The sequence below is a fragment of the Piscinibacter gummiphilus genome (assembly GCF_002116905.1).
GTDB lineage: Bacteria > Pseudomonadota > Gammaproteobacteria > Burkholderiales > Burkholderiaceae_C > Rhizobacter > Rhizobacter gummiphilus.
In genome coordinates, this window is record NZ_CP015118.1 from 2,983,871 (window position 1) to 3,098,134 (window position 114,264).

At 69.8% G+C, this 114,264-nt stretch carries 96 protein-coding genes and 2 tRNA genes (2 of these 98 only partly in view); 62 read left to right on the forward strand and 36 right to left on the reverse strand.

Features of this window, described 5'->3' with window-relative positions:
* The 3 genes from A4W93_RS13365 to A4W93_RS13375 all read left to right on the forward strand — a co-directional run.
* Positions 1 to 137 carry the 3' portion of a sensor histidine kinase gene (locus tag A4W93_RS13365; RefSeq protein ID WP_085751072.1) on the forward strand. 1,696 nt of this gene lie to the left of the window's left edge, so the window shows 137 of its 1,833 coding nt (coding positions 1,697–1,833); the start codon falls outside the window, past its left edge; it ends in the stop codon at positions 135 to 137.
* A gap of 54 nt (positions 138 to 191) precedes the next feature.
* Complete coding sequence (locus tag A4W93_RS13370; protein WP_085751073.1) at positions 192 to 1,577, forward strand: sigma-54-dependent transcriptional regulator; 1,386 nt, start codon at positions 192 to 194, stop codon at positions 1,575 to 1,577.
* Between the two features lie 304 nt (positions 1,578 to 1,881).
* Positions 1,882 to 2,577, forward strand: a complete 696-nt coding sequence (locus tag A4W93_RS13375; protein ID WP_085751074.1) for a response regulator transcription factor — start codon at positions 1,882 to 1,884, stop codon at positions 2,575 to 2,577.
* A gap of 42 nt (positions 2,578 to 2,619) precedes the next feature.
* On the opposite strand, the gene A4W93_RS13380 is transcribed toward A4W93_RS13375, so the two are convergent.
* The 5 genes from A4W93_RS13380 to A4W93_RS13400 form a co-directional block, all read right to left on the reverse strand.
* Positions 2,620 to 4,065 carry an ATP-binding protein gene (locus A4W93_RS13380; RefSeq protein WP_169726536.1) on the reverse strand — a complete coding sequence of 482 codons (1,446 nt, stop codon included), beginning with the start codon at positions 4,063 to 4,065 and terminating at the stop codon, positions 2,620 to 2,622.
* A gap of 198 nt (positions 4,066 to 4,263) precedes the next feature.
* Positions 4,264 to 6,342 (reverse strand): hypothetical protein, encoded by a 2,079-nt coding sequence (locus A4W93_RS13385; RefSeq protein ID WP_085751076.1) that lies wholly within the window; start codon positions 6,340 to 6,342, stop codon positions 4,264 to 4,266.
* 166 nt (positions 6,343 to 6,508) lie between these two features.
* Positions 6,509 to 8,194 carry an alanine racemase gene (locus A4W93_RS13390; RefSeq protein ID WP_085751077.1) on the reverse strand — a complete coding sequence of 562 codons (1,686 nt, stop codon included), beginning with the start codon at positions 8,192 to 8,194 and terminating at the stop codon, positions 6,509 to 6,511.
* Positions 8,195 to 8,241: 47 nt separating this feature from the next.
* Positions 8,242 to 10,194, reverse strand: a complete 1,953-nt coding sequence (locus tag A4W93_RS13395; RefSeq protein WP_085751078.1) for a hypothetical protein — start codon at positions 10,192 to 10,194, stop codon at positions 8,242 to 8,244.
* Between the two features lie 122 nt (positions 10,195 to 10,316).
* A complete protein-coding gene (locus A4W93_RS13400) occupies positions 10,317 to 11,384 on the reverse strand; it encodes a GlxA family transcriptional regulator (RefSeq protein ID WP_237357778.1) in 1,068 nt (355 codons plus the stop codon).
* Between the two features lie 122 nt (positions 11,385 to 11,506).
* On the opposite strand from A4W93_RS13400, the gene A4W93_RS13405 reads away from it, so the two are divergent.
* From A4W93_RS13405 to A4W93_RS13440, 8 genes are all read left to right on the forward strand, one after another.
* Positions 11,507 to 12,304, forward strand: coding sequence for an amino acid ABC transporter ATP-binding protein (locus tag A4W93_RS13405; protein ID WP_085751080.1), 798 nt, complete (start codon positions 11,507 to 11,509; stop codon positions 12,302 to 12,304).
* Positions 12,301 to 12,954: an amino acid ABC transporter permease gene (locus A4W93_RS13410; RefSeq protein ID WP_237357779.1), complete on the forward strand. Its 654-nt coding sequence runs from the start codon at positions 12,301 to 12,303 to the stop codon at positions 12,952 to 12,954. Before A4W93_RS13405 ends, A4W93_RS13410 begins: the two co-directional genes overlap by 4 nt.
* Complete coding sequence (locus tag A4W93_RS13415) at positions 12,951 to 13,637, forward strand: amino acid ABC transporter permease (RefSeq protein WP_085751082.1); 687 nt, start codon at positions 12,951 to 12,953, stop codon at positions 13,635 to 13,637. Before A4W93_RS13410 ends, A4W93_RS13415 begins: the two co-directional genes overlap by 4 nt.
* Positions 13,634 to 15,037, forward strand: coding sequence for an amidase (locus A4W93_RS13420; RefSeq protein WP_085751083.1), 1,404 nt, complete (start codon positions 13,634 to 13,636; stop codon positions 15,035 to 15,037). Before A4W93_RS13415 ends, A4W93_RS13420 begins: the two co-directional genes overlap by 4 nt.
* Before the next feature lie 20 nt (positions 15,038 to 15,057).
* Positions 15,058 to 16,020, forward strand: a complete 963-nt coding sequence (locus A4W93_RS13425; RefSeq protein WP_085751084.1) for an ornithine cyclodeaminase family protein — start codon at positions 15,058 to 15,060, stop codon at positions 16,018 to 16,020.
* On the forward strand, positions 16,017 to 17,228 hold the full coding sequence (locus A4W93_RS13430; RefSeq protein WP_085751085.1) for an FAD-dependent oxidoreductase: 1,212 nt from the start codon (positions 16,017 to 16,019) through the stop codon (positions 17,226 to 17,228). Before A4W93_RS13425 ends, A4W93_RS13430 begins: the two co-directional genes overlap by 4 nt.
* Before the next feature lie 232 nt (positions 17,229 to 17,460).
* Entirely contained in the window at positions 17,461 to 18,342 is an 882-nt protein-coding gene (locus A4W93_RS13435) for an ABC transporter substrate-binding protein (protein WP_085751086.1), read from the forward strand.
* 45 nt (positions 18,343 to 18,387) lie between these two features.
* Entirely contained in the window at positions 18,388 to 19,584 is a 1,197-nt protein-coding gene (locus tag A4W93_RS13440) for a PA0069 family radical SAM protein (RefSeq protein ID WP_085751087.1), read from the forward strand.
* A gap of 3 nt (positions 19,585 to 19,587) precedes the next feature.
* On the opposite strand, the gene A4W93_RS13445 is transcribed toward A4W93_RS13440, so the two are convergent.
* From A4W93_RS13445 to A4W93_RS13475, 7 genes are all read right to left on the reverse strand, one after another.
* On the reverse strand, positions 19,588 to 21,249 hold the full coding sequence (locus tag A4W93_RS13445; protein WP_169726537.1) for a response regulator: 1,662 nt from the start codon (positions 21,247 to 21,249) through the stop codon (positions 19,588 to 19,590).
* A gap of 157 nt (positions 21,250 to 21,406) precedes the next feature.
* Complete coding sequence (gene dnaJ / locus A4W93_RS13450) at positions 21,407 to 22,546, reverse strand: molecular chaperone DnaJ (protein ID WP_085751089.1); 1,140 nt, start codon at positions 22,544 to 22,546, stop codon at positions 21,407 to 21,409.
* A gap of 99 nt (positions 22,547 to 22,645) precedes the next feature.
* The gene (gene dnaK, locus A4W93_RS13455) at positions 22,646 to 24,589 is read right to left on the reverse strand and encodes a molecular chaperone DnaK (protein ID WP_085751090.1); all 1,944 of its coding nucleotides are present in this window, start codon (positions 24,587 to 24,589) and stop codon (positions 22,646 to 22,648) included.
* A gap of 108 nt (positions 24,590 to 24,697) precedes the next feature.
* Positions 24,698 to 25,195: a nucleotide exchange factor GrpE gene (gene grpE, locus A4W93_RS13460; RefSeq protein ID WP_237357780.1), complete on the reverse strand. Its 498-nt coding sequence runs from the start codon at positions 25,193 to 25,195 to the stop codon at positions 24,698 to 24,700.
* Between the two features lie 155 nt (positions 25,196 to 25,350).
* A complete protein-coding gene (locus A4W93_RS13465) occupies positions 25,351 to 25,770 on the reverse strand; it encodes an RNA-binding S4 domain-containing protein (RefSeq protein ID WP_085751092.1) in 420 nt (139 codons plus the stop codon).
* A 2-nt stretch (positions 25,771 to 25,772) separates the two neighbouring features.
* Positions 25,773 to 26,864, reverse strand: a complete 1,092-nt coding sequence (hemH, locus tag A4W93_RS13470; protein WP_085751093.1) for a ferrochelatase — start codon at positions 26,862 to 26,864, stop codon at positions 25,773 to 25,775.
* A 70-nt stretch (positions 26,865 to 26,934) separates the two neighbouring features.
* Positions 26,935 to 30,939 (reverse strand): PAS domain S-box protein, encoded by a 4,005-nt coding sequence (locus tag A4W93_RS13475; RefSeq protein WP_085751094.1) that lies wholly within the window; start codon positions 30,937 to 30,939, stop codon positions 26,935 to 26,937.
* 30 nt (positions 30,940 to 30,969) lie between these two features.
* Here A4W93_RS13475 and A4W93_RS13480 point away from each other — a divergent pair, with 30 nt between their 5' ends.
* On the forward strand, positions 30,970 to 31,704 hold the full coding sequence (locus A4W93_RS13480; protein WP_085751095.1) for an HAD family hydrolase: 735 nt from the start codon (positions 30,970 to 30,972) through the stop codon (positions 31,702 to 31,704).
* Between the two features lie 15 nt (positions 31,705 to 31,719).
* On the opposite strand, the gene A4W93_RS13485 is transcribed toward A4W93_RS13480, so the two are convergent.
* The 6 genes from A4W93_RS13485 to argA form a co-directional block, all read right to left on the reverse strand.
* Positions 31,720 to 32,688, reverse strand: a complete 969-nt coding sequence (locus tag A4W93_RS13485; RefSeq protein WP_085751096.1) for an adenylate/guanylate cyclase domain-containing protein — start codon at positions 32,686 to 32,688, stop codon at positions 31,720 to 31,722.
* Positions 32,689 to 32,767: 79 nt separating this feature from the next.
* Positions 32,768 to 34,945: an RNA polymerase sigma factor RpoD gene (gene rpoD, locus A4W93_RS13490; RefSeq protein ID WP_085751097.1), complete on the reverse strand. Its 2,178-nt coding sequence runs from the start codon at positions 34,943 to 34,945 to the stop codon at positions 32,768 to 32,770.
* 399 nt (positions 34,946 to 35,344) lie between these two features.
* Positions 35,345 to 37,402 carry a DNA primase gene (dnaG, locus tag A4W93_RS13495; protein ID WP_257790076.1) on the reverse strand — a complete coding sequence of 686 codons (2,058 nt, stop codon included), beginning with the start codon at positions 37,400 to 37,402 and terminating at the stop codon, positions 35,345 to 35,347.
* 107 nt (positions 37,403 to 37,509) lie between these two features.
* The gene (locus A4W93_RS13500; RefSeq protein WP_085751099.1) at positions 37,510 to 37,815 is read right to left on the reverse strand and encodes an H-NS histone family protein; all 306 of its coding nucleotides are present in this window, start codon (positions 37,813 to 37,815) and stop codon (positions 37,510 to 37,512) included.
* A 132-nt stretch (positions 37,816 to 37,947) separates the two neighbouring features.
* A complete protein-coding gene (locus tag A4W93_RS13505; RefSeq protein WP_085751100.1) occupies positions 37,948 to 38,220 on the reverse strand; it encodes an oxidative damage protection protein in 273 nt (90 codons plus the stop codon).
* 59 nt (positions 38,221 to 38,279) lie between these two features.
* Entirely contained in the window at positions 38,280 to 39,620 is a 1,341-nt protein-coding gene (argA, locus tag A4W93_RS13510; RefSeq protein WP_085751101.1) for an amino-acid N-acetyltransferase, read from the reverse strand.
* Between the two features lie 59 nt (positions 39,621 to 39,679).
* Here argA and hrpA point away from each other — a divergent pair, with 59 nt between their 5' ends.
* The 5 genes from hrpA (at position 39,680) to A4W93_RS13535 (ending at position 44,832) form a co-directional block, all read left to right on the forward strand.
* Positions 39,680 to 43,564, forward strand: a complete 3,885-nt coding sequence (gene hrpA, locus A4W93_RS13515; protein WP_085751102.1) for an ATP-dependent RNA helicase HrpA — start codon at positions 39,680 to 39,682, stop codon at positions 43,562 to 43,564.
* A 40-nt stretch (positions 43,565 to 43,604) separates the two neighbouring features.
* Positions 43,605 to 44,087, forward strand: a complete 483-nt coding sequence (locus A4W93_RS13520; RefSeq protein ID WP_085751103.1) for a hypothetical protein — start codon at positions 43,605 to 43,607, stop codon at positions 44,085 to 44,087.
* Between the two features lie 24 nt (positions 44,088 to 44,111).
* A tRNA-Pro gene (locus tag A4W93_RS13525) sits at positions 44,112 to 44,188 on the forward strand.
* A 53-nt stretch (positions 44,189 to 44,241) separates the two neighbouring features.
* A tRNA-Arg gene (locus A4W93_RS13530) sits at positions 44,242 to 44,318 on the forward strand.
* A gap of 310 nt (positions 44,319 to 44,628) precedes the next feature.
* Entirely contained in the window at positions 44,629 to 44,832 is a 204-nt protein-coding gene (locus A4W93_RS13535) for a hypothetical protein (protein ID WP_085751104.1), read from the forward strand.
* On the opposite strand, the gene A4W93_RS13540 is transcribed toward A4W93_RS13535, so the two are convergent.
* Positions 44,833 to 45,528, reverse strand: a complete 696-nt coding sequence (locus A4W93_RS13540) for a glutathione binding-like protein (protein ID WP_085751105.1) — start codon at positions 45,526 to 45,528, stop codon at positions 44,833 to 44,835.
* A gap of 63 nt (positions 45,529 to 45,591) precedes the next feature.
* Between A4W93_RS13540 and A4W93_RS13545 the strand changes: the two genes are divergently transcribed.
* The gene (locus A4W93_RS13545; protein ID WP_085751106.1) at positions 45,592 to 46,335 is read left to right on the forward strand and encodes a hypothetical protein; all 744 of its coding nucleotides are present in this window, start codon (positions 45,592 to 45,594) and stop codon (positions 46,333 to 46,335) included.
* Positions 46,336 to 46,342: 7 nt separating this feature from the next.
* Here the strand turns inward: A4W93_RS13545 and A4W93_RS13550 are convergent, their stop codons facing one another.
* The 3 genes from A4W93_RS13550 to A4W93_RS13560 form a co-directional block, all read right to left on the reverse strand.
* Entirely contained in the window at positions 46,343 to 47,404 is a 1,062-nt protein-coding gene (locus tag A4W93_RS13550) for a phosphotransferase family protein (RefSeq protein WP_085751107.1), read from the reverse strand.
* Position 47,405: 1 nt separating this feature from the next.
* Positions 47,406 to 48,116 carry a Crp/Fnr family transcriptional regulator gene (locus tag A4W93_RS13555; protein ID WP_085751108.1) on the reverse strand — a complete coding sequence of 237 codons (711 nt, stop codon included), beginning with the start codon at positions 48,114 to 48,116 and terminating at the stop codon, positions 47,406 to 47,408.
* A gap of 105 nt (positions 48,117 to 48,221) precedes the next feature.
* The gene (locus tag A4W93_RS13560) at positions 48,222 to 48,875 is read right to left on the reverse strand and encodes an enoyl-CoA hydratase-related protein (RefSeq protein ID WP_157782155.1); all 654 of its coding nucleotides are present in this window, start codon (positions 48,873 to 48,875) and stop codon (positions 48,222 to 48,224) included.
* 139 nt (positions 48,876 to 49,014) lie between these two features.
* On the opposite strand from A4W93_RS13560, the gene A4W93_RS13565 reads away from it, so the two are divergent.
* Positions 49,015 to 50,925: a type IV pilus assembly protein FimV gene (locus A4W93_RS13565; RefSeq protein WP_085751110.1), complete on the forward strand. Its 1,911-nt coding sequence runs from the start codon at positions 49,015 to 49,017 to the stop codon at positions 50,923 to 50,925.
* A 1-nt stretch (position 50,926) separates the two neighbouring features.
* On the opposite strand, the gene A4W93_RS13570 is transcribed toward A4W93_RS13565, so the two are convergent.
* The 5 genes from A4W93_RS13570 to lptF are packed head-to-tail and all read right to left on the reverse strand — an operon-like array spanning position 50,927 to position 55,664.
* Entirely contained in the window at positions 50,927 to 52,078 is a 1,152-nt protein-coding gene (locus A4W93_RS13570) for a pyridoxal phosphate-dependent aminotransferase (RefSeq protein ID WP_085751111.1), read from the reverse strand.
* Complete coding sequence (locus A4W93_RS13575) at positions 52,075 to 53,019, reverse strand: CysB family HTH-type transcriptional regulator (protein ID WP_085751112.1); 945 nt, start codon at positions 53,017 to 53,019, stop codon at positions 52,075 to 52,077. The genes A4W93_RS13570 and A4W93_RS13575 overlap by 4 nt, the downstream gene beginning before the upstream one ends.
* A 46-nt stretch (positions 53,020 to 53,065) precedes the next feature.
* Positions 53,066 to 53,440, reverse strand: a complete 375-nt coding sequence (locus A4W93_RS13580) for a sirohydrochlorin chelatase (RefSeq protein WP_085751113.1) — start codon at positions 53,438 to 53,440, stop codon at positions 53,066 to 53,068.
* Positions 53,437 to 54,561, reverse strand: coding sequence for an LPS export ABC transporter permease LptG (gene lptG / locus A4W93_RS13585; protein ID WP_085751114.1), 1,125 nt, complete (start codon positions 54,559 to 54,561; stop codon positions 53,437 to 53,439). The genes A4W93_RS13580 and lptG overlap by 4 nt, the downstream gene beginning before the upstream one ends.
* Positions 54,558 to 55,664 (reverse strand): LPS export ABC transporter permease LptF, encoded by a 1,107-nt coding sequence (gene lptF / locus A4W93_RS13590; RefSeq protein WP_085751115.1) that lies wholly within the window; start codon positions 55,662 to 55,664, stop codon positions 54,558 to 54,560. The genes lptG and lptF overlap by 4 nt, the downstream gene beginning before the upstream one ends.
* Positions 55,665 to 55,690: 26 nt before the next feature.
* Between lptF and A4W93_RS13595 the strand changes: the two genes are divergently transcribed.
* The 13 genes from A4W93_RS13595 to A4W93_RS13655 all read left to right on the forward strand — a co-directional run bounded on the left by A4W93_RS13595 (position 55,691) and on the right by A4W93_RS13655 (position 69,120).
* Positions 55,691 to 57,148, forward strand: a complete 1,458-nt coding sequence (locus tag A4W93_RS13595) for a leucyl aminopeptidase (RefSeq protein WP_085751116.1) — start codon at positions 55,691 to 55,693, stop codon at positions 57,146 to 57,148.
* 23 nt (positions 57,149 to 57,171) lie between these two features.
* Positions 57,172 to 57,615: a DNA polymerase III subunit chi gene (locus A4W93_RS13600; protein WP_085751117.1), complete on the forward strand. Its 444-nt coding sequence runs from the start codon at positions 57,172 to 57,174 to the stop codon at positions 57,613 to 57,615.
* Complete coding sequence (locus tag A4W93_RS13605; RefSeq protein ID WP_085751118.1) at positions 57,612 to 58,304, forward strand: hypothetical protein; 693 nt, start codon at positions 57,612 to 57,614, stop codon at positions 58,302 to 58,304. Before A4W93_RS13600 ends, A4W93_RS13605 begins: the two co-directional genes overlap by 4 nt.
* Positions 58,305 to 58,397: 93 nt before the next feature.
* Positions 58,398 to 59,546: a branched-chain amino acid ABC transporter substrate-binding protein gene (locus tag A4W93_RS13610; RefSeq protein ID WP_085751119.1), complete on the forward strand. Its 1,149-nt coding sequence runs from the start codon at positions 58,398 to 58,400 to the stop codon at positions 59,544 to 59,546.
* A gap of 130 nt (positions 59,547 to 59,676) precedes the next feature.
* Complete coding sequence (locus A4W93_RS13615; RefSeq protein WP_085751120.1) at positions 59,677 to 60,078, forward strand: DUF2946 family protein; 402 nt, start codon at positions 59,677 to 59,679, stop codon at positions 60,076 to 60,078.
* A 119-nt stretch (positions 60,079 to 60,197) separates the two neighbouring features.
* Complete coding sequence (locus tag A4W93_RS13620; RefSeq protein WP_085751121.1) at positions 60,198 to 61,610, forward strand: TolC family protein; 1,413 nt, start codon at positions 60,198 to 60,200, stop codon at positions 61,608 to 61,610.
* An 11-nt stretch (positions 61,611 to 61,621) separates the two neighbouring features.
* Positions 61,622 to 62,992, forward strand: coding sequence for a multicopper oxidase family protein (locus tag A4W93_RS13625; RefSeq protein ID WP_085751122.1), 1,371 nt, complete (start codon positions 61,622 to 61,624; stop codon positions 62,990 to 62,992).
* A 14-nt stretch (positions 62,993 to 63,006) separates the two neighbouring features.
* On the forward strand, positions 63,007 to 63,501 hold the full coding sequence (locus A4W93_RS13630) for a cupredoxin domain-containing protein (RefSeq protein WP_085751123.1): 495 nt from the start codon (positions 63,007 to 63,009) through the stop codon (positions 63,499 to 63,501).
* A complete protein-coding gene (locus A4W93_RS13635) occupies positions 63,498 to 63,956 on the forward strand; it encodes a DUF411 domain-containing protein (RefSeq protein ID WP_085751124.1) in 459 nt (152 codons plus the stop codon). The genes A4W93_RS13630 and A4W93_RS13635 overlap by 4 nt, the downstream gene beginning before the upstream one ends.
* 11 nt (positions 63,957 to 63,967) lie before the next feature.
* The gene (locus tag A4W93_RS13640; RefSeq protein ID WP_085751125.1) at positions 63,968 to 64,315 is read left to right on the forward strand and encodes a copper-binding protein; all 348 of its coding nucleotides are present in this window, start codon (positions 63,968 to 63,970) and stop codon (positions 64,313 to 64,315) included.
* 43 nt (positions 64,316 to 64,358) lie between these two features.
* On the forward strand, positions 64,359 to 66,440 hold the full coding sequence (gene ligA, locus A4W93_RS13645) for an NAD-dependent DNA ligase LigA (RefSeq protein ID WP_085751126.1): 2,082 nt from the start codon (positions 64,359 to 64,361) through the stop codon (positions 66,438 to 66,440).
* 16 nt (positions 66,441 to 66,456) lie between these two features.
* Positions 66,457 to 66,993, forward strand: a complete 537-nt coding sequence (gene def / locus A4W93_RS13650) for a peptide deformylase (protein WP_085751127.1) — start codon at positions 66,457 to 66,459, stop codon at positions 66,991 to 66,993.
* A 123-nt stretch (positions 66,994 to 67,116) separates the two neighbouring features.
* Positions 67,117 to 69,120, forward strand: a complete 2,004-nt coding sequence (locus tag A4W93_RS13655) for a DUF6600 domain-containing protein (RefSeq protein ID WP_085751128.1) — start codon at positions 67,117 to 67,119, stop codon at positions 69,118 to 69,120.
* Positions 69,121 to 69,151: 31 nt separating this feature from the next.
* Here A4W93_RS13655 and A4W93_RS13660 read toward each other — a convergent pair whose 3' ends face one another.
* Positions 69,152 to 69,811, reverse strand: coding sequence for an arylesterase (locus A4W93_RS13660; RefSeq protein ID WP_085751129.1), 660 nt, complete (start codon positions 69,809 to 69,811; stop codon positions 69,152 to 69,154).
* A gap of 18 nt (positions 69,812 to 69,829) precedes the next feature.
* Between A4W93_RS13660 and A4W93_RS13665 the strand changes: the two genes are divergently transcribed.
* Positions 69,830 to 70,516 (forward strand): ABC transporter ATP-binding protein, encoded by a 687-nt coding sequence (locus tag A4W93_RS13665; RefSeq protein WP_085751130.1) that lies wholly within the window; start codon positions 69,830 to 69,832, stop codon positions 70,514 to 70,516.
* 103 nt (positions 70,517 to 70,619) lie between these two features.
* Here A4W93_RS13665 and A4W93_RS13670 read toward each other — a convergent pair whose 3' ends face one another.
* From A4W93_RS13670 to A4W93_RS13690, 5 genes are all read right to left on the reverse strand, one after another.
* Positions 70,620 to 71,438 carry a foldase protein PrsA gene (locus A4W93_RS13670; protein WP_085754160.1) on the reverse strand — a complete coding sequence of 273 codons (819 nt, stop codon included), beginning with the start codon at positions 71,436 to 71,438 and terminating at the stop codon, positions 70,620 to 70,622.
* 101 nt (positions 71,439 to 71,539) lie between these two features.
* Complete coding sequence (locus A4W93_RS13675) at positions 71,540 to 71,806, reverse strand: BolA family protein (RefSeq protein WP_085751131.1); 267 nt, start codon at positions 71,804 to 71,806, stop codon at positions 71,540 to 71,542.
* A 1-nt stretch (position 71,807) separates the two neighbouring features.
* Positions 71,808 to 72,464: a septation protein A gene (locus tag A4W93_RS13680; RefSeq protein ID WP_085751132.1), complete on the reverse strand. Its 657-nt coding sequence runs from the start codon at positions 72,462 to 72,464 to the stop codon at positions 71,808 to 71,810.
* A gap of 16 nt (positions 72,465 to 72,480) precedes the next feature.
* Positions 72,481 to 72,894, reverse strand: coding sequence for a peptide-methionine (R)-S-oxide reductase MsrB (msrB, locus tag A4W93_RS13685; RefSeq protein ID WP_085751133.1), 414 nt, complete (start codon positions 72,892 to 72,894; stop codon positions 72,481 to 72,483).
* The gene (locus tag A4W93_RS13690; protein WP_085751134.1) at positions 72,891 to 74,381 is read right to left on the reverse strand and encodes a protein adenylyltransferase SelO; all 1,491 of its coding nucleotides are present in this window, start codon (positions 74,379 to 74,381) and stop codon (positions 72,891 to 72,893) included. Before A4W93_RS13690 ends, msrB begins: the two co-directional genes overlap by 4 nt.
* A 122-nt stretch (positions 74,382 to 74,503) precedes the next feature.
* Between A4W93_RS13690 and A4W93_RS13695 the strand changes: the two genes are divergently transcribed.
* The 16 genes from A4W93_RS13695 (at position 74,504) to A4W93_RS13770 (ending at position 92,836) form a co-directional block, all read left to right on the forward strand.
* Positions 74,504 to 76,150 (forward strand): 3-(methylthio)propionyl-CoA ligase, encoded by a 1,647-nt coding sequence (locus A4W93_RS13695; protein ID WP_269466974.1) that lies wholly within the window; start codon positions 74,504 to 74,506, stop codon positions 76,148 to 76,150.
* A 113-nt stretch (positions 76,151 to 76,263) separates the two neighbouring features.
* Positions 76,264 to 77,517, forward strand: a complete 1,254-nt coding sequence (locus A4W93_RS13700) for a branched-chain amino acid ABC transporter substrate-binding protein (RefSeq protein WP_085751135.1) — start codon at positions 76,264 to 76,266, stop codon at positions 77,515 to 77,517.
* A gap of 323 nt (positions 77,518 to 77,840) precedes the next feature.
* Positions 77,841 to 78,788 carry a branched-chain amino acid ABC transporter permease gene (locus A4W93_RS13705; protein ID WP_085751136.1) on the forward strand — a complete coding sequence of 316 codons (948 nt, stop codon included), beginning with the start codon at positions 77,841 to 77,843 and terminating at the stop codon, positions 78,786 to 78,788.
* Between the two features lie 5 nt (positions 78,789 to 78,793).
* Positions 78,794 to 80,086 carry a branched-chain amino acid ABC transporter permease gene (locus A4W93_RS13710; protein ID WP_085751137.1) on the forward strand — a complete coding sequence of 431 codons (1,293 nt, stop codon included), beginning with the start codon at positions 78,794 to 78,796 and terminating at the stop codon, positions 80,084 to 80,086.
* Positions 80,083 to 80,874, forward strand: coding sequence for an ABC transporter ATP-binding protein (locus A4W93_RS13715; protein WP_085751138.1), 792 nt, complete (start codon positions 80,083 to 80,085; stop codon positions 80,872 to 80,874). The genes A4W93_RS13710 and A4W93_RS13715 overlap by 4 nt, the downstream gene beginning before the upstream one ends.
* Before the next feature lie 2 nt (positions 80,875 to 80,876).
* The gene (locus A4W93_RS13720; protein ID WP_085751139.1) at positions 80,877 to 81,572 is read left to right on the forward strand and encodes an ABC transporter ATP-binding protein; all 696 of its coding nucleotides are present in this window, start codon (positions 80,877 to 80,879) and stop codon (positions 81,570 to 81,572) included.
* A gap of 151 nt (positions 81,573 to 81,723) precedes the next feature.
* The gene (locus tag A4W93_RS13725; RefSeq protein ID WP_085751140.1) at positions 81,724 to 83,817 is read left to right on the forward strand and encodes a 3-hydroxyacyl-CoA dehydrogenase NAD-binding domain-containing protein; all 2,094 of its coding nucleotides are present in this window, start codon (positions 81,724 to 81,726) and stop codon (positions 83,815 to 83,817) included.
* 31 nt (positions 83,818 to 83,848) lie between these two features.
* On the forward strand, positions 83,849 to 85,024 hold the full coding sequence (locus A4W93_RS13730) for an acetyl-CoA C-acyltransferase (protein ID WP_085751141.1): 1,176 nt from the start codon (positions 83,849 to 83,851) through the stop codon (positions 85,022 to 85,024).
* Positions 85,005 to 85,664, forward strand: a complete 660-nt coding sequence (locus A4W93_RS13735) for a DUF922 domain-containing protein (RefSeq protein ID WP_169726538.1) — start codon at positions 85,005 to 85,007, stop codon at positions 85,662 to 85,664. Before A4W93_RS13730 ends, A4W93_RS13735 begins: the two co-directional genes overlap by 20 nt.
* 14 nt (positions 85,665 to 85,678) lie before the next feature.
* Positions 85,679 to 87,505: an acyl-CoA dehydrogenase gene (locus A4W93_RS13740; RefSeq protein ID WP_085751143.1), complete on the forward strand. Its 1,827-nt coding sequence runs from the start codon at positions 85,679 to 85,681 to the stop codon at positions 87,503 to 87,505.
* Positions 87,506 to 87,544: 39 nt separating this feature from the next.
* On the forward strand, positions 87,545 to 87,733 hold the full coding sequence (locus A4W93_RS13745) for a hypothetical protein (protein ID WP_085751144.1): 189 nt from the start codon (positions 87,545 to 87,547) through the stop codon (positions 87,731 to 87,733).
* Positions 87,734 to 87,736: 3 nt separating this feature from the next.
* Positions 87,737 to 89,680, forward strand: coding sequence for a M3 family metallopeptidase (locus A4W93_RS13750; protein ID WP_099959901.1), 1,944 nt, complete (start codon positions 87,737 to 87,739; stop codon positions 89,678 to 89,680).
* A 39-nt stretch (positions 89,681 to 89,719) separates the two neighbouring features.
* Positions 89,720 to 90,514: an SDR family oxidoreductase gene (locus tag A4W93_RS13755; RefSeq protein WP_085751145.1), complete on the forward strand. Its 795-nt coding sequence runs from the start codon at positions 89,720 to 89,722 to the stop codon at positions 90,512 to 90,514.
* A 6-nt stretch (positions 90,515 to 90,520) separates the two neighbouring features.
* Positions 90,521 to 90,958: a PaaI family thioesterase gene (locus A4W93_RS13760; protein ID WP_085751146.1), complete on the forward strand. Its 438-nt coding sequence runs from the start codon at positions 90,521 to 90,523 to the stop codon at positions 90,956 to 90,958.
* Positions 90,959 to 90,975: 17 nt separating this feature from the next.
* Positions 90,976 to 91,911, forward strand: coding sequence for a glutathione S-transferase family protein (locus tag A4W93_RS13765; protein ID WP_085751147.1), 936 nt, complete (start codon positions 90,976 to 90,978; stop codon positions 91,909 to 91,911).
* 19 nt (positions 91,912 to 91,930) lie between these two features.
* On the forward strand, positions 91,931 to 92,836 hold the full coding sequence (locus A4W93_RS13770) for an SDR family oxidoreductase (protein ID WP_085751148.1): 906 nt from the start codon (positions 91,931 to 91,933) through the stop codon (positions 92,834 to 92,836).
* A gap of 1 nt (position 92,837) precedes the next feature.
* Here the strand turns inward: A4W93_RS13770 and corA are convergent, their stop codons facing one another.
* A complete protein-coding gene (gene corA, locus A4W93_RS13775) occupies positions 92,838 to 93,806 on the reverse strand; it encodes a magnesium/cobalt transporter CorA (protein ID WP_085751149.1) in 969 nt (322 codons plus the stop codon).
* Between the two features lie 96 nt (positions 93,807 to 93,902).
* On the opposite strand from corA, the gene A4W93_RS13780 reads away from it, so the two are divergent.
* A complete protein-coding gene (locus A4W93_RS13780) occupies positions 93,903 to 95,147 on the forward strand; it encodes a TIGR03862 family flavoprotein (RefSeq protein WP_085754163.1) in 1,245 nt (414 codons plus the stop codon).
* On the opposite strand, the gene A4W93_RS13785 is transcribed toward A4W93_RS13780, so the two are convergent.
* Positions 95,144 to 96,049 (reverse strand): LysR family transcriptional regulator ArgP, encoded by a 906-nt coding sequence (locus tag A4W93_RS13785; protein WP_085751150.1) that lies wholly within the window; start codon positions 96,047 to 96,049, stop codon positions 95,144 to 95,146. The genes A4W93_RS13780 and A4W93_RS13785 overlap by 4 nt on opposite strands.
* A 72-nt stretch (positions 96,050 to 96,121) precedes the next feature.
* Between A4W93_RS13785 and A4W93_RS13790 the strand changes: the two genes are divergently transcribed.
* From A4W93_RS13790 to A4W93_RS13835, 10 genes are all read left to right on the forward strand, one after another.
* Positions 96,122 to 96,751 carry a LysE/ArgO family amino acid transporter gene (locus tag A4W93_RS13790; protein WP_085751151.1) on the forward strand — a complete coding sequence of 210 codons (630 nt, stop codon included), beginning with the start codon at positions 96,122 to 96,124 and terminating at the stop codon, positions 96,749 to 96,751.
* A gap of 322 nt (positions 96,752 to 97,073) precedes the next feature.
* Positions 97,074 to 97,691: a CDP-diacylglycerol--serine O-phosphatidyltransferase gene (pssA, locus tag A4W93_RS13795; protein ID WP_237357781.1), complete on the forward strand. Its 618-nt coding sequence runs from the start codon at positions 97,074 to 97,076 to the stop codon at positions 97,689 to 97,691.
* An 18-nt stretch (positions 97,692 to 97,709) separates the two neighbouring features.
* Positions 97,710 to 98,090 (forward strand): DUF6394 family protein, encoded by a 381-nt coding sequence (locus tag A4W93_RS13800; protein ID WP_085751153.1) that lies wholly within the window; start codon positions 97,710 to 97,712, stop codon positions 98,088 to 98,090.
* On the forward strand, positions 98,087 to 99,811 hold the full coding sequence (locus A4W93_RS13805; protein ID WP_085751154.1) for a potassium channel family protein: 1,725 nt from the start codon (positions 98,087 to 98,089) through the stop codon (positions 99,809 to 99,811). The genes A4W93_RS13800 and A4W93_RS13805 overlap by 4 nt, the downstream gene beginning before the upstream one ends.
* 49 nt (positions 99,812 to 99,860) lie before the next feature.
* Complete coding sequence (locus A4W93_RS13810; RefSeq protein ID WP_085751155.1) at positions 99,861 to 101,117, forward strand: putative Na+/H+ antiporter; 1,257 nt, start codon at positions 99,861 to 99,863, stop codon at positions 101,115 to 101,117.
* Between the two features lie 20 nt (positions 101,118 to 101,137).
* Positions 101,138 to 101,923, forward strand: coding sequence for an oxygen-dependent tRNA uridine(34) hydroxylase TrhO (gene trhO, locus A4W93_RS13815; protein ID WP_085751156.1), 786 nt, complete (start codon positions 101,138 to 101,140; stop codon positions 101,921 to 101,923).
* On the forward strand, positions 101,910 to 102,878 hold the full coding sequence (locus A4W93_RS13820; RefSeq protein WP_085754164.1) for a pseudouridine synthase: 969 nt from the start codon (positions 101,910 to 101,912) through the stop codon (positions 102,876 to 102,878). The genes trhO and A4W93_RS13820 overlap by 14 nt, the downstream gene beginning before the upstream one ends.
* Positions 102,875 to 103,762: a class A beta-lactamase gene (bla, locus tag A4W93_RS13825; RefSeq protein WP_218919197.1), complete on the forward strand. Its 888-nt coding sequence runs from the start codon at positions 102,875 to 102,877 to the stop codon at positions 103,760 to 103,762. Before A4W93_RS13820 ends, bla begins: the two co-directional genes overlap by 4 nt.
* A 69-nt stretch (positions 103,763 to 103,831) precedes the next feature.
* On the forward strand, positions 103,832 to 104,233 hold the full coding sequence (locus tag A4W93_RS13830) for a PaaI family thioesterase (protein ID WP_085751157.1): 402 nt from the start codon (positions 103,832 to 103,834) through the stop codon (positions 104,231 to 104,233).
* A 105-nt stretch (positions 104,234 to 104,338) separates the two neighbouring features.
* Complete coding sequence (locus A4W93_RS13835; RefSeq protein ID WP_085751158.1) at positions 104,339 to 105,382, forward strand: LacI family DNA-binding transcriptional regulator; 1,044 nt, start codon at positions 104,339 to 104,341, stop codon at positions 105,380 to 105,382.
* 18 nt (positions 105,383 to 105,400) lie between these two features.
* On the opposite strand, the gene A4W93_RS13840 is transcribed toward A4W93_RS13835, so the two are convergent.
* Positions 105,401 to 108,025, reverse strand: coding sequence for a hybrid sensor histidine kinase/response regulator (locus A4W93_RS13840; RefSeq protein ID WP_085751159.1), 2,625 nt, complete (start codon positions 108,023 to 108,025; stop codon positions 105,401 to 105,403).
* A gap of 140 nt (positions 108,026 to 108,165) precedes the next feature.
* Between A4W93_RS13840 and A4W93_RS13845 the strand changes: the two genes are divergently transcribed.
* Positions 108,166 to 113,103, forward strand: a complete 4,938-nt coding sequence (locus A4W93_RS13845; protein WP_085751160.1) for a HAMP domain-containing protein — start codon at positions 108,166 to 108,168, stop codon at positions 113,101 to 113,103.
* Positions 113,100 to 114,264, forward strand: the 5' portion of a protein-coding gene (locus A4W93_RS13850) for a response regulator (RefSeq protein WP_237357782.1). Its footprint extends 998 nt past the window's final position; the window shows 1,165 of its 2,163 coding nt (coding positions 1–1,165); its start codon is at positions 113,100 to 113,102; the stop codon falls past the right edge of the window. The genes A4W93_RS13845 and A4W93_RS13850 overlap by 4 nt, the downstream gene beginning before the upstream one ends.

The window sequence follows — 114,264 nt, forward strand, 5'->3', positions numbered from 1 at the left end:
CGGGGCAGGGCCTCGGCCTGGGCCTCGCGCTCTCGCGGGACGCCCTGCGCGCGATGGGCGGGGACCTCACCGCACGCCACTCGGCCGGGTCCGGCGCGGCATTCGAGGTCACGCTGCCCCGGGCCTCGCCGCCCTGACGCTCGCCCCCATCGCCTTCCCGAGACAGTCCCTCCGCCCCGCACACCATGCCCATGACCCCATCCGTTCCGGCACCTTCCACCTTCACGCCCCGGCGCGTGGCCGTCATCGAGGACGAGCAGGCCTTCCTGCACACGGTCCAGCGGTCGCTGGAGCTGGCCGGCTTCGAGGTGCTCCCGTTCAGCAGCGCGGACGCGGCGGTGGAGCACCTCGGCGTCGCCGCGCTGTCCGTCGTGCTGACCGACCTGCGGTTGCCCGGCGGGGACGGCCTGTCGGTGCTCGAGCGTGTCAAGGCCATCGACCCCGAACTGCCCGTGGTGCTGATGACCGGGCACGGCGACATCCCGACGGCCATCCAGGCCATCCGCTCCGGGGCCTACGAGTTCCTCGAAAAGCCGTTCAGCCGCGAGCGGCTGCTGGCCGTGATCACGCGGGCGGCCGACCGCCACACGCTGTTGCTGGAGAACCGGCAGCTCAAGCGCCAGCTCGCGGCGGCGTCCGGCATCGGCGAGGTGCTGCGCGGCGAGAGCGCGGCCATGCGCGAGCTGCGCGACCTGGTGCTGCGGCTGGCGCCCACGCCGGTCGACGTGCTGGTGCAGGGCGAGACCGGCACGGGCAAGGAACTCGTGGCCCGCTGCCTGCACGATTTCTCGCGCCGCATGGGCAACTTCGTGCCCGTCAACTGCGCCGCCATTCCCGAGAACCTCTTCGAGACCGAACTGTTCGGCAACGAGACCGGTGCGTTCGCGGGCGAGGGCCGGCAGCGCATCGGCAAGATCGAGCACGCGAAGGACGGCACGCTGTTCCTCGACGAGATCGAGGCCATGCCGCTCGCGCTGCAGGCCAAGGTGCTGCGCGTGCTGCAGGAACGCGAGGTCGAGCGGCTGGGCAGCAACCAGGCCATTCCCGTCAACTTCCGCGTGGTCGCCGCCACGAAGGTGGACCTGGAGGAGATGAGCCGCAAGGGCCTGTTCCGGGCCGACCTGTTCTACCGGCTCAACGTGGTCGCGCTCAGGGTGGCGCCGCTGCGCGACCGGCTGGGCGACGTGATGTCCCTGTTCGAGACCTTCGCCCACCAGGCGGGCATGCGGTACGAGATGCCGGTGCCGACGCTGACGGCCGACCACCACGAGCTGCTGCTCAGCGCGCACTGGCCCGGCAACGTGCGTGAGCTCAAGAGCTGCGCGGAGCGCCTCGTGCTCGGCCTGCCGCTCGCGGTGGACGGCCGCGACACCGCGGCCGCGTCGCGCTCCTTCGAGGAGTCGATGGCGATGATCGAGCGCAGCCTGCTGCAGGCCGCGCTGCGCCAGCACGGCGGGTCGGTGCGTTCGGCCGCGAAGGCCTTGCGCCTGAACCTCGCCACCGCGTACCGCAAGCTCAAGGGCCTCGACATCGATCCGGCCATGTACAAGGCCGACGGCGAGCCCGACAAGAGCTGACGCGCCGTGATGGTGCCGATGCACCGCCGGGGACACAGACCTTTCACGGTGGCGGCCGAGAATGGGCGGATGCCCGACGTCCCGCGCGCACCCGTGCGCCGGTTTTCGCAGGAACGAGACGGCGCTGCCGCACGGATTCCCGTTTTCGAGATGACGGCCATCATCTGAACCGGCGGCCTGCGTGTTTCCACGGTGGCGCCGTGCCGTTCATGACCCGACAGTGCTGGCATGGCGGTTGCGAAAGGATGTCGTGTGCCTTCGCCCCCGCCAGTGCGGCGCGGGCGTTCACCGACAGGAGAAGGTCTTGGAACATGCGGTCATGTTGATGGCGGAGGGTGGGGCGCGGGAGCACTTCCGCGCCGAGCTCGCCGGCCTCGGGTTCGACACCACCCCGTTCGCCAGCGTGGCGAACCTGCTGCGCCACTGGCGCCGCGGCGACGGAGGCCTGCTGTTCATCGACGTGGACCTGCCCGGCGAGGACTGGCCCGCGGTGATCGCCCAGCTGCACGAGGTGTCGCCTCGGCGCACGGTGGTGATCGGGGTGGGCGCCTCGGCGCCGTCGGCCTCGGTGGCGCTCGATGCCGGCGCCGACGAGTTCGTGGCGATGCCGTGCCGTGCCCCGGAACTCGCGGCCCGCGTGCAGGCGGCGCTGCGGCGCGCCGATCCGGGCCGTGCCGCCGACACGTCGCTCAGTTGTGGCCCCTGCGCCCTCGACGTCGCCGCGCGCAAGCTCGTCGCTCCGCGGGGTTCGGTGGCGCTGACGAGCCGCGAGACCGCGCTCGCGCGGTGCCTGTTCCAGTCTTCCGGCGGCCTGGTCTCGCGGCGCCGGCTCGCCCACATCTGGGAGGCCGAGGAAGACATCGCAGGCCGGTCGATCGAGCAGCATGTGTACCAGCTGCGCCGCAAGCTCAAGCGGTGCGTGGGCGATGCGGTGGTGTTGCGCAGCGTGTACGCGCGGGGCTATCAGCTCGAATGCCTCGTGGCGCCCCGGGCCGCCTGACCGCCTGAGGGGAACCACCACGGGGGCATCGCCCCCGGGCCCTCACACCGACTGGAGGTGCGGCGAGGGCGGCGCCGGCCGCTGCACCGTGTCAGGGGCCGGCGTGGCGGGGGCATCGGCTTCCGCCAGCGCCTGTGCATGGCGCCGCAGGCTGTCGGTCGTCTCACCCGCCAGCTCCAGTTGTTCCGTCGCGAAGTGCCGGGTGCAGGCGAGCAGCCGGTAGCGAGGCGGTTCCCCGGGGACCACGAGCACGAGCGACCGGTCGACCAGTTCGGTGAGCGCATCGAGCGTCGCCCAGGTGTCGATGCCGTCGTCGCCGGCCATGATGCGGAGCACGGCCGACAGCGGCACGTCGCCCTCGAAGACGGACAGGCGCCGCAGCAGCTTGCGTTCGCGTTCGGCGAGCAGATCGTGGCTGCGCGCGAGGGCCTGGCGCAACGAACGGGGCCGTGTGGACGGGGCCTCCGCGTCCGGTCCCGCCAGGGGCTGCGCGCCGCGGCGCGACGCGGCCAGGCCGATGGCGAGCGGGATGCCGTCGAGGCGCCGGCACAGTTCCACCACGGCGCCGACGTGCTCGTCGTCGAGCGGGAAGGGTTCACCGGCCGCCCTCGCATGCGCGGCGTACAGGGCAACGGCGGGGAAGTCCAGGGCGTCGCGGGCCGGCACCGACGCCTCGGGCACCGGCAGGCCGCCGAGGCGCACGACCTGTTCGTCGCGCAGGCGCAGGCACATCTGGCCCGAGAGCAGGAAGGACAGGCCGGGGGCGCGGCGCATCAGCACCTGCACCGTGCGGGCGGTCTCGTCGGGCGCCACTTCCACGTGGTCGACGATCACGAGCACGTGTTTCGCCTGAAGCGCGTGCAGCAGGCTCTCGAAGGGTTCGTCCGGTCGGAGCTCGATGCCGAGCGTGCGGGCGATGGTGCCGACGATCGTCACCTCGTCCCCCGCGGGCGCGAGGTCGATCCACACGGTGCCCTGCGGGTAGCGGTGCGCCACGTCGCAGAGCAGGCGCTGGGCCACGCGGGTCTTGCCGATGCCGCCGGGGCCGGTCAGCGCGATGGCGCGGTGGGTGGTGAGCAGATCGGCCAGCCGGCGCAGGTCCGCCGAGCGGCCGACCAGCGGCACCGCGGTGTCACCAGCCGGGCGAGCCGGCGCGGCGGTGGCCGACGCCGCGGCGGACGTGGTGCGCACGGGCCCGCCCGAATACTTGTACCCGCGACCGGGGACGGTGCTCACCACGGAGGGGCCGAGCAGCTTGCGCAACGCGGCGATCTGCACCGGCACGTTGTTCTGCTCCACCACGAGGTTGGGCCATACCGCATCGAGCAGTTCGTCCTTCGAGACGACACGGTCGCGCTGCTCGAGCAGGGTCACCAGCACCTGGAACGCACGCGCGCCCACCGGCTTCGGCTGGCCGTCGACCAGCAGCCGGCGCTCGCCGGTCAGGAGTTCCACGTTGTCGAACGCATAACAGGTGGCTGGTGGCACGGTGAAGTTCCATCGTGGAGGGAAGCCGGATGCCACGAGCGCCATCGTCGGGAGGCCGGGCCGGACAGCGACGAGGATAGGGTGTACTTCGCATCGGGAAAGATACTTTCTGGAAGGAGTCGATACTTTCATGCATGCATGTCGGTGCAAGCGTGGGATGTTCCGGCCGCAGCGGATGTGTTCGCTGCGGCGCCCGGGTCATGACCGCGGCGGGGGCGTGTCGCCGTCGCGCGGGATCGCGGGCTCGTGCCAGTCCTTCTGCAGCGCGGCCTGGCCCGCCACCGTGGCGGCATGCCCGCTGTGCGTGGCCTGCCGTTGCCACAGCGGGCTCACGATGCCCTGGCCCAGCTGGGACAGGAACCCCGCGTCCTCGCCCTGGCGGTCGCGCCGGGCGTTCTTCACGTTGACGGCGGTGTATTGCGTCAGTGCGGAGAACGCTCCGAGCACGCCCGCGCCGAGGGACAGGGCCACCTGGGCGCCCGCGGCCAACGTGCTCGTGCCCCCCACCGCGGCGCCCACGCCGCGCACCAGCCCCACGGCCCCGGCGCCACCGGCGCCGATGAACGCGAACTGCGCGGCGAAGCGCTGGCCGAGCTGGGCGGAGTACTCGAGCGGGGACAGCAGCTTCGCCATGCCTTCGCGGCGCGCGAACGCGACCGAGGTGTCCTTCATGGCCTCGTCCAGCAGCAGGCGTGCGTGGCCGTCGGCGCTCAGGTCCGTGACGTTGAAGTCCCGCAGCAGCGCGATGTCGCGATCGCATTCGGCGATCGACGCGCGGAGCGACTCGACCTCCGGCCGCCCCGCCTCGGCGTCGCTGTCGGACGTGGCGTGGGTGCCGAGCTTGTCGAGCCTGGCCTGCAGTTCGTCCCGGTGGGCCGAGACGTGGGTCGCGACCCGGGTCGCGATCGTCATCTCGGGTTCGGCGATCAGGTTGCGGAACTTGCTTTCGTCCACGCCGGCCGCGCCCACCGGGCGGCCGGCGTTCCAGTCGGCCTGGCCTTCCGGCGTGAACACATCGCCGTAGAGGAGGCCGAGCTTGTGTTCGTCCGCCAGCGCGGTCTTCTCGTCCAGCCCGGCCGCGTGGTGCTGGCCGGCGATGGCGGCGAAGGCGAGCACCACCGAGGTGGCGGTGATCGCCCCCGCGGGCGCGCCGGCCGCCTGCAGCGCGGGCGCGAAGATGCCGCTCATGGCGCGGGCGATGCGCCAAGGCGCCTGCGCCGTCGTGGAGTTGAACTGGCGGTCCTGCATGCCCTCGAGGCGGAAGGCGTCCATCACGAGCAGGCCCACCTGCACCGCGCGGTCGGTCTGGGTCTGCTGCAGGGCCTCCAGTTCCTCCCGTTCCCCGGGCGTGAGCGCGGCGAGGAAGGTCTGGATGCCTTCGGGCGTGGCCGCCTCGCCGTCGGCCGGCGCGAGCCCGGCGTGGTTGGCCGCCAGCCGCTGCATCAGGGCCTTCATCTGGAGCGCATCGCGCACCGCGTCGCCCTCCAGGGCCTTCACCTGCTTCTCGATCTCGGGCAGGGTCTCCTTCGCCTTGATGTTGCCGGGCATCTTGACCATCGGCGCGGCCTTCTGCCGCATCAGCGTGATGGCCGACACGATGGGGGTCTGCAGACCCGCGGTGACGAAGGGCTGGGCGACGAGGGCGGCGAGGCTCGCGTACAGCACGTGCATCGGCGACGCCTTCAGCGCTGCGAACGGAATCGCGCCGTACAGCGCGGCCTGGAAGGCCGAGCCGCTGGTGGGGATCCAGCGGCCGCCCTGCGCGGCGGCCTTCGTCATCGCGGCCTCCTTCTCCGGCGTGAGGCCCAGCGCGTCGTTCCAGCGGGTGAGCAGTTCGGGCGTGATGCGGGCCGCGAGGGCCTTGTGGTCCCGGGGCATGTCGGTGCTGGCCAGCGGGTTGTGCCGCACCGCGTTGATGACGGCCGCGGCCTCGCCGAGGTCGACCGGGCGCTCGCGCTGTTCGTCGAGCCGGCGCTGGAACTCGGGGAGCGTGCGGGCGAGGCCGATGTCGGTCGCGCCCGTGGCCGTTGCCCCGGAGGTCGCGGCCGCAGCGACGGTGGTCCCGGTGCGGTCGAGCGTGTCCAGCGCGAAGGATTGCCGCGGGCGGATCGACAGGTCGCTCGACGGAGGACGGTGGGAGGTCGTTCCGCCGGCCCGGTTCGACCGCGAGGCCGTGCGCGACGGGGTGCCGGGGGTGTGGTCCGCGGGGGGCGTGTCGGTCGACCGGGTCGCGAGCGCCGGGGTGCCGGGGCGGGACGAGGGGGGGGTGATGGTCATGGTGCGGTGCGTTGGAGTGGTGTCCGGCCTCCAACGTAGGCACCGCCCATGACCCTCCCGTGACGCCCGTCGCACCGCTTCGCCCCGCGCGACAGGGCTTCGTTTCCCCCGACGAAACAGGCCCGCGGCGCATCGCGCGCGGGCCTGCGTGGACCGTCCGCCGGGATCAGACCGATGCGGTCGCGGTGGCCTCGGCCCGCTTCGCACGGCCGGCCTTCGACCACGGCGACGGGTCCACCACCGCCTCGGCCGCGGGCGACGGGAACGGGTCCGTCTCCACGTGGCTGATGGCCACCCGGTCGCTCGCGATCTTGGTCTGGATGTACGACGCACCGACGCCGAACTGGGCGGCGAACTGGCCGGTGGTCATCTTGTCGTCGATGAGCACGACCTCCAGGCCTTCCTTCAGCTGGTCCTCGGGGATGTCCGAGAGGTTGATCTCCGACATGTCCATCGAGAACTTGCCGGCGAAGGTGCACGGATGCAGCTTGCCGTCCGGTGTGCGCAGCCGGACCGTGGGCAGCTTGCCGTTCGACTCGTGGTTCCACTTGTCGCCCGGCGGCAGCATGTCGCGGTAGCCGACCGGGATCGTGCCGAGGATCTCGCCGCCGGGGCGCGTCGTGGTGTACGTGCCGTCGTAGCCCACCTTCTTGCCGGGCGGGTACTTCACGAACGGCCCGAGCTTCGACGTCACCGTGAGGGTCGGTTCGAGCGGGTTGGTGTCGTTCTCGAACGGAGCCTGCGCGTGGAAGGTGGCGCCCATGCGCACCATGTTCTTGTGGAGTTCCTTGCCCAGGAACACCGTGGACGATGCACCCAGCGACTCCTGGATGTCCGGATAGAACTTCTTCAGCTGCGCGCCGATCCGGTCGAAGTTCCCGAGCTGCTCGATCGTCTTGGCGCCGGGCTGGCGTTCCTTCGTGGCCGGGTCTTCGGTCCGCGGGTCGGCATCGCCGGCTTCGGCCAGGTGCGACATCATCAGCTGCGGGGCGATGTGGGTCAGCTCCTTGTTCCCGATCGCCTTCATCAGCTTGTCGACGTCATCGCCGCCGATGCCGGTGCGGCTCATGCCGGTGTCGAACTGGAGGATGCAGTCGAGGCCACCGGGTGGCAGCTTGCCCTCGGCCTTCAGGCCCGCGGCGATCTCGTTCCACTTGCGCACCTGCGCCAGACTGTTGAGCACCGGCGTGATGTCGTGGTCGAGCAGCCACTTGGGGTTGGCGTCCATGTCGAGTCCGCCCAGCACGTTGATGCTGACCTCGTCCGCCAGGTCCGGTCGGTCCTTCTTCAGCGCGGCGCGCAGCTTCACGGCTTCGCTGAGTTCGGCCACGAACATGTCGCGCACCCCCTCGGAGGCCAGCACCTTCGCGAGTGCGGCGGGGTTCTTGCCGTTCACGCCGTAGCCGTCGGCCTTGAGCACGGCGCCGCCACGTGCCGGCACCTGGCTCACACCGTCGCTGCCGACGAGCGCCAGGCCGCGGCGGATGTTGCGGCGCACCGCGCTCATGTTCACCACCGCGCGCGTGCGGGCCGTTTCCTGCACCATGGCGTCGACGTCGAGCGCGACGGGCTTCGCGTGGACCGGCGACGTCGGCGCGGTCTGGGTCTTCTTCACGGCGAACAGGCTGTTGAGGCCGCCGATCGCGCTGGTGGAGCGCACGGGCGAGCCGCCGATGCTCGATGGGCGGGATGCCGTCGACAGGCCGTCCATGCCCAGGGGGCGGGGCGAGGCGGCGGTGGCCTTGTGCTTGTCCTTGCCGAGCGTCGGCGGTCCTTCGAGGTTCGTGGTGTCGATGGCGGGCAGGCGCGACGAGGACGCGTGGGGCGTGGTGGGCGAGTTGAGCTTGGACATGGGTTCTCCTGGAATGCGGTCAGCAGTGGGTTGAGGCCGGCGGGCGGTCAGGCGGCGCGCCGGGTCGAGCCGTCGTCGGGTTCGATGACTTCGGTGGGCGTCGTCACCGTCTCGCCGACGAGCCGGGGATCGTGGTCGTCCAGTTCCTCGATCTGCAGCGACTCGGTGGACGAGAGGTCGCTCAGCTCGTGCTGCGACGCGCTGTCGGAGCCGAGGGCCGACTCGAGGTCGGACGGGGGCGGCGCCACCTTCGGCTGGGCCGAGAAGCCCTTCGCGAACGGCCAGTACTGAATGCCGTTGATGAGGCCGATCATCAGCGCCGTGACCATCAGCACCTGCATGTCGGACTTGCCGTCCATCTTGGCCGCGATGATGGGCACGAAACTCTGGGCTTCGGAGATGATCGCGGTGCGCACCGACTGCGGGCCGAGCAGGCCGTTGACGAAGTGGCGCTGCTTGAAGTCGACCTGCAGGCCCACCTCCGGCGCGTGGCCGGCGCGGATCGCGCGGTTGCCTTCGTTGGCCAGGTCTTCCGCCATCTCGCCGGCCGTGTTGAGGCCGGCGCGGATCGTCGCGGCCTTGGCCAGGTCGCCCAGGCCGACGCCGTTGCGTGCCGCACGGGCGCCCGAGTTCGGCGCCGCCAGAAGCATGAGCATCGGCACGATGAACTGGTCGATCCCGTAGAACACGCTCATGAACATGAAGTGGGTCTTGTCCTCCGCCGGGTCCCTGGCCGCCGGCAGGCGCAGCCAGGATTGCACGCCCACGTCGCGTGCGTGTGTGTACGCGGTCATCGCCGCATGCGTGGCCGTGGTGGTGTGCGACAGGCCGAGCGCGTCCTCGGCGAAGAAGGCGGCCAGCGCGGTGGCGACGGACACGCCGCGGCCGATCAGCGCGTTGCGCAGGTCCTCCTTGGACGCGCCGCCATCCATCACGTCGCGGTAGGCCCCGACCATGTGCGTCAGCGTGGCGTAGCCCGGGCCCGTCAGTGCGCTGAGGCCCCGGCGCACGTCCACCGACACCCCTTGCCGCTCGAGCGCGAGTTCGATGCCGTACGCGAGGAACTCGCGGCCGAAGGTGGTGACCCCGACCGAGGCCAGGTTGCGCAGGAAGACGTTGCCGGTGGTCGCGAGCCACTGGGCCGTCTTGGTGTCGAAGTCCCGGTTGTTCATCACCTTCGCGAGGAACTCCGGCGTCGCCTTGATCGCCTCGGTGAGCTTCGCGACCAGGGACTCCACTTCTTCGGCGGGGAAATGGCCGCGCACGGACGCGTCGCTGTCGGCCCCGGACACCGAGGTGTCGTCCGTCGTCCGCGTCACCGTCGAGTCGGTGTCGACCTCCTCGATGCGCGTGTCGCCGCCGAGCGGCACCGGCGGGGGAGCGCCGCGCATCTGGTCGATCACATCGAAGAAGCGCTGCAGGGCCGCCTGGTCCATCGGGCCGCTGGCGCGCTGCAAGGCGGTGGAGGCGCCCTCGCCGCCGCCGAGCGCGGCCGTCATCGTGCGGTCCAGCGCCTGCATCGCGTCGGTGACGATGCGCTCGCCGTCGGGAACCCGGGCCTGCGCGAAGAGCCGCAGCAGCCGCTGCTGGGCAGGCGCCTGGGCGCCCATCAGCCTCGACACGTTGCTCTCGAAGTACGCCTGCACGGCGGCCGGCTCGAGCGAGCCGATCTCCCTCATCGCGAGCTGGTGGATCTGCTGGGCCAGCTCGGCGGCGGCCCGTTCCGTCTGCACCTTGGTGAGCGCGGCGTTGGTGCGGCGGCGTGTGGTCGCGACGGCGTTCGTGGAGGAGGTGGCGGCCGTCGAGGTGGCGGCCTCGGTGCCGGTGACCGACGGACGGCGGTTCGGCAGGGCCTGCGTGCCCTGGAACCGCACGAGCGCGTTGTTGCCGGACGGCCGCGTGGTGGTGCCGCTCGACGACGACGGGTCAGTCGGTGGCGGCAGCGTGGTCTGGGTGGTGATGGGCGGGGTGCCCGGACGGGAGACGGTGGGAGGGGGCATGAGCGGACCTCGTGGGTGTCATGTGACGATCGAATGACACACAGTCTGGCCATCCGGATCCCCCCGGATGCATCAGCGCGCGAAGTGGCATCGCGCGGAACGAAGCCATGGCGCGCGGTGGCTCAGACCGCCGGGGTGGCCCCGCTCAAGGCCTTGCGCAGGCGTCCGGGCGCCATGCCGTACAGCTGCTGGAAGTGCCGGATGAAGTGCGAGGCGTCGGAGAAGCCGCTCTCGCCGGCGATGGTCACCACGGGCAGGTCCGTGGTGGTGAGCAGGTAGCGCGCGTACTTCAGGCGCGAGTTGCGGTAGTACTCCGACGGGCTCGCGCCCGTCTCGGCGAGGAACACGCGCTCGAGCTGGCGGCTGCTCGACTTCACGAGTTTGGCGATGACCGCGATCTCGAGCGGCGTCGTGATGTTCTTTTCCATCAGCACGATGGCCTGGCGCAGCTTGTCGTGGTCGCTCGTCTCGTAGCCGAAGGCGTGGCCGCGTGCCATGTGCGAGGCGGTGCGTTCGGCGGTGACGGTCATCTGGTGGACGACCTTGGCGGCGCGGTCGGCGCCGCAGTGCACGCGCACCAGCTCGGCCGCCAGCTCCACGATCGAGATGCCGCCCGCGCAGGTGATGCGGTTGGAGCCGATGGCGTAGTGGGACCGCGTTTCGAAGGCGAGGGCGGGGTGCAGCGACTCCCAGTCGTCGACGTGGAACGGGTGGATGCAGGGGGCGTGGCCGTTGAGCAGGTCGAAGCGCGCGAGCACGAAGCTGCCGGTGCAGATGCCGATCAGCGGCACCTGCGCACGCGCCACCTCGCGCAGGAAGTTGACGAGGGAGGGGTCGACGCTGGCGATCTGGGGCAGCAGGCCACCGATCACGGCGACGTAGTCGTAGTCGAGCGGCGCCGACAGCGGGGTGTCGACCGGCACGCGCACGCCGCAGCTCGCGGTGACCGACTCGCCCGGCTTGCCGAGGATGGCCCACGAGCAGCGGTTCTGGCGGCTCTGGTCGCCGAGGTCGGCCGCGTGACGCAGCCCGTCGCACAGACCGGCGAGCGACAGCAGCGGGAACCCGGGCCACAGCAGGATGCCGATGCGCAGCTCGGCCTGCGAGGCGGGCTTTCGGCCGGGGCGGGGCGTGGGGCGCGACTGGTCGAGCCGGTCGATGGTCAGGCGCGGGTCATCGGCGAGCAGCATGTCGGTGGGTATTTTCCCGGGATGTCGCATATGTTCAATGTCGCCGCACCGCCCTGCCATCGGGTCCGCGCAAAGCTTCCTACGATCGCGTTGTCAACTTCTGCATTTGGCGACGGGATTTTATGAACGACATACTGCTGACGGTCAAGGGCCTGAAAAAGAGTTACGGCGCGGTCGAGGTGTTGAAGGACATCTCCTTCGACCTGCGGCGCGGCGAGACACTCTCGCTGATCGGGCCCAGCGGTTCCGGCAAGTCCACCTGCCTGCGCTGCGTGAACTACCTCGAGAAACCCTCGGGCGGCGAGATCGTCCTCGAAGGCGAACACATCGGGCGCGTGCGCACCGGCGACGGGCGCGAGCGCACCATGACCGACCGCGAGCTGGCACCACAACGCAGCGAGATCGGCATGGTGTTCCAGCTCTTCTACCTGTGGCCGCACCTCACGGTGCGCGACAACGTGGCGCTGGCGTCGATCAAGTCGGGCCGCCTGTCGAAAGCGGAGGCCTACGAACTCGCCGAGGCGATGCTCGAGAAGGTGCACCTGCGCCACAAGGCCCACGAGTACCCCGAACGGCTTTCCGGCGGGCAGCAGCAGCGCGTGGCCATCGCCCGCGCGCTCGCGCAGCAGCCCAAGCTGATCCTGTTCGACGAGCCCACCTCGGCGCTGGACCCCGAGCTGGTGGGCGAGGTGCTGGGCGTGATCCGCGAACTGGCGGAGGAGGGGCGTTCGATGATCCTCGTGACGCACGAGATCCGCTTCGCCCGCGACGTGGGCGACCGCGTGATCTTCATGGACGGCGGGGTGATCGTCGAGCAGGGCCCGGCGGCCGACGTGATCAACCATCCGGCGAAGGAGCGCACGCGGGCCTTCCTCGGGCAGGTGGGGCACGGCGCCTCGTCCATCGTGCGGGCCGCATGACGATGGACGCCTTCCCCTCCATCATCACCGCGCTGCTGGGCGGCGCGGTCACCGCGGCCCAGGTCGCGCTGGGCGCGGCGCTGATCGCCTTCGGCCTCGGCCTGGCGCTCGCGCTGCTCAACGTGTTCACGTCGGTGGGGCTGGTGCGCTTCGCCATCGGCGCCTACATCGAGTGGATGCGCAACGTGCCGGCGCTCGCCCACCTCTTCCTGCTGTACTTCGGCCTGGCCTCCGTGGGCGTGCGCTTCTCGCCGAAGGCGGCGGCGATCATCGGCCTCGGCCTGGTGGGCGCGGCCGTGCTGTGCGACGTGTTCTCCGCGGGCATCCGGGCGCTGCACGCGGGCCAGCGCGAGGCGGCGCTGGCCGTGGGCCTCACGCCCATGCAGGCGTTGCGCTGCGTGGTGCTGCCGCAGATGCTGCGGCTGACGCTGCCGTCGATCGGCAACTACGCGAGCCAGCTGATCAAGGACACCTCGATCGCCTCGGCCATCGCCGCGCCGGAGATCATGTTCTACGCGCGCAGCCTCGTGACGTCGACGTTCCAGACCCCGCTGATCTACGCGAGTGCGATCGCGCTGTACGCGAGCATCGTCTTCCCGGTCAGCTGGATGTTCAACCGCATGGAGCGCCGACTGGGGGTGGGGCGATGAACGACTTCTTCCAGGTCTACCGCGAGCACCTGCCCGAGTGGTGGCCGCGCCTGATGGACGCGGCGCGTGTCACCGCGGAGATCTCCTCGCTCGGGTTCGTGCTGGCCCTCGTGCTTGCCGCCGGCCTCGTCGCGATGGCCCGGTCGCGGTTCGGGGCGCTGCAGATGGCGGCCAAGTCCGTCGTCGAGTTCCTGCGCGCAGTGCCGCTGCTCGCGCTGCTGCTCGCGCTGTACTTCGGGCTGCCGGCCTTCGGGCTCACGCTGTCGGGCTACTGGGCGGGCGTGCTGGGCCTCGGGCTGCAGGGCGCCGCCTACGTGGCCGAGGTGTTCCGCAGCGGGCTCGATTCCGTCCACCGGGGACAGCGCGAGGCAGGCCTCGCCGCCGGCATGTCCCCGTTCCAGGTCTTCACCGCGGTCGTGCTGCCCCAGGCCCTGCGCGTGATGCTGCCGCCGCTCGTCAACTGCTATGTGTCCCTCCTGAAGGACAGCTCGCTCTGCGCGCTGATCGCGACGGACGAGCTGATGCTCGCGGCACGGGCGATGTCGAGCGAGTACTTCCTGCCCCTGCACATCTTCGTGCTGGTCGGGCTGATCTATTTTGCAATCGCGTTCCCGCTGTCGATGTTCTCCCGCCTGCTGGGGCGGAAGCTGTCGCGCGGCCGGCGCGCCCTGGGGACCACATGACCACCATCGAACGTTTCGCGCATGCCTCGCTCGAGGACACCGCCGCCGCGATCAGCGACGGCCAGCTCACCAGCGAGGGCCTGGTCGAGTTCCAGCTCGCCCGCGCGGCGCGGCTCGAGCCGCGGCTGAAGGCGTTCGTCGAGGTGTACGCCGACGAGGCGCGCCAGGTGGCGCGCGCGCTGGACGGCATGCTGCGCGCCGGCGTGCGCCTCGGGCCGCTGCACGGCGTGACCATCGCCATCAAGGACCTGTTCGAGATCGAGGGCCACACGCTCGGCGCCGGCTCGCGCGCACTGCCGGCCAAGGTGTCGAACCTCAGCGCCACGGTGGTCGACCGCCTGCGCGCGGCCGGGGCGGTCATCCTCGGCAAGACGCAGACCGTCGAGTTCGCCTTCGGCGGCTGGGGAACGAACGCGGTGATGGGCACGCCCTGGAACCCGTGGGACCTGCAGACGCACCGCGTGCCCGGCGGGTCGAGCAGTGGTTCGTCGGTGGCCGTGGCCGCGGGCCTGTGCACGGCGGCGCTCGGCACCGACACCGGCGGTTCGGTGCGCATCCCCGCGGGCCTGTGCGGCCTGGTGGGTCTGAAGACCACGCACGGCCTCGTGAGCCGGCACGGGCTCGTGGAGCTGTGCCCCACGCACGACACCGTGGGCCCCATCACGCGCAGCGTGCGCGATGCCGCGCTGATGCTCGACGTGATCGCAGGCCCCGACCCGCGCGACCCGGCCAGCGCCCAGGCCCCGGTGCGGCGCGTGCTGGGCGGCATCGAACACGACGTCGCCGGCACCCGCGTGTGGGTGATGCCCGCCTCGGAGCGCCACGCCATCGAGTCCGACGTGCTGGCCCTGTACGACCGCGCGCTGGAGACCCTGTCGGGCCTCGGCATGCAGCTCGTCGAGCGGCCGCTGCCGCAGTCGCTCACCGAGTCGATGCGCATCGCCGGCAAGCTGATGAGCGCGGAGGGGTACGCGAACCTCGGCGAGCTGTTCGAGCAGGACCTCGTGTTCGACCCGCACGTGCAGCGCCGCATCCTCGCGGGACGCGACATCGATGCGGCGCAGTACATCGAGCTGCTCAAGATGCGCGAGAAGGCGCACGTCGCGATGCTCGACGCGATGGAGGGCATCGACGTCTGCGTGATGCCCACGAACGCCATCACCGCCATTCCGGTGAGCGAGGTCGACGAGCAGTCGACGCCGCTCTCGCGCTTCGGCCGTTTCGTGAACCTGCTCGACCTGTGCTCCGTCGCGGTGCAGGCGGGCCAGTCCGGACTCGGCCTGCCCGTTTCGGTGCAGTTCATCGGCCGCCCCCTGGCCGAGCCGCTCATCCTGCGCATCGCCCACGCCTTCGAGAAGGCCACGCCCTGGCACAAGGCCGTGCCTTCGGGCCTCGGCTGACTTCCTTCATCCCCATCGCCATGACCATGCTCCACATCTCCGACGCCCAAGTGGCCGAACTGCTCGACTTCCGCGGCGTGACCGAGGTCCTCGCGCAGGCCTTCCAGGACCTGGCCGACGGCCGGGCCGCGGTGCACCCGCGCCAGCGCACCGACTGCTCCGGCGTCAAGCTGAGTTCGATGGGCGCCATCTGGAACGCCCGCAACGTCGCCGGCCTCAAGGTCTATCCGACCGTGGCGGGCCAGTTCAGCTTCTCGATCGTGCTGTTCGACCTCGAGACCAACACCCCCCTGGCCGTGCTCGACGGCAACGAGCTGACCCGCTTCCGCACGGCCGCCATCACCACGCTGGTGGCGTCGCGCGCGGCCGCGCCGGGCGCGCGCAAGCTCGCGCTGTTCGGCGCGGGGCTGCAGGGGCGGTCCCAGGCGCAGTCGTTGTGCGAACGGTTCCGCTTCGACGACATCTGCGTGGTGGACCCGCTCGCGAACCCCGCGTGGTGCAAGCGCCTGGAGCAGGCGACCGGCTCGCGCGTGCGGATCACCGCGGCCGAGGAGGCCGTGGTGGACGCCGACATCGTGGTGACGGCCACGCGGTCGGCCGAGCCCGTGTTCGACGGCAACCTGCTCGCGCCCTGTGCGTTCGTCGCCGCCATCGGCACCAGCACGCCGAAGGTGCGCGAGCTGGACGACACCACGATGTCGCGTGCGGAGCGCATCATCGTGGAGTGGAAGCCGCAGAGCCTCGTGGAGGCCGGCGAGATCGTGTTGTGGAACGAGCGGCACCAGGCCGGCCGGTACGTGGACCTGCCGCAGCTGTTCGGCGGCGAGTCGCCGTGGCGCCTCGAACGCCGCGGCATCACGGTGTTCAAGTCGGTGGGCGTGGGCCTGGCCGACGTGGCCACGGCGCAGCTCGTGCTGTCGCGCGTGCGCGAGGGCTGGCTGCTGACGGACCATGCCGACACCTCGATGGGCGCGCTGACGTGAAGGTCGTCATCGTCGGCGCCGGGCTGGTGGGCTGCGCGAGTGCCTACCAGCTCGCGCGCGCCGGGTTCGACGTCGAACTCGTCGACGCGGCGGCCGAGCCCGGCCTGCTCACGAGCTTCGCCAACGGGGCCCAGCTGAGCTACAGCTATGCCGAGCCGTTCGCGTCGCCCGGCACCTTGAAATCGCTTCCCGGCATGCTGCTGTCGGCCGACTCGCCGGTGAAGTTCCGCCTGCGCGCCGACTGGCGGCAGTGGGCATGGGGCCTGCGATTCCTCGCGGCGTGCCGCCCGGGCAAGGCGCGGCGCGGCACCGCCACGCTGATCCAGCTCGCGCGGCTCAGCCGCCGCGTGCTCGAGGGCTGGATGCACGACGAGTGCTGGTCGGTCGGGTTCAAGCAGAACGGCAAGCTCGTGCTGTGTCCCGACGAGGCGACCCTCGCACGGCAGCGCGCGCTGGTCGCGTTCCAGGCGACGCTGGGCTGCCGGCAGGAGGTGCTGTCGGCCGCCGAGTGCCGTGAGCGCGAACCCGCCCTGGGCGGTGCGCTCGACGGGATCGCCGGGGGCATCTGGACGGCCGACGAATGCATCGCCGATCCGCACCTGCTGTGCCGCGAACTCGTCGCGTCGATGCGCAAGCTCGGCGGGCGCACGTGGTTCAACACGGAGGTGACCGGGTTCGTGCGCGAAGGCCGCCGGATCGTCGCGGCGCGTTCGTCGACGGGCGACCTCACGGCCGATGCCTTCGTGCTCGCCGCCGGACCGCACGTGGCCGCGCTCGCGTCCGGCGCGGGCTTCCACCTGCCGGTCTACCCCGTGAAGGGCTACAGCATCACGGTGCCGTTCCGCGGCCGCGAGCGGCCGGCGGCGAGCGTCACGCACCTCGGCCGCAAGACGGTGTTCGCGCCGCTCGGCAACCAGCTGCGCGTGGCCGCGATGGCGGAGATCACCGGCTACGAGCGCGACGTGCCGGCCTCGCGTGTCGCGGCCATGATTGACAGCGTCGAGGCGGTCTACCCCGGCCTGTGCGACACGGCGTCGCCGCGCCCGTGGGCCGGGTTGAGGCCCGCGACCCCCGATTCGGTGCCGCTCATCGGGCGCCTGAAGTCGACGAACGTGTTCGTCAATGCGGGGCAGGGCGCGCTCGGGCTCACGCTGGCCGCGGGCAGCGCGGCGAAACTCTCCGAGGCGATGTGCGAGTTCGCCGGGTGACGATCCGTTAACACCTTTATCTTCGACGAGGCCCCGCCGCGCATGCGCCGGGGCCTTTTTCTTTATGCGCGCGGCGGGCACAGTGCGCGCACCGAATCGAGGCCTTCGGGGTTTCCCGCGCTGTCGCAAACGTGCAATTCCAGCGTCAGGGCCTGCAATTCACAGGGGGCCCGCGTCCCTATATTTCGCTCCACGTTCCGGTCTTCGGACGGCCCATTCACCAGGAGTTCCCATGCTCAACCGACACATCCGAATCGCCGCGTGGCTCGCCGCGCTGGCCAGCCTCTTCGCGGCCCAGACCCCCGTGCTCGCCCAATCGGTCGAGACCATCGAGAAGGGCGCGCTGACCATCGCCTTCACCGGCGACATGCCCGGCACCGGCTACCAGGACGGCAAGATGGTCGGCTACGACGGCGAGATCCTGCAGCGCATCAGCGAGGCCGCACAGCTCAAGGTGAAGCCCGCCCTGATGGAGTGGTCGGGCACCATCGCCTCGGTGCAGTCGAAGCGGGTGGACGTGATGGCCGGCACGATGGGCTGGACCGAACAGCGCTCGAAGATCATGACGCTGAGCGATCCCATCCACTACTTCAAGAACGGCATCACCCAGCTCGACAAGAACAACTGGAGCAGCCTGAAGGACCTCGAAGGGAAGAAGGTCGGCACCATCACCGGCTTCTCGTTCATTCCCGAGATGCGCAAGATCAAGGGCCTGCAGGTCGCCCTGTACGACACCTCGGACGCCGCGGTGCGCGACCTGCTGGCCGGCCGCATCGACGCGGTGATCGGCGACCCGCCGGTGATGCAGTACGCCATCTCGCGCAACCCGCAGTGGAAGCTCAAGTTCAACGCCTTCACCGACAACTCGCCCGAGTTCCCGCTGCTGACCGGCCTGGGCCAGGTGGTGTTCGGCCTGAACAAGGACAACCCGGAGCTGGTCAAGGCCGTGAACGCCGAGATCGCGAAGCTGTGGCAGACGTGCGAGATGCGCAAGATCGGCAAGACCTACGGCCTGGTGCAGGACGTGTGGTTCGTGCCGGCCGGGCAGAACAGCCGCGCCGGCGTCGACCGGCCGGCGGGCTGGTCACTGCCGTCCTGCAAGCCCACGGCCTGAACGTGATTCCGGCGCGTGCCGGAAAATACTGTATAAAATGACAGTATGCCCGCGCCATCCCTCACCCCTCCGCCTTCCGGCTACAGCCGGGAGCGCGAGCCTGCGGGCGATGGTCCGGACGACGAACCCGGCGCGGTGCCCGACCCCGGCTGGCTGCCGGTCGCCCCGCCGCTGAAGGGGCGGGGCACGGCCTGGTCCGTCGCGCACCGCTTCACGCGCGACACCCACGAGGCGTGTGACGACGGCTGGGGCACGCTCGACCAGCAGGCGACCGAGGAGACGCTGCCTCCGGACACCCGGGTGGTCGAGGAGCACGTCAAGTCCATCATCGCGGCCAACGACTCGCCCGACATCTCGTTCGACCTGTCCATCAACCCGTACCGGGGCTGCGAGCACGGCTGCATCTACTGCTTCGCGCGGCCCACGCACAGCTACCTCAACCTGTCTCCGGGCCTCGATTTCGAGACCCGCATCATCGCGAAGGTCAACGCCGCCGAACGCCTGCGCGAGGCGCTGATGCGCCCCAAACACGTCCCGAAGCCCATCAACATCGGCTCGGCCACCGATGCCTACCAGCCCGCCGAACGCCGGCTGCGCATCACCCGGTCGGTCATCGAGGTGCTGAGCGAGTTCAGGCATCCGTTCTCGGTGATCACGAAGTCCTCCGGCATCGAACGCGACCTCGACCTCATCGCCCCGATGGCGGCCGACGGCCTCGCGATGGCCTTCGTCTCGGTCACCACGCTCGACCCGGCGCTCGCCCGCATCCTCGAGCCGCGCGCGGCCTCGCCGGCGCGGCGCCTCAAGACCATCGAGGCCCTCGCGAAGGCCGGGGTGCCGGTGGGCATCAGCGTGTCGCCGCTGATCCCCTTCATCAACGAACCCGAGCTGGAACGGGTGCTGGAGGCGGGCGCGGCGGCCGGCGCCACCAGCGGCTTCTCGATCGTGCTGCGCCTGCCCTGGGAGGTGAACCCGTTGTTCCAGCGCTGGCTCGACGAACACTTCCCCGACCGCGCCGCGCGTGTGATGGCGCGCGTGCGCGAGATGCGCGGCGGCAAGGACTACGACGCCGCGTTCGGCCAGCGCATGCGCGGGCAGGGTGTGTGGGCCGACCTGATCACACAGCGCTTGCGCAAGGCGCTCGTGCGCTACGGGCTCGACGGGGGGCGGCAGGTGCTCGACACCGGCCGGTTCCAGCGGCCGGTGCGTGTGGCGAACCCGGCGCAGGGGTCGCTGTTCTGACGGTCAGCGGGCGGGTGAGGGCGTTGGTTGGGGCGCCCGCGCCGCCAGCGGATGGGCCGGCGTGTCGGACGCCTGTCCGAGCGGCGGCAGCCCGCCGCCGGTGGCCAGGGCGCGCTGCATCAGGTCGATCTCCTTCGACAGCGCCTCGGGCGTCTCGAGCCGCTCGCGGTGCCGCTGCAGGCTCATGCGGGCGAGGTCCACGAACTTGGTGTTGAGCGTGCGGCCCGCCTCGTGCACGAGGGCCAGGATGGCCTCCTGCTGGCGGCCCTCGAGGGCCAGCGTCACCGCACGTTCCGCCTGCGCGGCCACGGCCTGCTGGGCCTCCGTCACCAGGGCCGCGAATGGCGGATGGCTGGCGGCGGCCCCGGCCAGCAGGGCGGTGGAGGCGCGCGACGATGCGAAACGCGTGGCCAGCACCTCGAGCCACGCGGGCGTGCCGGCGGGCAGGGTGACGTCGGCGGCGGCGAGGGTTGCGCACACGGTCAGCAGGTTGCAGGCGGTCTCGAGGTCCAGCGTGGGGTCGAGCACGCGGCCTCCCCATGATTCGAGCCGCTCGACGAGTTCGCCTGCCTGCTTGTGGGCCGCGAGCCCGAGCAGGCCGGCGATGTCGGCGAGGCGCACCATGCGTGCGGAGTCGGCCTCCTTCGACGCGGTGTCCTGGAGCTGGTCGAGCGCCCGCTGCAGGCCCTTCGAATCGCGTTGCTCGAAACGCAGGCTGGCCAGCAGCACCAGCACCTGGGCATCGAACATGCGCGAGCCGGCACCCAGCACCGCGGCGCGTTCGAGGGGTTTCAGGGCATCGTCCTTCTGGCCCGCGTACCAGGCGAGCAGGCCGTGGCGCTGCAGCCGCCCGATCGACCCGCGTGTGAACTCGGCGGCCCGCCGGTAGGTCACGGCCGCGGCGGTCAGGTCACCCTGTTCGACCTGCAGGCGTCCCAGGATGTCGAGCGCGTCGGTGTAGTTCGGCTGGTCGGCCACCAGCGCCTCCAGGCTGCGTGCGGCGGCGGTGGGCTGGTTCGCGGCGATCTGCGCCCGGGCCACGCCCAGGCGGGCCCAGGGGATGGTGGCATTGCCCTCCAGCACCATCTCGTTGAGCTTGCGCGCGGCCTCGGGTTCGCCGATGCGCAACAGCAGTTCGGCCCCGAGCCGCGCCGCATAGGCGTGGAAGGGCCCTTGTTCCTTGAAGCGCTTCAGGCACAGCCGCGCGGCGGCGGCGAGGTCGCCCGCCTCGACGGGCGCGAAGATGTCCGCGAGCGCCTTCTTGCGCTTGCGCACCTGCGCCAGCCGTTCGCCGAGCGCGGCGGCGGTGTAGGGTTTGAGCAGGTAACTGTCGACGGCCGATTCGGCGGCGTCGACCACGGTGGTGGTGGAGGCGGTGCCCGTCACGATGACGAACACCGTGGACAGCGGCAGCAACTGCAGGCGGCGCAGGTCGTCGAGCAGGTTCTGGCCCGAATAGCCTTCGGCCTCGAAGTCCTGCTCGCACAGCACGATGTCGAACGGGCGCGACTCGAGCAGGCGCCGGGCATCGTGGATGCGGCTCGACTGCACGACCTGGCCCACGCCGAAGTCGCGCAATTGGGTCACGAGCATGCTGCGTGACGTGGGGTTCGCATCGATGACGAGTGCGGACGACTTCGCGATGTCGCGGTCGATCATCTGCATCTGAGGCTCCGGACTGAGGGAACGCGTACGGCTCCTGCGCCCCATATCGGCTCGGTGCACGGCCGACTTGAGCGCTGCCTTCGAGTGTCGCGCCGGAGGGCGGAAAGCACAACGGCGCCCGAAGGCGCCGTTGGCGTACCGCAGCGGGGCGCCGCGCTTACTTGAAGAGGTCCTTGACCCGGTGGGTCCAGCTCTTCGCGTTCGGCGAGTGCTTGTCCGACTTGCTCAGCGACTCGTCCAGCTCCTTGAGCAGCTTGCGCTGGTGCTCGGTGAGCTTGACGGGCGTCTCGACGGCGATGTGGCAGTACAGGTCGCCCGGGTAGCTCGAGCGGATGCCCTTGATGCCCTTGCCGCGCAGGCGGAAGGTCTTGCCGTGCTGCGTGCCCTCGGGCAGTTCGATCTCGGCCTTGCCGCCCAGCGTGGGCACCTCGAGGCTGCCGCCCAGGCACGCCGTGGTCAGGCCCACGGGCACCGTGCAGTGCAGGTCGTCGCCGTCGCGCTCGAAGATGTCGTGCTGCTTGATGCGGATCTCGATGTACAGGTCACCCGCCGGGCCGCCGTTGGTGCCCGGTTCGCCGTTGCCGGCCGAACGGATGCGCATGCCCTCGTTGATGCCGGCCGGGATCTTGACCTCGAGGGTCTTGTTCTTCTTGACCTTGCCTTGCCCGTGGCACGTGGTGCAGGGCTCGGGGATGATCTTGCCCGTGCCGCGGCAGTGCGGGCAGGTCTGCTGCACGCTGAAGAAGCCCTGGCGCATGTGGACGGTGCCGGAGCCGTTGCAGCTCGTGCAGGTCTTCGCGCTGGTGCCGGGCTTCGCGCCGGAGCCGTGGCAGGTCTCGCACTCGTCCCAGCTCGGGATGCGGATCTGGCTTTCCTTGCCCTTGGCGGCTTCCTCGAGCGTGATCTCCATCGCATAGCTGAGGTCGGCGCCACGGTACACCTGCTGGCCGCCGCCGCCACGGCGTCCACCGCCGAACACGTCGCCGAAGATGTCGCCGAAGGCTTCGGCGAAGCCGCCGAACCCTTCCGCCCCCGGGCCGCCCGGACGGAAACCCCCGGCGTTCGGGTCCACGCCCGCGTGACCGTACTGGTCGTACGCGGCGCGCTTGTCGCCGTCCGACAGCATCTCGTAGGCTTCCTTGACTTCCTTGAAGCTTTCCTCGGCCTTCTTCGCACCCTCGCCCTGGTTGCGGTCGGGGTGGTACTTCATGGCCAGCTTGCGATAGGCCTTCTTGATGTCGTCGTCGGTGGCGTTCTTCGCCAGCCCGAGGACTTCGTAGTAGTCACGCTTTGCCATGGTGTCTTGCAGTTCCTGAACAACGAAATCCCCCGCGGCCTGTTCGGCGCACGGGGGAGGCAGGGGGCCCGAAGGCCCCCGAGGGGCTGCCGTGCCGGATTACTTGGAGTCCTTGACTTCCTTGAACTCCGCGTCGACGACATTGTCGTCGGCCGGGGCCGACGACGGGCCGGCGCCCTGCGGGGCTTCGGCTGCGCCACCGGCGGCGGCCTGCGCGGCCTGGGCATCGGCGTACACCTTCTCGCCGAGCTTCTGGCTCGCCGTCATCAGGGCTTCGGTCTTCGCCTCGATGGCCGCCTTGTCGTCACCCTTGAGCGCTTCCTCGGTGTCCTTCAGGGCGGCCTCGATCTTTTCCTTCTCGCCGGCGTCGAGCTTGTCGCCGTGTTCACCCAGGCTCTTGCGCACGCTGTGGACCAGCGAGTCGGCCTGGTTGCGGGCCTGCACGAGTTCGAGCTTCTTCTTGTCCTCGGCCGCGTTGACTTCCGCGTCCTTGACCATCTGCTCGATCTCGGCTTCGCTCAGGCCGGAGTTGGCCTTGATCGTGATCTTGTTTTCCTTGCCCGTGCCCTTGTCCTTCGCGCCGACGTGCAGGATGCCGTTGGCGTCGATGTCGAAGCTCACCTCGATCTGCGGCGTGCCGCGCGGGGCCGGCGGGATGCCTTCGAGGTTGAACTCGCCGAGGCTCTTGTTGCCCGACGCCATCTCGCGCTCGCCCTGGTAGACCTTGATGGTCACGGCCGGCTGACCGTCTTCGGCGGTGGAGAACACCTGCGCGAACTTGGTCGGGATGGTCGTGTTCTTCTTGATCATCTTGGTCATCACGCCGCCCATCGTCTCGATGCCGAGCGACAGCGGGGTGACGTCGAGCAGCAGCACGTCGGTGCGTTCGCCGCCGAGCACCTGGCCCTGGATGGCCGCGCCCACGGCGACGGCTTCGTCCGGGTTGACGTCCTTGCGCGGCTCCTTGCCGAAGAACTCCTTGACCTTCTCCTGGACCTTGGGCATGCGGCTCATGCCACCGACGAGGATCACGTCGTCGATGTCGGCGGCCGAGATGCCGGCGTCCTTGATGGCCGTGCGGCACGGGGCGATGGTGCGCTCGATGAGCTCGTCCACCAGCGACTCGAGCTTCGCGCGGGTCAGCTTGATGTTCAGGTGCTTCGGACCGGAGGCGTCGGCCGTCACGTACGGCAGGTTGATGTCGGTCTGCGCGCTGTTCGACAGCTCGATCTTGGCCTTCTCGGCGGCTTCCTTCAGGCGCTGCAGGGCCAGCACGTCCTTGCTCAGGTCGACGCCCTGTTCCTTCTTGAACTCGGCGATGATGTAGTCGATCACGCGCTGGTCGAAGTCTTCGCCGCCCAGGAACGTGTCGCCGTTGGTGGACAGCACTTCGAATTGCTTCTCGCCGTCGACGTCGGCGATCTCGATGATGGACACGTCGAACGTGCCGCCGCCGAGGTCGTACACGGCGATCTTGCGGTCGCCCTTCTCGTTCTTGTCGAGGCCGAACGCCAGCGCCGCGGCGGTGGGTTCGTTGATGATGCGCTTGACGTCGAGGCCGGCGATGCGGCCCGCGTCCTTCGTGGCCTGGCGCTGGGCGTCGTTGAAGTACGCCGGCACCGTGATCACGGCTTCGGTCACGGCTTCCCCGAGGTAGTCCTCGGCGGTCTTCTTCATCTTGCGCAGCACTTCGGCGCTGACCTGCGGCGGGGCGAGCTTCTGGCCGCGCACTTCCACCCAGGCGTCGCCGTTGTCGGCGGCGGCGATGGTGTAGGGCATCAGGTCGATGTCCTTCTGCACTTCCTTCTCGGTGAACTTGCGGCCGATGAGGCGCTTCACCGCGTACAGCGTGTTCTTCGGGTTCGTGACGGCCTGGCGCTTGGCCGAGGCGCCGACGAGGATCTCGCCGTCTTCCTGGTACGCGATGATCGACGGCGTGGTGCGGGTACCTTCACTGTTCTCGATCACACGCGTGGTGTTGCCTTCCATGATCGCCACGCACGAGTTGGTGGTGCCGAGGTCGATGCCGATGATTTTTCCCATTTTTTCGCTCCTGCTAACTTTGAAATCTGATGAGTCCGAGGTGTGGATAACCCGGCTGTTTTCAAGGGGCCGTGCTTGTGGACGACCGCCTTTCCCTACGTTCTTGACTTACTTGGGTGCGGACACCGTGACCAGGGCCGGGCGCAGCACGCGGTCGGCGATCAGGTAGCCCTTCTGCAGCACGGTGACCACGGTGTTGGCGTCCTGCTCGGCGGGGACCACGCTGATGGCCTGGTGCTGGTGCGGATCGAACTTGGTGCCGGCGGGCGGGGCGATCTCGAGCACCTTGTTGCGTTCGAGCGCGGCCGACAGCTGGCGCAGCGTGGCGTGCACGCCTTCGAGCAGCTGCTCCGGCGTGGCGGCCTGGATCGCGATGGCGGCCTCGAGGCTGTCCTTCACGGGCAGCAGGCTGTCGGCGAACCCTTCGACCGCGAACTTGCGGGCCTTGGCGACCTCTTCCTCGGCGCGGCGGCGGATGTTTTCACCCTCGGCCTTGGCGCGCAGGTAGGCGTCGGACATTTCGGCCAGGCGGGTTTCCGCGTCGGGCACGGCCGACTCGACCGTCGCCTCGGGCGCGGGAGTGGCGCCAACGTCTTGATTTTCCATGGGATTTTCGGGATTCTGCATGTGGAGACCTCTACGACTCGTCCGCATCTGGGACCGGCCCGAGCGGTTTCAAGAGGGGAATGTGGGAATTTTTTCGGTGCCTTGCGGACCGGCCGGGAAGGGCGTATTCGCGCGCGCCACCCTCGAGGCAAACGCTATTCCTTGCTGGCGCTCCAGCGGTTCCAGTCCGCCAACTGGCGGCGGTCGCGTTTGGTGGGACGCCCCTGTTCGATGGACAGCGAGGGTTCCGGTGCCTCCCGCTGCCGCTGGGCCGCCTGTTCGCGCCGGACCACGCTCTCGGGCGTTTCCTCGTAGAGCGCCTGGGCGACGGGGGCGGGCCCGCGCTGGTGGCTCAGGCCCTTGACGACGATGGTGCGCACGACCGGGCCCTGCCGCACGTCGATGCGGTCGCCCAGGCGCACCTCGCGCGACGGCTTGGCATCCAGGTCGTTGACCTGGACCCGGCCCTTGCCGATCTCTTCCGTGGCCAGGCTGCGCGTCTTGTAGAAACGGGCGGCCCACAGCCACTTGTCGAGGCGGACGCCGGCGGAGGCCTTCGGGTCGGGGTGGCTCATGGTCAGGCGCGGGTGTCCCGGTCGGCTGCGCGCGGCAGGCGCTGCAGCGGGGTTTCGGGCGCGGGGGCGGGGCGGGTGTCCCAGCCCTGCAGGTGGCGCTCGGCCAGGGCCGTCAGTGCGCGCACCCAGTCGGTCCGGTCGTTCAGGCAGGGGATGTACCCGAACGTGGTGCCCCCGGCGTGCAGGAAGGCCTCGCGGGCCTCCTGGTTGATCTCCTCGAGGGTCTCGAGGTTGTCGCTGGTGAAGCCCGGGCACACCACGTCGACCCGGCGCACGCCCTGGCGCGCGAGGTTCGCGAGCGTGGGTTCGGTGTAGGGCTGCAGCCACTCGGCGCGGCCGAGGCGGCTCTGGAAGGTCACCACGTAGTCGTTCGCCGAGATGCCCAGGCGTTCGGCCAGCAGGTGGGCGGTGCGCAGGCACTCGCCGTGGTACGGGTCGCCGAGCGTGATGCTGCGCTTCGGGATGCCGTGGAAGCTCATGACGAGCTTCTCCGGGCGCCCCTCGGCATCCCAGTGGTCGGCGATGCGCCGGGCCAGCGCGCCGATGTACCCGGTGTCGTCGTGGAACCGGTTGATGAACCGGAACTCGGGCACCGCACGGATGCGGCGCGACCAGCCCAGCACCGCGTCGACCACGCTGGCGGTGGTGGACGCCGCGTATTGCGGGTACAGCGGCAGCACGAGCACGCGCGTGGCGCCCGCCGCCTTCAACTCGTCGAGCACCGACGGAATGGACGGGTTGCCGTAGCGCATGCCGTAACGCACCAGCACGCGATGGCCGCGTTCACCCAGGTTGCCGGCCAGGCGCTTGGCCAGCACGTCGGTCCAGGTGGTGAGCGGCGAGCCCTCGGCGGTCCAGATGCTCGCGTAGCGGGCCGCCGACTGGCGCGGGCGCACGCGGAGGATGACCCCGTGGAGGATCAGCCACCAGATCGGGCGCGGGATCTCGACCACGCGCGGGTCTCCCAGGAACTCGGCGAGGAACCGGCGCACGGCCGAGGGAGTGGGGGCGTCGGGCGTTCCGAGGTTGCACAGCAGCACGGCGGTGGTGTCCGCGGCATCGGCGGGGCGTGCGGGTTCGGGGGCGAAACTCATGGAACGGGGGGACTCCGGTGGGACGGCGTGAACTCCCGATTATCGGCGCCCCGGGACCACCCTGGCCGTGTCATGCCGCCACGGCGGCCGTGCCTCCGCCGCGCAGCTGCCGGCCGATGGCGTCGATGTCGGCGAGCACCGCGCCGATGTCGATGGGTTTGGTCCAGTAGCCGATGAAGCCGGCCTCGTAGGCGCGCTGCACGTCCTCGGGCATCGCGTCGGCCGAGCACATGTAGGCCGGCGCGGTGGCCAGGCCCGGCATGGCCCGCAGCTGGCGCAGCACGTCGAAGCCGGACATGCCGGGCAGGTGGGCGTCGAGCACCAGCACTTCGGGCAGCCATTCGCCGGCGATGGCCAGCGCCTCCTCGCCGTCCTCGGCGATCCGCAGTTCGACCTGGCTCGCGTTCATGCGCAGGGCACCCTCGAACAGGATCGCGTTGATGCGGTTGTCTTCCACGTACAGCATCCGCAACGGGATGCGGGCCGGTGGTGCGTGATCGTCGCTGTCGGGCATGGTGGGCGTGGAATCCTGGGGGGTGTCGGGGGCGTCGTCGGTGGGCAGTTCGATCGAGACGCGGGTGCCGCGGCCGGCGAGGCTGCTGACCTCGAGGCGGCCGCCGATGGCCTGGGTCAGGCTGCGGGCGATGATGAGCCCGAGCCCGGTGCCCTCGACGCTGGAGGTCTCCTTGCCCAGGCGTTCGAACGGCTGGAACAGCCGGGCCATCTGCGCGTCGGTCATGCCGGGGCCCGTGTCCTCGATCACGAGGGCCAGCGTGTGGTGGCGTCCGGCGCGGGTGGACAGGCGCACCGTGCCGCCGGGCACGTTGTACTTGATGGCGTTGGAGGCGATGTTGAGCACGACCTGGCGCAGGCGCTGCACGTCCGCGCGCACCCACAGGCCGGCCTCCAGCTGGTTGTCGAGCGTGACCTCGCGCTTCGCCGCCGACGGGCGCAGCAGCTCGAGGGTGCCGAGCACCAGCTCGTCGAGCGCGACCGGGCCGAGGGCGAGCGACATCGCGCCTTCCTCGACCTTCTGCAGGTCCAGAACGTCGTTGATCAGCGCCAGCAGGTGCTGGCCGGCGTTGAGCACGTGGTCGGCGTAGCTGCCGATCTCGGTGCCGTCGCCGCCGCCCGGGGTCATGCGCATCAGCTGTGCGAAGCCGATCACCGCGTTGAGCGGCGTGCGCATCTCGTGGCTCATGCGCGAGAGGAACTGCGACTTCGCCTGGCTCGCCAGTTCGGCGGCCTGCTTCTCGCGCAGCGCCTGTTCGGCCTGCTTGGCGCTCGTGATGTCCGAATGCGTGCCCACGACCCGCAGCGGCCGGCCCTCGGCGTTGTGCCCGACCACCTTGCCGCGGTCGAGGATCCACAGGTCGTGGCCGTCGCGGTGGCGCACGCGGTGCTCGGACTGGTAGAGGCCGGTCTCGCCACGCAGGTGGCGGCGCAGCCCGGCCATCACGCGGGGCAGGTCGTCGGCGTGGATGCGGGACGTCCACTCCTCGAGCGAGTCGCCGATCTCGTGTTCGGCGTAGCCCAGCATCTTCTTCCAGCGCGGGGAGTAGTAGACCTTGTTGGTCTGCGCGTCCCAGTCCCACACGCCGTCGCCGGAGCCTTCCAGCGCGAACTTCCAGCGTTCCTCGGCGGCCACCAGGGCCAGCTCGGAGGCACGCTGCTGCGTCACGTCGCGGAAGGTCAGCACGACCGAGAAGGTGCTGCCCTCGGGCCGCAGCTGCAGCGGGTGGGCGTTGAGTTCGATCCAGCGCAGCTGGCCGTCCGGCCGCCGCAGCGCATGCACCTGCCGCGACAGCGGCTGGCCGCTGCGCACCACGCGGTGCACCGGGTGTTCGTGGGACGCGAGCGGGCGGGCCGACGCCGACATGAACTCGAACGGCCACCCGTCCGTCGCCCCCACCACCGCGGCCTGCTCGACCCCGAGCACGTTGCAGCCGGCGGGGTTGATGGCGATGATGGTGAGCGTGGGCGTGACGACGACCAGGCCGTCGCTGATGGCCAGGGCCACCGAGCGGTACAGCTCCTCGCTCAGGCGCAGCTTGTCGGCGGCGCGGGTCTGCTCGGTCACGTCGTGCAGCACGCCGATGAAGTGGCTCAGGCCACCGGCCGCGTCGAACACGGGGGCGACGTGCAGCGCGTTGGTGAACGGCGTGCCGTCCTTGCGCACGTTGTTGATCACGACGCTGCACTCGCGCCGCTCCGCGATGGCCTCGCGCAGCCGCGTGAGGCCGGGCTGCGCGGTGAAGTGGCCCTGCAGGATGCGGCAGTTGCGGCCGAGCACCTCGGCCTGCGTCCAGCCGGTGAGCGATTCGAAGGCCGGGTTCACGTACACGAGCGGCAGGTCGGGCTGCGTGGCGTCGCACACGCACATGGGCAGCGCCGCGGCGGCCTCCACGCCGCGCTTCATCACCATCAGGTCGCGTTCGAGCGCGCGCAGGTCGGTCAGGTCGCGGGTGACGTAGAGCACGCGCCGGCCGGGCATGGGCGACACGCGGGCCTCGAACCAGCGGGCGACCCCGTCGAGGGTGCGCAGCGGGTACTCGTGGCGCTGCACCTCGCCGGTCCGCAGCGCGCGTGTGATGGCATCCTGCGCGCGCTCGGCCATGTCGGGCGACAGGCCGGTGCCGAAGGGTTTGCCGCGCACCGCGGGCCAGTCCTGCACCAGCATCGGGTGCGTGGGCGAACTGCATTCGACGAAGTTGCTCTGCTCGTCGAGCACGAACCAGAGGTCGGGCACGGCCTCGAGCACGGCGGTCAGGCGCTCCTGCGACTCGCGCAGCTCGCCCTCGCTCGCGGCCAGCGCCAGCTCGGCGCGCTTCTGGCTCGTGATGTCGATCGACATGTGCACGGTGTTGCCGTTGGCCAGGCAGCGCGCGCTGACCATCAGCCACTTGTCGCGCCAGCGCACCTCGTGCTGCTCGCCGTGTTCGGAGGCGATCGACAGGCGCCAGTGGATGAACGCTTCCTCGCGCCCGACGGCGTCGGGGTATTCGCCCTGCTCGGTCATGCGGCGCACGAGGTCGGGCCAGCGGGACGTTTCCGTGAAGCCGTCGGGGAAGGGCGCGATGATGTTCCGCCAGGCCGCGTTGCAGCGGATCATCTGCCCGGTCTCGTCGGTGATCATCACGCCGGCCACGAGGCTCTCGAGGGCGTCGCTCAGCAGCTGCTCGGCCTCGAGCGCGGCCTGCTGGGCCTTCAGCCGGGCCGTGATGTTGCTCGTGGCGCCGCGGTAGCCGCGGAACTCGCCCTTGCTGTCGAACACCGGGTTGCCGCTGATGCTCGTGATGACCACGCCGTTCGGCGTGGGGCGGTCGGCGATGACGTCCTTGAACGGTTCGCGCGCGTTGCGGGCGGCGATGTAGCGGTCCCACGAGTTGGTGGTGTCGGCCGCGCTGCGCCGGTTGATGTCGACCATCGTGCGGCCGAGGTTCTCGGTGGGCGCGCGGCCCGTGTGCGACTCGATGCTGTCCGAGGCCCACGTGAGGCGTCCCTGGGCGTCGGTCTCCCACAGCCAGTCGCTGCTCGAGAGGCTGGCCGTGCGCACCCGGGCGGCCTGCAGTCGCATGCGCCGCTCGCGGATGCGCGACGCGAGCATCGCGTTGCAGACCTCGGCGAAGTGCCGCAGCGCCTCGTGGCCGGCGGGGGAGACCTGGCCCGGCGCGGTGTCGAGCACGCACACGGTGCCCACGCGGTGGCCGTGCACCGTCAGCGGGAAGCCGGCGTAGGCGCGCACGCGGGGCGAGTCCAGCACGAGCGGGTTGGCGGCGAAGCGCGGGTCCAGCAGCGCGTCGGGCACCTCGAAGACGGCGGTGTCCTCGATGGTCAGCGCGCAGAAGGACAGGTGGCGGGCGGTGGTGTGGGCGGGCAGGCCCACCGACGCCTTGACCCACACGCGGTGCTCGTCGACCAGCGCGATGGCGGCCATGGGTCGCCCGAGCTGCTTCTGGAGCAGTTGCACGACCGCATCGAACGCGGGTTCGGGGTCGGTGTCGAGGATTCGCAGTTCACGCAGGACCTGCAGCCGTCCGGGCTCATCGGCAGCGGGGAGGGGGGCTGGCAGCATGAGGCACGACTGTAGCGGAGAATGTCCGGCATGACGGCTGGTTCTATCCCCGAGTCGGTACTTCCGGCAATTCTTCCACCCCTGGCGCTGAGCTTCGACCTCGACGACACGCTGTGGCCCATCTGGCCCACGATCGAACGGGCCGAACGGCTGCTGCACGGGTGGCTCCAGACCCACGCGCCGGCCACGGCCGCGCGCTTCGACGCGGCCGGGTTGCGCCTGCTGCGCAACGACATCGCTCGGCGTTTTCCCGAGTGGGGGCACGACCTGAGCCGCATGCGCCGCGAAAGCCTGCGCGAGGGCCTCACGATCGCCGGCGACGACCCGGCGCTGGCCGAGCCGGCCTTCGATGTGTTCTTCGATGCACGCCAGCAGGTCGAGCTGTACGCGGACGCACGCGACGGCCTCGAGCGGCTCGCCCGCCGCTTCCCGCTCGTGGCCGTCACCAACGGCAACTCGGACCTGGCCCGGGTCGGACTGGACGGTCTCTTCCGCCACAGCGTGAGCGCCAGCAAGTTCGGTATCGGCAAGCCCGACGCCCGGATCTTCCACGCGGCCTGCCGGCACCTGGACCTGCGGCCGCACGAGGTGCTGCACATCGGCGACGACCTGGCGCTCGACGTGGCCGGCGCGTTGGACGCGGGGCTGGAGGCGGTGTGGATGCGGCGCCACGAAGGCGCGGGCGACGAGGTGGCGCCGGTGCTGTCGCGCCCGTATCACACGGTGGCGAACCTCACGGAGCTGGCCGACGCGCTCGGCTGCTGAGCGGGACGCCGCAGATCAGCGGAACGCGAACTCGACCGGCGACTGCGGCTGGGTGTCGGAGAAGCGCATCACCTCGAAGCGCACGTGGGGTGCCGTGGGGTCGCTCAGCGAGGCGCCGAGGCCCAGCGTGCCGCTGCCGTGCAGCGTGCAGGTACCGCGGCGCAGCGAGATGATCTCGGAGCCGCCGGTGAAGCGCACGTAGGTGCCGTTGAAGCTGAGGTCGGTGAGCTGGAAGGCACCGCCGTGCCAGTCGATGCGGGCGTGCGAGCGCGACACGCGCGAGTCGTCGATGCAGTAGGTGACCTGCGGGCTGCGACCCAGCACCACCGGCAGCGACGGGCCCGAGTACACGCGGTTCTGGTCGAGCCACACGAGGCGGATGCCTTCGGGCTCGGTGGGTGCGGGCATGAGTTCTCCGTACGCGGTGGCGGCCGTGTCGCTGAAGCGCCGGCCCTCCAGCAGGAACACGTGCACGGGTTCCACGCGGCCGCGCAACTGCACGCGGTCGAGGCTGCGGAAGCGCGCGCGCATCTCGTCGGGCTGAGGGCTCACGACGTTCACGGTGGCGAGGATCTCGTTGTCGCCGGCATGGTCCAGCAGGCGCGCCGCCACGTTGACGGCATCCCCGAAGCAGTCGCCCGACATCTCCACCACCTCGCCCTGGGCGAGGCCCACCTGCAACTTCAGCACGGGCGAGCGGCCGGCCGTGGCGATCGGGTTGCTGCCGATGGGTGTGATGCGGTCCATCGACTCGTGCATCTCGTCGGCGGCGAGCACGGCGTCGGCCGCGTTTTCGAACACGGCCATCAGGCCGTCGCCCAGGGTCTTCACGACCACGCCCCGGTGGTTGGTGACGATGCGGCCCACGAGGGCCACGCTGCGGGTCACGACGGTGGTGGCCTCGGTGTTCCCGAGGGTCTCGTACAACGCAGTGCTGCCGCGCAGGTCGGCAAAAAGGACGGTCCGCTGGAGAATCTGCGTCATGCCGTGAAGTTTATGGCAATAAGTACAAAAAAAAGCCCCGGGCAATCGCCCGGGGCCGTTCTTCTGTGCGAGGGATCGCTCAGAGGTTGTCCAGGTACGTCCTCAGCTTGTCCGACCGGCTCGGGTGCTTCAGCTTGCGGATCGCCTTGGCCTCGATCTGGCGGATGCGCTCACGCGTCACGTCGAACTGCTTGCCCACTTCCTCGAGGGTGTGGTCGGTGCTCATCTCGATGCCGAAGCGCATGCGCAGCACCTTGGCTTCGCGCGGCGTCAGGCTGTCGAGGATGTCCTTGACCACGTCGCGCAGGCCGGCCTGCATCGCGGCCTCGATGGGGGCCGTGTTGTTCGTGTCCTCGATGAAGTCGCCCAGGTGCGAATCGTCGTCGTCGCCGATGGGGGTCTCCATCGAGATCGGCTCCTTCGCGATCTTCATGATCTTGCGGATCTTGTCTTCCGGGATCTCCATCTTCTCGGCCAGCGTGGGGGCGTCCGGCTCGAAGCCGAACTCCTGCAGGTGCTGGCGCGACAGGCGGTTCATCTTGTTGATCGTCTCGATCATGTGGACCGGGATGCGGATCGTGCGGGCCTGGTCGGCGATCGAGCGCGTGATGGCCTGGCGGATCCACCACGTGGCGTACGTCGAGAACTTGTAGCCGCGGCGGTACTCGAACTTGTCCACCGCCTTCATCAGGCCGATGTTGCCTTCCTGGATCAGGTCGAGGAACTGCAGGCCGCGGTTCGTGTACTTCTTCGCGATGGAGATCACGAGGCGCAGGTTGGCCTCGATCATTTCCTTCTTCGCGTCGCGCGAGGACTTCTCGCCCTCGTTCATGCGCTTGTTGATGCCCTTCAGGTCCTCGAGGGGCACCACGGCGCGGGCCTGCTGGTCGGTCAGCTTCTTCTGCAGTTCCTGCACCGGGGGCAGGTTGCGCGACAGGATCGCGCTGTACGGCTTGTTCGCCGCCACTTCCTTCTCGGCCCACTTGAGGTTCAGGATGTTGGGCGGGAAGTTCTTGATGAAGTAGTCCTGCGGCATGCCGCACTTGTCCACCAGGATCTTGCGCAGCTCGCGTTCGTAGCGGCGCACGTCGTCCACCTGCGAGCGCAGGATGCCGCACAGCTTCTCGATGGTCTTGACCGTGAAGCGGATGGTCATCAGCTCTTCGCTGATGGCTTCCTGGGCCTTGTTGTACGACGGCGACTGGTAGCCGTCCTTCTCGAAGGCCTTGCGCATCTTCTCGAAGTTGACGCGCAGTTCCTCGAACTTCGCGAGCGCGGCGTTCTTCAGTTCCTCGAGCTTCTTGGTCAGGGCCTTGCTGCCGCCCTGGCCGTCGTCGTCGTCTTCCTCGTCGAAGAAGTCGACGTCTTCCTCGGCCACGTAGTCGTCGGCCTCGTCTTCCGAGACGAAGCCGTCGACCACCTCGGAGATCTTCATCTCGCCGGACGCGATCTTGTCGGCGTAGGCGAGGATCTCGGCGATGGTGGTGGGCGAGGCGCTGATGGCGAGCATCATGGCCTGCAGGCCGCCTTCGATGCGCTTGGCGATCTCGATCTCGCCTTCACGCGTGAGCAGCTCGACCGTGCCCATCTCGCGCATGTACATGCGGACGGGGTCGGTGGTGCGGCCGAATTCGGAGTCGACGGTGGACAGCGCGGCTTCCGCGGCTTCTTCCGCTTCTTCCTCGGTGGCCGTGGTGGTGCCGCCGCCGGCGATCAGCAGCGTGGCGGCGTCGGGCGCCTGCTCGTACACGGCGATGCCCATGTCGTTGAGCATCGACACGATGGCTTCGAGGATTTCGGCGTCGACCAGCTTCTCGGGCAGGTGGTCGTTGATTTCCTGGTGCGTCAGGAAACCACGCGTCTTGCCCATCTTGATGAGGGTCTTGAGCTCCTGGCGGCGCTTGGCGACTTCCTCTTCGGTGAGCGCGGTCTCGTCCAGGCCGAACTCGCGCATCAGCGCGCGTTCCTTCGCCCGCGACACCTTCATGCGCAGCGGCTTGGCCTTCGCGACCTTCTCGCCGTCGCCGGCGGACTCGGCCTCGGCTTCGGGCTCGCCCGCGAGGTCGGCCTCGATGTCGGAGAAGTCTTCCTCGGGCACCTCTTCCTTGGCGGCGGCAGCCTTCGGCTTGCGGCCCGGCTTGCCCTTGGCTTCCGTGGTCGCAGTCTTCGTGGCGGGACGGCCGGGTTTCTTCTTTTCCTCGGCCTCGGCCGGGGCGGCCTTCGTCGCTTTGGTGGGGGCGCTCTTCTTCGCGGTCATGCAAATCCTCGAATGGTGGTGGGGATCACGGCCTCATGCGGTTCAACGTGCAGACGTTTCCCAGGCGGAACACATGCGATCGAGTGCCTGAAAAACAAGCAGTTCTTCGGGGGCGATCGGTGTTTTTCTGAAGGAGGCGGGCACGGCGAGCCAGCCGATCCGGGCATCGCAACCGCCCGAAAGGGCATGCGACGCCGGCCAGCGGCAGGCATGAAACGAGGCAAGTCTCGCGTGATCATTCAAAGAATGCAGTCCTTGCGGGGAAGGGTGGCCAATGCGGGGACCCTGGTTCAAAGGGTGGCCGGGGCCCGGAGGTACTGCTGTCACTCTTGCGCCGTAACTAACCCATGATTATCGTCCACGGAACGCGATCCGTCAAAGGTCGCGCACCGGGTGCCGTCAACGGGCCGTGCCGGGCGGTGGCGCGAGCGACTGCAGGCGGCGGCGGCGGTGCTGCTCCACCTCGCGCATCTGCACCAGCAGCTGCGGGTCGGTGGCGGCGCGCCGGCTGAGGTCTTCCAGCTGTGCCTTCAGGGCCTGCACCCACAGCGCGTCGACGGCCTTGCGCAGGTCGGCGAAGGCCGCCTCGCCCTGGGCGGCATCGGCCGTCACCAGACGCGCCACGAAGCCGGCCCACTCCGTCTCGCGGATGGCGGGCTCCAGTTCGGCCCAGGTCACGGCGCCGTGGTCGTGGAGGTGGCGTTCGATCCACGCCGACAGCGGGCCGTACGGGGCAGGCAGCTTGTGCAGCAGGTCGTGGTCGCCGGCGTCGAGCTGCTCCCACCACCCGATGCTCAGCAGCAGCATGCGCAGGGCCGCGTCGGCGGTGCTGTCGGGCCGGGCGCGCGGCAGGCCCGAGCCTTCCTCGGGCGGCTTGCGGTTCCAGGGCTTGTCACCCCACGACTTGTTGGGCGTCCAGGGCTTCTTGTCCTTGCCGGCCCAGGGCTTGTTGCCCCGGCCCTGCCAGCCGCCGCCTTCGCCGCCCCCCTGCGCCGTGCCCTGGCCTCCGGTGGGGTCGAAGCTGTCGGGGTCGAAGTCGGACGAGGGTTCGTAGGACCAGGGGGCGTCGTCCGGTGGTGGGCCGCCGCGGTCGTCCTGGCCCGCGTCGCGCGGCGGGCGCGAACGGCCGCCGCCCGCACGGGACTGCGCCTGGGCCTGCGCGGCCCACAGGCGGTTCAGGTCGTCGGTGGTGAGCCCGGCGGCCTGGGCGAGGTCGCCCAGCAGTTGCATCTTCAACGCGCCCTCGGGCAGCGCGTGCCACAGCGGCTTGGCCTGGGCGAGCAGGCGGGCGCGGCCTTCGGCGCTGTCGGTGTCGCAGCCCTCGCGGGCCGCCTCGATCAGCTGGCGCGACAGCGGCACGGCCTGGGCGACGTACTGCTCGAAAGCCTCGGCACCGTGTTCGCGCACGTACGAATCCGGGTCGTGTTCGGGCGGCAGGAACAGGAAGCGCACCGAGCGGGTGTCCGTGGCGAACGGCAGCGAGGCCTCGAGCGCGCGGCCGGCGGCACGGCGCCCGGCAGCGTCGCCGTCGAAGCTGAAGACGATGGACTCGGTGAAGCGGAAGAGCTTCTGCACGTGGTCGGCCGAGCAGGCAGTGCCGAGCGTGGCCACCGCGTTCGGGAAGCCGAGCTGGGCCAGCGCCACCACGTCCATGTAACCCTCGACCACGAGCGCGTAGCCGCGCTTGCGCAGGCCGGCGCGGGCCTCGTGCAGGCCGTACAGTTCCTTGCCCTTGTGGAAGACCGAGGTTTCGGGCGAGTTCAGGTACTTGGGTTCGCCCTTGTCGAGCACGCGCCCGCCGAACCCGATGACCTCGCCCTGCACGTTGCGGATCGGGAACATGATGCGGTCGCGGAAGCGGTCGTAGCGCTTCTTGTCGGCCTCGTTGTCGCCGGTCGCGATCACGAGGCCGCTTTCCTCGAGCAGCGGGTCGTCGTAGTGCGGGAACACGCTGGCGAGGCCCCGCCAGCCGTCGGGGGCGTAGCCGAGGCCGAACGCGGAGGCGATCTCGCCGGTGAGGCCGCGCCCGCGCAGGTAGTCGACGGCGCGCTTGTTGCCCTTGAGCTGCTTGCGGTAGCTGTCGCTCGCCTTGTGCAGCACGTCGGTCAGCGTGGCCTGGCGCTGCTTGAGCGCGGCGGCCTTCTCGCGCTCCTGCGGCGAGCGGTCGTCTTCCGGCACCGTCATGCCCACCTGCTGGGCCAGGTCGCGCACGGCCTCGACGAAGCCCATGCCCGAGTACGCCATCAGGAAACCGAGGGCGTTGCCGTGCACGCCGCAGCCGAAGCAGTGGTAGGTCTGGCGCGTGGCGCTGACCGTGAAGCTCGGGGACTTCTCGCCGTGGAAGGGGCACAGGCCCTTGTGGTTGATGCCGGCCTTCTTCAACTGGACGTAGCGGCCCACCACCTCGACGACGTCGACGCGGGACAGCATGTCCTGGACAAAGCTCTGTGGAATCACGGGATCAGTCTAGCGGGCCGGGAGAGGCGGGGAGGGAGGGTGGCCCCAAGAAAAACGCCGCCCGAAAGGGGCGGCGAAGTTCTTGGGGGACGGAGAAACTCTGGGCTTCAGACCGCGAAATCGCTCAGTTTCTTGCCGGAAGCCAAGGCCGCCTTCAACCATTTGGGTTGCAGGCCGCGACCGCTCCAACTGTCGCCGGTGGCAGCGTTGCGGTATTTCGCGGCGACCTTGCCGCCTTTCGGTGCACCCGAGCGGCCGGTGCTTTTTGCAGCGAGGTCGGCAGCCGTCAACCCGTATTCAGCCATCAGGGCCTTGACCTTTGCGACGGCATCGCTGCGCTCACGTTTCTGAGTGCTTTCGATTTCCTGTTCGAGGGCCGCTTTGCGGGCCAGCAAGTCTTGGAGCGTGCTCATGGATATTCCTTCCAGTCGATGGGGCAGCACCGGCTGCTGCAAACCCGCATTCTAGGGGAAGGCCCTCGCGCTTGGCGAGGGATATTCACGGGCAAAGGGAATTTCCCAACGGTGTAAAGGAATATGAACTGGTCAGGCCGACGGCGGGACATACCCGGCCGGTTGTTCCGCGCCTTCGCCGAAGAAAAAGCGTTCCATCTGGCGGGCGAGGTATTGGCGGGCGCGCTGGTCGGCCAGGTTCAGGCGGTTTTCGTTGACGAGCATGGTCTGGTGCTTCATCCACGCGGCCCAGGCTTCCTTGCTGACTTCGTTGTAGATGCGCTTGCCCAGTTCACCGGGATAGGGGGCGAAATCGAGGCCGTCGGCCTCCTTCTTCAGGTAGACGCATTGGACGGTGCGGGCCATGGTGTTTTTCCTCGGAGAGATGGGGTGAATGAGGTGAGGGGCGCGGGACGGTGGGGCGGTCAGGAGAGTTTCTTGACCAGCACCTGGGAGCGCCGGTCCCAGTTGTATTTGCGCTTGCGCGCGTCGGGCAGCCAGTCGGGATCGACCTGGGCAAAGCCCCGCTTGAGAAACCAGTGCATGGTTTGGGTCGTGAGCACGAATATGCTCTCGAGCCCGGCGCTCTTCGCGCGCTGTTCGACGCGCTTCAGGATGCGTTCGCCATCGCCCTGGCTCTGGACGTTGGGAGATACCGTCAGCGCGGACATTTCTCCGGTGCGCGCCTCGGGGTATGGGTAAAGCGCGGCGCAACCGAAGATCACGCCGTCGTGTTCGATGACCGTATACAGGCCGATGTCGCGCTCGATTTCCGTGCGGTCGCGCTTGACGAGGGTGCCGTTGCGCTCGAATGGTTCGATCAGCTGCAGCACGCCGCCGATGTCGTCGGCCGTGGCTTCGCGCAGGCTTTCGAGTTTCTCGTCGACGATCATGGTGCCCACGCCGTCGTGGGTGAATGATTCCATCAGCACGGAACCATCGACCGAATAGGGAACGATGTGAACCCGCTCCACGCCGTGTTCGCTCGCCTTCACCGCGTGCTGCAGATAAAACGCGGTGTCGGTGGGTTGAATGGGATTCGGGAGATTCGCGAGCAGTTTGCGCGCGTCGGCGAGCGCGAGTTCCGTGTCGATCTCGCTGTCGGGGTCGGCGGGGTCGAGCGGGATACCCTTGACCTCGGTCACGTAGATGAGTTTCTCGGCCTGCAGCGCGATGGCCGCGCTCGCGGCCACGTCTTCCATGCTGAGGTTGAAGGCTTCGCCGGTGGGCGAGAAACCGAACGGCGAGACCATCACCAGCGCGCCGAACTCGACCGCGCGGCGGATGCCCGCAGCGTCGATCTTGCGGACCAGGCCGGTGTGCTGGAAGTCCACGCCGTCGAGGATGCCGACGGGGCGCGCGGTGATGAAGTTGCCCGAGATCACGCGGATCTGGCTGTGGGCCATGGGCGTGTTGGGCAGACCCTGCGAGAATGCGGCCTCGATCTCGTAGCGCATCTGGCCCGCGGCCTCCTGCGCGCAATCGAGGGCGACGGGGTCGGTGACCCGCATGCCGTGGCTGAAGCGCGAGACGTGGCCCTTCAGCGCGAGCTGCTCCTCCACCTGCGGACGAAAGCCGTGCACCAGCACGAGCTTGATGCCCATCGCGTGGAGAATGGCGAGGTCCTGCGCGAACGTGGGCAGCTTGCCCGCCGCCACCAGTTCACCCGCGATGGCCACCACGAAGGTCTTGCCTCGGTGCGCGTGGATGTACGGCGCGACGGACCGGAACCACGGGACGAAGGTGTGAGGGAAGACAAGACTCATGGCCGCTCGGATTTCAGTGGACGCTTTGGAATAATCTGCGATTTTTGCACGAAGGGCCGATGTCAGTTTCTCCCCGCCGCGGTAACCCGGACGCACCCAAGCCGGTGGTCGCCAACCCGATCCCGCCGATCACCTTTCCCGACGCGCTGCCGGTCTCCGGCCGGCGCGACGAGATCGCGCAGGCCATCGAGGCCCACCAGGTCGTCATCGTCTGCGGCGAGACCGGTTCGGGCAAGACCACGCAGCTGCCCAAGATCGCGCTGGCCCTGGGCCGGGGCAAGGGCGCGGGGGGGCGCGGGCTGATCGGCCACACCCAGCCGCGGCGCATCGCCGCGTCCAGCGTGGCCAAGCGCATCGCCCAGGAGCTGAACACGCCCCTCGGCGAACACGTGGGCTTCAAGGTGCGGTTCCAGGACCGCCTGTCCGCCGGCGCCAGCGTCAAGCTGATGACCGACGGCATCCTGCTCGCCGAGACCCAGACCGACCCGCTGCTCAAGGCGTACGACACGCTGATCATCGACGAGGCCCACGAACGCAGCCTCAACATCGACTTCCTGCTCGGCTACCTGCGGCAGATCCTGCCGCGCCGGCCCGACCTGAAGGTCATCGTCACGTCGGCCACCATCGACGCCGACCGGTTCGCGCAGCACTTCGCATCGCGCCACGGGCCCGCGCCGGTGATCCAGGTCTCCGGCCGCCTGTTCCCGGTGGAACAGCGCTGGCGCCCGTTCGAGGAGAGCCGCGAGTACGGCCTGAACGACGCCATCGGCGACGCCGTCACCGAACTGTGGCGCGAGGGCAGCGGCGACGTGCTGGTGTTCCTGCCCGGCGAACGCGAGATCCGCGAGGCCGCCGAACACCTGCGCCGCAACCACCCGCCCGGCGTGGAGGTGGTGCCGCTGTTCGCCCGCCTGAGCCAGCAGGAGCAGGACATGGTGTTCGAGCCGCACAGCGCGCGGCGCATCGTGTTGGCCACCAACGTGGCCGAGACCTCGCTCACGGTGCCCGGCATCCAGTACGTGATCGACGCGGGCACCGCCCGCGTGAAGCGCTACAGCTACCGCAACAAGGTCGAGCAGCTGCAGATCGAGCCGGTGAGCCAGGCCGCCGCCAACCAGCGCGCCGGCCGCTGCGGCCGCGTCAGCAACGGCATCTGCATCCGGCTCTACGACGAGAAGGACTTCGCCGGGCGCCCGCGGTTCACCGATCCCGAGATCCTGCGGTCCTCGCTCGCGGGCGTGATCCTGCGGATGATGTCGCTGCACCTGGGCCTCGTCGAAGACTTCCCGTTCATCGAGCCGCCCCCGCGCCGCGCCATCGCCGACGGCTACCAGCTGCTCAACGAGCTGGGCGCGGTCGACGAGCAGAACGAGATCACCCCGGTGGGCCGCGAGCTCGCGAAGCTGCCGCTCGACCCGCGCGTGGGCCGCATGATCCTCGAGGCGCGCAACCGCGAGGCGCTGGCCGAGGTGCTCGTGATCGCCTCGGCCCTGAGCGTGCAGGACGTGCGCGACCGGCCGCTCGAACACCAGCAGGCCGCCGACACCGCCCACAAGAAGTTCGACGACGAACGGTCCGAGTTCGTGGGCACGCTCAAGCTGTGGAAGTGGCTCGAGGACACGCGCGGCGGCCATGGCGAACACAAGCTGTCCCACCGCAAGCAGGAGCAGCAGCTGCGCGAGAGCTTCATCTCGCCCCGCCGCGTGCGCGAATGGCGCGACATCCACTCGCAGCTGCACACCGTGGTGGCCGAGCACAAGTGGCGCCTGAACACCCAGCCGGCCACCTACGAGCAGCTGCACCTCGCGATGCTCGCGGGCCTGCTCGGCAACATCGGCCTGAAGAGCGACGACGAGGACTGGTACCTCGGCGCGCGCGGCATCAAGTTCTACAAGCACCCCGGCGCGAACCTCAGCAAGAAGCCGGGCCGCTGGATCGTCGCGGCCGAACTCGTCGAGACCACGCGCCTGTTCGGCCGCGGCATCGCGGGCATCGAGCCGCAGTGGCTGCCGGGCATCGCCGGGCACCTGATCAAGACGCAGCTGCTCGAGCCCCACTGGGAGAAGAAGGCCGCCGAGGTGGTCGCGCTCGAACGCGCCACGCTGTACGGCATCGTGATCTATGCGAACCGCCGCGTGAACTTCGGCAACGTCGACCCGGCGGCCGCGCGCGAGATCTTCATCCGCGAGGCGCTGGTGGAGGGCGATTGGGAGACCCGCCTGCCGTTCCTCGCCGCGAACCGCAAGCTGATCGCGCAGGTGGAAGAGCTCGAGCACAAGTCGCGCCGCCAGGACGTGCTGGTCGACGACGACCTGATCTACGCGTTCTACAGCCAGCACCTGCCGAACGACGTGTTCAGCGGCACCACGCTCGAACGCTGGTACCGCGAGGAGACGAAACGCAACCCGAAGGTGCTGCAGCTCACCCGCGAGGAGCTGATGCGGCACGAGGCCGCCGGCATCACCACGGCCGCGTTCCCGAAGACGCTGCGCCTGGGCGGGGTCGACTGCACCACCACGTACCTGCACGAGCCGGGCGACCCGAAGGACGGGGTCACGGTGACGGTGCCGCTGTTCGCGCTGAACCAGGTCAACGACGAGCGCTGCGAATGGCTCGTGCCGGGCATGCTGAAGGACAAGGTGCTGGCCCTCGTGAAAAGCCTGCACCAGCGGCCGCGCTCGCGCCTCGTGCCGCTGCCCGAGTTCGCCGAGTCGTTCGTGACGGGCATCCGCGAGGCCGGCACGTTCGGGGGCGGCTCGCTCGTGGACGCGCTGCTCAAGGTCGTGCGCGACCGCACCCAGCTCGACATCAAGCGCGCCGACTTCAAGCTCGACCAGCTGCCGCCGCACCTGTTCATGAACTTCCGCGTGGTCGACGACAACGGTCGCCAGCTCGGGACCGGACGCAACATCGCCGCGCTCAAGGCCGAACTCGGCGGGCAGGCGCGCTCGGCCTTCCAGGCGCTGGCCGCGCTGCGGCCCACGGTGGCGGCCGCGCCCAAGGTCGAGGTGACCGCCGGCCCGAGCCGCGAGGCACCAGGGCGCGCGGCCCCGCCGGTGAAGGCGCCTGCGCCCGCGCCGGCCACGCCGGCCGCCGAGGTGAAACACACCGACTGGACCTTCGGCGAACTGCCGGAGCTGATGGAGGTGCGCCGCGGCAACCAGACGCTCGTGGGCTTCCCGGCCCTGATCGACCGGGGCGACCACGTCGTGGTCGAGGTGTTCGACGAACCCGACGTCGCCGCGTCGCGCCACCGCGCGGGCCTGCGCCGGCTCGTTGCGCTGCAGATCCGCGATGCGCTGAAGTACCTCGAGAAGAACATCCCCGACCTGCAGAAGATGGCTGCGCTCTACATGAACGTGGGCACGGTCGACGAACTGCGTTCGCAGATCGTCGACCTCGCGCTCGACCGCGCCTTCCTCGCCGACCCGCTGCCCGCCGACGCGGCCGCGTTCCGCAAGCGCATCGACGAAGGGCGAGGGCGCCTCACGCTGATCGCCAACGAGATCGCGCGCAGCGTGGGCACCGTGCTCACGGAGTTCGCCGCGGCCAGCCGCAAGCTGAAGGACGCGCGGGCGCCGAAGGACGTGAACGACGACATCGTCGCGCACCTCGGCCGCCTGCTGCCGAAACGGTTCGTGGCCGCCACGCCGTGGGCGCAGCTCGCCCACCTGCCGCGGTACCTGAAGGCCGTGACGATGCGGCTCGACAAGTACCGCGCCGATCCGGCCCGCGATGCGGCGCGCCTGGCCGAACTGCGGCCGCTGGAGCAGCGCTACCTGCGGCTGCTGGCGGATCGCAAGGGCGTGCACGACGCGCGGCTCGACGAGTTCCGCTGGCTGCTGGAGGAGCTGCGCGTGAGCCTGTTCGCTCAGGAGTTGCGCACGCCGCAGCCGGTCAGCGTGAAGCGCCTCGAGAAGACCTGGGCGCAGCTGAGCGCCTGACCCGGTCGACGGGGCATCCGCTCCGCCGTAGGATGGGGACATGACGACCGACCTCATCCCGGCGGGCCCCGAGCAGATCGAGGCCATCGCCCGCGAAAGCCGCCAGCTCGTGACGAAACGCGCGCTGCTGGCGGCGGGTGTGGCCGTGCTGCCCGTGCCGGGCCTCGACTGGCTCGCCGACGTCAGCGTGCTGATGAAGGTGATCCCCGAGATCAGCCAGCGTTTCGGCCTGTCGCAGGAACAGCTGGCGCGCCTGTCGCCGGACCGCCGCGTGGCCGTCTACAAGGCCTTGTCGGCGGTGGGCAGTGTGCTGGCGGGGCGCCTCGTCACGCGCACGCTGATCCTGCGTGCGCTGCGGCTCGTGGGCGTGCGGCTCAGCGCGCAGCAGGTGGCGAAGTTCGTGCCCATCGCGGGCCAGGCCGTCTCGGCGGTGCTCACGTTCGGGGCGTTGAAGTACGTGTGCGAACTGCACATCCGGCAGTGCATGGCGGTGGCCCGCGAGATTCATCCCGAGGCCACCTGATTCCCGGGTTAGAATCTGAGGCTTCGGGGCGTAGCGCAGCCTGGTAGCGCACCTGGTTTGGGACCAGGTGGTCGTGAGTTCGAATCCCACCGCCCCGACCAATCACCCATCTTTCCTGCTCGTTCGTCCCAGCCGGTCCTCGCACTGGCGCCACGCGCCGGTAGCTCAACCGGATAGAGCACCAGCCTTCTAAGCTGGGGGTTGCGGGTTCGATTCCTGCCCGGCGCGCCAACACGATGCCCCCCAGTCGGCTTGCGCCTCCTGCCCCCATGGGGCGCCCCGGGTCGGCCGGGAGACCCGTCCTCGCGGGTGGCTTGATCTGCGGCTTCGCTTCGCTCGCCTTCCGCGTTCTCGGTTCGGGGCATCGCTCGCTTCGCGCGCTCGCCCAAACACTCATCGTCATCCCGGCGGAGGCCGGGACCCTGCGCTTTTGCGTGTCAGCCGTTGCCGACAGGAGCCGGCGCCGTTCGCTGATGGCCCGCGCCTCGGTGGAGCCCCAGCATGGACCCAAGCGAGTTTTTCCGTCCTTCTGGAGCTTGTCATGTCCAACGAATCGGATGCCTTCGACCCCACGGCGTCGGAGATGGAGGCGCTCAGGCGCCTCGAGCAGGGTGTGGTGCAGATCGACACGGGGCTATTGGCCTCGCCGTCGGAGCGGCTGGTCGACCTAGGCTTCGTGGCGACCACGGCGGAGGGCGAGCCCGCGCTGACGGCGCGGGGGCTCGCGCTCGTGCGGCACCACTGATCAGCGGCGCTGGTACTGCTGCTTGCCGAAGAGGATGTCGCGGGCCTTGTCGTCCGTGAGGGGGCGCGACGAGTTCGTGCTGAGCACCTCGACGCCGCGCTGCACGGCGGGGCGGGCGGCGATCTCGTCGAACCAGCCCTTGAGGTGCGGGAAGTCGGCCCAGTCGATGCCCTGGTTCTTCCACGAGCGCAGCCACGGGAACACCGCGATGTCGGCGATGGAGTAGTCCTGGCCGCCGAGGTACTTCGACTTCGACAGGCGGCGGTCCATGACGCCGTAGAGGCGCGCGGCCTCGTTGGTGTAGCGGTCGATCGCGTAGCCGATCTTCTCGGGCGCGTAGATGCGGAAGTGGTGGGTCTGGCCGAGCATCGGCCCCACGCCGCCCATCTGGAACATCAGCCACTGCAGCACCTCGTACTTCGCAGTGGTGCCCTGGGGCAGGAACTTGCCCGTCTTGCCCGCGAGGTACAGCAGGATGGCGCCCGACTCGAACAGCGAAATGGGCTCGCCTTCGGGTCCCTCGGGGTCTACGATGGCGGGGATCTTGTTGTTCGGACTGATGCGGAGGAAGTCCGGCTTGAACTGGTCGCCCGTGCCGATGTTGACCGGGTGGACGTGGTACGGGAGGCCGCATTCCTCCAGCATGATGTGAACCTTGTGCCCGTTGGGGGTGGGCCACGAATACACTTCGATCATTCTCGGGTCTCCTCCGACACGACCATGTGCCGACCGCGCCACTCTAGATGAAGCCGACCATTCATGCTTGATGCCTTCAAACGCCTGATTGCCCGCAAGCCTTCCGAGCCCGAATGGCCCGAGGTGGCGGAATGGGCCGGCCGCCAGCAATTCGGGTTCAAGCGCGTCCGCGACGAGGGGGGCGGTTTCGTCCTCGACGGGCAGATGGACGGCAAGCCGTGGCGCCTCGAATGGGGCCCGCCGCAGCGCTCGTACATCCAGGGCCACGAACTGCGCGTCCGCATGGAGCTCGGCCTGTCGTCGAACCTGCAGATGCTCGTGCTGACGCAGTCGCTCTTCGAGACCCTGGAGCGCAACGCCTTCGAGAGCTTCACCGAAAGCACGCAGACGGTCATCGACGGCAACACGCCGGAGGAGATGCGCTGGCTCGTGATGTTCCCGAAGTCGTCCGTCAAGGCACCGAAGACCGTGCGCTCGCGGTTCCACTTCATCGGCGCCGCGGCCGAGGACACCGAACGCTGGGTCGAGGGCCCGCTCGCCGAGCAGCTCGAGAAGGCCGACGCGGGCTTCCTCGCGGCCCAGCCCCCGTTCGTGCTGATGACCCTGCGCGGCCGCGTCTACCTGCGCATGCAGCTCGACGATCCGGATCCGCGTTCGCTGGCCGGCGCCGTGGCGCTGTTCCAGGTGGCGGTGCCGCAGGCCATCCAGGCCGCTGCGGCGGCCGTCGCCGAATCGCCGCGTCCCGACTTCGGCAACAGCAGTTCCACCGCCTGGCAGAACCTCGGCCCCGACGACGAGAAGGCCTGATCGGCGATCAGGCCTGCTGCGCCAGCCGCCAGCCCATCTCGGCCAGGGGGCGGGCCGCGGCGGCGGCCTGCTTCGCGTGCGCGTCGGCGGCTGTGCCTTCCTCCACCCGTTTCGCGATGCCCTGCAGGATGCCCGCCATGCGGAACAGGTTGTAGGCGAGGTAGAAGTTCCAGTCGCCGGCCAGGGCGTCGGCGTCGGTGCGGCCGGTGCGTTCGCAGTACAGGCGCAGGTAGTCGGCCTCCCGCGGGATGCCCAGTGCGTCGAGGTCCGCGCCCGCGAGGCCGCGGAACAGCGAGGGTTCGATGTGCCAGGCCATGCAGTGGTAGCTGAAGTCGGCCAGCGGGTGACCGAGGGTCGACAGCTCCCAGTCGAGCAGGCCCAGGGCCTTCGGCTCGGTGGCGTGGAACATCAGGTTGTCGAGGCGGTAGTCGCCGTGGACGATGGCCACCTGCGATTCGTCGCGGGCACTCGCCGGCAGGTGCGCGGGCAACCACGCGGCGAGCCGGTCCATCGCGTCGATGGGATCGGTGATGGAGGCCTGATACTGCTTGTGCCAGCGGGCGATCTGGCGCTCGAAGTAGTTGCCGGGGCGGCCGTAGTCGGCCAGGCCCGCGGCCTTCACGTCGACGCGGTGCAGCGCGGCGATCACGCGGTTCATCTCGTCGTAGAGGCGCTTCCGGGTGGGCACGTCGAAGCCGGGCAGGGTGGGATCCCACAGCACGCGGCCGTCGAGGCAGTCCATCACGTAGAAGGCACGGCCGATGACCGATTCGTCCTCGCACAGCAGGTGCATGCGGGGCACCGGCACGCCGGTGCCGGCCAGGGCCGACATCACGCGGAACTCGCGATCGATGGCGTGGGCCGAGGGCAGCAGCCGGGCCGCCGGGCCGGGCTTCGTGCGCATCACCCAGCGGCCGCCGGCCGTGGTCAGGCGGTACGTGGGGTTCGACTGGCCGCCCTTGAAGGCTTCGGCCTCGACGGGGCCCTCGAAGCCCGGCAGGCGAGGCGCGAGGTACGCGGCCAGCGAGGCCAGGTGCTCTGGCGACAGCGTGTGCGAAGCCGCGGCCATGTCAGTGGTGCGGCTCGGACAGCGCGAGCAGCTTTTCCTTCGACAGCACCACGAGGCGCGTGGGTTCGATGCGCACCGCGCCGTCGCGCTCGAAGCTCTTGAGCTCCTGGTTCACGCGCTGCCGCGAGGCGCCCAGCAGCTGCGCGAGGTCTTCCTGGGCCAGCTGCAGGCCGATGCGGATCTCCTCGCCCTCGTGGATCCCGTAGCTGCGCGCGAGCAGCAGCAGCTGCTTGGCCAGACGCGCGGCCAGCGGCATCGTGTTCAGGTCCTGGACCAGGTCGTACATCAGGCGCAGGCGGCGGCAGTTCAGGCGCAGCAGCGCGTCGTACAGCTCGGGGTGGTGGGCCAGCAGGTCCTTGAAGTCGGCCTTGCGCACGGCCAGCAGCGTGGTCTCGCCGTGGGCGTTGGAGTCGTGCGTGCGGGGCATGCCGTCGAAGAGGGCCATGTCGCCGAACCACACGCCGGGCTCGACGTAGGTCAGCGTGACCTGCTTGCCCGACAGCGACACCGAACTCACGCGCACCGCGCCCTTCGCGACGCCGCACCACCACTCGGCCGGTTCACCCCGGGACGACAGCAGCGCGCCATCGGCGAGGCGGCGCACGATCGAGCGCGACAGGATGGCGTCGCGCAGCGGTTGGGACAGCTTGGCGAACCATCCGCCGGATTCGATGTGGTGACGCTCGTCGGCGGTGAGGGCTGGAGTGTGCATGGGGAGGTCTCGTGTACGGCGGATCGCACGGGTGCGCGGGGCGGATCCCGTCGCCCGGACGGCTATTGTTGCCCACTCCGCGCGGGGCTGCACTGTCTGGCAGAACTAGGCGATGTTCCCGGACCACGGGTTGACGAGCTCCTTCGCGCCGGACACGGCGTCGGGGTCGGTGTCCGCGAGCCGGGCGGCCAGGCCCAGCGCCTGCTCGAAGGCGTCGCCATGGCCGCTCACCCGCGTGACGAGGCCGAGCGCGAGCAGCTGCTCGACGGGCACCGGTTCGCCCAGCCACAGCCACTGCAGCACCCGCGCGCGGGGCAGGTGCTTCATCAGCTGCGCGGTGGCGCCGGCGTCGGGAGACTGGCCGGCGCGCGGGTTCGACAGCAGCAGGCGGGCGTCGGCCGCGGCCACGACCAGATCGCAGGCGAGGGCCAGCGCGAGGCCGCCCGCGATGGCGTCGCCCTCGACCGCGGCGATGACCGGCTTCGGGTTCACGCGCAGCGCCTCGACGAAGGCCTGGAAGTGCTGGAGGGAGGGCGCGGGCTCATCCGGGTCCAGCTGGGACCGTTCGATGCCGGCGCAGAAGTGGCTGCCGTCGCCGCGCAGCACGATGGCGCGCACGGCGGGGTCGGATTCGGCGACGTTGAGGGCCTCGATGCCCGCGGCGAACACCTGCTCGGACAGGCTGTTGCGCGATGCCGGATCGCTGAGGGTGAGCACGAGGGTGGCGTCGCGGCGTTCGGTGTGCAGTTCTGAGGTCATGGCCGGCCCATGGGGCTGCAGACAGGGGTGGCGGGATTGTGTCATGCGGCACGGCAACATCGGCGCCGACGCCCGGGCCATGCGCAGTCTCGAGCCTGGTTCGTGCTAGAGTCAAAAAGTCGTTTCACTTCGCGCCCGAATGCAGAGACCCCCGATCCTGTCGCCCCTCGTTCTTGCGCTCTCGCTGCACGCGGGCCAGGCGATGGCGCTGGGGTTCGGGAAGGTCTCCGGCACCACCGCACTCGGCCACCCGCTGAACTTCGCGGTGGGCCTGCGCCTCGAGGGTGACGAGACCCTCGACGCCGGTTGTGTCACCGCCGAAGTGATGGTGGGCGACCGCCCGCTGCCGGCCGACGTGGTTCGCGCCCGGGTCGTGCGCTCGGGGCAGGGCGGTGAACGCCGCATCCGCGTCACCACCACGCTCCCCATCGAGGAACCCATCGTGTCGGTCACGGTGCGCGCGGGCTGTCCCGAGCGCCTGAGCCGGGCCTTCGTCGTGTTCGCCGACCCGCCGCACACGGTGCCGCGCCTGGTCGACAACGAGACCGACATCGCGGACGGTTCGGAAGTCCGCGGCCAGTCCCCATTCGCCGCCGCAGCTTCGCCGGTGCCACGTCCGGCACGGCCCGCGACCTCCGGCGCGTCCGAACCGCGCCGGGGCAGCGCGGCGTCCGTTCAGGCGTCGGCCCCGGCCCGCCGCGCCCGAGGCGCGGCCGCGAACAAGTCGTCGCGCCCGGTGTTGCAGCTCGACCCGGCCGAAGACTCGCCGTACACCGAACCCACCTTGCGAATGACCACGACGCTCGGCTCCCTGCCGGCGGCGTCCGGGGTGGGCGGGGCGCCGCTTCCCGACCCCGACGACATCCGCCGCCAGCAGGACCAGGCGAGGCTGCAGGCCCTCGAGGCCTCGGTGCGCCAGCTGCGCGAGGACGGCATCGCCCGCGAGCGGGCGCTGACGGCGCTGCAGCAGCAGGCCCGCGAGATGGCGGCCGAGCGGTACGCCAACCCGCTCGTCTACACGCTGGCCGGGCTGTGCGCCTTGCTGGGGCTCGGGCTCGTCGCGGCCCTGTGGCTGCGCCGGCGCGACCGGGCCGAGGCGGCCTGGTGGGCGGCCGCCGGGCACGAGGTGGTCGCCGAGGCCCGTTCGGTGCTCGGGTCGGACACCGGCAACGAACCGCCGCCCACGACGCGGCCTGCCGCCATTCCCGTCGCCGCCGCGGAGCCGGCCCCGCGCCCGCCCGCGGCGCCCGCCGAGCGGCCCGCACCCGTGCCCGCACCGGAACCGGATTCCACGGAGGTCTACGCCGTGCGGCGGGACGTGGCCGGTGAACCCGCCGTGGCCGAACCGCGGCGCCCCATGTCGGCCGAGGAACTGATCGACCTCGAGCAGCAGGTCGAGTTCTTCGTGGTGCTGGGCCAGGACGACGCGGCCATCGACCTGCTGATGGGCCATGTGCGCAGCACGAGCGGCGTGAGCCCGCTGCCGTACCTCAAGCTGCTCGAGATCTACCGCCGCCGCGAGGAACGCGAGCCGTACGAACGCATCCGCGAGCGTTTCAACCGCCGCTTCAACGCCTACGCGCCCGAGTGGGGCGTCGACCCCGAGACCGGGTACGACCTCGAAGGCTACCCCGAGGTGCTGGGCCGCCTGCAGGGCATCTGGCAGATGCCCTCGATGGCGATGGAGCTGCTCGACACGCAACTGTTCCGCCGCGACGCCGGCCCCACGTTCGACGTGCCCGCCTACCGTGAGCTGCTGTTCCTCTACGGCATCGCACGCGACCTCGCCGAACGCGACCTGCCGTCGTCCGGCGTCGACCTGCTGCTGCCCATCGGCGAGGACGAACACCCCACCGGGGCCGGCCCCATCGTGGCGCTGTCACCGGAGGCCATCGCCGAACCCGTGTCCGAGAGCGAGCATTTCCAGCTCGACCTCGACGTGTCGACGGACCAGCCCCCGAGCCTCACCGTGGAGCTGCCGCCCGAGTCCGAGCGCGGCCAGCCCCTCGACTTCCACCTCGACGACCCGGTGCCGCCGCGGCGGCGCTGAGTCAGAGCCTGGCCAGCCGCTCCAGCGCGGAGGCGAGCGTCTCGTCGCGCTTGGCGAAGCAGAACCGCGCGAGGCGCTGGTCGCGCCCGTCGGCATAGAACGCCGACAGCGGGATCGCCGCCACGCCCACCTCGGTGGTGAGCCGGCGGCAGAAGGCTTCTTCCGACTGGTCGCTCACGGCCGAGTAGTCCACCACCTGGAAATACGTGCCCTGGCTCGGCAGCAGCGTGAGCCGCGTGCGGGCCAGGCCGTCGCGGAACAGGTCGCGCTTGCGCTGGTAGAACGCGGGCAGGTCGAGGTAGGGTGCGGGGTTCGCCAGGTACCGCGCGAGGCCGTACTGCACCGGCGTGTTGACCGTGAACACGTTGAACTGGTGCACCTTGCGGAACTCGGCGGTCAGCGCGGCCGGCGCGGCCACGTAGCCCACCTTCCAGCCCGTCACGTGGAAGGTCTTGCCGAAGCTCGACACCACGACGCTGCGCTCGGCCAGCGCCGGGTGGCGCGACACGCTCTCGTGCTGTCCGCCGTCGAACACCATGTGCTCGTAGACCTCGTCGGCGATGACGAGGATGTCGGTGCCGCGCAGCAGCTCGGCCAGCTGCTGCATGTCCCCGGCCGTCCAGACGCTCGCGCTCGGGTTGTGCGGCGTGTTGACGAGGAGGGCGCGTGTGCGCGGGCCGATGGCCGCGCGGATCGCGTCGAAGTCGGGGCGGAAGGTGCGGGCCGTCAGTGGCACGTGCACGGCGCGGGCGCCGGCCAGCACGATGTTGGGCTCGTAGCTGTCGTAGCACGGGTCGAGCACGATCACCTCGTCGCCCGGGTGCACGAGCGCGAGGATGGTGGTCAGGATCGCCTGCGTGGCGCCGGCCGTGATGGTGATCTCGGTGCCCGGGTCGTAGCGGTGGCCGTAGAGGCGCTCGATCTTGTCGGCCACGGCCTCGCGCAGCACCGGCACGCCGGCCATCGGCGGGTACTGGTTGTGCCCTTCCCGCATGGCAGCGGCCACGGCGTCCACCAGGGCCGGGTCGCAGTCGAAGTCGGGGAAGCCCTGGCCGAGGTTGACCGCGCCGTGCTGCTGGGCGAGGGCGGACATCACGGTGAAGATGGTGGTGCCGACCTGCGGCAGGCGGCTCTCGATGGCGGGCGTGGTCATGGTGTCGGTGCGGGCGGTTCGCCGCCCATGGCTTGCAGGATGGTGGTGCGGGTGAGGCGTTCGGCGAGCATCTCGGCGAACGCGAACACGAAGTTGCGCAGGTAGGCGCCGCGCTTGAACGCGACGCGGGTGACGTTCTGGCCGAACAGGTGTCCCACCGGCCGCCAGACGAGGTCGCCGCCCGGCGGGTCGTCGCGCACGGCGGTCTCGGCGAGGATCCCGATGCCGAGGCCCAGCCGCACGTACGTCTTGATCACGTCGGCGTCGATGGCCTCCAGCACGATGGTGGGTTTCAGGTGGCCGGCCGTGAAGGCCTGGTCCACGCGCGTGCGCCCGCTGAACGACGGGTGGTACGACACGAGGGGCTGCAGCGCGAGGTCTTCCAGCGTGATGGTCTCGGCCGTGGCGAGCGGATGGCCCGACGGCATCACGATCGCGTGCTGCCATTCGTAGCAGGGCAGGGTGACGAGGCCCTCGAAGTCGTTGATGGCCTCGGTGGCGATGCCGATGTCGGCCACCTCGTCGATGACCATCTGCGCCACCTGCGCGGGCGAGCCCTGGTGCAGGCTGATGTTGACCTTCGGGAACTTGCGGCGCAGCTGCGCGACCGGGCCGGGCAGGAAGTAGCGGGCCTGGCTGTGCGTGGTGGCGATCGACAGCGTGCCGGCGTCCTGCTTCGAGAACTCCTCGCCGATGCGCTTGAGGTTGCCCACCTCGCGCATGATGATCTCGATGGACTTGAGCACCTCCGCCCCGGGCTCGGTGATGCGGCGCAGCCGCTTGCCGTGGCGCGCGAAGATGTCCACGCCGAGTTCGTCCTCGAGCTCGAGGATGGCCTTGGACACGCCGGGCTGCGACGTGAACAGCGCGCGGGCCGTCTCGGTCAGGTTCAGGTTGCGCCGGACGGCTTCTTGGACAAACCGGAACTGGTGCAGGTTCATATTCCAGGGCGGGGTGCGGTGAGGCCCTGATTATTCCACTTGCGATCTAAGGCGTGTGCGGCAAGAAGGCTTCGGCGGCGCGGGCCATGGCGTCGATCACGGGGTCGAGTTCGCCCACGGCGGGCGACAGGGTCCACGTGGCCTGGGGATGGTGGGCACGCAGCTGCTCGACCAGCACGGGCAGGTCCTTGCGCACGTGGCCGCCAGCGCCGAGGAACAGCGGCACCACGGCCACCGCGGTGCAGCCGGCATCGGCCAGCGAACGGCCGGCCGTGGCGATGTCGGGGGCCATGAACTCGAGGAAGGCCAGCTCGACCGGCACGCCGGGGCGTGCCGCGCGCACGCGGTCGGCCACGGCCTGGAAGGGGCGGGCCCAGTTCGGATCCCGCGCCCCGTGCGCGAACAGCAGCAGTCCGGTCATCGGTACCTCACGAGCCAGCTGAAGGCCGCGAACGACATCCCGAGGAAGATGAGGCTGGGCGTGGCCGCGACGATCCACGGCGTCCAGTTCTTCAGCAGGCCGATGTGGGCCGCGACGTTGTTGAGCAGCACGAAGGTGATGCCCAGCATGATGCCGCCGAACACCTTCAGGCTCACGCCGCCGGCCCGCGCGTGCAGGTACGCGAACGGCAGCGCGAGGCCCACCATCACGAGGCACGCGAGCGGGTAGAGCGCCCGTTTCCAGAACCGCAGTTCGTAGCGCTGCGCGGTCTGCTCGTTGTCCGAGAGGTGGTTCATGTAGCGGAACAGCTCGAAGGTGGACATCGAGTTGAAGGGGCGCACCGCCGACGACACCACGTTCGCCGCGAGCGTGGTCTGCAGGTGGAACACCTCGAGCTGCTTGACGTCGACCTTGAGCTGGGCGATGTCCGCCGCCGCGGCGCCGGAGGCGCCGGTCCAGTCGGTCAGCAGCACCTTGTTCAGCGTCCACAAGCCGGAGGCGTCGACCCGTGCCGTGTCGGCGGCGATGCGCTGGACCAGCCGGCCCTCGGTGTCGAAGGCGTAGATGCGCACATACAGCAGCTCGCCGTCGGCCGCGGCCGTGGACACGTTGATGGAGTAGTTGCGTTCACCGTCGGGCGTGTTGAGCTTGTCCTTCATCCACGCGCCCGCGCGGCCGAGGCTCAAGCCGCCCTTGACGCGCGCATGCAGCTCGACGGCGGCCCGTTCGGAGAGGGGCGCGAGGTAGTCGCCCACGACGAACGTGAGCACGCCGAACGCGACGCCGAGCCCCATCAGCAGCGACAGCGCCCGGCCGGGGCCGAGGCCGCCGGTGCGCAGGATGGTGAACTCCGACGACTGGGCGAGGCGCGACAGGGCGTAGATGGTGCCGATCAGCACCGCGATGGGCGCCAGCTCGTAGAGGTGGCCGGGCAGCTCGAGCAGCGAGTACAGCGCGGCGTGCATCGCCGAGTAGTCCTTGCCGACGTCACCCAGTTCGTCGACGAAGTCGATGAAGAAGAACAGCGACAGGAAGGCGATGGCGACGAACACGACGGCGCTCACCACGTCGGCGTACAGCAGGCGGCGGACGGTTCTCATGCGTGGGCCTCCTGCTTCGCGGGGCGCGGCTTGCGCCACTGCACGTGCGTGCCGTTGTCTCGCCACCAGAGCAGGCCGATGGCGAGGAGGAAGGCCGACCCGTGGACCGCTGCCAGCACGCCGCCCATGCCGATGCGGCCCGACGACACCCAGGCCTGCGACAGGTTGATGAGGTTGTAGTACACGACGAAGGCGAGGAGGGCGAAGAGCAGGTTCCAGTTGCTGGCCCGCCGCGGCTGCGTGGCCGACAGGCTCAGCGCGAGCAGCAGCAGGTTGGCCGAGCCGAGCGTCAGGCCCAGGCGCCAGGTGAGTTCGCCGCGCGCCTTCGCGTCGGGGCTCAGCAGCAGGTCGACCGTGGGGCGGGCCTTGTAGGGCAGCACGGCGTCCGACACCTTGACGCGTTCGCCCACCTGGATCTGGTAGCTCTGGAAGCGCGAGACGGTCTTCTCGTTCGTCTTGAAGTCCTGCTCGTTGCGCTGGCCGCTGTCGAGCACGAGCACGTCGGCCTCGTCGGTGTGCTCGATGCGGCCGGTGCGGGCCGTGGTGATCGACTCGTTGTCACCCTTCCTGATCAGGATGAAGACGTTGCGGCCGGTGCCGCCGTCCTGCTGGTCGCGGTCGATGAAGAACACGCGCGAGCCGTCGCGCGAGGACTGGAACTGCCCGGGCGCCACGCGCGAGAGGTCGGAGCGGCGCTCGAAGCGTTCCTTCAGGTCGGCGCTCTGCTGGTTCACCCAGGGCCACACGAACAGCGCCATCAGGCCCACGACGAGCAGCACGGGCCAGCTCACGCGCAGCACCGGGCGCACGAAGCGGCTCAGGCCGACCCCGCTCGCGAACCAGATGGCCATCTCGCTCTCGCGGTACATGCGGCCGAGCGACACCACCACCGCGATGAAGAGCGACAGGCTCAGCATCGTGGGCAGGTTGGCGAGCGACGTGAAACCGAGCAGGAGCGCGACGTCCTGCGGCGACACCTTGCCCACCGCCGCCTGGCCCAGCGTGCGGATGAGGAACATCGTCAGGACGATGGTGAGGATGACGACCAGTGTCGCGCCGAATGTTCGGGCGATGTCTCGGCGCAGTGTGGAATCGAATAACATCGTCGGATTCTTGTTGGGGCTGCATTATGGACGTTCGTCACCAGATTCTTTCGTTGTCCGCCTTGTCGACGCTGTCAGCCGATGCGCTGCTGGTCGTGGTGGCCGGCGACAGCCTGGACCCGCTGCTCGACGCGGCCATCGCCGGCCCGCTCGCCGATGCCATCGCCCAGGGCGACTTCCAGCTGAAGGCGGGCCGCACGCTGTACCTGCACCGCCTGCCGGGTGTCAAGGCGCCCCGGGTCGTGATCTCGGCGTCGGCCGGCGTCACCCCGAAGGCCTTCAAGGCCGCGGTGGCCCAGGGGCTGGCCGCGCTGAAGACCACCGGCGCCCGCCGCGTCGGCATCGCCACGGTCGGCCTCGAGGTCGACGCGAGCCATGCCGAAGCCGCCGTGGGCGCGGCGTTCGATGCCGTCTACGTCTACCGCCACACGAAGCCCAGCGCCCCGCCGGCGCCGGCGTTCGACACGGCGCTGTTCCTCACCGACAAGGGCCACGCGAAGATGGCGCAGCTGGGGCTCGCCCGCGGCCAGGCCATCGCCTCGGGCGTGCAACTCGCCCGCGAGTGGGCGAACCGCCCGGCGAACCACTGCACGCCCACCATGCTCGCCGAACAGGCGAAGAAGCTCGGCAAGAGCCACGACCTGAAGGTCGAGGTGCTCGACCGCAAGGCCATCGAGAAGGAGGGCATGGGCTCGTTCCTCGCCGTTTCCCAGGGCTCGGAAGAGCCGCCCCGGTTCATCGTGCTGCGCTACCAGGGCGCCGCGAAGAACAAGGCGCCGGTGGTGCTCGTCGGCAAGGGCGTCACGTTCGACACCGGCGGCATCTCCATCAAGCCCGCGGCCGAGATGGACGAGATGAAGTTCGACATGGGAGGCGCCGCCAGCGTGCTGGGCACCTTCCGCGCCATCGCCGAGCTGAAGGCGAAGGTGAACCTCGTGGGCCTGATCCCCGCGTGCGAGAACATGCCCGACGGCCGCTCGCTCAAGCCGGGCGACGTGGTCACGAGCCTGTCGGGCCAGACCATCGAGGTGCTCAACACCGACGCCGAAGGGCGCCTGCTGCTGTGCGACGCGCTGACCTACGCCGAGCGCTTCAAGCCGGCGGCCGTGGTCGACATCGCCACGCTGACCGGGGCCTGCGTGATCGCCCTCGGCCACCACCGCAGCGGCCTGTTCACGGCCGACGAGACGCTCGCCACCGAACTGTCCGAAGCCGGGCAGGCCGGGCTCGACCCGTGCTGGCGCATGCCGCTCGACGAGGAGTACGACGACGGCCTCAAGAGCAACTTCGCCGACATGGGCAACGTGGGGCCGCGCGCCGGTGGGGCGATCACCGCCGCCATGTTCCTGCGCCGCTTCACCTCGAAGTACCGCTGGGCCCACCTCGACGTGGCCGGCACCGCCTGGAAATCGGGCGCGGCCAAGGGCGGCACCGGCCGGCCCGTGCCGCTGCTGACCCACTTCGTGCTGTCGCAGGCCGCCTGAAGAACACGCACCCGCGGGACCCGATGACCGAGATCAGCTTCCACTTCAACGTGCCCGACCGCATGGGCTACGCCTGCCGGCTTCTGCGGAAGGCGGTGCGGCGGGGGGCGAAGGTGGTGGTGGCGGCTCCGGTGCCGGTGCTCTCGCAGCTCGACCGCCAGCTCTGGACGTTCGAGGCGCTCGACTTCATTCCGCACGTGCTCTCGAAAACCGGGATGCCACTGGCCCCGCGTTTGCGTCACACTCCCGTCTGGCTGACCGATGCGGTGCGCGACGCACCACACCAGGACGTGCTGCTGAACATGGGGGACGAATTGGTGGAGGGTTTCGAGGTGTTCGCACGGGTGATCGAGCTCGTGCCGGTCGACGGACCGGCGCGTCTGGCCGGCCGTGGGCGCTGGAAACACTATGCCGACCGGGGCTACGTGCTGCAGAAGCACGACGTCGCGCAGGACCCGACCGCATGAAGATGAACGCTCCCGGCACCCCTCCGGCGCACCGGTTGCCCGTGCTCACCGAGGTGATCCAGCTCACCGCCGCGGTCGAGGAACCGGTCGAGGCGGCCCTCGTCGAGGTCGATTTTCCGTTGCCGGTGGACGAGCCCGTCGCCATCGCGGTGCCCGCGCCGGTCCCGGTGCCTGCGCCCGAGGCACCCCGGCCGGAACCGGTCCCGGCGCCCGAACCCGTGCTTGCCGAGCAGCCCGTGCCGTTCGCGCACGACGCGCCGGCGCCGCCCGAATGGCTCAAGCGCCGGCCCGCGCCGCACGTGCGCGTGGGGCTGCCGCTGCCCGCGATGGCGCCGCCGTCGCCACTGCCGGCCGACTTCTCCGGCAGCTGGTGGAGCCGCGACGAAGGCCCCGCGGTGGTGTCCGCGCCGGTGCCCGTTCCGGTGCCCATCCCCGCACCGGTGCGTCCCGTGGAAACGGTTTCGGAAGACGTGCTGGTGCAGCGCGTGTTCGAAGGACTCGAAGGACAGATCGACCTGATGTTCGACCACCGCATGCGCGAGGCCGTGGTGCCCGCGCTCGCGCGCGCGGCCGACAGCCTGATGGCCGACCTGAAGGAACAACTCCATGCGACCCTCCACGAGATGGTGTCGCGTGCCGTCGCGATCGAACTGGCGCGTCAGGCACATCGCCGTGAATCCGGTTCGTGACTTTTTCCGTGTGTGCGAGTGGTAGTGCCGAGGCCTGGCCCGATCCGTGCCTTGTCTTCGTTTCTTTTCTCAATCCTTATTAGGAGCCTGTGTATGAAGCGTTCACTGTTTGCACTGTCGGCCGTCGTCATTGCGGTCGCGCTGGCTGGATGTGGCAAGAAGGCGGACGAAACCCCGGTGGTGAAGATCGGGCACGTCGGCCCGAAGAGCGGCGCCATCGCCCACCTCGGCATCGACAACGAGAACGGCGCCCGCATGGCCATCGATGAGCTCAACGCCAAGGGCGTGACCATCGGCGGCAAGAAGGTCAAGTTCGAGCTGCTGGGCGAAGACGATGCCGGCGATCCGAAGCAGGGCACCGCGGCGGCGCAGAAGCTCGTCGACGCCAAGGTCAACGGCGTGGTGGGCCACCTGAACTCCGGCACGTCCATCCCGGCCTCGAAGATCTACAGCGACGCGGGCATCCCGCAGATCTCGCCGTCGGCCACGAACCCGACCTTCACGCGCCAGGGCTTCAAGACGACGTTCCGCGTCGTGGCCGACGACGTGCACCTCGGTGGCACGCTGGGCCGCTACGCCACGGGCGAACTCAAGGGCAAGCAGATCGCCGTGATCGACGACCGCACGGCCTACGGCCAGGGCGTCGCCGAGGAGTTCCTGAAGGCCGCCACGGCCTCGGGCGGCACCATCGCCTCGCGCCAGTTCACCAACGACAAGGAAAAGGACTTCAGCTCCATCCTGACCGCCATCAAGGCCACGAAGCCCGACGTCATCTTCTTCGGCGGCATGGACGCCGTGGGCGGCCCGATGCTGCGCCAGATGAAGCAGCTGGGCATCGAGGCCAAGTACATGGGCGGCGACGGCATCTGCACGGGTGAACTGCCGAACCTGGCCGGCGGCGGCCTCGTGAAGGGCAACGTCGTCTGCGCCGAAGCGGGCGGTGTCGAAGGTGAACAGAAGGCCGGCATGGAGGACTTCAAGAAGCGCTACAAGGAGAAGTTCAACATCGACGTCAAGCTGTACGCCCCGTACGTCTACGACGCCGTCAACGTGCTGGTCGAAGCCATGGTCCGTGCCGACTCCGCCGACCCGGCGAAGTACCTGCCGGAAGTGGGCAAGACCAACTACAAGGGCGTGACCGGCCAGATCGCCTTCGACGAGAAGGGCGACATCAAGAACGGCGCGCTCACGCTGTTCACGTTCGATGGCGACAAGCGGGAACAGATCGCCGTCGTGCGCTGATCCCCGAGTTCCTTCGGGACACGAAAGGCCGCCTTCGGGCGGCCTTTTTTCTGCGCTCCGGGCCTTGACCTTGCGACGGGGGCAAGGTTTACGATGCGCCGGTCGCCCTCACTCTGGTAACCTCGCCGCCGTGAAGTTCCTCCGCCTCTGGTTCCTGGTCCTGCTCGCCGTGCTGCTCCCCGTCCGGGGCGCCATGGCCGCGACCATGCCGTGCATGCCCGCGGGCGCAGGCGGCCATGCCGAGGTGGTCGTGACGGGCCATGTCGAGGCGCACGCCCATCACGAGGGCATGGACCACGGGCACGATGCCCAGGTCCACGAGCCCACCCCCGACCCCCAGCCCGGCCATGGCCACGCGTCCCAGGACAAGTGCAACATGTGCTCGGCGTCCTGCTCCTCGCCCCCGCTGGCGGGCAGCTTCCCGGCGATCGACGGCCCCGTGGTGCTGAGCACGGCCACGTTCCCCGCCGTCTCGGCCCCGGCCCCGACGTTCCAGTCGGGCGGCCAGGACCGCCCCCCACGAACCTGCTGACCCGACGAGGCCTCCGCGGGAGGTCCGATGGGGCTCGTGCGTGCGTCCGCTTCGGCGGCCCGCGCGGGCGTTTCCCGGCTGCGGTTTCGCCGCGCCGATGACTCACATGGTTTCCCACAATGCACAACCTTTCGATGGTGCGGCGCGCCGTCGCCGCATCGGCCGTGCTCGTGCTCGCCGGCTGCGCCTCGTTCTCGCCGGACGGCGGGGCCGCCCGCGTGTCCGAACTGACGGCCGCCCGCACCGGGCACCCGGTCACGCTTCAGCGCACCGAGGCCGACGTCGACACGGCCACCCGGCGTGTCGCCGAGCTCCTGAAACAGCCCCTGACCCCTGACAGCGCGGTCGAGGTCGCGCTGCTGAACCACCGCGGCCTCCAGGCCGCCTTCGCCGAACTGGGCATCGCCGAGGCGGACCGCGTGCGCGCGGGCCGCCTGGCCAACCCCACCTTCACCTTCGGGCGCCTGAGCGGCGGCGGTGTCACCGAGATCGACCGCACGGTGATGTTCAACGTGCTGGGCCTGCTGACCCTGCCGCTCGCGAACGACGTGGCGCAGCGCCAGCTGGCGCAGGTGCAGGTCCGCGCCGCGTCCGATGCGGTGGGGGCCGCGGCCGAGGCGCGCAAGGCGTTCTTCGGCGCCATCGCGGCGCAGGACCTCGCGAGGTACCACGAGCAGGTCAAGGACGCGGCGGACACGTCCAGCGAACTTGCCCGCCGCATGCAGGCCGCCGGCAACTTCAGCAAGCTCGCCCGCCTGCGCGAGCAGTCGTTCCAGGTCGATGCCACGGCCAACCTGGCGCGGGCCCGGCACCGGGCCGTGGCCGAACGCGAACGGCTGGTGCGTGCGCTGGGGCTCTCGGGCGACCAGCTCGCCTTCACGCTGCCGGCGCGCCTGCCCGACCTGCCGGCCGCCCCGCTCGATGCCCGCAACGCCGAGCAGACCGCCATCGACCAGCGCCTGGACGTGCTGATGGCCCGGCGCGAGGCCGAGGCCACGGCGAAATCGCTCGGTCTGACCCGCGGCACACGCTTCGTCAACGTGCTCGAGGCCGGCTACGCCAACAAGAGCCAGACCGGCGAGCCGCGGCAGAACGGCTTCGAGATCGAGCTGGAGCTTCCGCTCTTCGATTTCGGCGCGACCCGCACGGCGCGCGCCGAGGCGACCTACATGCAGGCGGTGCATCGCACCGCCGAGGTCGCGGCGAACGCGCAGTCGGAAGTGCGCGAGACGTACTCGGCCTACCGCACCGCGTACGACCTCGCGAAACACTACCGCGACGAAGCCGTGCCGCTGCGCCAGCGCATCTCCGAGGAGAACCTGCTCCGCTACAACGGAATGCTCGCGAGCGTGTTCGAGCTGCTCGCCGATGCCCGCGACCAGGTCGGCACGGTGACCGCCGCCATCGAGGCGCTGCGCGACCACTGGATCGCCGAGACCGACCTGCGCACCGCGATGACGGGCCGCTCGCCCGGCGCCTCGCCCGCCATGGCTCCGACCCGCGACGCCGCGGCCGGGCAGGGTGGCCACTGAAAGACGACGACATGACGAACCGCAGAACCTTCTTCAAGTCCGCTGGTGCCACGTTCCTCGGCGCCGCCGCGGTCAGCCGCGCCGGCGCGGCGCTGCTGCCGGAAGCCCCCGTGTCGGCCTCGGCGGCCACGCAACCGCCTCCGCTCCCGCCGAACGGCCGGCCCTTCAACCCGATCGTCACGCTCAACGGCTGGTCGCTGCCGTGGCGCATGAAGGACGGCGTCAAGGAGTTCCACCTCGTCGCGGAACCCGTCGTGCGCGAGATCGCCCCCGGCATGACGGCGAACCTGTGGGGCTACAACGGCTCCAGCCCGGGCCCGACGATCGAGGCCGTCGAGGGCGACCGCGTCCGCATCTTCGTGACCAACAAGCTGCCGGAGGTCACCACCGTCCACTGGCACGGCGTGCTGCTGCCGTCGGGCATGGACGGCGTGTCGGGCCTCACCCAGCCGCCCATCGGCGTCGGCAAGACCTTCATGTACGAGTTCGTGCTGCAGCGCCCGGGCACGCACATGTACCACCCGCATGCCGACGAGATGGTGCAGATGGCGATGGGCATGATGGGCCTGTTCATCATCCACCCGAAGGACCCGAGGCAGCACCGCGTCGACCGCGACTTCGGCTTCATGCTCAACGCCTACGACATCGAACCGGGCAGCGCCACGCCGCGGGTCAACACGATGCTCGATTTCAACCTGTGGACCTGGAACAGCCGCGCATTCCCGGGCATCGACCCGTTCGTCGCGCGCACCGGGGACCGCGTGCGCATCCGGGTGGGCAACCTGACGATGACGAACCACCCCATCCACATGCACGGGCCGCACTTCGAGGTCACGGGCACCGACGGGGGCTGGGTGCCGAAGAGCGCGCGCTGGCCCGAGGTGACGACCGACGTCGCGGTGGGCCAGATGCGGGCCTTCGAGTTCGACGCTCTGGCGGGCGACTGGGCCATCCATTGCCACAAGAGCCACCACACGATGAACGCGATGGGCCACGACGTGCCGACCATGATCGGCGTCGACCAGGGCGACCTCGCGAAGAAGATCGCGAAGCTGGTCCCCAACTACATGGCCATGGGCGACAAAGGCATGCACGACATGGCGGAGATGGAGATGCCGCTGCCCGACAACACGCTGCCGATGATGACCGGCACCGGGCCGTTCGGACCCATCGGCATGGGCGGCATGTTCAGCGTGGTCAAGGTGCGCGACGACGTCGCGCGCGGGGACTTCAGGGACCCCGGCCCGTACCGGCATCCGGCCGGGACCCTCGCGAGCGAATACACCGCCGAGGTGCCCGAACCCGCCCGCGCCACCCCGGCGAAAGCCGGTCCCGGCACCTCGAACGTTCGCAAGCCCGGCGGCCACGCCGGCCATCATTGATTGAAGGAGAACCCATGAAGAACATGCTGAAGGCGATCGCCGCGTCGGCGCTGGCCCTGACCGCGCTGGCGGTCCGGGCGCACGGCGCCGAGGAACACGGCGGGACGCGCCGCTTCGACCCCGCCAAGGTCGAGGCCACCGACTTCGGGCAGGAGGGCGACCCCGCGAAGGTCACGCGGACCCTCGACGTGGGCATGGCGGACACCATGCGCTTCACCCCGGCCGGGATCGTGGTGAAGCGCGGCGAGACCGTCCGCTTCGTCGTGCGCAACGACGGCCAGGTGCTGCACGAGATGGTGCTGGGCACGAAACAGGCGATCGCCGACCACGCCGCGTTGATGAAGAAGTTTCCCGAGATGGAACATGCCGATGCGAACATGGCCCACGTGAAGCCGGGCCAGCGCGGCGAGATCGTCTGGCGGTTCACGAAGGCCGGCGAGTTCCAGTTCGCGTGCCTGCAGCCGGGCCACTTCGAGGCCGGCATGGTCGGCAAGGTGACCGTGCGATGAGGCGGCGCCACCTTCTCTCCGCCGTGGCGGCCGGTGCCCTGGCGTGCGCGTTGCCGGTCCGGGCCGCGAAGGCACTGCCCCGCGTGGACGTCTACAAGAGCCCCTCGTGCGGATGCTGCACGGCCTGGGTCGAACACCTGAAGGCGGCCGGCTTCCCGGTGAACGTCGTCGAGGTCGACGACACCACCGCCATGCGCCGGCGCCATGGCCTTCCGGAGCGCTTCGGAAGCTGCCACACCGGGATCGTCGGCGGCTACGTCGTCGAGGGCCACGTGCCTGCGGCCGAGGTCAAGCGCCTGCTGGTGCTCAAGCCCCGCGCCATCGGGATCGCCGTGCCCGGCATGCCGCCCGGTTCGCCCGGCATGGAAGTCGGCGGCCGCCAGGACCCGTACGACGTCTTCCTCATCGACACGCACGGCCGCGAGACCGTCTTCGCCCACTACCCCAAGTCCTGAAGGAGTTCCCCATGAAATCCCTGTCCATCCTCGCCGCCGCCGTGCTGGCCGCGGCTTCCGGCGCGTGGGCGCAGGCCCCGGCCGACGACCACCCGGCACACCACGCCGCGCCACCCGCCTCGGCGGCCACCGCGGCGCCTTCGAGCGAGGGCGAGGTCCGCAAGATCGACCTCGCGCAAGGCAAGGTGACCTTGCGCCACGGGCCGCTGCAGAACCTCGACATGCCCGGGATGACGATGGTCTTCAAGGCCGCGGACCCCAGGCTGCTCGACGGCCTGAAGGAAGGCGACAAGGTCCGCTTCACGGCGGAGAAGCGGGATGGCGTCTTTGCCGTGACGGCCCTCGAACGGAAGGAATAGACGCGGCCCGCCTCGTGCTTTTGGCGTTAGAGTGCCGGGACCCATGAGCACGAGAACCCCTTCCGACGCCGCGGCCCGCGCCGCCGACCTCCGCGACCAGCTCCGCGAGCACGCGCACCGTTACTACGTGCTCGACGAGCCGAGCATTCCCGACGCCGAGTACGACCGGCTGTTCCAGGCGCTGCAGGCGATCGAGGCCGAACACCCCGAGCTGCTGACACCCGACTCGCCCACGCAGCGGGTGATCGGCCAGGTGCTCGACGGCTTCACGCCGGTGCGTCACACGGTGCCCATGCTCAGCATCCGCACCGAGACCGACACCGAGGCCACCGGCGCGCTGGCGTTCGACGCCCGCGTGCGCAAGGAACTGGGCCTGGCGCCCGACGCACCGCCGGTCGAATACGCGGCCGAACTGAAGTTCGACGGCCTGGCCATCAACCTGCGCTACGAACAGGGCGTGCTGGTCCAGGCCGCCACGCGCGGCGATGGCGAGAAGGGCGAGGACGTCACCCAGAACATCCGCACCATCGCGCAGATCCCGCTGCGCCTGAAGGGCTCCGTGGCGCCGGTGATCGAGGTGCGCGGCGAGGTCTACATGCGCCGCGACGACTTCGATGCGCTCAACGAACGCCAGCGCGAGCTGATCGCGCACGGCGCGAAGAACGAGAAGACCTTCGTCAACCCGCGCAACGCCGCCGCCGGCGCGGTGCGCCAGCTCGACCCCGCCATCGCGCGCAAGCGGCCGCTGAGCTTCTTCGCGTACGGCCTGGGCGACGTGCAGGGCTGGGACATCCCGCCCACGCACAGCGGGCTGCTCGACGCGCTGCAGGCCTTCGGCCTGCCGGTCGACCGGCAGCGCGAGGTGGTGGCCGGCGCCGAGGGCCTGGTGGCCTTCCACAAGCGCATCGGCGAGGCCCGCGATGCGCTGCCGTTCGACATCGACGGCGTGGTCTACAAGGTCAACGACCGGGTGCTGCAGCAGAAGCTCGGGTTCGTCTCGCGCGAGCCGCGCTGGGCCGTGGCCCACAAGTACCCGGCGCAGGAACAGATGACGATTCTGCGCGACATCGACATCCAGGTGGGCCGCACCGGCAAGCTCACGCCGGTCGCCAAGCTCGAGCCGGTGTTCGTGGGCGGCACCACGGTCAGCAACGCCACGCTGCACAACGAGGACGAGACGCGGCGCAAGGACGTGCGCGTGGGCGACACCGTGATCGTGCGGCGCGCGGGCGACGTGATTCCCGAGGTGGTGGGCGTGGTGCTCGACCGCCGGCCGGCCGACGTGGGCGAGCCGTTCGACCTCTACAAGAAGCTCGAAGGCAAATGCCCCGTGTGCGGCAGTGGCATCGCGCGCGACGAAGGCGAGGCCAACTGGCGCTGCAGTGGCGGGCTGTTCTGCGCGGCCCAGCGCAAGCACGCCATCCTGCACTTCGCGAGCCGCCGGGCCATGGACGTGGAAGGTCTCGGCGACAAGCTCGTCGAGCAGCTGGTGGACGGCGGCCTCATCCGCACGCTGCCCGAGCTCTACAAGCTCGGCATCGCGAAGCTCACGGCGCTCGAGCGCATGGGCGACAAGAGCGCGCTGAACCTGCTCGACGGGCTCGAGCGCAGCAAGCAGACCACGCTCGCGCGTTTCCTCTTCGCGCTCGGCATCCGCAACGTGGGCGAGACCACCGCGAAGGACCTGGCCCGCCACTTCGGCCAGCTCGACCGCCTGCTCGACGCCACCGTGGAGCAGCTGCTGGAGGTGCCCGACGTGGGCCCCATCGTGGCCGAGAGCATCCGCACGTTCTTCGACCAGCCGCACAACCGCGAGGTGGTCGAGCAGCTGCGCGCCGCGGGCATCACGTGGGAGGAGAGCGACGGCACCGCCGACCTCTCGCCGAAACCCTTCGCCGGCAAGACCTTCGTGCTCACCGGCACACTGCCCGAGTGGTCCCGCGACGAGGCCCAGGCGGCCATCGAGGCTGCGGGTGGCAAGGTGAGCGGGTCGGTCTCGAAGAAGACCCACTTCGTCGTGGCCGGCGAGGAGGCCGGCAGCAAGCTGCAGAAAGCCCTCGACAACGGCGTGCCGGTGATCGACGAGGCCGGCCTGCGCGAGATGCTGAAGGCCGGTGGCCGCTGAACCGAAAGGAACCCCCGTGGCGGTGAGAGAGATCCTGAAGATGGGCGACCCGCGGCTGCTGCGCATCGCGCAGCCCGTGCGCGCGTTCGACACCCCCGAGCTGCATGCGCTGGTGGCCGACATGTTCGACACCATGCACGCGGCCAACGGTGCGGGCCTCGCCGCACCGCAGATCGGCATCGACCTGCAGCTCGTGATCTTCGGCTTCAAGAAGACCGACCGCTATCCCGACGCACCGCCGGTGCCCGAGACGGTGCTGCTGAACCCGGTGATCACGCCGCTGTCGGACGCCGAGGAGGACGGCTGGGAAGGGTGCCTGTCCGTGCCGGGCCTGCGCGGCATCGTGCCGCGGTACAGCCGCATCCGCTACACCGGCGTCGACCCGTACGGCGCCCCCATCGACCGGGAGGCCGACGGGTTCCATGCGCGGGTGGTGCAGCACGAGTGCGACCACCTGATCGGCAAGCTGTACCCGATGCGGGTGCGCGACTTCAGCAAGTTCGGCTTCACGAGCGTGCTGTTCCCGGGCCTCGACCCGTCCGACGACGACTGAGCCCACGCATTTGGCGAGCGTTGTCGCCGGTTGGCGACAAAAGTCGTGTCAGCCGCGGCACCTCGGTGCGCGTTGATCCGGAACCCTTCCGTCTCGGATGCCTCCAACGGCTGCTGGAACCTGATGAACACGATGAGACTTCCCTCGCTCCGCCCGGCCTTCTTCTGGTTGAGCCTGCTGCTGCTCTGTGCGCTCGCGGCAGGGCCCGTGCGTGCGCAGGACACCGCCTCGGAGGCCGACCCGCCGGGCCGCGTCGGCCGGCTGGCCGAGGTCGAGGGCGAGGTCTGGGTCTACGACAACGAAGAGAGCGAGTGGGTGGAGGCCGCGCGCAACCGCCCGATCACCACCGGCGACCGGCTCTCGTCGTCCGGCAGCGGCCGTGCCGAGGTGCGCGTCGGCACGAGCATCCTGCGCATCGGCCGGAACACCGAACTCGAGGTCACCGCACTCGACGACGACCATTTCACCGTGCGCCTGCACAACGGCGACGTGGCCGCGCGGCTGCGCTCGCGCGAGTCGGCGCAGGACTTCCTGCTGGTGACCTCCGAAGGCGGGTTCGCGCCCGAACGGGCCGGCAGCTACCGGTTCACGCGGGACGACGACACCACCGACGCCACCGTGCAGTCGGGCCAGCTGCAGCTGAAGGTGCAGGACGCCGGCGTGACGGTGAAGGCCGGCCAGCGCTACCGCTTCTGGCAGGACCGCGGCACGCAGTTCGAACTCGCCGAACCGGGCCGTGACGACTTCGACGACTGGGTGGCGGCACGCGACGACCGGGAAGACCGCAGCGTCTCGACCCGCTATGTGTCGGCCGAGATGACCGGCGTCGAGGACCTGGACCGCTACGGCCGCTGGGAACAGGACCCCGAGTACGGCGCCCTGTGGATCCCGCGCGACGTGGCCCCGGGCTGGGCGCCGTACCGCGTCGGGCACTGGGTGTGGATCAGCCCGTGGGGCTGGACCTGGGTGGACGACGCCCCCTGGGGCTTCGCGCCGTTCCACTACGGCCGCTGGGTTTCGCGCCGCGACGTGTGGTGCTGGGTGCCGGGCGCCTACGTGGCTCGGCCCGTGTATGCCCCCGCGCTCGTGGCGTGGGTGGGCGGCCCCGGGGTGAGCGTGTCGATCGGTGTCGGGCGCCGCCCGGCGCCCATGGTGGGCTGGTTCCCGCTGGGTCCGCGCGAGGTCTACGTGCCGGGGCACCGATACAGCCCGCACTACATGCGTCACATCAACGGCAACCAGGTGCCGACGAACTTCGACTTCAACCCGTGGGTGCGCGACCCGCGCCACGCCGTGGAGTCCGGACGCTACCGGTACCGCGACCTGCCCGGCGCGGTGACCATCGTCCCGCGCCAGGTGGTGGAGCGCCGCCAGCCGGTGGGCCCGGCCATCGTCGGCATCGGCGGGCGTCCGCTGCCCGGCCTCGCGCCGGGGCGCCCGCGTCCCGACGCACCGGTGAACCCCGGCGGCCGGCCGCCCATGATGGGCCAGCGTCCGTCGCCGCAGGTGGGCTTCATCCCCCCGGCACCGGGTGCCGGCGGTGACCGCTACGGCGCCCCGCGGTTCGGCCGCGACGAACGGCGCGACAACGACGGCCGCGGGCGAGGGGAGGTCATCCGGCCGCAACCCCAGCCGCAGGTGCAGCAACCTCAACCGGTGCCGCAGCAGCAGCCCCAACCCCAGCCGCGCCCGGTCTGGGGCGGCAACTCGCGGGACGAGCGTTGGCAGGGCACCCCACGCGACGAACGCTGGCAGCAGGCGCCGTTGCGCCCGATACCGCAGCCGGGTTTCTCGTCGCAGCAGCCTCAACCGCAACCGCAACAGCAGCCGCCACGGTGGTCCTCGCGCGACGAGAACGACGGCCGTCACGGGGGCGGTGCTTGGGGCGGTGGGCGCCCGCAGCCACCCCAGCAGCAGATGCCGGCCCAGCCGCAGCCCCCGGTGCAGATGCCGCGTCCGCAGCCGCCGAACATGCAGACGGCCGTGCCGCGTCCCCAGCCTCAGCCTCAACCCCAGGTGCAACCGCAGCCGCAACCCCAGCAGCAGCCGGGCTTCCGCGAACCGCCGCGGGGCGGTGGCAACCCGCAGAACCGCGACGACGGCGCGCGCCATCGCCGCGTCGACTGACCGCCGGCGCCTGTCTCCCCGCGGCGGGTCGTCAGCGCAGCAGCGGCTTCAGCGCCGGCCACACGTTGGCCAGCATCGTCGGGTGGGCCGACTCCTTCGGGTGGATGCGGTCGGCCTGGAAGTTGGCCTCGGCGTTGGGCACGTCGGCCACGCCCTTCAGCAGGAACGGCACCAGCGCCGCCTGCTGGTCCTGGGCGACGCCCGTGAACACCGCGTGGAAATCTTCCGCGTACTTGCGGCCGTAGTTCGGGGGCATCTGCATGCCCACCACCACGACCCGTGCGCCGGCCTCGCGCGAGCTGCGGGCCATCGCCGTGAGGTTGTCCCGGGTCATCGACAGCGGCAGGCCGCGCAGCGCGTCGTTGGCACCCAGCTCGAGGATCACGATGTCGGGCGCGTGGCGCTTGATCAGCGCCGGCAGGCGCGAGCGGCCGCCCGACGTGGTGTCGCCGCTGATGCTCGCGTTGACGACGGTGGCGCCGATCTTCTCCTGCACGAGCTGCTGCTCGAGCAGCGCGACCCAGCCCTTGCCGCGGGTGAGGCCGTACTCGGCCGACAGGCTGTCGCCGAGCACGAGGATCACGGGCGCGTGCCGCGCGGGAGAGGCCGCCCGGAGCCCCGGCGCGGCCACGGCGAGGCCAAGCAGGGTACATTGCCTGAGCCACGTCCTGCGGGTGGTGTCTTTTTTCATTCCTGACCTCGATCTTCCATGTCCGATCCCATCATTGCCGTCGAGCACGTGACCAAACAAGTGCAGGACACCAGCGGTCTGCTGACGATTCTCCATGACATCGACTTCCAGCTGGAAGCCCATGAGTCGGCGGCCATCGTGGGCGCATCCGGTTCGGGCAAGAGCACGCTCCTGTCGATCATCGCGGGCTTGGACACGCCTTCGAGCGGAACGGTTCGCCTCGCCGGCACCGATTTGTTCGCGATCGGCGAGGACGAGCGTGCCGCGGTGCGCGCCGCGCGAGTGGGTTTCGTGTTCCAGAGCTTCCAGCTGCTCGGCAACCTCAACGCGCTGGAGAACGTGATGCTGCCGCTGGAGCTGCAGGGCAGGGCGGATGCCCGGGCGCTCGCCACCGAGATGCTCAAGCGCGTGGGCCTGGGCGAGCGGCTGACGCACTACCCGAAGGTGCTGTCCGGCGGCGAGCAGCAGCGTGTGGCGCTGGCCCGGGCGTTCGTGGTGCGGCCCGCCGTGCTGCTGGCCGACGAGCCCACGGGCAGCCTCGACTTCGCGACGGGCGAACGCGTGATGGAGCTGATGTTCGAGCTGAACCGCGAGGCGGGCACGACGCTGGTGCTCGTCACGCACGACCGGAGCATCGCGGCGCGGTGCGACCGGCAGTTGCGCATCGAGGCGGGGCGGCTGGACCTGCCGGTTCCGGTGCTCTGACGCAACGGCCTTCCCAAAACGAGTCATCCCGGCGGAAGCCGGGACCCAGGGCATGCGCCGAAGGTCCCGGCCTGCGCCGGGATGACAGTGTGTCGAGGCGAGATCAGTTCGTCTGGAACTTGTAGTCCGTCTTGGACTTCGCCTTGATCTGGTCGCGGAACTCGGTCAGCTTGATCTGGTTCAGGCGCTGCTGGATCTGCGGCTTCACTTCCTCGAGCGACGGCGGCTGCGATTCGCGCGTGTCTTCCAGCTTGATGACGTGGTAGCCGAACTGGCTCTTGACCGGCTCCTGCGTGGTTTCGCCCTTCTTCAGCTTCGTGAGCGCGGCCGAGAACTCGGGCACGTACGAGTTCGGGTTGGCCCAGTCGAGGTCGCCGCCGTTGGCGCCCGATCCCGGGTCCTTCGAGAGCTTCTTCGCCAGGTCCTCGAACTTCGCGCCGCCCTTGAGCTTCGCGATGATGTCCTTGGCCTCGTCTTCCTTCTCGACCAGGATGTGGCGGGCGCGGTATTCGCTGCCGCCGGCCTGGGCCTTGAACTTGTCGTACTCGGCCTGGATGTCGGCGTCGGTGACCGGGTTCTTCTTCTGGAAGTCGGTGAAGAGTTCGCGGATCAGGATGCCCTGGCGCGCCAGTTCGATCTGGTCGCGGTATTCCTTCGTGGTGGACAGGCCGCGCTTGACGGCTTCCTGCACGAACATCTCGCGCAGCACGACCTCGTCGCGCACCTGCGCTTCGAGCTCGGGGGTGCGCGGCTGCTGGCCCTGGCGGGTGGCCTGCTGAAGCAGCACGTCGGCGCGCGATTGCGGAACGGGCTTGCCGTTCACGGTCGTGATGTTCTGCGCCTGGGCCGCGAGCGGGCTCAGCAGCGAAACAGAGGTCGCGAGCAGCGCGGCGCGGGCGACAACGGACAGCTTCTTCTTCATGGGCATCGAGCCTTTCAAGGGGGAAGTCGGTGAGGGGAGCCTGACGGCAGCCGCGAGACGGACCCGGTCGGGACGTTCACGGTGCGGACGATGGTGATCGGTCAGCTTTCGCCCGGGGCGCGGGCATCGATGGCGAGCGCGTGGATGCCGCGCGGAATCAAGGATTGGAGCGCATCATAAACGAGCCGATGGCGCTTCACGCGTGACAATTGGTTGAAGCGCGAACTGACGATCGTGACGTGGAAGTGCCGTCCCTCGCGTGCACCGGCATGACCGGCGTGCAGGTGGCTGTCGTCGCGCACCTCGAGGGATTCGGGGGCCAGCGCCTCGCGCAGCGCGGCGTCGATCTCGGAACGGTCGACGGGCATCTCAGGCGGCGTCCTTGTGCGCCTCGGCGTCGGCCGGCGGTGCGTCGTCCTTCAGGTGCTTGCCGAGGTACAGGCCCTGCGCCACCATGAACACCAGCATCAGGCCCGTGATGCCGAAGAGCTTGAAGTTGACCCACGTGGCCGTTTCGAAGCTGTAGGCCACGTACAGGTTCAGCAAGCCCATCAGGCCGAAGAAGCCCACCCACGCGAAGTTGAGCCGCTGCCACACGCCGGGCGGCAGCTCGAACTGCCCGCCCATCAGCGCCTGCACGAGGTTCTTGCGGAAGAAGGCCTGGCTGACCCAGAAGGCGAGGCCCATGAACCAGTAGAGGCCGGTGGGCTTCCACTTGATGAACGTGTCGCTGTGGAACCAGACGGTGGCCGCGCCCAGCACCGTGACGAGCGCGAGGCTCACCCACAGCATCATGTGCACCTTCTGCCGCCGCGCGAGCATGTACGCCACCTGGGCCAGCGTGGCGACGACCACCACCACCGTGGCCAGCAGCACCGGCGCCTCGTTCGGCCCGACGACCCCGCCCGACACCATGAACCCGAGGTGTTCGCTCGCGAACGCGGCGGCCCACTCCTTGTGGCCCTCGCCATACTTGAAGACGGCGAAGAAGAGGACGATGGGCAGGAAGTCGAGAAGCAGTTTCATCGGGCAGGCCGGTGGCTCATTTCGGGGCGAAGTCTATCGCGGCGGAGTTGATGCAGAAACGCTCGCCGGTCGGCTCCGGGCCATCGGGGAACACGTGGCCGAGGTGCGAGCCGCAATTGTTGCACCTCACCTCGACACGCACCATGCCGTGGCTGTGGTCGACGACCCGTTCGACCACTTCGCTGTTGACCGGTTCCCAGTAGCTGGGCCAGCCGCAGCCGGCGTCGAACTTGGTGGCCGATTCGAACAGCGGCGTGCCGCAGCCGATGCAGTTGTAGTGGCCGTCCTTGAAGTGGTCCCAGTACTTGCCGGTGAAGGCCCGTTCGGTGGCGGCGTGGCGTGCGACCTCGTACTGGATGGGGTCGAGCTGCGCTCGCCATTCCGCATCGGTCTTCCGGACCTTGCGGGGCTTGTCGTCTGCGGTACTCATGATGAACAGGACACCTCGATCTGTTGGGCCCAATCGGGCGGGAAATCGGCATAGGCCGAACGGTCCGGCTGTTCGTCGAACGGGCGTGCAAGAAGGTCACGCAGCCGCTCGACTTCCGCGAAGTCGCCGTTCCGCGCGTCACGGATGGCGACCTCGGCCAGGTGGTTCCGGAGGATGTACTTGGGGTTGACCCGGTTCATCCGCAAGGCCCGCTCGGCATCCACCGAGCCTTCGGCGGCGAGCCGGTCGCGGTAGCGCACCGCCCAGGCATCGAACGCCTCGCGGTCGACGAACAGGTCGCGCACCGCGTCGTTGCGGGCACCCGCAGCGGTGTCGAACGTCGACAGGCGGCGGAACGCGATGGTGTAGTCGGTGGCGTCCTTCGCCATGAGGGCGAAGAGGTCCTCGATCAGGCGGTGGTCTCCGTCGTCGCGGGTGGCCAGGCCCAGCTTGGCGCGCATGCGGGCCATGGCGGCGTCCGGGAAGGCGGTCTTGTAGACGTCGAGGGCGGCGAGCGCGGCCTCGCTGTCGCCGATGAGGGGCATCAGCCCCTGGGCCAGCGCGTGCAGGTTCCAGAACGCCACGTTGGGCTGGCGCACGTAGGCGTAGCGGCCCTGCTGGTCCGAGTGGTTGCACACGTGGCCCGGCACGAAGGCGTCGAGGAAGCCGAACGGGCCGTAGTCGATCGTGAGCCCGAGGATCGACATGTTGTCCGTGTTCATCACGCCGTGGCAGAAGCCCACGGCCTGCCAGTCGGCCATCAGCGACGCGGTGCGTTCGGCCACGGTGCGCAGCAGGGCCACGTACGGCTGGGCCTCGTCGCGGCACTGCGGGTACTGCGTGTCGATGACGAAGTCGGCGAGGCGGCGCAGCGCCTCGGGGTCGTCGGCCGTGTGGGCGAAATGCTCGAAGTGGCCGAAGCGGATGAACGTGGGCGCCACGCGCAGCACCACGGCGGCCGTCTCGACCTCCTCGCGGCGCACCGGCAGGCGCGAGCCGGTGATGCTCAGCGCACGGGTGGTGGGGATGCCCAGGCCCGCCATGGCCTCGGAGCACAGGAATTCGCGGACGGACGAGCGCAGCACGGCGCGCCCGTCGCCCATGCGGGAGTAGGGCGTGAGGCCGGCGCCCTTGAGTTGCAGCTCCATGGGGCCGGCGGGGGTGTCGATCTCGCCCAGCAGGTGTGCGCGGCCGTCGCCGAGCTGGCCGGCCCACACGCCGAACTGGTGCCCGCTGTAGACGCTGGCGAGCGGCTGCATGCCGGGGGCCACGAGATTGCCGGCAAGGGCCTGCAGCATGGCTTCGTCGGCGGGGCGCTGCCCGGGCAGCCCGAGCAGTCGGGCGCACTCGGGGCTCCAGGCGACCCAGTACGGATCGGGCATGCCCTGGGGCGGGAGCAGGGTGAAGAAGTCAGGTCCCAGGGTGTGGAACCGGTTGGGCCAGCGCGCGCCGGCGAACGGGCCCGTGGCATCGACAACGGCATTCATCCGACAAGTGTAGCCAGCGGGCGGCACCGCCTTCCTCATAAGGGTAAACCGAAAGGTCCGCACCGCAGGGGCGTTCCTATGATCAGAACGTCGCAGACCACCGCCTACCGGAGAACACCACCATGCCGCGCTTGATGGGCCAGATGATGCAGACCCCCCTGATGATCTCCTCGCTGATCGTGCACGCCGCGCGTCACGCAGGCGACACCGAGATCGTGTCGAAACGGGCCGAGGGGGACCTCCACCGCTACACCTACCGCGATGCGGAGTTGCGCTCCCGCAAGGTGGCGCAGGCGCTCGCGCGGCTCGGCTGCGTCGCGGGCGACCGGGTGGGCACGCTCGCGTGGAACGGGTACCGCCATTTCGAGCTGTACTACGGCACGTCCGGCTCGGAGCTCGTGTGCCACACGATCAACCCGCGCCTGTTCCCCGAGCAGATCGCGTGGATCGTCAACGACGCGAAGGACCAGGTGCTGTGCTTCGACCTGACCTTCCTGCCGCTCGTCGAGAAGCTCGCCACGCTGCTGCCCACGGTGAAGCACTTCGTGCTGATGACCGACCGCGCCCACATGCCGGCGCAGACCGCCGTGCCGAACCTCCTCTGCTACGAGGAGCTGGTGGACGCCGAGGACGGCCAGTACGCCTGGCCCGAGTTCGAGGAGAACACCGCCTCCAGCATCTGCTACACGTCGGGCACCACGGGCAACCCGAAGGGCGCCGTGTACTCCCACCGCTCCAGCGTGCTGCACGCGTTCGCGGCCGCGCTGCCCGACTCGCTCGGCTGCTCGGCGAAGGACACCATCCTGCCGGTCGTCCCGATGTTCCACGTCAACGCCTGGGGCCTGCCGTACGCGTGCCCGCTGGTGGGCGCGAAGCTCGTGTTCCCGGGGCCGCACCTCGACGGCAAGTCGCTGTACGAACTGTTCGAGTCCGAGAAGGTGACGTTCAGCGCGGGCGTGCCCACCGTGTGGCTGGGCCTGCTGACCTACGTGCAGAAGAACGACCTGAAGTTCTCGACGTTCAAGCGCACCGTGATCGGCGGCTCGGCGTGCCCGCCAGCGATGTTCGACGCGCTCGAGAACGACTACGGCGTGGAGGTCATCCACGCGTGGGGCATGACCGAGATGTCGCCGCTCGGCACGGTGGCCAAGCTCAACTCGAAGCACCGCGACGCCGACCGCGCCACGCGCCGCAAGCTGCTGCTGACGCAGGGCCGGGCGGTGTACGGCGTCGACATGATGGTGATCGACGACGACCACAAGCCCGTGAAGTGGGACGGTGTCTCGTCGGGCAACCTCGTCGTGCGCGGCCCGTGGGTCATCGACACCTACTTCCAGCAGCCGGGGTCGCCGCTGCTGAAGATCGACGGCCGCACGTGGTTCCCGACGGGCGACGTGGCCGCCATCGACGAGAACGGCTTCATGCAGATCACCGACCGCAGCAAGGACGTCATCAAGTCGGGTGGCGAGTGGATCAGTTCGATCGACATCGAGAACATCGCGATGTCGCATCCGGCGGTCCACGAGGCCGCCGCGATCGCCTGCCGGCACCCCAAATGGGACGAGCGTCCACTGTTGGTGGTGGTGCCGAAACCGGGCGCCACCGTCACGCGGGAAGAACTGCTTTCGTTCTTCGACGGCCGCATCGCCAAATGGCAGATCCCAGACGATGTCGCCTTCGTGACAGAGCTGCCGCACACGGCCACCGGCAAGCTCCTGAAGCTCAAGTTGCGCGACCAGTTCAAGGACCACCAACTCCCATCTGTGTGAGGGAAACGACAACAGAGTGAACGGGTGTGCGTTTTCGGGTACTCCCTAGAACGCACACCAGTCCTTTCACGCTATCGTCCAGCGATTACAGAGATTTTTACAAGGAGATCTGAATGAAGCTGGTGAAGAACATGTTGGCCGCGGCCGCGACCTCCGCGCTACTCCTGGGCGCTGGCGGTGCCTACGCGCAGGCCGGGGAGACGGTCCGCATCGCCGTGATCGACCCGCAGTCGGGTCCGTTCGCCAACATCGGCCTCAACATCCTGCACACGCTGCAGTTCCTCGCGGAACGCGACGGCGGCAAGAACAACCCGGCCGGCGTGAAGTTCGAGATGGTGCCGTTCGACAACAAGATGTCGGGCCCGGAAAGCCTGAACGTGCTGAAGGCCGCCATCGACCAGGGCATCCGCTACGTGGTGCAGGGCGGCTCGGGCTCCGGCGTGGCCGGCGCGCTGATCGACGCCATCAACAAGCACAACGAACGCAACCCCGGCAAGGAAGTCGTCTACCTGAACTACGCCGCGGTGGACCCCGACCTCACCAACAGCAAGTGCAGCTTCTGGCACTTCAGCTTCGACGCCAACACGGTGATGAAGATGGAAGCCATCGGCACCGCCATCAAGGACGACAAGAACGTCAAGAAGGTCTACCTGCTGAACCAGAACTACGGCCACGGCCAGCAGGTCACCAAGTACGCCAAGGAAATCCTGGCGCGCAAGGCCCCGAACGTGCAGATCGTCGGTGAAGAGCTTCACCCGTTCGGCCAGGTGAAGGACTTCGCCCCGTACATCGCCAAGATCAAGGCGTCGGGCGCCGACACCATCATCACCGGCAACTTCGGCAACGACCTGTCGCTGGTGTTCAAGGCCGCGAAGGACGCCGGCCTCGACGTCAACTTCTACACCTACTACGCCGGCGCCGCGGGCACGCCCACGGCCATCGGCAACACCGGCCTCGGCAAGATCAAGTTCGTGTACCCCACGTACTCGAACCTGCCGTCGAAGGAGTACCAGGACCTGTTCAAGGCCTTCGGCCAGAAGTTCCCGAACGAGTCGTTCGCCACCTCCCCGGCCTACAACATCTTCAAGGCACTGCCGCTGGCGATGGCCAAGGCCAAGTCCACCGACCCGGTGAAGGTCGCGAAGGCCATGGAGAACCTCACCTTCAAGAGCTTCACGGGTGACGTGACCATGCGCGGCAGCGACCACCAGCTGCAGCAGCCGCTGTACCTGGCCACGTGGAACAAGGTCGATGCCAAGAATCCGATCGACATCGAGAAGACCGGCAACACCTGGACGATGGAAAAGACGTTCGAGTCGTACATCTCGAGCACGCCCACCACGTGCCAGATGAAGCGTCCGGCCTGATCCTCCGTTGAGACCGCAGGCCGGGCGGCGTGTTGGCCGCCCGGCCTGCTTTTCCATGGCAGGCCCGCTTCGTTGGGGAGCGGGTCCGCCGTGATGATGCGCGATGCACGTCCGGGATGAACGGGTGTCGCGGCCCTGACTGCGACACGCCGAAAAAGCGTGCACCCTTGGCGTTTGTTCTGCCCCGGGAAACGCGCGTCTCCACGCACAATGTGCACGGTCGTCAAATCGCGCGGTCATCTTTCGAAACGGCCTTCACCGGCCCGCGTTCATCGGTCTCGTGACCGTGGCGTGTTTTCCAATTCAGTCATTCTGGGGACGCGATGGAGTTCTTCACCATATCGCTGCTGAACGGCGTCAGCTACGGGCTGCTGCTGTTCCTTCTGAGTTCGGGGCTCACCCTGATCATGAGCATGATGGGCGTGCTCAACTTCGCGCACGCGAGCTTCTACATGCTCGGTGCTTACCTCGCGTACCAGGTCTCCGCGTGGATCGGCTTCTGGCCGGCGCTGCTCATCTCGCCGCTGGTCGCGGCGCTGATCGGCGGGGCATTCGAGCGCTACTGCCTGCGCCAGGTGCACAAGTTCGGGCACGTCTCCGAACTGCTCGTGACGGTCGGGCTGTCCTTCCTGATGCTCGAGATCGTTCAACTCATCTGGGGCCGCGCCCCGGTCGACTACCGCATCCCGGCCGAGCTCGACGGTCCGCTGTTCACCCTCTTCGGCAGCCAGTTCCCCATCTACCGCGGGTTCATGATGGGCGTGTCGATCGTGATGCTCGTGTCCATCTGGTTCTTGCTGGCGCGCACCCGCATCGGCCTCGTGATCCAGGGCGCGCTGACGCACCCCGACATGGTCGAGTCGCTGGGCCACAACGTGCCGCGCGTGTTCATGATGGTGTTCGGCGGCGGGGTGGCCCTCGCGGCGCTGGCCGGCGTGATCGGTGGCAACGCCTACGCCACCGAGCCCGGCATGGCGGTCTCGGTGGGCAACATCATCTTCGTGGTGGTGGTGGTGGGTGGCATGGGGTCGCTGGGCGGGGCGTTCATCTCGTCGCTGCTGATCGGCATCCTGACCACCTTCGCCGTCTCCCTCGACTACTCCCTCGTCGACCTGTTCCGCCTGGTCGGCACGCAGTTGACGCCGTCCTCGCCGGGGTACTCGGTGCTCGGGCTGAAGCTCTCGCAGGTGGCGCCGCTGCTGCCGTACCTGCTGATGGTGCTGATGCTGATCTTCCGCCCGAAGGGCCTGATGGGCACGCGCGAGGGCTGAACGACATGAGCACCACACACTACTCCTTCAAGCCGCTGAACCTCGGCCGCATCCTCGTCTGGGGCGGCTTCGCGCTGCTGCTGCTCGTGGCCCCGCTGATCTTCAAGAGCGGCCTCGCGCTGACCATGCTCTCGCAGATCGGGTACATGATCATCATCCTGCTCAGCTACAACCTGCTGCTGGGCAACGGCGGCATGCTGAGCTTCGGCTACGCCGTCTACACGGGCCTCGGGGCCTTCTGCACCGTGCATGTCCTGAACAAGATCGGGGCGGGAACGTTCGGGCTGCCGGTGAGCCTCGTGCCGCTGGTGGGCGGGCTCGGTGGCATGGCCGTCGCCATCGTGCTCGGCTGGGTGTCCACCAAGAAGGCTCAGAACACCTTCGCGATGATCACGATGGGCGTCGGCGAACTCATCTTCGCAATGACGCTGATGTTCCCCGAAGTGTTCGGCGGAGAAAGCGGGATCAGCACCAACCGGGTCGTGGGCGATGCCGTGTTCGGCATCACCTACGGGCCGCAGATCCAGCTGTACTACCTGATCGCGGTGTACTGCTTCATCTGCACGGGCCTGATGTTCATGTTCTCGGCCACGCCGCTCGGACGCATGCTCAACGCCGTGCGCGACAACCCCGAGCGTGTGCAGTTCGTGGGCTACAACACCCAGGTGGTGCGCTACATCGCCTTCATCATCGCCGGCTTCTTCGCCGGCATCGGCGGCGGGCTGTTCGCACTGAACTTCGAGCTGGTGCAAGGCTCGGCCGTCAACGGCCTGGTGTCGGCCTGGTACCTGCTGTTCACCTACATCGGTGGCGCGCTGTTCTTCTTCGGTCCCATCATCGGCGCCGTGCTGTCGGTCCTCGTCGGCATCCTGCTTTCAGAGGTCACGAAGGCCTGGGCGCTGTACCTCGGCATCGTCTTCGTGCTGGTCGTGATGTTCGCCCCCGGCGGGGTCTCCGGCATCGTCATGTTGAACCTGCGGGTGGTCGCGTTCAAGAAGTTCAACCGCCTCTGGAAGCCGTACCTCGCGCTGCTGGCCACCGTGCCGGTGCTCGTGCTGGGCGGCGCCTCGCTCGTCGAGATGCTGTACCACAAGCAGATCAACGCGGAGATGAACCCTGTCTTCAAGTACCTGGGCTTCCAGCTCGACGTCAATCAGCCGGGCGACTGGATCATCGGGGCCGTGGTCACGGCGGTCGGCGCCGTGCTCTTCGAGATCGCGCGCCGCTACTTCAAGCGCCACTGGGACAGCGCCCAGGAAGAGATCCAAGCCATCATCCGCATCAAGGAGGCCGCATGAGTGGCAAACCCGGCGCGCCGTTCGCCCTCGAGCTCGACAACGTCCGCAAGAGCTTCGGCAAGACCGAGATCATCCGCGGCGCCAACATCCAGGTGAAGGCCGGTGAACGTGTGGCCGTGATCGGCCCGAACGGTGCGGGCAAGTCCACGCTGTTCAACCTGATCAGCGGCCGCTTCGGCCTGAGCAGCGGCGAGATCCGCCTGCACGGCGAACGCATCGACGGCCAGAAGCCCTACGAGATCAACCGCAAGGGCCTCGCGCGCAGCTTCCAGGTGTCCAACCTGTTCGTGAAGCTGTCGGTGTTCGAGAACATCCGCTGCGCGGTGCTGTGGTCGCTCGGCTACAAGTACGTGTTCTGGAAGTTCCTGTCCAACCTGCGTGACGCGAACGAACGCACCGAGCAGATCATGTCGATGATCAAGCTCGAGAAGAAGCGCGACGTGCTGGCCATGAACCTCACGTACGCCGAACAGCGCGCGCTCGAGGTGGGCCTCACCATCGCCGGTGGTGCCAGCGTCATCCTGCTCGACGAACCCACCGCGGGCATGAGCAACGCCGAGACGCACCGCTTCATCGAACTGATCCGCGAGATCACCGTGGGCAAGACCCTGCTGACCGTGGAGCACGACATGGGCGTGGTGTTCGGCCTGGCCGACAAGATCGCCGTGCTCGTGTACGGCGAGGTGATCGCGTTCGACACCCCCGAAGCCGTGCGCGCGAACCCGCGCGTGCAGGAAGCCTACCTCGGCTCGGTGCTGGCCGAAAAGCAAGCCGCAGGAGTGCACTGACCATGTTGAAGCTGAAGGACGTTCACGCCTACTACGGCAAGAGCCACATCCTGCACGGGGTGTCGATGGACGTGAAGCCGGGCGAGATCGTGAGCCTGCTGGGCCGCAACGGCTCGGGCCGTTCCACCACCGTGAAGGCGGTGATGGGCCTCGTGTCCAGCCAGGGCTCGGTGCAGTGGAACAACCAGGAGCTGCTCGGCAAGAAGCCGTTCGAGATCGCCCACTGCGGACTCGGCTACGTGCCGGAGAACCGCGACATCTTCCCGAAGATGAGCGTGCACGAGAACCTCGTGCTGGGCCAGAAGGGCGGCAAGAAGAAGCCGCGCTGGTCGTTCGATGACATGTACCGGATGTTCCCGCGCCTGAAGGAGCGCCAGCACGTCGAGGCCGGCGTGCTGTCGGGCGGCGAGCAGCAGATGCTCACGCTGTGCCGCACGCTGATGGGTGACCCCGACCTGATCATGATCGATGAGCCCACCGAGGGCCTCGCGCCCAAGATCGTCGAACTGGTGGGCGAGTACCTGAAGGAACTGCGCCGCCGCGGCATCTCGGTGCTGCTGGTCGAGCAGAAGCTCACCATCGCGCTCGAGGTGTCCGAGCGCTGCTACGTGATGGGCCACGGCCAGATCGTGTTCGAAGGGTCGCCCGCCGACCTTCGTGCGAACACGGCCATTCGCAAGGAGTGGCTGGAGGTCTGACAATCCCTGGCACCGGCCGAGCCGGCCCTGGACCACCCTGGCAGTCATGCTGTCACGGGTGAGACAGGAGCCGGCTTTTTCGTTTCCTAGAATCTAGAATCGCACGATCGTTCGATTCCTGATCCACCAGCTCCGCTTGCGAGGGAACCCCATGAGCGCCACCTACGAGACCCGCGGCCCCGTTGCCGTCATCACCCTGAACAACCCGCCGGTCAACGGCCTCGGGTTGTCCACCCGAAAGGGCATCACCGAGGGCATCGAGCGGGCGTCGAACGACCCCGCGGTGAAGGCCATCGTGATCACCGGCGCCGGCAAGGCGTTCTCGGGCGGCGCCGACATCCGCGAGTTCGGTTCGCCGCTCGCCTCGGCCTCGCCCGACCTGCTGAGCGTGATCGCCGCCGTCGAAGGCAGCGACAAGCCCGTCGTCGCCGCGATCCATTCCGTCGTGATGGGCGGTGGCCTCGAACTGGCCCTCGGCTGCCACTACCGCGTGGCCGCTGCCGGCACGCAGGTCGCGCTGCCGGAAGTGAAGCTCGGACTGCTGCCGGGCGCCGGCGGCACGCAGCGCCTGCCGCGCGTGCTGGGCCTCGAGACGGCCCTCAACCTGATCGTCACCGGCGACACCGCCAAGAGCGAGCAGCTCGCCGCCCAGCCCGGCCAGAAGCTGTTCGACAAGCTCGTCGACGGCGACGTGCTGGACGCCGCGATCGCCTTCGCGAGTGACGTGGCCGACCGCCGACCGCTGCCGCGCGTGCGCGACCTGAAGGTCTCGCACCCCGAGCCGGACGCGTACTTGCAGTTCGCCCGCAACACCGTGGGCGCGATGTCGAAGAACTTCCCTGCGCCGCTGCAGTGCGTGGAGGCCGTCGCCGCCGCCGTGAACAAGCCGTTCGATGCCGGCATGAAGGTCGAGGGCGAGATCTTCGCCGCGCTGATGCAGACGCCGGAGAGCCGCGCCCAGCGCCACATGTTCTTCGCCGAACGTGCCGCGTCGAAGATCCCCGACGTGCCGGCCGACACCCCGGTGCGCGCCATCGCCAAGGTGGGCGTGATCGGCGCGGGCACCATGGGTGGTGGCATCGCGATGAACTTCCTGAACGCCGGCATTCCGGTGATCATCCTCGAGACGAAGCAGGAAGCGCTCGACCGGGGCCTGGCCACCGTGCGCAAGAACTACGAGGCCCAGGTCAAGAAGGGCAAGCTCGCGCAGGACAAGCTCGACCAGCGCCTCGCGCTGCTCACGAGCACGCTCGCGTACGACGACCTGAAGGACGTGGACCTCGTGATCGAGGCGGTGTTCGAGGACATCAACGTCAAGGAGACGGTGTTCAAGGCGCTTGACGAGGTGTGCAAGCCCGGCGCCATCCTCGCCAGCAACACGTCCACGCTCGACGTCGACAAGATCGCCGCGTTCACGAAGCGCCCGCAGGACGTGGTCGGCATGCACTTCTTCAGCCCGGCCAACGTGATGAAGCTGCTGGAGGTGGTGCGTGGCGCGAAGACCGCGAAGGACGTGCTGGCCACCGTGATGGCGCTCGGCAAGAAGATCCGCAAGACCTGCGTGGTGTCCGGCGTGTGCGACGGCTTCATCGGCAACCGCATGATCGAGCAGTACAGCCGCCAGGCCGGCTTCCTGCTGGACGAGGGCGCGTCGCCGCAGCAGGTGGACAAGGCCATCGAGAAGTTCGGCTTCGCGATGGGCCCGTTCCGCATGGGCGACCTCGCCGGCAACGACATCGGCTGGTACATCCGCAAGCGCCGCTACATCGAGCAGCCCGACATGCGCTACAGCAAGACGGCCGACCTGCTGTGCGAGCTGGGCCGCTTCGGCCAGAAGACCAGCGCCGGCTGGTACGACTACGTGCCGGGCAAGCGCGACGCGAACCCGTCGCCGGTGGTGGCCGAGATGCTCGAGAAGCACCGCGCCGCGCTCGGCATCACGCCGCGCAGGATCAGCGACGAGGAGATCGTGCAGCGCCTCGTGTACGCCCTGGTGAACGAGGGCGCGAAGATCGTGGAGGAGGGCATCGCCTCGAAGGCCTCCGACATCGACATGGTGTACCTGACCGGCTACGGCTTCCCGCTGCACCGCGGCGGCCCGATGTGCTACGCCGACACGCAGGGCCTGTTCAACGTGGTGGCGTCGATGAAGAAGTTCGCGAAGAACCCGGCCGACGACGCGGCGTTCTGGCAACCCGCGCCGCTGCTCGCGAAGCTGGCCGCCGAAGGCAAGACCTTCTCTTGATGACGCATCACCGAACACGAGGAATCACACCATGACCAACGCAGTGATCGTCTCCACCGCCCGCACCCCGCTCGCCAAGAGCTGGAAGGGCGCCTTCAACATGACCCATGGCGCCACGCTCGGCGGCCACGCGGTGCAGGCCGCCGTGTTGCGCGCCGGCATCGATGGCGCCGAGGTCGACGACGTCATCATGGGCTGCGCCACGCCCGAAGGGGCCACTGGCAGCAACATCGCCCGCCAGATCGCGATCCGGGCCGGCCTGCCGGTCACGACCAGCGGCATGACCATCAACCGCTTCTGCTCGAGCGGCCTGCAGACCATCGCCACCGCCGCCCAGCGCATCATCGCGGGCGAGGGCGACGTGTACGTGGCCGGCGGCGTCGAGAGCATCTCGTGCGTGCAGAACGAGGCCAACCGCCACATGATCGCGGACAGCTGGCTGCGCGAGCACAAGCCCGAGATCTACTGGAGCATGCTGCAGACCGCCGAACAGGTGGCCAAGCGCTACAAGATCGGCCGCGACCGCATGGACGCCTACGGCGCCCAGAGCCAGCAGCGCGCCTGCGCCGCCCAGGCCGCCGGCAAGTTCAACGACGAGATGGTGGCCATGACGGTCACCGCCGGGGTCGTCGACAAGGTGCTGGGCCTGCGCACGAAGCAGGTCACGATCAGCGCCGACGAAGGCCTGCGCGAAGGCACCACCGCCGAAGGCATCGCGGGCATCCGCCCGGCGCTGCCCGGCGGCGTGATCTCGGCCGGCAACGCCAGCCAGTTCAGCGACGGCGCCGGAGCCTGCGTGCTGATGAACGAGACGCTCGCCGAGAAGCGGGGCCTGAAGCCCCTGGGCCGTTTCCTCGGCTTCGCGGTGGCCGGCTGCGAGCCCGACGAAATGGGCATCGGCCCGGTCTTCGCGGTGCCGAAGGTGCTGAAGAAGCTCGGCCTGACCGTGAACGACATCGACCTGTGGGAACTCAACGAGGCCTTCGCCGTGCAGGTGCTGTACTGCGCCGACACGCTGGGCATCCCGATGGACCGCCTGAACGTCAACGGCGGCGCCATCGCCGTGGGCCACCCGTACGGGGTCAGCGGCCAGCGCCTGACCGGCCACGCGCTGATCGAAGGCAAGCGCCGCGGCGCCAAGCGCGTGGTGGTCACGATGTGCATCGGCGGTGGCATGGGCGCGGCCGGTGTCTTCGAAGTGCTTTGACCCGCGGGTCCTGGGCCTGCTTTTCGCGGCGTGTGCCGCGCAGGCCCAGGTCAACCGCTGCACCGGTCCGCAGGGCGAGGTGCGCTACTCGGACCGCACCTGCGAGGCCCTGGGCCTGACCCGGGATGCGGAGTCGAGCCGACGGCTCTCCGGCGTGCGCATCGAGTACTACGACGTCTCGGGGGCCGACGGCGGCACGCTGTCGGCGTCGCTCGCGCAGCGGGGCCCGAAGGGCTTCCACGGCCTCACCGACTGGGAGTACCGCTACGACTACCGCGTGGCGCCCACGCCGGCGGGCACGTGCCGCGTCACCGGCGTGCGAACGTCGGTGACCGGGCGCATCCTGATGCCCCGCTGGGTGGACGAGCCGAAAGCGCCGAAGGCCCTGCGCGAGGCCTGGTCCACCTACATGGACGCCCTGATGAAACACGAGGAAGGGCACATGGCCACCGGCCAGTCGCTCACGCGGGCGCTGCAGGCCGACATCGGTGCGGCCACCGGCCCCGACTGCAAGACGCTGCGTGCCGACGTCGAGCGCCTCGCGCAGGACCTGATGGCGGAGCATCAGGAGCGTGACCGGCGCTACGACGCCGAGACCCAGCATGGCGCCACGCAGGGCGCCCGATTCACACCCCCTTGAACGGGACCCGAACCATGAGCTTCCGCGACACCCTGGACTTCCTGCTGTACGACTGGCTGAACGTCGAGACGCTGACGGCGCGCGAGCGTTTCGCCGACCATTCGCGCGAGACCTTCACGTCGGTGTTCGACACCTGCGAGCGCATCGCCCGCGAGAAGTTCGTGCCGTTCAACCGCCTCGCCGACACCGAGGAGCCGCACTTCGACGGCGAGCGGGTGGTGCAGCCCCAGGCGGCCCACGACGCCGCGAAGGCCTTCGTCGAGAGCGGCATGCTCGCCGCGGCGCAGGACGCGGAGATGGGCGGCATGCAATTGCCGTGCGTGATCGAGATGGCGGCCAACAGCTTCTTCTCGAAGGCCAGCATCGGCCTCGGCGGCGGTGCGATGCTGACGAGCGGCAATGCCAACCTGCTGATGGCCCACGGCACCGAGGCGCAGAAGGACGTGTTCGCGAAGAACGAGTTCTCGGGCCGCTTCTTCGGCACGATGTGCCTGTCCGAACCGCAGGCCGGCTCCAGCCTCTCCGACATCGTCACGCGCGCCGTGCCGGACGGGGAGGGCGCCGGGAGCGATCCGCTGGGGCCGCGTTATCGACTTCGCGGGAACAAGATGTGGATCTCCAACGGCGAACACGAACTCGCCGAGAACATCGTGCACCTCGTGCTCGCGAAGATCCCGGGTTCCGACGGGCAACTGGTGCCCGGCACGAAGGGCATCTCGCTGTTCATCGTGCCGAAGAAACTCGTCGACACGGACGGCGCGCTGACCGGCGAACGCAACGACGTGGCGCTCGCAGGCCTGAACCACAAACTGGGCTACCGCGGCATCCCCAACACGCTGCTGAACTTCGGCGAGGGCAAGTACCCGGTGCGCGGTGGCGCCGGCGCCATCGGCTACCTCGTGGGCCGGCCGGGCGACGGCCTGCGCAACATGTTCCACATGATGAACGAGGCGCGCATCGGGGTGGGCCTCGGCGCCACCATGCTGGGTTACGCCGGCTTCGAGGCCAGCCTCGACTACGCCCGCCAGCGCCCGCAGGGCCGCCCGGTGGCCGTCGGCGGCAAGGACGCCAGCCGCCCGCAGGTGCCCATCGTCCAGCACGCCGACGTGCGGCGCATGCTGCTCGCGCAGAAGGCGTACTGCGAGGGCGCGATGGCGCTCGCGCTGCAGTGCGCGCACCTCGTCGACGAGCACCACACGGGCGATGCGGCAGCCGCCGCCGAGGCCGGGCTGCTGCTCGACATGCTCACGCCCATCGCGAAGAGCTGGCCCAGCGAATGGTGCCTCGAGGCCAACAGCCTCGCGATCCAGGTGCTGGGCGGCTACGGCTACACGCGCGACTACCCGGTGGAGCAGTACTGGCGCGACAACCGCCTCAACATGATCCACGAGGGCACCCACGGCATCCAGGGGCTCGACCTGCTGGGCCGCAAGGTGGTGATGGACGGCGGGCGCGGCTTCGCGCTGCTGGCGTCTCGGGTCGAGGCCACCATCGCCCGCGCGAAGGCCCGACCGGCGCTCGCGCCGTTCGCCGAGTCGCTGGCCGGCACGTGGGCCGCGCTGGCGAAGGCCACGCAGGCCGCGTGGTCCACCGGCGTGCCCGAGGAGGCCCTGGCCAACGCCACGCCGTACCTGCAGGCCTTCGGCCACACGGCGCTCGCGTGGGTCTGGCTGGACGTGGCGCTCACCGCCCACGCCGCGCCCGACTCGGACACGGCGCGCGGCCTGCGCCAGGCCGCGCAGTTCTTCTTCCGCTACGAGCTGCCGAAGGTGCCCGCCTGGCTGGCCGTGGTGGAGAGCCGCGACGACACCTGCCGCCAGATGCAGGAGGCGTGGTTCTAGGCGATGATGGGCGTCCATCGTCTCCCGGGAACGCGCTGAATGAAAACGAGCACGCTCGACACCCTGATCTGGGTGCTGGTCTACGGCGGCCTGCTGGTCGTCTGCTTCGGCATCGCCGTGCAGCGCTCGGCCGGGCCGCTGGGCACGTCGATGATGGTGGGCGGGGGCGTGGTGGCGGCGGTGGGGTTCGCGCTGATCTACGTCCGCTCGCGCATGAAGGGCGACTGACCGATGCCGATGCGGTCGTGGCGGGCGGGCGCTGCGGCGCTCGCGGTGGTGTGGGGTGGCGCGGTCGCCGCGCCCTACGAGTTCCCGGCCTGGAAGACGCCGCGCCAGATCGAGCGGGCCTGCGCGGCCTCGCTCGCCGAATCGCGTGATGCGGTCCGGCGGCTCGAAGGGCTCGACCCGGGGCCGGGCCTGCTGGCCGCGCTCGACGACCTGACCATCCTGCAGGAGGACGTCGCCGGCCCGGTCGCGCTGCTGTCGGCCGTGCACCCGGCCAAGGCGCTGCGCGACGCGGCCCAGGCGTGCGAACGCCGGCTGCAGGACTTCGCCGCCGCGTTCCTGCAGAACGCGCGGGTCCACGCGGCCCTGCGGGCCACGGACCCCGCGGACGACATCGACCGCCGCTTCCGCAAGGACCAGCTCGACGCGTTCGAGGACGCCGGCGTGGCGTTGCCACCGGCCGGCCGCGCGAAGGCCCGGCGCATTGCGCGTGACCTCGCGCGGCTGGAGCAGGATTTCGAACGCCGCATCGCCGAGGACCACCGCCGACTCGCGTTCACCGAAGCCGAGCTCGACGGCGTGCCTCGCGCCGTGTGGGCCTCGGCGCCGAAGGATGGCCAGGGCCGCTACCGGCTGGGCCTCGACGCGCCCACGTACCAGCCGGTGGTCGAGCACGCGACGAACCGCGGCACGCGCGAACGCATGTGGCGCGCCGGGCTCACCCAGGGAGGCGACGCCAACCTGCGCACGCTCGCCGAGATCGCCCGGCTGCGGCGCGAACAGGCGCGCCTGCTGGGCTTCGCGTCCTACGACGACCTCGTGCTGCGCCGGCGCATGGCACACGACGAAGCCACCGTCGCCGCATTCCTCGCGAGCGTGCAGGATGCCGTCGCCCGCCGGGAAGTCGCCGACCTGGCCGTGCTGAAGTCCGCCTTCGACGGCGGCACGGTGCAGCGCTGGGATGTGGCCTTTCTCTCCGAGCAGGTGCGCCGCGAACGCCACGACGTGGCCCAGGAACAGTTCCGCCAGCATTTCCCGCCGGAGGCCAGCCTCGACTTCGTGTTCGCGCTGGCCGGGCGGCTGTTCGGCGTGCGCTTCGAGGCGCAGCCCCGGAAGCTCTGGCATGCCGATGCGCGGGCCTTCACGGTCAGCGACACCGACGGCACGCATCTCGGCACCCTGTTCGTCGACCTGTACCCGCGGGCCGACAAGTACAACCACGCCGCCGTCTGGAGCCTGAACAACGGCGCCACCCGCACCGGGCGCACGGCGGCGTCCGCGCTCGTGGTGAACTTCAACCGCCAGGGCCTGAACCTCGACGAACTGGAGACGCTGCTGCACGAGTTCGGCCACGCGCTGCACGGGCTGCTGTCGAAGACGCGCTACGCCTCGCAGGGCGGCACGAACGTGCAGTTCGACTTCGTCGAGGCGCCGTCGCAGATGTTCGAGGACTGGGCCTACGACCCGCGGGTCATCGCACTCTTCCAGGAGGTTTGCGCCACCTGTCCGCCGGTGCCCGACGGCCTCCTGGCCCGCGCCTTCGAGGCGCGCGAGTTCGGCAAGGGCATCGGCCAGGCCCGCCAGCGCCTGTTCGCGAGCTACGACCAGGCCCTGTACGGCCGCGAGCCCGCCGAACCGATGGACCTGTGGCGCCGCATGGAGTCGGCCACGCCGCTCGGCCACGTCGAGGGCAGCCAGTTCCCCGCCGGCTTCGCCCACATCGCGGGCGCCTACGCGGCCGGCTACTACGGGTACCTCTGGAGCCTCGTGCTCGCCGAGGACCTGCGCACGGCCTTCGTGTCGGACCGCTTGTCGGCGGACACCGGGTCGCGGTACCGTCGCGAGGTGTTGTCGCAGGGCGGGCAGGTGGACGCGAACGAACTGATGCGCCGCTTCCTCGGCCGCCCCACCAACAACGAGGCCTTTTTCAGGGCGCTGTCGCGTCCCTGACAGCCGAATCGGTCATCATCGACGACCCTTGGAGTCACCATGAGCACCCCCATCCAGAAACTCCTCGACCTCTCGGGCAAGACGGCCCTCATCACCGGTGGATCCCGCGGCCTCGGCCTGCAGATCGCCGAAGCGCTCGGCGAAGCCGGCGCGCGCGTGCTGCTGACCTCCCGCAAGGCCGCCGACCTCGAAGAATCCGCCGCCCACCTGAAGGCCCGCGGCATCGATGCCCGCTGGATCGCGGCCGACGCCAGCCTGCCGGAAGAGATCACCCGCGTCGCCACCGAAGCCAAGGCCGCGCTCGGCGAGATCGACATCCTCGTCAACAACGCCGGCGCCACCTGGGGCGCCCCCGCCGAAGACCACCCCCTCGAGGCGTGGGACAAGGTGATGAACCTCAACATCCGCAGCATCTTCCTGATGAGCCAGGCCGTCGGCAAGCTGAGCATGATCCCGCGCCGCCAGGGCCGCATCATCAACGTGGCCTCCATCGCCGGCCTGTCGGGCGCGTCGAAGGAGATCCAGTACATCGCCTACGGCACCAGCAAGGGCGCGGTCGTGAACTTCACGCGCACGCTCGCCGGTGAATGGGGGCGCCACAACATCAACGTCAACGCGCTCGCCCCGGGCATGTTCCCGAGCAAGATGACCAAGGGCACCATCGACCGCGTGGGTGCCGACAAGCTGTCCGGCAACGCGCCGCTCGGCCGCATCGGTGACGACGACGACCTCAAGGGCGCCGCGCTGCTGTTCGCGTCGGCCGCAGGCAAGCACATCACCGGCCAGATCCTGGCGGTGGACGGCGGTGTCTCGGCCATCCACGGCGGGGGCTGACCGGCCATGGAGTTCCCGCGCCAGATCCCGTTCGTCAAGACGCTCGGCTTCGAACTGCTGAAGTTCGAGGGCGGCGAGGCCGAGATCGCCGTCGAGGTGCGCGACGAACTCTGCAACTCGTGGATGGTGGCCCACGGCGGGCTCACCATGACCCTGCTCGACGTGGCCATGGCCCACGCGGCCCGTGCGCCGCAGCCGGGCTCGGAACCCACGGGGCAGGGCGTGGTCACCATCGAGATGAAGACCAGCTTCATGCGGCCGGGCCTCGGCCGCATGGTGGCGAAGGCGAAACTCGTGCACGGCACGGCCTCGCTCGCGTTCTGCGAGGGCTCGGTCTTCGACGAGAAGGGCGCGCTGCTGGCCCAGGCCACCGGCACGTTCAAGTACCTCAACGGGCTGCCCGCGGGCGGGCGGCGCATCCAGAAGCCTGGCGCTTCCGACTGACTGAACGAGCCGCACCCATGAGCGACCTGATCCTCCACGAATACGAGTCGTCCCCGTTCTCCGAGAAGGTGCGGCTGGTGATGGGCCTCAAGGGGCTGGCGTACCGCTCCGTCGAGGTGCCGGTGATGCTGCCGAAGCCCGACGTGGTGGCGCTCACCGGCGGCTACCGCCGCACGCCGTTCCTGCAGGTGGGGGCCGACGTCTACTGCGACAGCGCTCTGATCTGCCGCCTGCTGGAGCAGCGCGCGCCGCAGCCTTCGCTGTACCCGCACGTGCTCACCGACCTGCAGCACATCGTCTCGAACTGGGCCGACAGCACGCTGTTCTGGGCCGCCATTCCCTACGCGCTGCAGGCCGGCGGCCTCGCCCAGCGCCTCGCCGACGCGTCGCCCGACTTCCTCAAGGCCTTCGGTGCCGACCGCGCGGCCATGACCGTGGGCCGCGCCCGGCCCGGTCCGGCCGACACGGGCGTGCAGCTGCACACGCAGTTGCGCTGGCTCGAATCGATGCTGGCCGACGGCCGGCCCTTCCTGCTGGGCGCGGTGCCCAGCATTGCCGACGTGTCGGCCGCGCAGTCGGTGTGGCACCTGAAGCGCGCGCCGCTGCTCGGCGAACTCTTCACGCCGTACCCGAAGGTCTCGGGCTGGTACCGCCGCGTCGAGGCGTTCGGCCACGGCAGGCCCACGCGCCTCTCGAGCGGCGAGGCGCTGGAGGTCGCCCGCGCCAGCACCACGTTCGCGCCGGTCTCGGTCGCCCCGGGCCTCGGCTTCGAGGCCGGCGCACCCGTCACCGTCTCGGCCACCGACTACGGCACCGACCTCAACGAAGGTGCGCTCGTGGGTCTGACGGCCGACGAGGTGGTGATCGAACGCACCGACGAACGGGCCGGGCGCGTGCACGTGCACTTCCCGCGCCTGGGCTATCAGGTCAAGGCCGTCAAGACTCCGAACTGAAAACAGAAAGGGACATCCCATGAACAACTTCAAGGGCGGCACTGCCGTCATCACCGGCGCGGCGTCCGGTTTCGGTCTCGAGGTCTCGCGCATCGCCGCCGGCCTGGGCATGAACGTCGTGATGGCCGACGTGCAGCAGGAAGCGCTGACGAAGGCCGCGGCCGAGATCTCGGCCCTGGGCGTGCAGGTGCTGCCGTACCGCCTCGACATCTCCAAGGCCGCCGAGGTGGAAGCGCTGGGCGCGGCCACGTTCGCCAAGTTCGGCGCGCCGAACTTCGTGTTCAACAACGCCGGCGTGGGCGGTGGCGGCCTGATCTGGGAGTCGTCCCTGAAGGACTGGGACTGGGTGCTCGGCGTCAACCTGATGGGTGTGGTGCACGGCGTGCGCGTCTTCACGCCGATGATGCTCGAGGCCGCGAAGAAGGACCCGTCCTGGCGCGGCCACATCACCAACACCGCGTCGATGGCGGGTCTGGTGGCGGCGCCGAACATGGGGGTCTACACGGTCAGCAAGCATGCGGTGGTCGCGCTCAGCGAAACGCTGTACCAGGACCTCAGCCTCGTGACCGACCAGGTGCACGCTTCGGTGCTGTGCCCGTACTTCGTGCCCACCGGCATCGCCGACAGCGCGCGCAACCGACCGGCCGAGCTGAGCGACAACGCGCCCATGACCAAGAGCCAGCTGATCGGCCGCGCGATGGCGTCGAAGGCCGTCACGAGCGGCAAGGTCACGGCCACCACCATCGCCGAGTCGGTGTTCGAGGCCATCCGCAACGAGACCTTCTACATCTACAGCCACCCCCAGGCGCTGGCCGGGGTGCAGGTGCGCCTGGACGACGTGCTCCACGGCCGCAACCCGAGCGACCCGTTCGTCGCCCGCCCCGAGAAGGGCGAAGAACTGCGCAAGGCGCTGCGCGAGGCCTGACCTAGAGCCAGCCGACCTTCCTGAAGTAGCGGTACAGCACCCCGCACGACAAGGCCATCGTCACGAGGGCCGCGGGGTAGCCCCAGATCCACTTCAGCTCGGGCATGACCTCGAAGTTCATGCCCCAGATGCCGGCGAAGACGGTGGCCAGCGCGAAGATCCCGGCCCAGGCCGCCAGACGCTTCGCGGTCTCGGCCTCCTCGATCGTCACCATCGACAGGTTCACCTGGATCGCGGTGCCGATCGTGTCGCGCAGGCCGTCCAGCAGGGCGTTGATGCGCGCCAGGTGGTCCACCACGTCGCGGAAGTAGTCGCGCGTGTTCGCGCACACCTGGGGCACGCGGCCCACGGTCAGCTTGCTCACCGATTCGAGCAGCGGGGCCACGGCGTGCTTGACGACCGTGATGCGGCGCTTGAGCGCGTACAGCCGCTGCACGTTCGCCCGGCCCGTGCCCGGCGTGAAGATCTGCTCCTCGATGTCCTCCAGCTCGGCTTCGAGCGTGTCGATGACCGGGAAGTATTCGTCGACGATCGCGTCGATCAGCGCGTACAGCACGAAACCCGAGCCGTTGCGCAGCAGGTGGGGTTCGCGCTCGGCGCGCTCGCGCACCACGCCGAGGGAGTGCATCGAACGGTTGCGGATCGAGATGACGAAGTTCGGGCCGGCGAACACGTCGACCTCGCCCACCTGCAGGTCCTGCTCGGGCGACAGCTCCACCGTGTGGACCACCGCGAACACCGTGTCGCCGTACTCCTCGATCTTCGGGCGCTGGTGGCCGTGCCTCGCGTCCTCCACCGCGAGTTCGTGCAGGTCGAACTCGACCCGCATCGTCTCGAGCTCCTCGGGCGTGGCGTCCTTCAGGGCCACCCAGACGAAACAGCCCGGGCGGGCGAGGTAGTCGCTGATCGCCTCGGGGCGGATGTCGGCGAGCTTGCGGCCTTCCTCGTAAGCGACGCAGGTGATCAGCATGGTGAGCGGGGAACGGTGTCGGGAGGCGACAATGGTCGCATGGCCGGCCCCGCGCCGCACGCCCCTTCCGAACGATCCCCGCTGAACCGCTCCCGCATGTCCCTGCCGTCTCCCTCCGAATCTCCCCGCGTCGCCGTCGTCGGCGGTGGCCCTGCCGGCCTGATGGCGGCCGAAACCCTGGCGGCGCGCGGCGTGGCGGTCGAACTCTTCGACGCGATGCCGTCCGTCGGCCGCAAGTTCCTGCTGGCGGGCAAGGGCGGCCTGAACCTGACGCACAGCGAGGCGCCCGAACCTTTCCTGCGCCGCTACGGCAGCGCCGCGGCTGCCCTGGCACCGCACGTCGAGGCCTTCGGCGCGCAGGCGCTGCAGGACTGGGCGCACGGCCTCGGCATCACCACCTTCGTGGGCAGCTCGGGGCGCGTGTTCCCCACCGACATGAAGGCCGCGCCGCTGCTGCGCGCCTGGCTGCAGCGCCTGCGCGCGGCCGGCGTGCGCTTCTCGATGCGCCACCGTTGGACGGGCTGGGCGCCCGAACGCGCCCACACGCTGAACTTCCAGACCCCGGCCGGCCCGGTCTCCCGGCACTTCGATGCCGTGGTGCTGGCCCTGGGCGGCGGCAGCTGGGCGCGTCTCGGGTCCGACGGCGCCTGGGTGCCGCGGCTCGCGTCCCGGGGCGTCAACCTGGCGCCGCTGAAGCCGTCGAACTGCGGGTTCCACGTCGCGCCGGCCTGGTCCGAGCACCTGCGCACGCGCCATGCGGGCGACCCGCTGAAGGCGGTGGCGCTGTCGGTGGGCGACGAGTTCCGGCAGGTGGGCGAGTTCGTGCTGACGGAGACCGGCATCGAGGGCAGCCTCGTCTACGCCGCATCGTCGTTCCTGCGCGACCGCATCGCGCGCGACGGGAAGGCCACGCTGTCCCTGGACCTGCTGCCCACGCACACGGCCGAGCGGGTCGCGGCCGAGGTGGCGCACCCGCGCGGGTCGCGGTCATTGTCGTCGCACCTGAAGTCCCGCCTGGGCCTGCACGGCGTGAGGGTCGGGCTGCTGCACGAGGTGCTGGACAAGGCCGCGATGGCCGACCCGGTGCGCCTGGCCGCCACCATCAAGGCGCTGCCGCTCACGGTGGATGCCACCCGGCCCATCGACGAGGCCATCAGCACCGCCGGCGGCGTGCGGTTCGACGGGCTGGACGCGGGCCTGGGCCTCAAGGCCGTGCCCGGGGTGTTCTGCGCGGGCGAGATGCTGGACTGGGAGGCTCCGACCGGCGGCTACCTGCTCACGGCATGCTTCGCCACCGGTCGAACGGCCGGGGAGGGCGCGGCGGCCTGGGTGACGCGCTAAGTCTCCTGGACCAGCTTGTCCCGGGCCGTGGTCACCACGGCCTCGGTGAGCCGGTCCAGCATCGGGATCTGCAGCCGCGCGTGCTGCCAGTGCAGGGCCACCGACAGGTCGGTGCCCGGCACCAGCTCGACGAGCTTGCCGCGCTTGAGCAGGTCGGCCACGAACATCCGCGGGTTCATGCCCCAGCCGAGGCCGGTGAGGGCACCGGCCACGAAGGCCTGCGACGACGGCAGCCAGTGCCGCGGCACCTCCACGGACCGGCCGCACACCTGGCGCAGCCAGTCGGCCTGCAGCGCGTCCTTGCGGCTGAAGGTCATGCAGGGCGTCTCGGCGAGCGATGCCGCATCCACCCCGTTCTTCAGGTAGCGCTTGACGAAGGCGGGGCTGGCGGTGGCCACGTAGGGCATCCTGCCCAGCGGGATGCTGCGGCAGCCCTGGATGGGCTTGGCGCTGGCCGTCACCGCGGCGATCACGGCGCCGCTGCGCAGCCATTCGGCCGTGTGGTCCTGGTCGTCGATGCTGACGTCGACCAGCGCGGCCTCGGTCTCGCAGAAGCGGGCGGCGGCGCCCACGAACCAGCTGTCGAGGCTGTCGGCGTTGACCGCCACCTTGAGCGTGAGGCGCGCGGCCGGGTCGCCCAGCTGGCCCATGGCGGGGAGGGCGCGGTGCAGGTCGTGCTCCAGCATGCCCACCTGCTCGACGTGGCGGCACAGGCGCTGGCCGGCCGCGGTGGCCGTGCAGGGCGTGCCGCGCACGATCAGCGCCAGGCCCATCCGCTCCTCCAGCAGCCGGATGCGCTGGGAGATGGCCGACGGCGTGACGTGCAGGGCGCGGGCGGCCCGCTCGAAGCTGCCGTCGCGCACGACCTGGGCCACGGCGGCCAGCGAGGCGTAGTCCAGCATGATTCAGTTCTCCTTCACGAGATGCAGGAAGTTTAACTTTCCTAATCTCGTACCGCCGGGCATCCTGACGGCATGGATCTCCCCGTCTCGTCTTCCTTCATCACCGGCTTCGGTCTCTGCCTGGGCCTGATCGTGGCCATCGGCGCCCAGAACGCTTTCGTGCTTCGCCAGGGCCTGCGCCGCGAACACGTGCTGCCCATCGTGGTGTTCTGCTTCATCGCCGACGCGCTGCTGATCACGCTGGGCGTGGCCGGGATGGCCCGGCTCATCGCGGCCCACCCGATGGTCGCCACCGCGTTCGCCGCGGGCGGCGCCGCCTTCCTGCTGGCCTACGGCGCGCGGGCCGCCGCCCGGGCCCTGCGCCCCGGATCGATGGCCCTGCCGGGCAGCGGCGCGGCCGCGCCGCTGCGCCACGTGATCCTGCAACTGGCCGGCTTCACGTTCCTCAACCCGCACACCTTCCTCGACACCGTCGTGCTGGTGGGTTCGGTGGGCGCCCAGCAGGCCGGCGCGCTGAAGTGGTACTTCACGGCGGGCGCGGCTTCGGCCAGCGGTCTGTGGTTCGCGGGCCTGGGCTATGGCGCCCGGCTGCTCGCGCCGCTGTTCCAGCGTCCGGTCGCGTGGCGCGTGCTGGACGGCATCGTGGCCGCCGTCATGTTCCTGCTCGCCGGCCTGATGGCCTGGCAGGCGTTCGGCGCCTGAGCCGGGCGCGTCCCGCGGTCGGGAGACCGCCGGCCCCTCACGAAATGACGCATCCCGCAACCGCACGTTACCTCTCCCTCCTCTTGAGGTACGGCATTTCGGGGTCATGTCCTACACGCAGGATGCGACGGTGCTCATACAGTTTGGTTTCCCCGGGGCCGCAGACTCTCTCCCTCCCCAACTACTGCGGTCTCTTCAACGGATGGTGTCTCACGGCACCGTCCGTTTTTTTTACCCGTACGCCTTCTCGCGCGGCCAGCATTTTTTTCAACGGCACCTTGCCGGGACGGCGGACACCTGACTCTGGTCTATGCTTGCCGCCATGGAAAAAGCCAAACCCTTCTCGATGATCCGGGAGTTCCACCTCGCGGACTGGTTCACGCTCGCGAACGCGTTCTGTGGTGTCGGGTCGTTGTTCTCGGTGATGACCTACCTCCAGACCCGCGAGGTGCTGCACCTGTACTTCGCCTGCGCGCTGATCCCGCTCGCCCTGATCTTCGACGTGCTCGACGGCCGGATCGCCCGCTGGCGGCAACGCTCGTCGGCCATGGGCCGGGAGCTCGACTCGCTGGCCGACGTGATCTCCTTCGGTGTCGCACCGGCCGTGATCGCCTACGGCGCGGGCATGCAGGGGTTCTACGACCGCATCGTGCTGGTGTTCTTCGTGGCGGCCGGCGTGTCGCGGCTGGCGCGGTACAACGTCACCGCCGAGGCGCTCTCCGAGGGGGGCGACAAGGTCAAGTACTTCGAGGGCACGCCCATCCCCACCTCGCTGGCCCTCGTGATCGTCATCGCGGTGGCCGCCTGGCAGGGGGCCATCGGCCCGGACCTGTGGTTCGGCATGGTCACCATCGGCGGCTTGAAACTCCACCCTCTGGTGCTGATGTTCGCGCTGTCGGGGTCGCTGATGGTCAGCCGCATCCGGATCCCCAAACTCTGACCGCCCCGGCGGTTCACCATGACCTTCGACAAGATCTTCTTCGCGTTCGTCATCGTGCTCGCGCTGACGTTGAACCTCGGGTTCGTCGTCGGCGACATCGCGAACATCGCCCACCACAACCGGTACGAGCTGTTCGCGTCGCTGGTGGTCAGCCTGGTGGCCACGGTGATGAAGTTCGGCGACCGCTCGCAGCTCGGCTCCACGATGCTCGCCACCAGCCTCGTCGCCGACCTGCAACTGATGGCCGCCGCGGCGTTCTGGGCCTACGCCACGCTCGACGGGTCGTACCCGTCGGTGCACGACACGGTGACCATCGTGTCCCTCGCGATGGGGGCGCTCGCCGCCAACGTGATCTCGGTGGTGCTGCTGATCATCGAGACAGCCAGCCTGCGGCGATGATCGGGCCCGACGGCCGCGCCCAGCACGGCGTCTTCATCCTGCTGCGGCGCCTTCGCGTGCCGCTGGTCCTGCTGATCGTCTCGTACTCCGTGGCCATCGCCGGGTTCACGGTGGTGACGGGATACACGCCGGAGGGCCGGCCGTGGCAGATGAGCTTCTTCCACGCCGTCTACTTCGTCAGCTTCCTCGGCACCACCATCGGCCTCGGCGAGATCCCGTACCCGTTCTCGGACGCCCAGCGGCTGTGGGCGCTCCTGTCCATCTACACGACGGTGCTCGCGTGGCTGTACGGCATCGGCGCGGTGTTCAGCACGCTGCAGGACCCGCTCTTCCGCCGCATCCTCCACGAGAACCGCGCGTTCTCCGGCGTGCGCCGGATGCGCGAGCCGTTCTACCTGATCTGCGGCTACGACGACTCGGGCACGCTCGTCGCGCGAGAACTCGCCGAGGCCGGCGTGCGCACCGTGGTGGTCGACAAGAACCCCGAGCGGGTGGACGCGGTGGAGGTCGACCAGCTGCGCCAGCAGGTGCCCGCGCTCGTCGCCGACGCGAGCGACCCGCGTGCGCTCACCCTCGCGGGCATCGCGAACGGCCGCTGCGCCGGCGTGGTGGCACTCACCGGGGACGACAGCATCAACGTCAACATCGCGCTGGCCGCGCGGCTGCTGAACCCGAAGAGCGAGGTCATCTGCGCGGCGCGCTGGCACCACAAGCAGCCCGAGATGGCGGCCGTGGGTGCCGACCACATCATCAACCCGTTCGACACGTTCGCCGAGCGGCTCGTGCTGGCCCTGCAGGCGCCCAGCCTGCACATCATCTACGAGGCGCTGACCATCCAGAACGCCAACGCGATGGGCACGCCGCGCATCCTGCCGCACGGCCGCTGGATCGTGTGCGGCCACGGGCCGTTCGGGCGCACCGTGCGGCGGCACCTCGAGAAGGCGGGCATCCAGGTCATCGTGATGGAGGAACACGCCGACGACGACCTGCCCGACGGCAGCGTGGCCGGTTCGCCCACCCGGGCCGAGACCTGGCGCGCCGCGCGCGTCGAGACGGCCGACGGCGTGGTGGTGTGCGGGCCCGACGACACCGAGAACCTCACCGCCTGCCTCACGGCCCGCAAGCTCAACGCCGACGTGTTCCTGGCCGTGCGGCAGAACGAACGGCGCAACAGCCCGATGTTCCGCGCGGCGCCGGTGGACCTGAGCGTGTTGTCGGGCTACATCGTGGCGGCCGAGGTGCTGCGCATCATCCGCGCGCCGCAGCTGTCCTACTTCATGCGCCTGGCCCGCCAGCAGAAGGAAGAGTGGGCGCACAACCTGCTGATGTCGATGCGCGAGCACATCGGCGACGACACGGTCGAGAGCTGGTCCGTCACGATGGACCGCGAGGAGGCGCCCGCCGTCGTGGCCGCGCTGAGGTCCGGCCGCGTGGTGCGGGTGGGCGACGTGATGAGCGCGCCCGACAACCGGGACCTGCGCCTCAGCGCCGTGCCGCTGCTGCTGCAACGGGCGAACGAGAAGGTGCTGCTGCCCGGCGACGAGGAGGTGCTGGCCGAGGGCGACCGGCTGCTGCTGTGCGGCCGCGAGGTGGCGACGTCGCGCATGCGCTGGACCGTGCGGGACGACACCGTGCTCGCCTACGTGCTCGACGGCATCGCGTCGAACCGGCGGGTGCCCTGGCCGGCACTCCCGCCGCTGCCGCCCGGCTCCAACTGCTGAGGCTTGGGGTATCGTCGCGGCTGCCTGACCTTCCTGGAGTTCCCCCGCAGTGCAAAGCTCGACCGTCCAGTGGGCCGCCGCCATCCTCTTCGGCATCGCGCTCGCCCACACCTTCGCCAGCCGGCAGATCGACCGCCTGTCGAAACGTTTCCCCCGCCACGCGGGCCTGTTCCACCTGCTCGGCGAGGTCGAGGTGGTGTTCGGCCTGTGGGCGATCGTGCTCGTGGCCGTGCTCGCCATGATCGCCGGTGGCGCCGAAGCCTTGGCGTACGCGGAATCTCGGCACTATGCCGAACCGGCATTCGTGTTCGTCGTGATGGTGATCGCCGCGTCGCGGCCCGTGCTGTACGCCGTGATGCACGGCATGGTGGGGCTCGGGCGCCTGCTGCCGGTGCGGCCCGCCGTGGCCCAGGTGTGGCTCGGGCTGTCGCTCGGGCCGCTGATCGGGTCGTTCATCACCGAGCCGGCCGCCATGACGCTGTCGGCCCTCGTGCTGGCGCCGCTCGTGTTCCGCCCGGAGATGCCCGAGCACCTCAAGTACGCGGCCCTCGGCGTGCTGTTCGTCAACGTGTCCATCGGCGGCACGCTCACGTCGTACGCGGCGCCGCCGGTGCTGATGGTGGCTTCCACCTGGAACTGGGACTCGTGGTTCATGCTGAGCCACTTCGGATGGAAGGCCGCGCTCGCGGTGGTGATCAACGCCACGGCGGTCACCTGGCTGATGCGCCGGCACGTGCCGACCCATGCCACCGCCACCAACCATGCGTCGGCCCCCGTGCCGGTCACGGTGATCACCGTGCACCTGCTGTTCCTGGGCGGGGTCGTGGCATTCGCCCACCACCCGGTGATCTTCCTGGGCCTGTTCGCGATGTTCCTCGGCTTCACGATGGCCTACCACGAGCACCAGAGCCCGCTGATCATTCGCGAGGCACTGCTGGTGGGCTTCTTCCTGGCGGGGCTGGTGGTGCTGGGCGGCCTTCAGCAGTGGTGGCTGCAGCCGATCGTCTCGGGGCTGTCGCCGCTCGGGCTGTTCTTCGGCGCCACCGCGCTGACGGCCATCACCGACAACGCGGCGCTGACCTACCTCGGGTCGCTGATCGAGGGGCTGTCCGATGCCTCGAAGTACATGCTGATGGCGGGGGCCGTCGCGGGCGGCGGCCTCACCGTGATCGCCAACGCGCCGAACCCGGCAGGTGTCGCGCTGCTCAAGCGCGGCTTCCGCGACGAATCGGTGGGGGCGGGCGCGCTGCTGCTCGGGGCGCTGCCTCCCACGCTCATCGCCATGGCGGCGCTGCTGTTCCTCTGACCGGGGGGACAATCGGGGCCATGACCCTGTTCCACATCGCCTTCTACCGGTTCGTGCCGCTGCCCGACGCGGCCGACGTCGCCGAGCGCCTGCGCGGCCTCGCCGAGGGGCTGACCGGCAGCGTGCTGGTCGCGGCCGAAGGCGTGAACGGCACGCTGGCCGGCCCGGCGGAGGCGCTCGACGCGTTCGAGGCCGCCTTCACGGCCGACCGCCGCTTCGAGGGCCTGCTGTTCCGCCGCAGTGCCTGCACCACGCCGCCGTTCGCCCGCCTGAAGGTGCACCACCGGGCCGAGATCGTGGCGGTGGGGCAGGGCACCGCCATGGGGGGCACGGCCGTGGACCCGCTCGCGTGGCGCGCGCTGCTGGACCGAGACGACGTGGTCGTGCTCGACAACCGCAACAGCTTCGAATACCGCCTCGGGCGCTTCCGCGGCGCCATCGACCCGGGCGTGCGCAACTTCCGTGACTTTCCCGCCTACGTGGAAGCCCATGCGGCGCAATGGAAGGCGGAGGGCAAGCGGGTCGCGATGTACTGCACCGGCGGCATCCGCTGCGACAAGACCAGCGGGTGGATGAGCGGCCTGGGCCTCGACGTGCTGCGCCTGGAGGGTGGCATCCTGAACTACTTCGCGCAGGTGCCCGATGCCGAGCGCGACTGGTCCGGCGAGTGTTTCGTGTTCGACAACCGCATCGCGCTCGACACGCACCTGCAGGAAACCGAGACCACGCTCGAACAGGTCTATGGCGACGACCCGGCGGATGCCTGGCGCCTGGCGCGGGCGCGCCGCCTCGATGCCGCGGCCTGAGACGCCGTCCCCCTTGCCCGCCCTCGATGGCGTGGGCGCGAGCTGCATCGCGCTGCCGCCGGGCCCGTGGCCCACGGTGGCCGCGTTCCTCGTCCACCGCTTCCCCGCGGTGACCGAGGCCGCCTGGGCCGCCCGCATGGCACGCGGCCACGTGGTCGACGAGGCCGGCGAGCCGGTGCGTCCCGACCGCCCGTACCGGGCCCACCTCAAGGTCTTCTACTACCGCGACCTGCCCGAGGAACCCCGTGTGCCATTCGACGAGGCCGTGCTGTTCCAGGACGAGCACCTCGTCGTCGTCGACAAGCCCCACTTCCTGCCGGTCACGCCAGGGGGCCGCTACCTGCAGGAGACGGTGCTCGTGCGCGTGCGCCGCAGGCTCGGCCTCGACACGCTCGTGCCGGTGCACCGGCTCGACCGCGAGACGGCCGGGCTCGTGGTGCTGGCCGTGCGCCCGCAGGACCGCGCGGCCTACCACGCGCTGTTCCGCGAGCGGGCGGTCGGGAAGGTCTACGAGGCCGTCGCCCCGTGGCGGCCCGAGCTGCCGATGCCGCAGGTGCGCCGCAGCCGGCTGGCGGAGTCGCCGCAGGCCTTCATGCAGATGCGGGAGGTGCCGGGCGAGCCGAACGCCGAGACGCTCATCGAGTGCCTGGGCCCGTGCGGGCCGGGCCTCGCGCGCTACCGGCTGACCCCGTCGACGGGCCAGCGCCACCAGCTGCGCGTGCACATGGCGGCGCTGGGCTTGCCGCTGCACAACGACCGGATCTACCCGGTGCTGCAGCCCCAGCTGGCCGACGACGGGACGCCGGGGTTCGACCGTCCGCTCCAGCTGCTCGCCCGTTCGCTCGCGTTCGCGGACCCGGTCACGGGCCAGGCCCGGACATTCGAAAGCCGCCGGGTGTTGTCGGACACCATTTTTGGGCATGATGCGGGCTCGCACGAGGAGGACATCGAGTGACGGTTGACGCGACACGCCGGGCCCTGCTGGCCAGCACGCTCCCCGCGTGGGTGGCGGGCTGCGCGACCGCCCTGGGCCGCGAGGTGGACCTGAGCACGGCGATGACCTCGCTCCAGGCCCGCGCGGGCGGCAAGCTCGGCGTGTTCGTGCAGGACACGGGCAGCGGCGACTTCATCAGCTTCAATGCCGAGAGCCGCTTCGCGATGGCGTCCACCTTCAAGGTGCTGCTGGCGGCCACCGTGCTGCAGCGGGTCGACACCGGCACCGTGTCGCTCGACCAGACCGTCGCCTTCGGCCGCCGCGACCTGCTGTCGTACGCGCCCGTCACCAGCCGCCGCGTGGCGGACGGGCGCATGAGCGTGCGCGACCTGCTCGCGGCCAGTCTCGAACTCAGCGACAGCACGGCGGCCAACCTGCTGCTGGGCCTCGTGGGCGGGCCCTCGGCGGTCACCGACTTCGTGCGGGGCACGGGCGACGTCACCACCCGCCTGGACCGCATCGAGCCCGATCTCAACTCGAACCTCGCGGGCGACCTGCGCGACACCACCACGCCCATCGCGATGGCTCGCACGCTGCAGGCCGTGCTGCTGGGCCGGCGCCACCTGACCATCGCATCCCGCGCCCACCTGCAGGCCTGGATGGTGGCGGCCACCACGGGCAAGCGCCGGCTGCGCGCCGGCATGCCCGAGCTCTGGCGCGTGGGCGACAAGACCGGCTCCGGCGACAACGGCGCGTTCAACGACGTCGCGATGGCGTGGCCGCCGGCGGGCGCGCCGCTCGTGTTCTCGGTCTTCATGACAGGCGCCACCGCGCCGCCCGAGACGCTCGACGCCATCCACGTCGTCGTCGCGCGCCTCGCGGTGCGCGAACTGGCGCCGCCCTGACCGTCGCGAGGGTGACGGCGCGGCCGTGGGGCCGCGCCTAGGATGGGTCTTCCAACCAGGGAGACTCAAATGCTCGAACGGATCCGCAAAGTCAACGAGACCGGCGCCTTCAACCGCTGGGCCGGCATCGAGGTGGTGTCGGCTGGCGACGGCCAGGTGGAGTTGCGCCTGCCGTGGCGCGACGACCTGGGCCAGTACGCCGGCTACCTGCACGCCGCGCTGATCGGCGGGCTGATCGACACCGGCTGCGGGTTCGCCGCCGCCACCGTGGCCGGCCCCGTGCTGGCCTCGCATTTCTCGGTCAACTGCCTCGCGCCGGCCGTCGGCACGGCCTTTGTCGTGAAGGCCCGGGTCGTGAAGCCCGGGCGCAAGCAGATCTTCACGGCGGCCGAGCTGCATGCGGAGACGGCCAGCGGGACGAAGCTCGTGGCCACTGGGGAAGCCATCCTCGTGCCCGTCGAGGCCGGGTGACGGGTTGTCCGACATCTCCCGCGTCGCGGGCCCGGGAAAACGAGGCCCGCGGCGCGGGGGTGTCATGCGTGGAACTGCGTATTCCGCAGGTAACATCCGCGCCGTATGACAGCACCCACCGACCCGAAAGCCGGGCCCCCTTCATCGCCGCCGGTGCGCCCGCGCCGAGCCACCGTCAACGATGTCGCCAGCCTGGCGGGGGTGTCGGCCATGACCGTCTCCCGCGCGGTCAACAAGCCGGACCAGGTGCCCGCGGCCACGCTCGCGAAGGTGCGCCATGCCATCGCGATGACGGGCTACGTGCCCAACCTGCTCGCGGGCGGCCTGCGCTCGAACAAGAGCCGCCTCGTCGCGGCGGTGATCCCCACGCTGTCGGGGCCGGTGTTCCTCGAGACGGTCGAGTCGCTCACCGCGGCGCTGGCCGCCAAGGGCTACCAGCTGATGCTGGGCCAGAGCGGCTACGCGCATTCGCGCGAGGACGACCTGCTGGGCGCCATCATCGGCCGGCGTCCCGACGGCATCGTGCTCACCGGCATCACGCACACTCCCGAGGGGCGGCAGCGGCTGCTGGCCTCGGGCATTCCCATCGTCGAGACGTGGGACATCACACCCACGCCGCTCGACATGCTCGTCGGCTTCTCGCACGTCGAGGTGGGGCGCTCGGTGTGCCGCTACCTGCACGAGAAGGGCCGCCGGCGCATGGCCCTGATCGGCGGTGACGACGAACGCTCGCACCGCCGCTGCGAGGCCTTCGTGCAGTGCGCGCGCGAACTCGGCCTGCCCGAGGTCAAGGTGCACCTCGTGCCGGCGCCCACCACGCTCGCGAGCGGCCGCGCCGGCCTGCGCGACCTGCTGGCCGCCGACCCCGCCCTCGACGCCATCTTCTGCAGCTCGGACCTGCTGGCCCTGGGCGTGCTGATCGAAGCGCAGTCGCAGGGCATCGACGTGCCCGGCCGACTGGGCCTGATCGGCTTCGGCGACCTGTCGATGGCGAAGGACCTGCACCCGGCGCTGACCACCGTGCGGGTGGACGGCTCGCGCATCGGCGAACAGGCCGCCCGCTGCATCGTCACGCGCGCCGAGGGGGGTGACGTGGGCGAACGGGTCATCGACATCGGGTTCTCGATCGTCGAGCGCGCGTCGGTCTGACGCACCTCCCGTGGCGCCTCAGCGAGGCGGCGACGCCGCCGGCCGACGCGCCAGCAGCGACGACACGCCCTTGAGGAAGGGCCCGAAGTCGATGGGTTTTGTCCAGTAGGCCGTGGCCCCCGCGGCCCGCGCGGCGTCCACCTCCTCGGGCATCGCGCTGGCCGACAGCGACACCACGGGGATCGTGGCCGTGAGCGGTTCGGTGCGCAGCGCGGCGAGCACCTCGATGCCGTGCATGTCGGGCAGTCGCATGTCGAGCAGCACGAGGTCGGGGGCGTGCTGGCGGGCGAGGGCGATGCCGCTGGACCCGTCGGCCGCCAGCAGCAGGCGCACGCCCGGCCACGGGGCCAGCAGTTCCTGCACGATCAGCGTGTTGGCGGCGTTGTCCTCGATGTAGAGCACGGTGCCGGAGGGCAGCCCCGGGGCGCCTTGCGTCGCGGATTCGCGCGGGGTGCTGTCGGCCGCCGGCGTGGTGCGCACGATGGCCCCGGCCATCGAGACGGTCACCCGCGTGCCGCGCGACGGCGTGCTCTGCACCGTGAGCTCGCCGCCCAGCAGGCGCACGAGCTGGCGCGACAGGGTCATGCCGATGCCGGTGCCCGCCACGGGACCCAGTTCGCGGCCGAGTCGGTTGAACGGCTGGAAGAGCTGGCCCAGCTGCTCGGTGGACATGCCGAGGCCGTCGTCCTCGACGTCGATCTCGAGCATGTCGCCGAGCGAGCGCGCGGCGATGCGCACGTGGCCGCCCGGGCGGTTGTACTTGATGCCGTTCGACACGAGGTTGAGCAGCACCTGGCGCAGCCGGACCGGGTCGGTGCGCAGCGTGACGCCGGGCAGCGGGCCCTGGATGCCCAGCTGCACCTGCCCGGCCTCGGCGTTCGGGCTGCTCAGCTTGAGCACGTCGTCGACGAGGCCCGGGAGCGAGACGTTCTCGAGCGTGATGGCGAGGCGCCCCGACTCGATCTGAGAGACGTCGAGCACGTCGTCGATCAGCGAACGCAGCTGCACGCCGGCGAGGTGGATCAGGTCCAGCTGGTGGCGCTGCGGCGCACCGAGGTGGTCGCCGGCCTCCAGCTGCAGCAGTTGCGAGAAACCCAGCACTGCGTTCAACGGGGTGCGCAGCTCGTGGCTCATGTGGGCCAGGAACTCGGTCTTGGCCTGGTTCGCCGCCTCGGCGCGGGCGCTGGCCTGGCGTGCGACCTCGGCCTCGTGGCGTTCGGTGACGTCCTCGCCGATGCTGGTGATGCCGATGAGTTCGCCGGAGGCCGAACGCAGCGGGGCGTTGGCCCAGCGGATGCGGCGGCGCCGCCCGTCGCGGGTCAGCAGGGAGCCGTCCTGGCGCGGCGGCACGGGGATCTCGCGGGTCGCCGTGGTGCGCAGGCCGGCGAAGATGTCGGTGGCGTCGGCCGGCAGCACGAGGCGCGTCCAGTCGCCCGACAGCAGTTCGTCGGTGCTCCAGCCGGTCAGGCGCGACAGCGCGTCGTTCGCGTACATCAGCCGGCCGTCGAGGGCGACGGTGATGGCGAGGAGGTCCACGCCGTCCAGCATCGCGGCGTAGCGGCGCTCCGATTCGACGAGGCGGGACTCGCTCGCCTCGCGGGCGTCGATCATCGCGTTGAACTCGCGGGCGAGCGTGCGGAACTCCCCGGGCAGCTGTTCGTCGGCGCGCGTGCCGCGGGCGCCGGACGCCCAGGCCTTGGCCGTGCGGCCCAGGCTGGCCAGCGGGCGCGACAGGGTGCGCGTGAAGACCAGGGCGAGGGCCGCCGCCAGCAGCAGCGTGCCCACGGCCACCAGCGAACCGCGGAGCAGGTCCTTGCGCGGGGCCGCGAAGACGTAGTCGGTGGGGACGCCGGCGGCGACCCGCAGGCCGTGGATGCCCACGTCGGCGGTGGAATAGGCGCGCACGATGCCGTCGGCGCCGGCCACCACCACGACACCGTGGGGCGTGTCGCGGCGCACGTCCTGCACGCTGCGGGGCGTGGCCCGGCCGATCCAGCGGGCCGGTTCGGGGAAACGCGTGACGACGGTGTCGCGCTGGTCGACGAGGGTGATGCTGCCGCCCGGCGGGAGACCCGGGGCGAATTGGCGCTCGGCGATGAGGCCCAGCTGCAGGGTGAGCCCGACCAGGCCCACCTGGGCCCCGGTGGCGTCGCGCAGCGGCACCGTCAGCACGGACACCATCGTCTGGGCGACCGACCCCGCCATGGGCGGGCTGAGCCGGGGGGCGTGGGCCTCGAGGGCGCCGCGGAACCAGGGGGCGTCGGACAGCGAGACGACCGGCAGGTCGCGGGGGCGGGGGATGGCCGAGCAGATCAGCGTGCCGTCCGCGCTCACGACGCCGATGTTCGCGTACAGCGGGTCGATGGTGGCGAGGCCGTGGAGCGCGTCGGCGCAGCGTTGGGGGTCGAGCGAGGCCATGTCGGCCCGGGCGGCGATCACTTCGAGCAGGCTGCGGCCGCGTTCCAGCAGTTCCTGCACGTCCTTCGCCTTTTCCGCGGCGCGGTTCGAGACCGACCGGTACGCCAATGCCTCGGCCCGCTCGTACTGCTGGTACAGCGTGCATCCGTGGAGCGCCACCAGGGGGGCGAGCACCACCACGGCGGACGCCAGGAGGCGGCCAAAGAAGTGTCCGGGTCGAAGCATTCTTCATTATTGATAGAAGGAGCCCGCCGCGATGTTGTGGGTATCCCCATTCGTGACAGATTTCGAAAAGCTTGGCGGTGGCGCCGCGACATGAGCACAATCGACAGGCCGCGGTCCCACCCCTCTCCGGAGAAGTCCCGATGAACGTTCTAGACAACCTGGCCCCCGTGGCCCGCAGTGACGACGCGCAGTGGGGGGCCTTGCTGGCCGCTCTGTCGGCGCTGCGCAAGGGGGATGCCGCCATCCGTCTGCCGCTGCACTGGCCGGGTGTGGCAGGCAAGGTGGCCGACGCCTTCAACGACGTCGTGGAGCAGAACGCGAGCATGGCCGAGGAGCTCTCCCGGCTGCGCCAGGTGGTGGGCAAGGAGGGCAAGCTCAAGCAGCGCGCCTCGCTGCGGGAAGCCCGCGGGTTCTGGGGCGAGTCCATCGACTGCATCAACGCGCTGATCGACGACCTGGTCCACCCCACCAGCGAGGTGGCCCGCGTGATCGGCGCGGTGGCCCAGGGCGACCTGAACAAGAGCATGGCCCTCGAGGTCGAGGGCCGGCCGCTCGAGGGCGAGTTCCTGCGCACGGCCAAGACCATCAACACCATGGTGGAGCAGCTCGGCGACTTCTCGGCGGAAGTGACCCGCGTGGCCCGCGAGGTGGGCACCGAGGGCAAGCTCGGCGGCCAGGCCAAGGTGAAGGGTGTGGCGGGCACCTGGAAGGACCTGACCGACTCGGTGAACTCCATGGCCGGCAACCTGACCGACCAGGTGCGCAACATCGCAGACGTGACCACGGCCGTGGCCAAGGGTGACCTCTCGAAGAAGATCGACGTGGACGTCAAGGGCGAGTTCCTGACGCTCAAGAACACCATCAACACGATGGTGGACCAGCTGCGGTCCTTCGCGTCCGAGGTGACCCGCGTGGCGCGCGAGGTGGGGACGGAGGGCTCCCTGGGCGGCCAGGCGCAGGTGGAGGGCGTGTCCGGCACGTGGAAGGACCTGACCGACTCGGTGAACTCCATGGCCGGCAACCTGACGAGCCAGGTGCGCAACATCGCCGACGTGACGAAGGCCGTGGCCGCCGGTGACCTCTCGAAGAAGATCACGGTGGACGTGAAGGGCGAGATCCTGGAGCTGAAGAACACCGTGAACACCATGGTGGACCAGCTGCGATCGTTCGCCGCGGAAGTGACGCGCGTGGCCCGCGAGGTGGGCACCGAGGGCAAGCTGGGCGGCCAGGCCGACGTGCAGGGCGTGGCCGGCACGTGGAAGGACCTGACCGAGTCCGTGAACTTCATGGCCGGCAACCTGACGAGCCAGGTGCGCAACATCGCCGAGGTGACCACGGCCGTGGCCGCGGGCGACCTCTCGAAGAAGATCACGGTGGACGTGAAGGGCGAGATCTCCGAACTGAAGAACACCATCAACACCATGGTGGACCAGCTGCGGTCCTTCGCCGCGGAAGTGACCCGCGTGGCGCGCGAGGTGGGCACCGAGGGCAAGCTCGGTGGCCAGGCCGACGTGCAGGGCGTGGCCGGCACCTGGAAGGACCTGACCGACTCGGTGAACCTGATGGCGTCGAACCTGACGAGCCAGGTGCGCAACATCGCCGACGTGACGAAGGCGGTGGCCGCGGGCAACCTCTCCGAGAAGATCACGGTGGACGTGAAGGGCGAGATCCTGGAGCTCAAGGCCACCATCAACACCATGGTGGACCAGCTGTCGTCGTTCGCCGCGGAAGTGACCCGCGTGGCGCGCGAGGTGGGCACCGAAGGGCGCCTGGGCGGGCAGGCGCAGGTGACCGGTGTCTCGGGCACCTGGAAGGACCTGACGGACAACGTGAACTTCATGGCCGGCAACCTGACGTCCCAGGTGCGCGGCATCGCGAAGGTGGTGACCGCCGTGGCCGACGGCGACCTGAAGCAGAAGCTGACGGTGGAGGCCAAGGGCGAGATCGCGGCGCTCGCCGACACCATCAACAGCATGACCGACACGCTCGCCATCTTCGCGGACCAGGTGACCGGCGTGGCCCGCGAGGTGGGCGTGGAAGGCAAGCTCGGCGGCCAGGCGAAGGTGCCGGGGGCCTCGGGCACGTGGAAGGGCCTCACGGAAAACGTGAACGAGCTGGCCGCGAACCTGACGACCCAGGTGCGCGCCATCGCCGAGGTGGCAACCGCGGTGACCCAGGGCGACCTGACACGTTCCATCACGGTGGACACGCAGGGCGAGGTGGCGTCGCTGAAGGACACCATCAACGAGATGATCCGCAACCTGAAGGACACCACGCAGAAGAACACCGAGCAGGACTGGCTCAAGACCAACCTCGCGAAGTTCACGCGCATGCTGCAGGGCCAGCGCGACCTGGTGGCGGTGGGCCAGCTGATCCTCTCCGAGCTGGCGCCCGTGGTGGGCGTGCAGCAGGCCGAGTTCTACGTGCTGCGACCCGGGGCCGATTCGCACAAGCTCAAGCTCTTCGCGAGCTACGCGTCGGGCGGGCAGCAGATGCACGGCAAGGAGGTGGGCCTCGGCGAAGGGCTCGTGGGCCAGTGCGCGCTCGACAAGCAGAAGGTGCTGCTGACGAACGTGGCGTCCAGCGCCTTCCGCATCGCGTCGGGCCTGAGCGAGAACGCCGCGCTCGACGTGCTCGTGCTGCCGGTGGTGTTCGAGGGTGAGGTGCGGGGGGTGCTGGAACTGGCGTCGCTGCAGCGGTTCAACCCGGTGCACGAGGCCTTCCTCACGCAGCTGACCGAGTCCATCGGCATCGTGATCAACACCATCGAGGCGAACTCGCGCACGGAGAGCCTGCTCGAGCAGTCCCAGTCGCTCGCCGAGGAACTGCAGAACCGCCAGCAGGAACTGCAGCAGACCAACGACGAACTGCAGGACAAGGCCCGGCTGCTCGCCCACCAGAACCAGGAGGTGGAGCGCAAGAACGCGGAGGTGGAACAGGCCCGCCAGGCGCTCGAGGAAAAGGCCGAGCAGCTCGCGCTGACGTCCAAGTACAAGTCGGAGTTCCTCGCGAACATGTCGCACGAGCTGCGCACGCCGCTCAACAGCCTGCTGATCCTCTCCGACCAGCTGTGCCGCAACCCCGAGGGCAACCTGTCGGGCAAGCAGGTGGAGTTCTCGAAGACCATCCACGCCTCGGGCAACGATCTGCTGATGCTGATCAACGACATCCTCGACCTGTCGAAGATCGAGTCCGGCACGGTGGCCGTCGACGTGAGCGAACTGCGCGTCGAGGACCTGCACCGTTCGGTGGAACGCAGCTTCCGCCACTTCGCCGAATCGAAGCACGTCGACTTCCTCATCAACGTGGCCGGCGACCTGCCCAAGTCGCTGGTGACCGACGTCAAGCGCCTGCAGCAGATCATCAAGAACCTGCTGTCGAACGCGTTCAAGTTCACGCACCAGGGGCACGTGACGTTCTCCATCGCGGTGGCGACGGAAGGCTGGTCGCCGGACAACGAGAGCCTGAACCGCGCGACCCAGGTGCTCGCGTTCGCGGTGGCCGACACCGGAATCGGCATCTCGGCCGACAAGCAGCAGATCATCTTCGAGGCCTTCCAGCAGGCCGACGGGTCCACGTCGCGCAAGTACGGCGGCACGGGCCTCGGCCTCGCGATCAGCCGCGAGCTGTCGCGCCTGCTCGGCGGCGAGATCCGCCTCGTCAGCGTGCCGGGGTCGGGCAGCACGTTCACGCTGTACCTGCCGCACAGCCACGTGGCGGCACGCCCGCCGCGCCAGGTGCGCTGGCTCAACGGAGACAAAGGGCCGGACAGCGGGACGCGGCCGAAGCCGCCGGTGCAGCAGTCCCGCGCGGCCCTGCGCCCGGTCGGCGAACTTCACGAGTCGGCGGGCGAGGGCGATGGCGACGGCGAACTCTTCCAGAACCCGGCCGACGACGACCGCGGCGACATTTCGTCGGGCGACCGCGTGCTGCTGATCGTCGAGAACGACCTCGCGTTCGGGAAGGTGCTGCTCGACGCCGCGCGCCTGGCCGGCTTCAAGGGCCTCGTGAGCGGCACCGGCGCGGGCGCGCTGACGATGGTGCGCGAGTACCAGCCCGCGGCCATCACGCTCGACATCTTCCTGCCCGACATGCAGGGCTGGCGGGTGCTCGACCGCCTCAAGACCGACCAGTCGACGCGCCATGTGCCGATCTGCGTGGTGTCCACCGACGAGTCGCGCGAGCGCGCCTTCGCCGCGGGCGCCATCGGTTTCCTGGCCAAGCCGCTGCAGTCGAAGGATGCGGTGGACGACGCGGCGCGCGAGCTGTACCGCTACGTGGAGCGCGGCACGCGCCGCCTGCTCGTCGCGATGCCGGGCTCACCCGCCCGATCGGAGTTCCTGCTGCGGCTGGACGAGGGCATCGAGACGGTGGTGGTGCAGGACGCCGCCGCCGCGCGCGCGGCGCTGACGACGGTGGACGCCGCCGTGATCGACGCCGGGCTCGACGGCCTGGGCCCCGAGGACGTGGCGGAGGCCATCGAGGCACGCGGCGGCGTGTGCCCACCGGCCGTGGTGGTGCACGCGCCGGGCGGGTTGTCCGACTCGGCCTGGAATGTCGCCGGTGGCGCGTTCGCGCTGCGCCGCAGCGACGGGTGGCCGGCCACGTTCGCGCAGGCCACGGCGGTGCTGCACCGCAATCCCGGCACGATGTCCGAGGAGCAGCGCAACGCCATCGACGAGGTGCTGGGCGCCCACCGGTCGCTGGCCGGCAAGAAGGCGCTGATCGTCGACGACGACATGCGCAACATCTTCGCGCTGGCCACGGTGCTGGACAACGAGGGCATGGTGATCGTGTCGGCCGGCAACGGCCGCGAGGCCATCCGGCTGGTGGAGGCCGACCCCACGATCGACATCGTGCTGATGGACATCATGATGCCGGAGATGGACGGCATGGAGACCATGCGCGAGATCCGCAAGCTCCCGCGCGGGCGTGACCTGCCGATGGTGGCGGTGACGGCGAAGGCGATGAAGGGCGACCGCCAGAAGTGCATCGAGGCGGGCGCGTGGGACTACCTCTCGAAGCCGGTGGACCCGATGCACCTGCTGGCAGCGTTGCGAGGCTGGCTGTGCCGTTGAGCAGCACGTTCGGGGGACTGACCCAGGAGCCGGCGGAGCTCGCCGACATCCTGATCGTCGACGACATGCCGGAGAAGCTGCTCGTCTTCGAGACGGTGCTGGAGGAACTCGGGCAGAACATCGTGTCGGTGCGGTCCGGCAGCGATGCGCTGCGCGAGATCCTGCGCCGCGAGTTCGCGGTGATCCTGCTCGACGTCAACATGCCCGACATCGACGGGTTCGAGACCGCGGGCCTGATCCGCCGGTACAAGCGCTCGGCGCACACGCCCATCATCTTCATCACGTCGTACGCCGACGAGGTGCAGACCGTGCGGGGCTATTCGCTGGGTGCGGTCGACTACATCCTTTCGCCCGTGGTGCCCGAGGTGCTGCGCTCGAAGGTCAAGGTGTTCGTCGACCTGCACCTGATGCAGCGCCGGCTGCGCGTGCAGGCCGACGAACGGGTGGCACTGGCGCAGGCCGAGGCGGCGCGGGTCGCCGCGGAGGAGTCCACGCAGCGCGCGGGTTTCCTGTCGCATGCCAGCAGCGTGCTGGGCGGCTCGCTCGACCTCGAGGTGGGCGCGCGGCGGCTCATCGAGCTGGTGGTGCCCGGGCTGGCGGACCGGGCGACGGTGGTGCTGCCGGGCGAGACCGACGACCACACGCAGGTGTTCCGCAGCGAGGGTTCGCCGCCGGAGGTGTCGGGCTGCCCGATGACCTCGCTCGAACCCGACGAGCGCGACGCCATCGCCCGGTCCATGGCCGAGCGCCGCGTGGTGCAGGTCGCCCGGGAGGTCGAGGGCTCCGGCTGGGGGCCGCCGGCCGCGGCCGTGCCGCTGATGATCGGGCAGAAGGTGCTGGGCACGCTGTGGATCGACCCGGTGCGCGACGCCGCGAACCCGCTGCACTGGGGCACGCTGGAGGACCTGGCCGGCCGTGCGGCCATCGCGTTCGAGAACGCGCGGCTGTACCGAACGCTGCAGGTCGAGATCGAGGAGCGGCGGGCCGCCGAGACGAAGTTGCAGGAGTCGAGCCGGCGCAAGGACGAGTTCCTCGCGATGCTGTCGCACGAGCTGCGCAACCCGCTCGCGCCCATCCGCAACGCCCTCGAGGTCATCCGCCGCGTCGCCCCGCCGGATCCGAAGCTGTCGTGGGCCACCGACGTGACCGGGCGCCAGGTCA

Excerpts from the sequence above, each read along its gene's own strand:
- A4W93_RS13370 (WP_085751073.1), top strand. The coding sequence starts at position 192 with ATGACCCCATCCGTTCCGGCACCTTCCACCTTCACGCCCCGGCGCGTG.
- A4W93_RS13385 (WP_085751076.1), bottom strand. The coding sequence starts at position 6,342 with ATGACCATCACCCCCCCCTCGTCCCGCCCCGGCACCCCGGCGCTCGCG.
- A4W93_RS13390 (WP_085751077.1), bottom strand. The coding sequence starts at position 8,194 with ATGTCCAAGCTCAACTCGCCCACCACGCCCCACGCGTCCTCGTCGCGC.
- A4W93_RS13395 (WP_085751078.1), bottom strand. The coding sequence starts at position 10,194 with ATGCCCCCTCCCACCGTCTCCCGTCCGGGCACCCCGCCCATCACCACC.
- A4W93_RS13400 (WP_237357778.1), bottom strand. The coding sequence starts at position 11,384 with ATGCTGCTCGCCGATGACCCGCGCCTGACCATCGACCGGCTCGACCAG.
- A4W93_RS13405 (WP_085751080.1), top strand. The coding sequence starts at position 11,507 with ATGAACGACATACTGCTGACGGTCAAGGGCCTGAAAAAGAGTTACGGC.
- A4W93_RS13410 (WP_237357779.1), top strand. The coding sequence starts at position 12,301 with ATGACGATGGACGCCTTCCCCTCCATCATCACCGCGCTGCTGGGCGGC.
- A4W93_RS13415 (WP_085751082.1), top strand. The coding sequence starts at position 12,951 with ATGAACGACTTCTTCCAGGTCTACCGCGAGCACCTGCCCGAGTGGTGG.
- A4W93_RS13420 (WP_085751083.1), top strand. The coding sequence starts at position 13,634 with ATGACCACCATCGAACGTTTCGCGCATGCCTCGCTCGAGGACACCGCC.
- A4W93_RS13425 (WP_085751084.1), top strand. The coding sequence starts at position 15,058 with ATGACCATGCTCCACATCTCCGACGCCCAAGTGGCCGAACTGCTCGAC.
- A4W93_RS13435 (WP_085751086.1), top strand. The coding sequence starts at position 17,461 with ATGCTCAACCGACACATCCGAATCGCCGCGTGGCTCGCCGCGCTGGCC.
- A4W93_RS13440 (WP_085751087.1), top strand. The coding sequence starts at position 18,388 with ATGCCCGCGCCATCCCTCACCCCTCCGCCTTCCGGCTACAGCCGGGAG.
- A4W93_RS13445 (WP_169726537.1), bottom strand. The coding sequence starts at position 21,249 with ATGCAGATGATCGACCGCGACATCGCGAAGTCGTCCGCACTCGTCATC.
- dnaJ (WP_085751089.1), bottom strand. The coding sequence starts at position 22,546 with ATGGCAAAGCGTGACTACTACGAAGTCCTCGGGCTGGCGAAGAACGCC.
- dnaK (WP_085751090.1), bottom strand. The coding sequence starts at position 24,589 with ATGGGAAAAATCATCGGCATCGACCTCGGCACCACCAACTCGTGCGTG.
- grpE (WP_237357780.1), bottom strand. The coding sequence starts at position 25,195 with ATGGAAAATCAAGACGTTGGCGCCACTCCCGCGCCCGAGGCGACGGTC.
- A4W93_RS13465 (WP_085751092.1), bottom strand. The coding sequence starts at position 25,770 with ATGAGCCACCCCGACCCGAAGGCCTCCGCCGGCGTCCGCCTCGACAAG.
- hemH (WP_085751093.1), bottom strand. The coding sequence starts at position 26,864 with ATGAGTTTCGCCCCCGAACCCGCACGCCCCGCCGATGCCGCGGACACC.
- A4W93_RS13475 (WP_085751094.1), bottom strand. The coding sequence starts at position 30,939 with ATGCTGCCAGCCCCCCTCCCCGCTGCCGATGAGCCCGGACGGCTGCAG.
- A4W93_RS13480 (WP_085751095.1), top strand. The coding sequence starts at position 30,970 with ATGACGGCTGGTTCTATCCCCGAGTCGGTACTTCCGGCAATTCTTCCA.
- A4W93_RS13485 (WP_085751096.1), bottom strand. The coding sequence starts at position 32,688 with ATGACGCAGATTCTCCAGCGGACCGTCCTTTTTGCCGACCTGCGCGGC.
- rpoD (WP_085751097.1), bottom strand. The coding sequence starts at position 34,945 with ATGACCGCGAAGAAGAGCGCCCCCACCAAAGCGACGAAGGCCGCCCCG.
- A4W93_RS13500 (WP_085751099.1), bottom strand. The coding sequence starts at position 37,815 with ATGAGCACGCTCCAAGACTTGCTGGCCCGCAAAGCGGCCCTCGAACAG.
- A4W93_RS13505 (WP_085751100.1), bottom strand. The coding sequence starts at position 38,220 with ATGGCCCGCACCGTCCAATGCGTCTACCTGAAGAAGGAGGCCGACGGC.
- argA (WP_085751101.1), bottom strand. The coding sequence starts at position 39,620 with ATGAGTCTTGTCTTCCCTCACACCTTCGTCCCGTGGTTCCGGTCCGTC.
- hrpA (WP_085751102.1), top strand. The coding sequence starts at position 39,680 with ATGTCAGTTTCTCCCCGCCGCGGTAACCCGGACGCACCCAAGCCGGTG.
- A4W93_RS13520 (WP_085751103.1), top strand. The coding sequence starts at position 43,605 with ATGACGACCGACCTCATCCCGGCGGGCCCCGAGCAGATCGAGGCCATC.
- A4W93_RS13535 (WP_085751104.1), top strand. The coding sequence starts at position 44,629 with ATGTCCAACGAATCGGATGCCTTCGACCCCACGGCGTCGGAGATGGAG.
- A4W93_RS13540 (WP_085751105.1), bottom strand. The coding sequence starts at position 45,528 with ATGATCGAAGTGTATTCGTGGCCCACCCCCAACGGGCACAAGGTTCAC.
- A4W93_RS13545 (WP_085751106.1), top strand. The coding sequence starts at position 45,592 with ATGCTTGATGCCTTCAAACGCCTGATTGCCCGCAAGCCTTCCGAGCCC.
- A4W93_RS13550 (WP_085751107.1), bottom strand. The coding sequence starts at position 47,404 with ATGGCCGCGGCTTCGCACACGCTGTCGCCAGAGCACCTGGCCTCGCTG.
- A4W93_RS13555 (WP_085751108.1), bottom strand. The coding sequence starts at position 48,116 with ATGCACACTCCAGCCCTCACCGCCGACGAGCGTCACCACATCGAATCC.
- A4W93_RS13560 (WP_157782155.1), bottom strand. The coding sequence starts at position 48,875 with ATGACCTCAGAACTGCACACCGAACGCCGCGACGCCACCCTCGTGCTC.
- A4W93_RS13565 (WP_085751110.1), top strand. The coding sequence starts at position 49,015 with ATGCAGAGACCCCCGATCCTGTCGCCCCTCGTTCTTGCGCTCTCGCTG.
- A4W93_RS13570 (WP_085751111.1), bottom strand. The coding sequence starts at position 52,078 with ATGACCACGCCCGCCATCGAGAGCCGCCTGCCGCAGGTCGGCACCACC.
- A4W93_RS13575 (WP_085751112.1), bottom strand. The coding sequence starts at position 53,019 with ATGAACCTGCACCAGTTCCGGTTTGTCCAAGAAGCCGTCCGGCGCAAC.
- A4W93_RS13580 (WP_085751113.1), bottom strand. The coding sequence starts at position 53,440 with ATGACCGGACTGCTGCTGTTCGCGCACGGGGCGCGGGATCCGAACTGG.
- lptG (WP_085751114.1), bottom strand. The coding sequence starts at position 54,561 with ATGAGAACCGTCCGCCGCCTGCTGTACGCCGACGTGGTGAGCGCCGTC.
- lptF (WP_085751115.1), bottom strand. The coding sequence starts at position 55,664 with ATGTTATTCGATTCCACACTGCGCCGAGACATCGCCCGAACATTCGGC.
- A4W93_RS13595 (WP_085751116.1), top strand. The coding sequence starts at position 55,691 with ATGGACGTTCGTCACCAGATTCTTTCGTTGTCCGCCTTGTCGACGCTG.
- A4W93_RS13600 (WP_085751117.1), top strand. The coding sequence starts at position 57,172 with ATGACCGAGATCAGCTTCCACTTCAACGTGCCCGACCGCATGGGCTAC.
- A4W93_RS13605 (WP_085751118.1), top strand. The coding sequence starts at position 57,612 with ATGAAGATGAACGCTCCCGGCACCCCTCCGGCGCACCGGTTGCCCGTG.
- A4W93_RS13610 (WP_085751119.1), top strand. The coding sequence starts at position 58,398 with ATGAAGCGTTCACTGTTTGCACTGTCGGCCGTCGTCATTGCGGTCGCG.
- A4W93_RS13620 (WP_085751121.1), top strand. The coding sequence starts at position 60,198 with ATGCACAACCTTTCGATGGTGCGGCGCGCCGTCGCCGCATCGGCCGTG.
- A4W93_RS13625 (WP_085751122.1), top strand. The coding sequence starts at position 61,622 with ATGACGAACCGCAGAACCTTCTTCAAGTCCGCTGGTGCCACGTTCCTC.
- A4W93_RS13630 (WP_085751123.1), top strand. The coding sequence starts at position 63,007 with ATGAAGAACATGCTGAAGGCGATCGCCGCGTCGGCGCTGGCCCTGACC.
- A4W93_RS13635 (WP_085751124.1), top strand. The coding sequence starts at position 63,498 with ATGAGGCGGCGCCACCTTCTCTCCGCCGTGGCGGCCGGTGCCCTGGCG.
- A4W93_RS13640 (WP_085751125.1), top strand. The coding sequence starts at position 63,968 with ATGAAATCCCTGTCCATCCTCGCCGCCGCCGTGCTGGCCGCGGCTTCC.
- ligA (WP_085751126.1), top strand. The coding sequence starts at position 64,359 with ATGAGCACGAGAACCCCTTCCGACGCCGCGGCCCGCGCCGCCGACCTC.
- A4W93_RS13655 (WP_085751128.1), top strand. The coding sequence starts at position 67,117 with ATGAACACGATGAGACTTCCCTCGCTCCGCCCGGCCTTCTTCTGGTTG.
- A4W93_RS13660 (WP_085751129.1), bottom strand. The coding sequence starts at position 69,811 with ATGAAAAAAGACACCACCCGCAGGACGTGGCTCAGGCAATGTACCCTG.
- A4W93_RS13665 (WP_085751130.1), top strand. The coding sequence starts at position 69,830 with ATGTCCGATCCCATCATTGCCGTCGAGCACGTGACCAAACAAGTGCAG.
- A4W93_RS13670 (WP_085754160.1), bottom strand. The coding sequence starts at position 71,438 with ATGAAGAAGAAGCTGTCCGTTGTCGCCCGCGCCGCGCTGCTCGCGACC.
- A4W93_RS13675 (WP_085751131.1), bottom strand. The coding sequence starts at position 71,806 with ATGCCCGTCGACCGTTCCGAGATCGACGCCGCGCTGCGCGAGGCGCTG.
- A4W93_RS13680 (WP_085751132.1), bottom strand. The coding sequence starts at position 72,464 with ATGAAACTGCTTCTCGACTTCCTGCCCATCGTCCTCTTCTTCGCCGTC.
- msrB (WP_085751133.1), bottom strand. The coding sequence starts at position 72,894 with ATGAGTACCGCAGACGACAAGCCCCGCAAGGTCCGGAAGACCGATGCG.
- A4W93_RS13690 (WP_085751134.1), bottom strand. The coding sequence starts at position 74,381 with ATGAATGCCGTTGTCGATGCCACGGGCCCGTTCGCCGGCGCGCGCTGG.
- A4W93_RS13695 (WP_269466974.1), top strand. The coding sequence starts at position 74,504 with ATGCCGCGCTTGATGGGCCAGATGATGCAGACCCCCCTGATGATCTCC.
- A4W93_RS13700 (WP_085751135.1), top strand. The coding sequence starts at position 76,264 with ATGAAGCTGGTGAAGAACATGTTGGCCGCGGCCGCGACCTCCGCGCTA.
- A4W93_RS13705 (WP_085751136.1), top strand. The coding sequence starts at position 77,841 with ATGGAGTTCTTCACCATATCGCTGCTGAACGGCGTCAGCTACGGGCTG.
- A4W93_RS13710 (WP_085751137.1), top strand. The coding sequence starts at position 78,794 with ATGAGCACCACACACTACTCCTTCAAGCCGCTGAACCTCGGCCGCATC.
- A4W93_RS13715 (WP_085751138.1), top strand. The coding sequence starts at position 80,083 with ATGAGTGGCAAACCCGGCGCGCCGTTCGCCCTCGAGCTCGACAACGTC.
- A4W93_RS13720 (WP_085751139.1), top strand. The coding sequence starts at position 80,877 with ATGTTGAAGCTGAAGGACGTTCACGCCTACTACGGCAAGAGCCACATC.
- A4W93_RS13725 (WP_085751140.1), top strand. The coding sequence starts at position 81,724 with ATGAGCGCCACCTACGAGACCCGCGGCCCCGTTGCCGTCATCACCCTG.
- A4W93_RS13730 (WP_085751141.1), top strand. The coding sequence starts at position 83,849 with ATGACCAACGCAGTGATCGTCTCCACCGCCCGCACCCCGCTCGCCAAG.
- A4W93_RS13740 (WP_085751143.1), top strand. The coding sequence starts at position 85,679 with ATGAGCTTCCGCGACACCCTGGACTTCCTGCTGTACGACTGGCTGAAC.
- A4W93_RS13745 (WP_085751144.1), top strand. The coding sequence starts at position 87,545 with ATGAAAACGAGCACGCTCGACACCCTGATCTGGGTGCTGGTCTACGGC.
- A4W93_RS13750 (WP_099959901.1), top strand. The coding sequence starts at position 87,737 with ATGCCGATGCGGTCGTGGCGGGCGGGCGCTGCGGCGCTCGCGGTGGTG.
- A4W93_RS13755 (WP_085751145.1), top strand. The coding sequence starts at position 89,720 with ATGAGCACCCCCATCCAGAAACTCCTCGACCTCTCGGGCAAGACGGCC.
- A4W93_RS13760 (WP_085751146.1), top strand. The coding sequence starts at position 90,521 with ATGGAGTTCCCGCGCCAGATCCCGTTCGTCAAGACGCTCGGCTTCGAA.
- A4W93_RS13765 (WP_085751147.1), top strand. The coding sequence starts at position 90,976 with ATGAGCGACCTGATCCTCCACGAATACGAGTCGTCCCCGTTCTCCGAG.
- A4W93_RS13770 (WP_085751148.1), top strand. The coding sequence starts at position 91,931 with ATGAACAACTTCAAGGGCGGCACTGCCGTCATCACCGGCGCGGCGTCC.
- corA (WP_085751149.1), bottom strand. The coding sequence starts at position 93,806 with ATGCTGATCACCTGCGTCGCTTACGAGGAAGGCCGCAAGCTCGCCGAC.
- A4W93_RS13780 (WP_085754163.1), top strand. The coding sequence starts at position 93,903 with ATGTCCCTGCCGTCTCCCTCCGAATCTCCCCGCGTCGCCGTCGTCGGC.
- A4W93_RS13785 (WP_085751150.1), bottom strand. The coding sequence starts at position 96,049 with ATGCTGGACTACGCCTCGCTGGCCGCCGTGGCCCAGGTCGTGCGCGAC.
- A4W93_RS13790 (WP_085751151.1), top strand. The coding sequence starts at position 96,122 with ATGGATCTCCCCGTCTCGTCTTCCTTCATCACCGGCTTCGGTCTCTGC.
- pssA (WP_237357781.1), top strand. The coding sequence starts at position 97,074 with ATGGAAAAAGCCAAACCCTTCTCGATGATCCGGGAGTTCCACCTCGCG.
- A4W93_RS13800 (WP_085751153.1), top strand. The coding sequence starts at position 97,710 with ATGACCTTCGACAAGATCTTCTTCGCGTTCGTCATCGTGCTCGCGCTG.
- A4W93_RS13805 (WP_085751154.1), top strand. The coding sequence starts at position 98,087 with ATGATCGGGCCCGACGGCCGCGCCCAGCACGGCGTCTTCATCCTGCTG.
- trhO (WP_085751156.1), top strand. The coding sequence starts at position 101,138 with ATGACCCTGTTCCACATCGCCTTCTACCGGTTCGTGCCGCTGCCCGAC.
- A4W93_RS13820 (WP_085754164.1), top strand. The coding sequence starts at position 101,910 with ATGCCGCGGCCTGAGACGCCGTCCCCCTTGCCCGCCCTCGATGGCGTG.
- A4W93_RS13830 (WP_085751157.1), top strand. The coding sequence starts at position 103,832 with ATGCTCGAACGGATCCGCAAAGTCAACGAGACCGGCGCCTTCAACCGC.
- A4W93_RS13835 (WP_085751158.1), top strand. The coding sequence starts at position 104,339 with ATGACAGCACCCACCGACCCGAAAGCCGGGCCCCCTTCATCGCCGCCG.
- A4W93_RS13840 (WP_085751159.1), bottom strand. The coding sequence starts at position 108,025 with ATGCTTCGACCCGGACACTTCTTTGGCCGCCTCCTGGCGTCCGCCGTG.
- A4W93_RS13845 (WP_085751160.1), top strand. The coding sequence starts at position 108,166 with ATGAACGTTCTAGACAACCTGGCCCCCGTGGCCCGCAGTGACGACGCG.